The sequence below is a fragment of the Pedobacter frigiditerrae genome (assembly GCF_032678705.1).
GTDB classification, from domain to species: Bacteria; Bacteroidota; Bacteroidia; order Sphingobacteriales; family Sphingobacteriaceae; genus Pedobacter; species Pedobacter frigiditerrae_A.
The window spans coordinates 807403-922745 of sequence record NZ_JAVTSS010000002.1 but is presented as its reverse complement, the minus strand read 5'-3'; the positions used below and the strand labels follow the sequence as shown (position 1 = coordinate 922745).

The window sequence follows — 115343 nt, the reverse complement described above, 5'->3', positions numbered from 1 at the left end:
AGAAAAAAAGAAAAATAAAATTTTACCAATCGTATTAGCAGTTTTGGTGGTTGCTGGTGCAGCATTCGGTATTAGCGAATATATGTATGCCAGCAAACACGTAGATACCGACGATGCGCAAATAGACGGCGATATCAGTCCGGTTGTGGCTCGAGTTGGTGGTTATGTAAAAGACATCAACTTTGAAGAAAATACTAAGGTAAGCCAAGACCAAGTTTTAGTAACTTTAGACGACCGCGATTATAAAATTAAATTAGAACAAGCAGAAGCTGGCCAAGTTGGCGCTAATGCTGGTGTTGGCGTTACGCAAGCTCAAATTGTGGCAACATCTGCAAATACAAGCACTGCTAAAGCAAATATCGAAGCAGCAAAATCAAATGTTCAAGCAGCAAATGTGAAGCTAAATTTAGCGCAGAAAGATTTTAATCGCTATGCGAACTTAATAAAAGATGGTTCCATAACGCAACAAGCTTTCGACCAAGCAAAAGCCAACAAAGAATCGGCAGAAGCTGCAAAAGCAGCAGCACAGGCAGCTTATGAAGCAGCGCAAGACCAATACGCAGCTGCTGTTAAACAAGTTGGCACAACTCAATCTCAACTTGGCGTAAGCAATTCAGGAGTAACTCAACGTCAGTCTGATGTAGATTTTGCCAAATTGCAATTATCATATACTCAAATTAAAGCGCCTGCAACTGGTATTGTATCTAAAAAGAATGTTCAAAAAGGACAGTTGGTACAACCTGGTCAGTCTTTATTTGCCATTGTTAATGAGAACAGCTTGTTTGTTACCGCAAACTTTAAAGAAACGCAATTAGAGAAAATCAAAGTTGGTTCGAAAGTTAAAATCACGGTTGATGCTTACGAAGACCAACCAATGGATGGAGAAGTTTATAACTTCGCTCCGATTACTGGTGCAAAAGGTTCTCTTTTACCTCCAGATAATGCAACTGGCAACTTTGTAAAAGTTGTACAACGTGTGCCAGTAAAAATCAAAATTCAATCTAAAGATAAAGAGTTGCTAGAAAAATTACGCCCAGGAATGAGTGTTAAAGTTTCAGTTTCTGTAAATTAATTACAATGGCCGAAGTAGGTTTTAAAAAATGGATTATTACGTTTACTGTAATCACGGCTTCACTTTTGGAGCTGATTGATACCACGATTGTAAACGTAGCTATTCCTCAAATACAAGGTAACTTAGGCGCAACCCTAGAGGATATTGCGTGGTTATCTACAGGTTACGCTGTTGCGAATGTAATTATCCTACCTATGTCGGGTTGGTTGGGCAGTCGCTTCGGACGTAAAAATTATTTCTTAACCTCTATAATCGTTTTTACCCTTGTTTCATTTCTGTGTGGTAACGCCACGTCTTTAAATGAATTGATTTTATTTAGGATTTTACAAGGTTTAGCAGGTGGTGGATTAATCTCTACAGCACAAGCTATTTTGATAGAAACTTGGCCCCGTGAAGATGTTGGTATCGCGACAGCGTTATTTGGGTTAGGCGCTGTTGTAGGACCAACAGTAGGGCCAACAATTGGTGGTTACATTTTAGAGATTGCCGATTGGCCGTGGATTTTTTATGTAAATATTCCCGTCGGGATACTCGCAGCTTATTGTACGATTACCTTTATTCGAGAGACGCCAAAAGATGGAAAAGGAAAACCGGTAGACTGGTACGGAATAGGCTTACTAGCCGTTGCTGTTGGTAGTTTACAAACCTTGTTAGAAAAAGGCGAAAGCGAAGATTGGTTTGCCACCCCATATATTGTTGTTTTAGCAGCTACTTCAGTTTTTGGCTTGTTATTGTTTATTTGGCGAGAGTTAAGTACCGACCATCCGATTGTGAACCTTAAAATTATGAAAAAGCGAAGTTTCTCCATTGGGATGTTCACTTCCTTTATTTTAGGTTTTGGCTTGTATGGCTCTGTATTCGTTTTCCCTGTATTTGCACAAAATCTTTTAGGATTTACGCCTTTACAAACAGGAAAGCTCTTTATCGCTGGAGGAATTTGTACCATTTCGATGATGCCTTTTATTGGTATCATGCTTAAAAAAGGTGTGCCAGCACAGTTCATGGCCACAGGCGGAATGTTCTTGTTTTTTGTTTTCTGTTGGATGTTGAGTAAATCAACCTTAGCTTCTGGAACTGGCGATTTTTTCTGGCCATTGGTAATTAGAGGTTTTGGAATGGCTTTATTGTTTGTTCCGCTTACAACATTGGCCATGCAAGACTTATCTGGACCAGAAATTGGACAAGGCTCTGGATTAAACAACATGAGCAGGCAATTAGGTGGTTCTTTCGGTATTGCTGCACTTACTACTTTAATTCACCTTCGTGCCGGTGGCCACAGAGCTAATTTATTGACTAATATAAATGATTACAATCCTGCATTTACCCAAAAGTTAAATGGCTTAATTAGCAATTTTATGTCAAGGGGAGCATCATATTTGGATGCAAAACTAATGGCAATGAAAGCGATTGAAGGTACTGTAATTAAGCAAACGATGTTACTTACTTACAATGATGCATATTGGGTAGCTGGACTGGTTATGTTGTTTTCAATTCCTTTGCTGTACCTGCAAAAGTTTAAAAAGAATACCAACATAGCTGTCGATGCCCATTAAATAAAACAGTCCCGACGAAAACGCCGGGACTGTTTTTCCCAAAAAATTAACAATTAGTTACAGATTTCTTCTTACAAGAAAATCTATAGATACTTTTAAAAGATTTGTTTAACCTTTAAGAATACAAGGTAGGAATTATTTGTAAAAGTTCAAAATATATACTTTCAATTTTTTAAGTGCTTATTAAAAAAATAGAATCTTCTGTTAATTCTTTAAAACTCGCCAAAGTAATATTAAGGTTAAATTCAGATGAATTTTAAAATTATTTGATAATATAGGCGTTTTCTTAACTAATTTTGTAATATTTTTGTTGTTTAGGTACAAATTCCGTACCTTTTCGCCATGCAATCAAACCAACCTACTAGTCAACGTGAATCTATTTTCAATAACGAAGTAATTTCTAGGTTCGAACTATACAATAGCTTATTCCTAACCTTGCCGTTTTACAAGGTAAAAGACACTGGAACTTTATTGCCTCTTTTCATAAAAAGTTGCGAAGATGGTGTTAAAAATCATCAAACTCCAGCAAAGCTGATTGAAGATTTTTTCAAGAAATATACCACCAATACAGATTCGAAAGACGTAGTTGATTTGCTTTTCAGGTTTATTCAATACATAGAAAGGCAAGTTGTACTTTTTGATGCCGTTGAAGATGCATCTTTCAATAAATTAAACGTTAGCGATGAGCAAAGTTCTTTAAGGGCACTTTTTTTAAAGGCAAACGACGATAAAACCTTACATGAAAAAGTAGACCAATTGATAGAAGATTTCTCTTTGCGTTTGGTTTTAACTGCACATCCTACACAATTTTATCCTGGTAGCGTACTGGCAATCATTAACGATTTAACCATCGCCATTAAAGGAAATGATATCACTACCATCAATCAATTATTGCAGCAATTAGGTAAAACACCTTTTTTCAATAAAAAAGCGCCAACACCTGTTGATGAAGCTTTGAGTTTAACATGGTATCTAGAGAATGTTTTTTACTTCGCCGCAGCAAATATCCAATCTGGTTTAAACTCTTTATTGAGCGAGTACCACATCGACCCTAAAAAAATTATTGAACTTGGTTTTTGGCCAGGTGGCGATAGAGATGGAAATCCGAATGTGCATGCTGAAACTACATTGCAGGTTTCTAAAATGCTTCGTCAGATTTTATTTAGATGTTACTACCGTGATTTTAGAAATTTAAAACGCCGCATCACTTTTAGAGGTGTTGAAGATAGCATATCGGTTTTACAAGATTTGCTTTATAAAAATGCTTTCGATACCAATATCGAAGCTCAAGATATTTCAGATACAATTATCGAAAACTTAAATAAGATTTCTGCTACCTTAATTAAAGACCATGATGGTTTGTTTGTCGATTTAGTTGAAAACTTAACACGAAAAGTAGAGTTATATCGCAGTCACTTTGCCTCATTAGATATTAGACAAGATAGTAGGATTTTACGTGACGTACATACTTATTGTCGCCAACAAAAACCTATTAATTCTTTATTCAATGATGATTATGAAAGCTTATCTGAAGCCGAAAAAATTAAAGCCCTTTCGTTTAGAAATGCTAAAATAATTTATGCCGATGAACAAGACAGTTTAATTGCCGACACCTTGCAAACCATTTTCCAAATTAAGGAAATGCAACAAAGCAATGGAGAAATGGCCTGTCATCGTTTCATTATTAGTAATTGCCAACAGGCTAGTGATATTTTACAGTTAATCGAGCTGTTTTTATGGAATGGTTGGGAAGCTGATGAATTAACCATCGATTTTGTTCCACTTTTTGAAACTGTAAATGATTTATCTGGCGCAGCCGAAATCATGGAAACCTTATATACCCATCCGTTTTACAAGAAACATTTAGCACTTAGAGGTGGAAAACAAGATATCATGCTTGGTTTTTCTGATAGTACAAAAGATGGTGGTTATTTAATGGCAAACTGGTCTATTTTTAAGGCTAAAGTTGGCTTAACTGAGGCGGCAGAAAAGCACAATATTAAATTGGCATTTTTTGATGGTCGTGGTGGACCCCCTTCTCGTGGTGGAGGTAAAACTCATCGTTTTTATGCCTCAATGGGTAAGGAAATCGCGAATAAAAATATTCAATTAACCATTCAAGGACAAACAATTAGCTCGCAATATGGCTCAATTGATAGTGCAGAGTTTAACATTGAACAATTAATCAACGCTGGTATTTCTTCGGGTGTTAAAGAAAAACATAACGTATTATTAGACAGAGCTAATTATGATGCCCTAGAAGTAATGGCAAATGATAGTTACGAATCTTTCTTGGCGCTTAGAAAACATCCTTTGTTTTTATCATATCTAGAAACATTATCTCCATTAAGTTTACTTTCTAAAATCACCATCAGTAGTCGCCCGGTAAAAAGAAATTCTGGAGAGGCTTTGAAACTGGAAGATTTAAGGGCAATTAGTTTTGTTACTTCTTGGAGCCAATTGAAACAGAACATCCCAGGCTTTTATGGAATTGGAACGGCATTAAAGAATCAAGAAAAAGCAGGCAATTGGGAGCAAATAGAAAAAACCTATCATCAATCTGGTTATTTCAAAACCATTATAGATAACTGTATGATGTCTATGAGCAAATCTGATTTCTCTATAACTGAATATTTGGCTAAGGATGAAAAGTTCGGCAAATTCTGGAGTGTTCTTCACGATGAATTTGAGCTTTCTAAGGCGATGTTGTTAAAATTAGCAGGTCATCAAAGCTTGATGGAGAATTATCCGGTAGAGAAGCGTTCTATTGCCGTTAGAGAGAAAATTATTTTGCCTTTGGTATTGATACAACATTTCGCTTTAGAAAAACTGCAACACGAATTAACTGACGAAAAACGTCAGGCTTATGAAAAGTTAGCAATTCGTACGGTTTATGGTATTGTTAACGCAGGAAGGAATTTGGCATAGCCTCATCCGTCCTGCGAACACCTTCTCCTGAAGGAGAAGGAATATCAAGTTGCCTAACGAATATGTCAGTCTGAGCTTGTCGAAGACTTGATGCTACTAAGCGTCTAAAATGTAACAAGCACACAATAGTCAAGTCATAGCTTTAATAAAAACTGAATTATGAAAAATTTTAAATTTATTATAGCTAGCGCATTATTGGCAACTGGCATATCGAGCTTTATTTATTGGTTTACCATTACCGCAAAAGATATTAGTTTTGATGCTATGAAAGCTGAATATGCATCAGTGTTCCCATCATTTTTACAGAATACTGTTTTGCACACTTTTGTAATTATTTTAATTTTAGTTGCCGCTGGTATTTTATATCTACAATCCAGAAAGCAAAACACATTTAAAATTGCTGCAACTGGCGGAATGATTTTAAGTTTTTTACTGGCCTTTTGGCAATTATTTTCTTTGATGTAATAACCAATGCAACTAACTTGGGTCTACAAATCTTTTGATGAATTAACCACAAACGAGCTTTACGCTATTTTGCAGTTGCGAAGTGAGGTTTTTGTGGTCGAACAAAATTGCGTTTACCAAGACATAGACGGAAAGGATAAAAAATCATTTCATTTAATGGCTTGGCAAGGCGATGAATTGGTAGCTTATACTCGTTTAGTTGCACCTGGAGTTTCTTTTCCAGAAGCAAGTATTGGAAGAGTGATTTCCTCTCCTAAATATAGAGGATTGGGCATTGGAATTACCTTGCTTGAAAAAAGTATTACCCATATTTTAGAAACCTATGCTACCAATAAAATAAGAATTGGCGCACAACTTTACCTCAAAAAGTTCTATGAAGGTTTTGGATTTGTAGCCAAGGGAGAAGAATTTTTAGAAGATGGGATTCCTCATATTGAGATGGTTTTGGAGAGGTAAACTAAGAGGGTTCGTCATTGCGAGGTTCATTCTCCGATTATTTATTCCTAGTTCGTCATGCTCAGCTCGTCCCGATAGCTATCGGGAGGGCATCTTAATGCGGTTCCACAGATTCGGTCGAGACCTAGTAAGCGCATTACGATTCCCACCTGCGTGGGAATGACGCAAACGAAAAAAGGCCAATGAGATACTCAAGCGTGTTTCATTCTCCGATTCTTCATCGGTAATGACCGAAGCAATCTTCTTATGGGTTAAAACCAATATAAGTATGAAAGAGATATTAAAATCTAAGATAGCACCATTACACTTTTTAATTGTTTTTTTAATAGCTTTTATATTGTGCGGCTTTGTGTGGTTTTTCGCGATTCCTCTAATTTACTGGTCAGCTTTTGGAGAAGGTGCTGAAGCTGCTCGAATAGATGAATTGCCTATCAATGTTTTCATAGAGAACTATGGAGCTTTAATTATAGTTCTCATTTTATGTCTCTTTAGGATTTTCAATAATTATAAAAGACAACGATTAAGTTGTGCAAAGTCGTACTTACTGACATTTATATTAATTTCAGTTTTATATATTTTCAAAATACCAATTGCTGAATTAATTATAGAAGGATTCAACTAGAAGTGTTGTTAAATAGAAAATGAGATTGCTTCGGGCGATGAAAAATCGACCCTCGCAATGACGTCTCTACAAACCAAAAAACCCTCCCGAAATTTGGGAGGGTTTAAGTATTAACCAAATCGGGATGATTAGATTATCTATCGATTGAACCCATCACTCTTTGAGCGAATGCGTTTAATGCATCTTTTTCTAGGGCGCCACCATTTACTTCTGCATGAACTTCTAATGCTCCGCAAATATTGGTAATCATTTCACCTGCCACATTCACTTCCTCTTCACTCACGCCTCTAAACTCACAAAAAGCTTCTAAAACTTCTAATGTTGCCTCCAGTTTTTCTGGAGTACTATTTTGAAATAGCTGTCTGATTACTGGAATCTTCATCTTTAGTTATTATTAATTTTTGTGAATAATTCTGCCAATCCTTCGGCCTTATTGGTTTGAACTTGGTCTACCAATGCACCATTTTCAAAAGCTGCAAAAGTTGGTAAATTATCAACGTTAGCAAACTTTCTAGAGTTAGGATATTTTTCTGCATCAACAATTAAAAAAGCTACATCCTCATTTTCAGCCGCCATTTTTTTGAATTTTGGCTTCATGATTCTGCAATTACCACACCATGACGCTGCGTATTGCACCATCACTTTCGTGTTGTCTGATAAATGTTGTTGAAGATTGTCTTCTGTTAATTCTAAAAACATAATGTTTTAATTAATTAGTTTGCGCTTAAATATTCAGCAACGCCAGTTCTGTTTGCGTTCATTGCTTCTTTTCCTTCTTCCCAGTTTGCAGGACAAACTTCACCATGTTTTTGAACGTGGCTATAAGCATCAATTAAACGTAAATATTCTTTAACGTTTCTACCTAATGGCATATCGTTAACACTTTCGTGGAATACTTTACCAGTTTCATCAATTAAATAAGTTGCACGATAAGAAACATTTGAACCAGCAAATGATTCGTTTCCATCTTCATCGTAAGCAACCTCTTGGTCAAGGATATCTAAAATAGTAGATAAGTGTCTGTGAGTATCAGCTAATAAAGGGTAAGTAACACCTTCAATACCGCCATTATCTTTTGCTGTGTTTAACCACGCAAAGTGAACTTCGTTTGTATCACATGAAGCACCAATTACAATTGTGTTTCTTTTTTCGAAATCTGGTAATGCTGCTTGGAATGCATGTAATTCTGTTGGACAAACAAAAGTGAAATCTTTTGGATACCAGAATAATAATACTTTTTTGTTTTTGCTAGTCGCTTCTTCAAATATATTGATTTTCAAATCATCGCCCATTTCGGACATTGCATCAATACTAACGCTTGGGAACTTTTTACCTACAAATGCCATAATTATTTTTAAATTTTATGGTGCAAAGGTACGGTTATTTAAGGCTAAAATCAACGAAGGTTGACTAATAGCGCATACTTAATCTTGATAACCTTATAGACAAAAACTATATATATAATATTTTAATTAGTTTTTATCTATTTGATGATTTGTAAATGAACGTTGAAGCTTTTGGCTAACTCAGTCCTGCCGTTCGCTACAATCTTTTTGCAACCTTCGACTACGCTCAGGGTGCAAAAAGTATTTTCGCTGCCGTCAGGTTTATATAACAAAGGCTTGTGATTCTTAGGAAGGTTTTAAATGCAAGTTGCCAAACAATGCAAGGTGTTCTGTGAGCCACAGACCACGGAATTAAATCGCAAACAACGACTCGTTTTTGCGTGAAGGATAGTAGCGAAAATCCTTTTTGTTTTTAGCCATAGCGAAGCGAAGGCACAAAAAGATTGTAGCGGATAGCCTGACCCTTGCGCAGCTTGGGGCACGCCCAAATTAAAAAGCCACAGATTAACAGATTTAAAATAAACAATCTGCGAATCTGCGGCTTAAATTTAAAGTCTAATCTATTTCTTCAACGTGGTTTCAAAGATTTTAAAAATACGTTTATATTCGTCTGTCCAACTGCTTGGCTCTACAAAACCATGGTCTTCTACAGGGTAAACTGCTAACTCCCAATTGTCTTTACCTAACTCAATAAAACGCTGCGTTAAACGAACAATGTCTTGGAAGTGAACATTCACATCTACCATTCCATGCAACATCACCAAGTTTCCTTTTAGTTTATCTGCGTAATAAATAGGTGAGCTACGTTTGTAAGCAATTGGGTCGTTATATGGTTCATTTAAAATGTTAGCCGTGTACCCGTGGTTATAATGTGCCCAATCTGTAACCGAACGCAAAGCCGCTCCAGCTTCAAAAACATCTGGCTCCTTAAACAATCCCATCAAGGTGATAAAACCACCATAAGAACCGCCGTATAAGCCAACGTGCTTAGGGTTTACACCATACTTCTCTACCAACATTTTAACACCATCTACTTGGTCGGTTAAATCTTTTCCACCCATATCTCTGTAAATTCCTGTACGGTGATTTCTGCCATAACCAGAGCTTGCCGTGTAGTCGATATCAATAACAGTATAACCATTATCGGCTAACATATTATTAAACATGTACTCTCTAAAATATTGGCTCCACCAGTAATGAACGTTTTGTAAATAACCAGCACCGTGTACAAAAACTACGGCAGGTTTATTTGGGTGCGGATTTGCAGCTGGATAAACTCTTGCATAAACATCATCTCCATATCGGTTTTTGAATGAAACCAAATCTGGTTGACGCCATTTGTAGCTGTCAAATTCTGCTGAAGTTGATTTGGTAATTTGTACTGCCTTCGCCCCTGGCTTATTAGCCTGAACATACAATTCCCAAGGTTTATCCATATAAGAATAATTGATGGCTAACCATTTTTCGTCTGGCGACATGGTAATTTCATTTCCACCTTTCATTGAAGTGATTTGAATTAAATCGCCTCCGTTTACACTTAACTTATAGAAGTGAGTAATACCAGGATGTTCTTTATTTCCGCTGATGTAAAAAGTAGTTTTGTCTTTAGATAAAATTGTTCTTTGAACTTCCCATTTACCACTAGTCAATTGTTTTTTCTCTCCAGTAGTTATATTAAAAGTATATAAATGAGAATAGCCTGTTGCTTCACTTTGGAAATAGAAACGATTGTTATCAATCCATTCCATGTTACGCCCAACGCCTGGTCCACCTATCCAAGCTTCATCACGTTGACGGTCTAAAATACTCACATTTCCTGTCGCCGCGTCTAGCTTTAAAATCCATAAATCTTTATTGTCATTCGCGTCTGCGGTAATGATAGCCGTTGTACCATTCTCATTCCAGATTGGCGAGCCAAAATTGATTTTACGGTCTTCGTTTTTCTTGGTTCTCTCTTCTAATTGTTTAGGGTAATCTTTCACATAATCTGGCAAGTCTTTTATGCCTGGGATTCGAGAAGTATGAACGGTGTAAACGCTGTCTTTTGTGCCATCTAAAATGAAGCTCTCTGAAACTGTTAATGTTTCTCCAACTTTTGTACGACCAGCAATATCTTCGGTATAACCAGAAGAGGTAATGTAGTTTGGAACAATCGTGTTGTGATTTGTAGTAATTGGACTTGTTAATCTATAACTAACAAATCTTCCATCTGGACTAACCACCAGACCTGTTAAAAATTTATCCTCTAAATAAATTGGCTTTATGGTTTTAAAATTAGCATCAAAACCACCGCCAAAGCGGCGACCACCTGCAGCGCCTGCAAAACCTTGGCCTCTTCCTCCAGTTTTATTGCGTTTTTTAATGATGTCGAAAAGTTCTGTTTGGTCATTTTTTAACCAGGTATCTTGCACTGTTGGCATTGCTCTTTCTGGAGCACCAGGAACAGCTGGACCTCCGATACTAGGTCTTTTCCCTTTAACAAAATTTGTTAATTGTTTGGTTTCGGCTGTAGATAAACTCACTTGAAACAAGTTGTCACCACGTTGAAAAACAACATCATTATTGTACAAAAATTTAGACCCATTTTCACGGTCTACAGTATTCGTTAAACGTGTTTCTCTTTTCTGTTTGAAGTTGTACAAATAAACATCGCCACCTTTTTCAGATAAGCCCAAAGACTTGTCTTTGTTGTAAGTATAAACTGTACCCGCAGCCTTTTCTGCTGCATTATCTTCTGTTGCTTCTGGTTTATTGGTCAATACGCTTACTTTATAAGCTTGGTCCTTTTCCTTATTTTCTGGGTTCCAGCTAAAAAAAACGGTTTTACTATCATCAGACCAACGGTAATTTGTTGGGGCAACGCCCATCCATTTTGGGTCTCTCATGATTTTTTGAACCGTTAACGGGGCAACTTGCTGTGCTTGTGCGGCAGCTGATAGAAAGAGAAAGAAAACTAGATATTTTTTCATTTTATATTATTTAATAGATCCTTCGCTACGCTCTGGATGACAAGACTTATTAATTAGATTTACTGGCTAAACCGCCTTTTTTGCTGTCTACGTTTACTGTGAATTTACTTCCCCCTTTTACTAACCAACGAACGGTTACAAAAGAGTTTCCAGGGATATTTTGAACTTTAATATTTGCTGGGTCTCTTTTTTGTTCAACGGTAAAATTCATATCACGATTTGTTACAATCATACCTGCAACAACGGTTCCGCCTGTTAATGAAATGATATCTGGTATTTCGATATTATTTTTCACGTCCTGACTAGAGTGTGTAGGAATCATTCTATCGTTATTGATAATTGCCGTAACCTGAGTTAGCCCGCCAATGTCTTTTACTTCAATTTCTCCAACAGATAATTTTGGCGTATTGTACGCATGATAAACACTAAAAGCCATGTTACGATGAGCGTCGCTTTCTAGCAAAAACCCTGGGTGTAAACGAGTGTAGGTTTTCTTGAAACCACCAATTTCTATGTCGCCATAAGTTGGGTGTTTAAAAGGGTGCCAATCAACAAAAGCATCTTTCATTAACAAGTCTTTATCAAAAGTATACAATTGTGCTTGACTGTCTTCTCCATCTGTTTTATTGTACATCGAATAACCAGTCCATAATTCGTTAGAGAAAGTATAAATTCCTCTTCCGCCATAAAACCAATCTAGCTCGCCACCAAAAACCGAATACAAATCCTTGTAAACCACTAAGTATTTATAGCCTGGCAGCATCTCTTCGCCTTTTTTTCCTAGAGCATCATACACTCTAATATCTAACGCGTTGTAAGTATCCAAATCCTCTAAAGCACCTGGGCCTCTTAAAATCATACCACCATTATTGTGGTAAGATTGTGCTGCCGCGATGTTTGGATGTTTCATTACAAAATCTACAATTGCCCTATTTTCTGGAATTGAAAAAGGATATTTATAAGCACCTCCTTGAATATAATTTGGCTGCCAGTTCCATCCCCAATCTCTATTTGGGTCATAAGCACCTTCGCCATCTTCGTTTACGAAACCATCACCATCGTTATCAATTCCTTCGCTTCCTAAAAGCTCGTATTCTCCTTTTTCTTCCCCACTTACCAAAATCATTCTTCTGTTATCGGTTGGGTCAACTTTGTAACGACCAGTTGCACTTTTACGACGCATCATCACAATTTGCCCGTCGTTATCTAAATCATCAAAACCGTCTTCGTTCGTTGTACCATCACGGTCATTGTCGATAGGGATTAAACCTGTTCTCGGAGAGTGAGCGGTGTTTGCCTGATGAATAAAATTATCTCTTGCATCAGGGTTAATGGTCGGGGCGATATAAAAAGTTTTATCTGCCAGTAAAGACATAACAGCTTTATTGCCCGAAGCGAACATTTCTGCCAAATACCAAGCAGTATACAAAGCAAATTCACTTCCCTGAATTTCATTAGAGTGGATATTTCCATCAATGTACATGGCTGGTTTTTTATCGGCACTGCCAACTTTTGAATCTGTAATGGTCATTACCCAAAGTTCTTTGCCTTTAAAGGATTTTCCCATCGACTCCAACTTCACCAAATTCGGATGAGCGGCAGCTAACTTTTTGCAAATGTCTGTAATTGCAGCGTGGTCGTTATATCTGTTCCAGCTTACTTGAACCTTCGGATTTGGAGGTGTGCCAACTGCTGCCAAAATATTTTCGGGCTGTTGGGCTTTTAAAATTCCGGCACACAAAATAAATGCAACCAGAAGAATTGTATGTTTTATTTTCATCGTCTGTTCTGATTTTATAGTGATACCTCGATTGATTTACTTCCTGTAGTTGGACTAGTAGCGTCAATAGTTACTTTGCCGCTACCTTTTATCAACCATGTTAACTCTTTATATTCTTTTCCTTGAATACTTTCTAGCGATTGGTTTTTTCGTCCGCTAACAACTGTTTGATTAGCATTGGTATTTACCTTCACCACAATCTTTTTCAAGAAATAACTTCTATCGCCAATTTTGGTATAGGTAGATAAATCTCCAGTATTTAACACGCTTAATGTAACTCGAGTTAATCCGTCTGCTACTTTCTCTGTTTTCAGATTTATGAAATCTATTTGAGGCGCCATTGCAGCCAAGCTCACTACAAAATCTGTATGTTTTGCCACAATTCCATCTACCAATTTATAAGGTGGGTTGATTAATACAAATGGGTCAACACCACCAACTTCAACAGTTTGTCCAGGAAAATCTGGATGAGTTACTGCTTTCCACGGTGTGAATGTATTGGTAATTCCTTGGCTAGTTGCCCATCTCAAATAAGAGGCAATTGCGTCTTCGTTGGCAAATTTCTTCTCTTTACGAGCCGAATCGGGAGCAACTTTTGGAACCCACCAACCAGGTGTGCTAAAGCTTAAACGACCATAGTGAAAATATCCCCATTGAGAAAAATCTCCACTTTCTGCTTGTGTTTTTGGGGCATCCTTTGTTTTTGTAATCTTGTTATATCTTTCAGAAACCAATGCATTTGCTTTTACATCTGCCTCGAACCAACCTGTGATAATTCTTTTAGAAATTGCTGTAGGATTAAAGGTAACAGGTGTAGATAAATTATTTGTTGGACCGAAAGTTACAACTGCGTATACGTTAAAGGCATCATATAAGAAATCGAACAATGCTCTGTTTTCCTTTTCTGAAACCGCATATTCTCCAGCGCCTGAAACAAATGGTTTAAAGTTATAGCTTGAATTCTTATTGAAGCTTATGCCGCCTTCTCCATCTTCATTAAAATCCCCGTCTTTATCATTGTCAATTCCCTCTGGCAATAAAATGTATTTTCCCGATTCGCCTTTGGTAAAATCAGCCATTAGCAAAGAGCGTGGGTCGTCGGTATTTAATTTATACTTCCCTGTTGGGTCAACGATTCTCATCATTGTGATTTTCCCGTTCTCGTCTAAATCATCAACGTCATCTTCGTTTAATTTTCCATCTCTATCATCGTCCGTTTTAGTAGCATTACCACTTCTTTCAGTTTTCACTTTGGCAAAATATTGCTCCGTTGCATCAGGGCTCATGTTCGGAAAAACATAGAAAGTTTGCTTGTTTAGCAGTGTTTTAATGCTATCTGTAGTTGAGGAAGCCATCAATTTTTCTGCAAAACCAATTGCCATTTCCACCCCTAAAAGATGCTTGCCTTCGACCCCACCAACCACAACGATTGCTGGCTTTTGTTCTGTTTTGCCAGAGCCGATGGTTAACATTAGAATGTCTTTTCCGCCAGCGGTTTGTGTTAAGGTTTTTGATTTAACTAATTGGGGATATTTGTCTGCAAGCGCCTTAACCCTTTGGGCTAATTTGGCATTGTTGCTATAATCCTGTTGATTTTGTGCCGAGACATTGCATAGCAATAGCAGAAAAAACAGGTTAAAAAGGTATAGTTTCTTCATTTTTGTTTAGGTTATGCCTGCAATTTATAGAAAAAAAGCAGTTACATAATCTAAAGCCTATCAAGATTTTACAAATGTTACAGAAGGTAGGTTGAGGGGATGAAGGTTGATGGTAGGGGGTAAACACCAAGGCACAAAATACACAATGAAAACTGAATTTACCTTGGTGGCCTTAGTGTCTTGGTGGTTAAAAATTTTACCTTACTACCTTACCTTTTTCATCAATATTTACGTTAAAAGGAGGCATAAAATCCTGCAACAGAACAGCGAGTTCCCTTCTGTTAATCTGTCTTTCTAAATCAAGTTCAGTTTTAAACTGATAAGATGTTTTCCATTTTTTCTGGATGTCTTTCTTCATCGTTTCCAAAGACTTATTCCCCACATAACTTATCATGTCTAAAGCAGAGCCGATGGTTATTATTGGATTTTTATAATCATCAAACCAAATTTGAGCCTTGTAGTAAAAGTCTTTTATGGGCTGTTTAATTTCATCGGTAGTTACCAGTTTATTAGGAGAGAATTTAGCAGACTTACCATCCATTTCTGCTTTTAAAACTCCAGTAATGCCAACAAACTGTATTGCTTTCCAATTGGTGTCGGGTTGTTTGATATCAGCAAACGGCATTAAATCCAATTTATAATTAATCAATTCGCCTTGTATCTTTTTCAAGTTTGATTCTGATGTTTTCAAGTCGAAAAATGCAGCATAAGCAGCTGTTGCTCCTGCTGCCTGACCAATGGCCATACTTTCGGGGTCGTTAATCCAAACTAAATTTTCTTGATTTGGAACCAGCAACTGATACATTGAAAAAATAGTTGCCTTACTTCCTTTGATTAATTTTCCACTAGCAACACTTGTTCTATAAAGCGTATTGTTATAATCTAACATATTCCACAGTGTATTCGGAGCAGTTATTTTTAAAGCCTCATTCAATTTTGCATCTGCAGGATTTATTAAAACTTTGGGTCTAATTGTACTTCCATCGCTTAATCTAAAAACCCAATTTTTACCAGAACGTTCTGCTTTAGTCCACATTATATTTTTCACAACATTCAGGTTTTTAATGCTGTCTACCCAAACGCCTAAAGAAGAATTTGCCTTTTGTTTATCGAAAGGAACAGTCTTAGTGCTATCTTTCTCCATCAAAAACGCTCGGTACTCTTTTAAAAACCTTGTTTGAATTCCTGAACTTAAATCTTCATTAACAGGAGAAAGGTCGAAACCACCAGCTTGTAATAAAATAGTTGTTTTAACTCCAGAAATGGCAGATTGGACACCAGCAGCAAGTGCTGCATTTCCGTTTCCAATGACTAAAACCTTAGCCACAAAAGGTTCTTCTTTTACCTTTTTTGTAGCCGTTTTTTGCGCATCAGCTTTGCTAAAAAAAGCAGCTAAAAATAAAACCAAAAATATCTTCTTTACCATTTTATAAGGATGTAAACTTATATACGCAATATGCTTTATTTGGATGTGTTTTTTAAGAATTTGATTGCCATTTAACTATATTTAACAAATCAAGAACTTATTAGTTCTCAAGAATATGGAGCAAAAAATCAATCAAGTTTTTAATTCTCAACAAGCTTACAAATATACGCTTAGAAAAGAAAATACCGCACAGCGGATTTCGAGATTAAAAGCTTTAAAAAATGCCATTCTAAAAAACGAATCTGAAATATATCAGGCTTTAGAAAGCGATTTACGAAAAAGCGAATTTGAGGCTGCGGTAACAGAGTTGATTTTCGTTTATGGTGAGCTAGATTTTGCCATTAAAAAGCTAAGTGCTTGGATGCGTCCAAAACACATCGCCGCCACTTTAAGTAATCCATTTGCAAAAAACAGATTGTATTACGAACCGAAAGGCATTTGTTTAATCATTGCGCCTTGGAATTATCCATTTCAATTAACAATGAGCCCTTTGATTTCTGCAATAGCAGCAGGAAATTGTTGTATTGTTAAACCATCAGAATTAAGTCCAGCAACTAGTAAAGTTGTTTCAAAAATTATAGTTGAAGCCTTTACTGAACAAGAAGTTGCTTGTTTTGAAGGCAATGCCGATACCTCAACTGTTCTTTTAAAATTACCATTCGACCATATCTTTTTTACAGGAAGTACGGCAATCGGAAAAGTGGTCATGGAAGCTGCTTCAAAAAATTTAACATCAGTAACATTAGAACTTGGGGGCAAATCGCCCACAATAATTGATAAAGATGTTAACCTAGAAAAAGTAGCAGAGAAAATTGCTTGGGGTAAATTGGTTAACAGCGGACAAACCTGCATTGCACCAGATTATCTTTTTGTACACGAGCAACAGCACGATGAATTTATCAGGTTGTATAAAGCTGCAGCAAGTAGAATGTTTTTTAAAACAGAAACTAAAATAGACCATCACGTTTACGGTAAAATCATCAGCCACAAACATTACGAAAGGTTAAAAAACTTAGTTGATGAAGCGCTGGAAAAAGGAGCAAGAATAGATTGGGGCGGTCAGTTTGAAGAGCAAGACCAAACCATTTATCCTGTTATTTTAAGCAAAGTTTCTCCAGAAACCAAAGTGATGAAAGAGGAAATATTTGGCCCGATTTTACCAATTATTACTTATCAAAATATAGATGAAGTAATTGAACAAATCAACGCAAAAAGCAAACCATTGGCACTTTATATTTTTAGCAAGAGTAGCAAGACGATTAAACATATCATCAAAAATACTAGCGCAGGCGGCACTTGTGTAAATGATGTTTTAATCCATATCTCTAATCCGAAATTGCCATTTGGTGGTGTAAATGGAAGCGGAATGGGAAGTAGTCATGGTTTTTTTGGTTTCAAGAATTTCTCCCATGAAAGAGCCGTTATGTTTCAAAGAAGAATTAATTTTAATAAAATGATTTATCCACCTTATGCTGGTAAGGAATGGGTGCTAAAAATGTTGAAGAAAATAATGTAGTTTAACCACAAAGGCACCAAGGACACAAAGTGATTTAAAACTTTATGCTTACATTTTCTTATAATCCTTATATGGTTCACAAAAAATAATTCCAATTTATGCAAGATTTAGAAAGCTTAAAATATCCCATCGGGGAATACAATCCACCTGAAACAATTAGCGAAAGTATGCTTAAAGAGTGGATTGAACAATTAGAAACTTTACCCCACGAAATTGTAGAAATAACTGCTGGTTTAAGTGACGCGGATTTGGAAATTCCTTATCGCCCAGATGGCTGGACAGTTAGGCAAGTTGTGCATCATTTAGCTGATAGTCACATCAATGCTTACACACGTGTGCATTTAACTTTAACAGAAGAAAATCCAACGGTGAGGCCTTATCACGAAGAAAGATGGGCAGAGTTAGCAGATGGAAAAACTGGAGATATCCAACTTTCGATTGATATTTTAAAAGCGATACATAAGCGTTTAGTGTCGTTATTAAAAACACTAGCTATTAGCGATTTCGACAGGACCTATTTTCACCCAGGAGCTGGAAAAGAATTTACTTTAGGCTATTTAGTTGGCAATTATGCTTGGCATGGCAAACATCATTTAGCACACATTCAATTAACTTTAAATGTTAATTATTCGTAAGATAAATTTTTGAAAATGGGTATGTTCTTAAAAACCAATGATAAATTTGTTATGAATGCCTGTTTTGTTAGCCACTAACTGGATTTTATATCTGGATTGTTTAGACCTCAGCGAGGTCTTATATTTATAGCTAAATAGCAATTATGATGTGCGACCCATCTGGGGTCGAATGTATACCATATAATTGACTATAAATGTTTTATCCCTCTGGGATAACCACCACCAAAATTAAACTTGTTCTGAAAGACTTTAGTATTGCTGCCAATTTGTAAAATTAAACTTATCAATATGAAAAAATATCTAGCATTATTCGCTTTCCTATTTGTCTTTCAATTATCCGCCGATGCGCAAAACAAATCCCTTAAACAGTTTAACTTTATGTTGGGCGCATGGGAAATGAAAACAGCGAAAGGGAAAATAACTGAAACTTGGATAAGTAAAAAAGATAGTCTATAGGGTAAAAGCTACAAGCACAATTTAAAAGGCGACAGTACTTTAATGGAAAATGTCGTAATCAAAAAAATTGGCGGTAATTTTTATTATTGCGTAACGGGTGCTCAAGAAGACAAAACCAAAACGGTTAAGTTTAAACTTATTTCTTTTGAGGAGAGGCTATTCATATTTGAAAATAAGGCACATGATTTTCCGCAGCGAATAGTTTATGAAAACAAAGGAAAAGATAAGCTATTCGCTTGGATTTGGGGAACCATGAGCGGCAAGAAAAGTAAGATGGAATACAGTTATCAGAAAAGGAAATAACTACTGCTTTTGTAACCATTTAATCTCTTCTTCCTGCGCTTTTAAAATTTGTTCTGCAATAGCCTTAATCTGTGCGTTATTGGCAAATGGCAAATAGGCCTTCGCCATATCAACCGCACTTTGATGATGCGGAATCATCAAGGCGACGAAATCCTTATCAATATCGCCTGTTAATTTTACTTTCGCCATTCCGTCCATCATCGGAGCCATTGATGAATCAATCGCTTTTTTAAATGCTGCTGCTTCCTTATTTGGCTCTTGACTTGCCGTTTTCAGAAAGTCTTTTAACAACGAGATTTCTCTTTGCTGCGCTGTAATAACCTTGTTTGAAAAATCAATTAAGGCCGCCGATTTACCTTCTTTCAACAAAGCCTCAGCCATCTTTATCGCTCCTTCATGATGTGGAATCATCATTGATGCAAAATCGTAATCGGCATTGCCTGTTTGTTTTGCTTTATGCATAGCCATCATACTTTCATCCATTGCGTCCATCATCACATTACCCGCCTTTGTGGGTTGATGAGACATAGAATGGTCCATTTTTTCATCTGTTTTTTCTGCTTGATTACAAGCAGAAATTGTAATAGCCATAGCGGCTAATAGGATTGTTATTGTTTTCATCTGTATATTATTTGTTTTATTTGTGATGAAGCTATCATAAGCATCCTCCTTGCTGTTTGTTAGCGTTTGCTCATGATGGTTTCATTTTACATTAAAATTAACATGGTTGCACTCATGGAAATCATCAATAAATCTTCAATTATGGTTAGTGTGCTCATTGGCAAATTAAACACCGCCCCTAAGCAAGCGCATTGGATTTTTCGCTTGTTTAAAACACTTTGCAAAACGCCAATTATGCTGATAGACATTACTATTAAAGTAACCCAATTGGTTAAAAATGGATTAAAATTGATAAGAAAAGCTATGCCTAAGCTCAATTCTATAAATGCATAAAGGTATCCCCAAGATTTAATTTGTTTAGCCACAACGTCATACATTGAGTAGCTCTCTGCAAATCCTTTTAGGTTAATGAGCTTAAAGAATGAAAATGCCAAGAAAAATCCCGCCATAAAAAAACGCATAAACTGCATAAAATTTATGGTTCCGTTTTGCAAACTGGCGATGATAGAAACCAAGCCAATGTATCCAAATAATAAAAGAACAGGTTTATAGGTTTCAAAAAAAGACTTAGTTTCTTCAACGACTTCACTGTGTGATAATGGCGCAATTTGATACTTAGATTCACTGCCGCCTAGAGCACTTTGCAGGTCGGCTAGTGAAATGTGTTTATCCATCGAAATTGTCGCCGAATTGGTGTCTTTAGAAACCTCAACGGATGTAATGTTGGGCAGCATCAACAAACTGCTTTTTACCTTGCTTTCGCAACTAGAACAGGTCATTCCAGTTACTTTATAATCATGTGTCATCATTTTAAATTTGATATACAAAATTATAACAAGCAACCCGAGCCTTTGTTACACAATAACCGATAAGATTTACATAATTTTAATGCGTTTTGTCATCCAGAGCGCAGCGAAGGATCTATCTCTTTTTAAAGATTAATCGATTAACCAACCTGCACAGAAGTCATAGTTAGAGAACCGCCAATTGCTTTATCATTAAATAAGGTGGCTTCTTCTTTTTCATTTTGCAAGCCCAAGGTGTACATTAGTGGCAGGTAATGTTCCGGCGTAGGAATACCTAACATCACTTCACTTCCCATACTTTGGTAGTTAATTAACGATTGATGATTTTTATTTGAAATCGCGTTTTTAAACTTATCATTGGCTTCAATTGCCCAGTCGTAACCACCACCATTTATCATTTCCCAACTCATCATTCTAAGGTTGTGCACCATGTTTCCGCTACCTAAAATAAGCACGCCTTTTTTGCGCAAGGCGGATAATTCTTTTGCCAAATTATAATGGTATTGCGCATCCTTGGTATAGTCGATGCTTAATTGCAAAACAGGAATATCTGCTTTGGGATACATATGTTTTATAACCGACCAAGCGCCATGGTCTAAGCCCCAGTCGTGGTCTAGAACTATGTTGGTAGATTTTATTAAATCTGCTGTTTCCTTTGCCAATTGCGGATTCCCAGCAGCTGGACATTGAACATCAAAAAGTGCCTGCGGAAATCCTCCAAAATCGTGAATTGTTGGCGGCATATCCATTGCGGTAATTTTAGTCCCTCTGGTAAACCAATGTGCAGAAACTACTAAAACGGCTTTTGGAACAACGATATTTTGTGCAATATCAATCCATTTCGAGCTAAATTCATTTAATTCAATCCCATTCATAGGAGAACCATGCCCCATAAAAAGAACTGGCATCAACTCTGTTTGATTTAACTCTGCAGTGAATTTTTTAAATTGATTTAGCGTTTCCATCTTTATCGTTTTACTTACACAAAGTTACGTAGCACGATGATTTTAAACGTTGATTTAGGATAAGAAATTAGACCTCGTTTAAAGTCTTGCGATTTGTGTTTTTATTTAATTTGAACGCTGATGGCGTTTCTCCAGTAACTTTTTTAAACTGAGTAGATAGATGAGCAACGCTGCTGTAGTTTAAGTCGTAAGCAATTTCACTCAGCGATTTTTCGCCATAAGTTAAAAGCTCTTTAACTTTTTCTATTTTTTGGGCGATGAAATATTTCTCAATGGTTTGATGTTCTTGCTCAGAAAAAGTAGCGCTTAAACTAGCATATTCAACATCCAGTTTTTGGCTCAAATAATCAGATAAGTTAAACTTCAATGCCTCTTTCGAATAGTGAACCAATTCGATAATTGCTGTTTTAACTTGTTCAACTAATTGCTCCTTCTTTTCAGTTAGAAGCTCAAAGCCGAATTTATCTAAAGCTAACTTCAAGCCTTTCTTCTCTACTTCACTTATATTTTCTTGCTCAATTCTTACTTCTCCCAATTGAACAGAAATGGGATTAAAGCCAAGGTTTTCTAACTCAGCTTTAACCACCATTTTACAACGGTTGCACACCATATTCTTAATGTACAGTTGCATTTATTTTTTTGCAATTGTTTCTGTTACTTCTCCACAGTCGTACATCATACTGCCATAAAATGGATTTTGAACATCCTCCACTTCATTTAACCAGCTTTTTTTCGCCATTGGACAATATTGCACATAAACCACTTCGCTGTTTAATTTAAAAGCTTTAGCCAAATTAATCATAGCAGTAGAAACCGCCCAAAAGCTCTGTCTTTGCACTTTAATTACTTTCTCATTGCCTATTGCCAATGCTGCGGCTTTTATTTTCGCCGTTTCAGTTTTCCATAGTTCTAGCTGGCTCCCAGATAATTTCTTGGTTGGAAAACTTTCAATGTTAGCTAACAGCGCTTTAGTATTTTGACTTGCTAATGTTGCATTGTCTTTTGCCAAGGCATTCTTAATATTGAAATAAGCATTTAAAGTTTTATCAAATTCTGTTTTTGTACCAGCTGTTTGTGCTTTTGCTACTGAAAAAATTACGCTGCTAAATACAGCCATCATTAAAAATATTCTTTTCATTTTAGTTCTTACTTAATGCGTTAAAAAAATTAAATTCTACTCTTGCCAAGTACATGTTTTTCAAATATCTATTTGGCATATTTCCTGTTGCTTGAAAACGATAACCCAAATCTATCCTCGTTTTGCTATTTAAAATTACTTGAACAGCTGGCGCCAAATCTAAGTAAGAATTTCCATTAGCAGGATTTGTTTTGCCTAGTACCTCAAAATACAAATTAAAGTTAGGTTGATTATAGTTTTTATAAACAAATGGCAACAATAAATAGCCAGATGAAAGGCTGTAATTAACCATTTCATCGGGCATTTTCATTGTCATAAACATTGGTGTTGGCGAATGAAACATCATACTTGGGTCAAAGTACAACATATCATCTTGTTTTTTAAAAGTGCTACTATAACCTACCGTAGCTGATAAGGCCAATTTGTGAATCAATTGCGTAATAACTAATCCGCCTTGCCAACCAGAATTATCCCCTTCTAAATTAATGTCTTCGCTAGTCATTTCACGTTTACTTGTACTAATTCTGCCGTAAAGTGCCCCACGAAAATGACTATGCTCATTATCCAATGATAAAAACCTATATTTCGTATAAAAACTTCCTCCTTCTACACGATATTTTCCATCCATATCAGACATGAAGCCTTGTACGTGAAACATCAAGTTTTTATTCAACCCAACCATACCTTCAACAATTGTTCTGTTTGTAAAGCTGGGCTTAAACATCCCCTCATTTGTAAGGCGAATAGCAATTGAATTTTTTGGCATATTGCTAGCGGGCTCAGTAAAAACATAAAGCTCCTGAGCACCGACAACCTGATTAAAGCCAATAAAAATTAGCAATAACCCTATTGATTTCCCAATCATCATTATATGCTTAAATGATAAATTCTAGTCTTTTTACCATTAACAGTTCCTGTTCCACTTGCATAAGAATCAAACTTTACGGTTAATGATTTTTGTTTAAATGCAGCATTAGAAATGAAGCTTTTGTCAATTACGCTAACTTTAACCGGTCCGTTTAAAACCTTGCTTTTTGCGTTGGCAAAACGATAAACATTTGAACCTACAATCGCTTGCCCATCATCGTCTATTTTAACTTGGTTAAAGTTTACTGTTGCATCTAGTTTGCCCACTGAAAAACCTGCTTCTTTAACCTTTTTGTTCAATTGGTCGAAGTTTACAGCTTTGTCTTTTTTGAAAGTAATAACAAATAAGTTTTTGTTTAAATCTGGTGTTACATTACTTACATAATCTAAAGTACGTAATGACTTTTCTGTAGCCTGAGAACACATGGAACAAGTTAATCCCGTTACTTGCATTTCTACTGTGGTAATTTGCTGGGCCGATACTTTGTTTATAGCAAAAAGCATCAAAATACTGAATATAATTTTAGTCGTTTTCATTGTCGAAATTTTATAAATGAGTCAATATTCATCCCCCTTGATGGGAAATAAAAAATAAAGCATAAGGAAACAATCCTTAGCCTAACTTATTGCTAATTTCTGAAAACGCAGTTGAAGATATGCAAAGCCACGCCCTTGGACTTGGGTGGCGCTTTGTTGACTACCTTGGTAAAATAAGATGGTAGAATTTGACTTAATAAGTCTGCAAATTTTGGATGAAGGAGTGTTTCAAAACTGAATAGTTTTGGTAATTTGAAAGTACTCTCTACTTGATGAGAATCTTTAACTTTAGCTTCAATTTTGGTGTTTTTACAACAGCCATCATCCTTTTTGTCTGCAGTTTCTGCTTTACAAAATTTACAAACTGCTTTTGCATTTGTAACTGAAACAGCCGCTAATTTGCCTCCACAAAAATGAATGCTCAAAGCCAAACCAATTACGCTTAAAAGGTAAAAGGTGCAAAGGCCTATCGCTAATTTTTGCTTTAACTTCATTATTAACAAAGCTATACATAAATTTTTGAATTGAGATTTTATCAATTGTTAAAAAATGGTAAATTAAATGGTCTTCAGCGTGGTGTCAGTCTGAGCGTAGTCGAAGACAAATTTAATTCAACAAAAAACCAAAAAAGATTCCTTCGACTACGCTCAGGATGACATCTTTTTTGGTTTAATCTTATTCATCTCTTCCATTTTTTAAATACCTTAGCATAAATTCATTTCCACTTATGAAAAACCTCTTTACGCTTCTTTTGTGCCTTTGTTTTCTAACAACTTTCGCGGCAAAACCTAAAAATCAATATGTAAAAATCACAACTTCAAAAGGTGAAGTGATTATTAAACTCTACAATGAAACACCTTTACATCGTGATAACTTTTTAAAACTAGCTAAGGAAGGTTTTTTTGATGGCACATTATTTCACAGGGTGATAAAAGCTTTTATGATTCAAGGAGGAGACCCAGATTCTAAAAACGCAGTAGCTGGCGCTGCTTTAGGTGAAGGCGGTCCGAAATACACTATTCCTGCAGAGTTTGTAGATAGTTTATTTCATAAAAAGGGTGTATTAGCAGCGGCTAGAGAAGGCGATAATTCAAACCCAACCAAAGCCTCAAGCGGCTCTCAATTTTACATCGTTCAAGGAAAAGTCTGGAACGACTCAACTTTAGCTGCTGTTGAGAAAAACAGGATGAAATTCATAATTCCAGAATGGCAACGTCAAGTTTATAAAACCATTGGTGGCACGCCGCATTTAGATAGAAATTACACTGTTTTTGGAGAAGTGGTTAAAGGCTTAGAAATGGTTGATAACATTGCAGCTGAACCAACAGCAAAAGGAGACAGACCTGTAACTGATGTAAAAATGACTGTTACTGTGTTAAAGAAAAGAGAAGCGAAAAAACTAGAGAAAGAACTGAAAAAAGGCAACAATAAATAAGTGAGGAAAGAGGAGTTGGAGCAAATGTTATCCGCCCAATCTTGCTACTTGATACTCGCTACTTGATACAAAATACTCAACACTAAAATGAAGATTATCTCCTATAACGTAAATGGCATCCGTGCTGCCGCAACAAAAGGTCTTTTCAACTGGCTACAAGCAACGGATGCAGATATGGTTTGTTTGCAAGAAGTGAAAGCCTTAAGAGAACAAATCCCTGAAATTGTTGCTTTAATTGAGCAGTTAGGGTACCATCATTATTGGTTTCCTGCCGAGAAAAAAGGGTATAGCGGTGTTGCCATCTTAACAAAAATTAAACCCAACAACATTTCTTATGGTTGTGGCGAACCTTGGATTGATGCCGAAGGAAGGGTTTTAAGAGCTGATTTTGATGGGTTTTCTTTAATGAGCTTATATATGCCATCAGGTTCCAGTGGCGATGAAAGACAAATCAAAAAATACGAGTTTATGAAGTTTTTTGATGTTTATATTGATGAAATCAGAAAGGAACACCCAAACTTAATTATCTCTGGAGATTATAACATTTGCCATCAACCGATAGATATTCATAACCCAAAGTCTAACGCAAACTCATCTGGATTTTTACCTGAAGAACGCGAATGGATGGAACTGTTCATGAACAATGGTTTTATAGATTCTTTCAGGCATTTCAATAAAGACCCACATCATTATACATGGTGGAGTTATAGAGCTGGCTCAAGAGGTAAAAACTTAGGTTGGCGAATTGATTATCACTTGGTAAGCAGACCAATGGAAAACAGGTTAAAAAACGTTAGAATTTTACCCGATGCTTTACATTCTGACCATTGTCCTGTGTTGTTGGAGATAGAATAAGGTAAAATGGAAGATGTAAGAGGGAAAATGTTCTTGTCGCCTTATCTCAATACGCATTACGCAAATCTCAAAACTGAAAAATGCTCATTACAAACATCAAAGGCCTAGTAGGTATCCATCCCAAAGAGAAATTTTCTCTTCGCGGAAGTGAAATGGCAAATTTGCCCGTTTTAGAAAATGCTTGGCTTTTATTAGAAGATGGGTTGATTAAAGATTTTGGCTCGATGAGCGAAATCCCATCTCATATCTCAAATCTAACTTCTCAAATCTCCGCCAAAGGCAAATTCGTTTTCCCTTCTTGGTGCGATAGCCACACACACATTGTATTTGCAGCGCCACGAGAAGAAGAGTTTGTAATGAAAATTGCTGGTAAAACTTATGAGGATATCGCCGCAGCTGGCGGAGGAATTTTAAACTCAGCAAAAAAACTAGAACAAGCCACAGCAAATGAGCTTTTCGAAAGTGCAAGTTTACGTTTAACCGATATGATTAAACAAGGAACTGGCGCCGTAGAAATAAAAAGTGGTTATGGTTTAACCGTAGAAAGTGAGCTGAAAATGTTGCGAGTAATTAAAAGATTGAAGAACAGTTTTCCAATTCCAATTAAAGCAACCTTACTTGCGGCACACGCTTATCCACTGGCATTTAAAGAAAATCATAGAGGATACATCAATCTGATTATCGACGAGTTATTGCCTTTAGTTGCCAAAGAAAATTTAGCCGATTATGTTGATGTATTCTGTGAAAAAGGCTTCTTTTCGGTTACAGAAACTGATGAAATTTTATCAGCAGCTGCGAAATATGGATTGAAACCAAAAATCCATGCTAACCAGCTTTCAGTTTCAGGAGGTGTGCAGGTTGGCGTAAAACACAACGCCATTTCGGTAGACCATTTAGAAGAAACAGATAATGAGGTTTTAACAACTTTAGCAGATAGCGAAACCATTGCCACCCTTTTGCCCTCTTGCTCTTTTTACCTAAACATCCCTTTTGCAAACGCCAGAGGTTTGATTAATAACAATGCAAAAGTTGCCATCGCCACAGATTATAACCCAGGTTCAACGCCATCAGGAAATATGAATTTGGTGGTGTCGTTGGCTTGCATTAAACTGAAAATGTTGCCAGAAGAGGCGATAAATGCTGCGACTTTAAACGGAGCTGCTGCAATGGAACTCAGCAATGAAATAGGAAGCATCGCCATTGGCAAAAAGGCAAATTTATTTATAACTAGAATGATACCTTCCTTGGCTTTTTTACCTTATAGTTTTGGCCAAAGCCAAGTAGAAACCATAATTTTAAACGGAGAAATATATAATGGATAGCTTTAAAATTTATACACAGGGCGATATCGATTTATTGATAAGCGAGAGAGTTGGGGAGGAAAAGTTAGGTCAACACGTTTACGTTTACGATTGTCCAAATTGCGCAGAGGGCGAAATAGCTATTCAAGCTTTGATGGATTCTCCCGCTCGATATGTTCTAGTTGGCATTCCAGAAGATATAGGCGTAAGGGCAAACTTAGGGATAGCTGGTGCAAAAACAGCTTGGAATTCAGCATTAAAAGCTTTGCTAAATATTCAAAGCAATCTATTTTTATCTGGTGAAGAAATTTTAGTTTTAGGACACTTTGAAATTGAAGAACCAATAGATACTAGTTTACAAGGATTAAGAAAAAAAGTAAACACAATTGATGCGTTGGTTTACCCAATAATTCAGAAAATAGTTAACGCTGGCAAAATTCCAATCGTTATCGGTGGCGGACATAACAATGCTGCTCCAATTATTGCCGGTACATCAATAGGAAGTGGTAGACAGAAAATAAATGTGGTTAACATAGATGCTCACGCAGATTTAAGAGATAGAGCAGAAGGCAGACATAGTGGAAATGGCTTTAGCACTGCTTTAGGTAGTGGCTATTTAAATCAGTACAAAATATTTGGCTTGCACCAAAACTATATAAACCAAAGTTTACCTGACTATATAGCTGCCAACCAAAATATTAAAGCATTTTACTTTGAAGACTTATTGCAGAGCCCAAAATCTGTATCAGAAAATTGGAATGATTTTATTGCTGATTTACAAGAACCCAGTGGCTTAGAAATTGATTTAGATAGTATCGAAAAAGTTCTATCCAGTGCTCAAACTTCTTCTGGTTTTCAACTGAATGATATTAGAAATATCCTCCTATGCAATAGAAGAAATTTCGCTTATTTGCACGTTTGTGAAGGGGCAACAGAAATGGCAGACGGAAAGACTGATAGTACAACTGGAAAGACAATTGCCTATCTAATTACTGATTTTATTAAAGCTCTTCAGCCTCATATTTCTCAGAAGCCTTAAGCATTAACTCCATTTCTGCTATTTGAGTTGTATAATTCTATTTTATTATAACTAAGTTTTAAGTACATTTAAAGCAAAGTTCTTTATTACTTTTTTTTACATAAGAAATGAGTAACCACAAAATTTTTAACTGCATAATAGTTGATGATGAAACACATTGCATTGAAAAGACACATTTCTAACGTTCCCTAATTAAATTCTTACTGCCCTACTCTATGTATCCTTCGATTATTGAAAATATACCTGAAAACACTCTAACATCTATCCCTTATCAAAAGTAATAAACTAGACCAATGGCAAAGTCGGCATTTTTATTCCTCGGCGTTCTATTTTCGCTTAATTGTTTTTCGCAAGCAAATGATTCTGCTATAGCAAAGGTATTCTATACCTTAAAGCATAAAAGAGACGATAATAATAGAGACAGTGTTTATATAGAGAATATGCAGCTATTATTCGGCAAAAACAGTTCTATTTTTAGAAGTTTGGATAGAGTTTCACAATCTGAAAAGGTTAAAAAAAGTCTAGACGAACAAGCCAAAAATTGGACAGGCCCTGGACTGCCAAGAACTACAATGCCATCGAATTTAAGAAAAGTATCTACAGAAGAATTATTCCAATTTCAGCAAGAAAAAAAACTGATTATAAAAGAATATTTAATTGTCGAATATTTATATGAAGATACACTCGAAACAATTAATTGGAAGCTGGATCCCGAGATTAAAAATTTTGAAAAAATTACTTGTCAAAAAGCAACTTCAACTTTTAAAGGCAGAGATTGGGTAGTTTGGTTTGCTCCAGACATTCCTTTTGAAACTGGGCCATGGAAGCTGCATGGACTGCCGGGGTTGATTATTGAGGCCTACGATTCTAAAAAGGAAGTGCAGTTTTTGTTCAGTGGTTTCGAAAGCATTAAACCCTCAGAAAGCAATGCAATCGAAAATTCAATCTTATTGCCAAAAAGAACAATTAAAGTTAGTCTAAAAGACATTAACAAACTAAAAGAGAATATGTATAGCAATCCAGGTGCATTTTGGGAAGCGCAAACAATTGCAACAAAAGGTATTGTGGATCCAGAGCAGTTAGCTGGTTTTAGTACAAAAAAAATAAACAACCCAATAGAATTGCCAGAAAAAAAATAATGCGGTTAAACCTACTTTTAATTTGCCTCGGACTTTTATTACTTGTTCAGTCTAGCTATGCTCAAAATAAAATACGTGGTTTAGTTACTGATAGCTTAAATAATCCAATAGCTAACGCTACTATTTCATTAAAGCTAAATAACAGTATTTTAAAATACACCAAAACAGATAATCTTGGTAGTTACAGTCTAAATGTAGATGGCGCAGTTGAAGCAAATTTATTACTAGAAGCCAAGTCCTTTGGATATAAAACTGCAACTATAATTTATGCAGTTGAACGAAATACTTACAATTTTACACTAAAAGAAGCTGTCATTAATCTCAATGCTGTAAATGTTAAACACAAACCCGTAATTATCGTAAAGGGTGATACATTGAATTATCGCACTGCAGATTTTGCTAATGAAAACGACCATAGCATTGGCGATGTCTTAAAAAAAATGCCCGGCATAAATGTAGCCGAAAATGGTAAGGTTACTTATAACAACACCCCGATTACACAACTTTATATAGATGGGGATAATATTTTAGATGATAAATATAATATCGGCACCAAGAGCATTCCACATAAAACTGTAACCAAAATACAGGTAATAGACCATGACCAACCCATAAAAATGCTACAAAAAAACAACCAAAGTAATGATATTGCAATTAACTTAGTTATAGATAAAACGGCTAAGCTAAAAGTAATTGGAAATGCAAAACTTGGAGCTGGGTTGCCAGATAGATACGATGAAACTATCGACCTAATTCTTTTCAAACAACAATTTAAATTCTTAGACAATATTTCTTTAAACAATATAGGAACAGATCTTAGCGAAGATGTTATTTCGCACAACAATGCATCAAATATTAATCTAGCTGAAAACAACAGGCCAACCTTTCAACTATCTACAGGTGTAAGCACTACACCATACTTGCCAAAAGGTAGATACCTGTTTAACAATTCGGGCATTGCAAATACCAATAACCTTTTTAAGTTCAATACAGAAAAACAGCTTAAAGCAAATATTTATTATTTATATGATAAGCGCTACCAAAACACCAATTACACTACTCAAACAACACTGCCCTCAGAAACCATAAATTATGGCGAAGATCAAGGGAATAAGGCTGTAAATCAAAGTATATATGGTCAATTTAATTATATAGATAACGCAGTAACTCATTATGTAAACAACGGACTGACTATTGATTATTCTCCAAACAACAATAAAGCACTAATCAATGGTTTACAAACCCCATTTAACCAACAACTAAATCAGAAGAGATTTAACCTTGTAAACGATTTAAAATATCTACGAACACTTAAATCCGGCACCATATTAAACATTAATTCTTACTTGGAGAAAACCTATCAAAAGGAACTTTTACACATAACACCAGGCATTAATGAGAACACTTTAAATTTAGGCTTTGATTATAGTCAATTAACACAACGAACAAGTATTCCTGGCCTTTTTACAAATAACTACATTACCTACAGCACATTAAAAAACCGCATTACCCAATCTTATCAGGCTGGTTTTTCATTTCAATCTATAGATTTTAATTCTAGTTTAGCTAAAATACAAAACAACCATACTGAAGAAACAATAACCAATGCTATAAACGATATAAAGTGGAATCGGTTTAAGCTTTATTTAAACCCCGGACTAGATTATAAAACAGAGGTTCTGCACATTTATGTTCGTTTACCAATTAGCTTAAATTTACTTAATTATACACCCAATAATAACTACAAGCAGGTATTAACAAATCCTTCTTTAGGCTTGCAATACCAAATTACCCAAGAGAACAAACTAACAATAGGGTACAGCTTTGCCAAAAATATGGGTAAGATAGAAGACATTTACACAGGGGCTATTTTAAAGAGCTATCGCTCATTGGTGGCTAACAATATCCCTTTGCCATTTGTAAAAAACCAAAGGGCTTCCATTGGTTATCGCTACCAAAAGGCCGTTAGCATGCTGTTTGCTAGTATAAATGCATCTTATTCAAAAACCTTGCTTGATAATATCATTGAAAGTTCGATAACAAATTCCATACAAACTCGTATTGCAGTTCCTTTTGCAAATAGCATTAATAATTTGTCAGTTAATGGCTCAGTTGGCAAATACTTTATTGACCTTCATACCAATCTGGGTTTTGAAGCTTCAATTAGTAGAAACACGGGTAAGCAATTACAGAACAATGTTCTATTCCCTTATAAAAACAATAGCCTAACCTTTGGAATTAATAACAGCACCAAATTTTCGAAAAATATAAATTGGATATTGCGCTCAAACTTTACAACAACACAAAGCTTTATTAATGATTTGGAAAATTCGAGTCTAGAACAGTTAAGGCAATACTCTAAAATAGATGCAACCATTTTTAGAAAGGTTACTATGGGGTTTGCCGCAAACCACATTTTTATACACCAACCTAAACAAGGTAATCTAAACTATCTTTTTACAGATGTGAACTTAAAATATAAATGGACGAAAATTAAAACAGATTTCGAATTGAGCATTAACAACATTAGTAACATAAAATCGTTCGATTCTTATTTTATTGATGCCATTTCTATTACTTCTGCCAGTTACATTATACCGGGTAGAAACGCGTTGCTAAAAGCTATTTTTGCGTTTAATTAAAGCTCTTCAGCCTCATATTTCTCAGAAGCCTTAAGCATTAACTCCATTTCTGCTATTTGAGCAGCCGTTAAAGGGTCTTCTTGTTCTTGCATTTCGAAAATGGCTATCATGGTTTCTTCGTAATGTTTTGCAGAAGTGATTTTGAATTCCTTTTCCATTTTATGCGTATTGAGATGTGAGAATTGAGATATGAGACAACTCTCAAAACTCGATTAATTACTAAAGGTATAAATTTGATTTGGTGTTATACATTTATCCAATCGGATATCATTCAAATGTACATCAATAATTTCTTCTACTGCATCAAAAAATGATAGTCCTATTTTTTGCGTGGTTAATCCAGATAAAAAGCGGTCGTAAAAGCCTTTTCCATAGCCAACTCGGTAACCTCTTTTATCAAACGCTAATAAAGGTACAATAACCATATCTGGCGTTCCCATAAATGGTTTTGCTTTTTGAGGTTCTGGAATATGGTAATGATTGTTAAGCAAGTCTTCTTTATCTACATAAGAATGATGGCTCATGATACTTGTCTTAAAATCTGCCTTTGGGACTACAATTTCAATTTCTGGATGCTGTTGTTGCAACCAATCTATAATTAAAAAAGTATCTGGCTCCTTTTGATGAATGATTGGCAAGAAGATATGTAAGCTTTTAATATTCGATAAATCGAGCTTTTTAAACTGCGCTAACAACTTTTCGTTTAACTCTTGGAGATTATCCTCGGTTAAAGCACTGCGTTGGTTTAAGGCTTGTTTTCTTAAGGCTGATTTAAGCATATTTTAGTTTCATCGTCATTCCCGTGAAAACGGGAATCTTAAAGCAAGATACAAAACTAAACACTTTATCGCATTAGGATACCCAATCGAGTTGGGTATGACGACTTACAAAAAACAAAAAAGAAGCCGCAGATTTACTGATAGATTTAATCAGCGAATCTGCGGCTTAATTATGAGATCCTTCGACAAGCTCAGGATGACACATATGGTTATTTTACTCTCTCCACATACTCACCAGTACGTGTATCAATTTTAACTTTATCGCCTTGGTTAACGAACAAAGGAACTTTAATTTCTACATTGTTTTCTACAGTAGCTGCTTTTAAAGCATTTGTAGAAGTATCGCCTTTTACAGCTGGCTCAGAATAAACAACTTCCATTTCAACAAAATTTGGAAGACTTGCTTGAATTGGTTCTTCGCTCTCAATAGCTACCAAGATGCTCATTCCTTCTTTCAAGAATTTAATAGATGGGCCAAATAAAGATTTAGCTACGTTAAATTGCTCATAAGAATTGTTATCCATAACTACCAAAGAGTCGCCCTCTTCATATAAATACTGGTAATCATTAGTTTCTACTCGGCAAATCTCCACCACTTCGTCGGTATTCATACGAGCTTCGATAAGCCTTGATGTTTTAATGTTACGAAATTTACCGGTGTAAAATGCTCCGCCTTTACCTGGTGTACGGTGATTCCACTCTTCTACGGTAACTAGTTCATTGTTTACACGAAGGATGTTACCTACTTTTATTTCTGATGCTTTTGCCATGATGTTTTAAAAATCACTAATTATTTCCTGCCTACCGCAGGCAGGGTCTTCTTTTTTGAAGGCGCAAGGTAAAAAAATATTTTCTAAAAAAGCCCTAAAAAAAGATAGCTTCGGGAACCACTCCGAAGCTACAATCAACCTAAACCTAAAACTAAACTATGAAATTCTTATTATGTTAAAATTGCTTTATCTTCTTATTTAGAATATGTGCGCAATATATTTTAATCAATATGTACGATATTTAGCTATTTATTCCGCCTTGTTTCGTGGCGCAAAGGTATATACTATATTTGAATTATGCAATAGCAAATTAAAAATATTTTTAGAGTATGGTTTTAAAGAGAAATAGGCTAGTTTTTGATGAAAAATTTAACATAATCAACATTAAATTAATATAAAAAGCAATGGCAGAATAAGGATTACAATGCAGTCGGGCTTTACGTTTAATCTTTTTCGTGAAGAACTCAAAAGTATATCACTTCTCCCGATAGCTATCGGGACCCGTTTATAAACAAAGGTCTTTGCAACTATTTAGGGTCGCAAACTGCCAAGAAACCTACTAGTTTGTAATAAACGCTGCTTTACTACCTTCATTGCGAAGGTCGATTTTTCATCGCCTGAAGCAATCTCATTGCAGATATCATTTGGCAAGAAGGAGATTGCCGCGGTCATTACCGATGAAAAATCGGAGAATGAACCTCGCAATGACGAATTTACTCGTTTATAAACAATGTCCTTTGTAACTATTTAGGTTTGCAAACTGCGAAAGAACTACTGACATTGTTATCTAAACCAGATTGCAGTGTAAATATTTTTGCTCCGCTAACACTTCATCTACGCTCAGTGTGACCGCAAAAAGATTGCAACGAAAAGCGGGGCTGTAATTGCCAAAAGCTTCTGACAATGTTTTCCAAAACTTTTTACAATCAGAAATACACAAAATGTTTCTGATTAGCACAAAGCAAGATTTAATAGAAAAGTTTTATAAATGAACTTTATATTTTTCAACTATCGCCCCTAATTTATCCCAATTAAAAGTAATATCATACTTGTTTGCCAAACTTGCCATCTCTTCCGGTTTTGGTCTATTATTATTCTCAAACAAACTTGCCAAATCCACCATATATTGTTCATGGCCACCAGGTACATATAAATCGATAAATTTTGATGTAGTTGGGCCAGAATTCCAAAAAGTATGCACAATTCCCCTTGGTCTCAGATGCCAATCACCAGCACTAACCTCAAAAACCTCATCGCCAACCATAATGTGTATCGTACCTTCTAACACATAGCAGATTTCATCGAATGTTTTATGAAGATGTGGTGGTGCTCCCAAAAAACCTGGTTTCATTGTAACTTCGTCACAGCCTAAATGCCCCCCCGTTTGAGCTTTTGTGAGCTTGAAAACGATATCCATTCCACCAACGACCCCTGCGTTTCCGCTTCCTTTTTTAATGTGAATGGCTTTTGGTGACTCATCGAAATAATCTAAATTTTCGTTACTAGAGGCTTTAGCGAAAAAAGGTAAAACTGAAGAACCTACCATAGTCAGGCTCATCATTTTCATCAATTCCCTACGACTGTAATTTGGGCTTTTCATTTCATCGTAATTAGCTTAACTAAAGTACGAATAAAACTGATTAACAATTATTTATAATCAGAAATGCTCAATAGATTTTTGCAAAACCCGTATTCATGTTCCTGATTAGAACCAACTATTACCATTTTGTCATGAGCAAATTTTTCAATGATTTCTAAATACCAATCAACTCCTTGAGTATCCAAATTAGAGGTTGGTTCATCTAAAAATAAAAGTTGTGTATTGGCGCAACAAGCCAAGGCAAGCTTGGTCCTTTGTTTCATTCCCGACGAGAAGTGTTTTAAAGCCTTATCCTGTGATTTTTTTAACCCGAGCAAACCCAAAACCTCAATGGCATTCAACCCATCTGCATAAGCCTTAAATTGAAAGTGAAAATCGATGGTTTCTTGTAAAGTGAACTCTTCTACCAAATCTAAATATGGAGCGGCGAAGCTGATGTATTGATAAATGTCTTCAACCCTTACGGTTTCGGGATTTGAATAAGCAATTTCGCCTTCAGATGGAGTTAAACTGCCCAGTAAAACGCTTAACAAGGTAGATTTTCCAGAACCATTCGGACCTAAAACAGCGTATTTTTCGCCTTGCTTAAACGTGTAGTTAATATTTTTAAATATCCACTCTTTGTTAAACCGGCGACCAACGTTGTTTAGGGAGATGTTCATTTTTTGAGATGTGAGATGTGAGATGTGAGACAATGCCTAGCCTTCTGCCCTCAACCTTAAAGCCTTCTACCTTTCTTTGCTTCCTGTACCAAAACCTCTCATTACCCCACGGTTAGAGTTGCGAATGAAATCTACAATTTCATCACGTATTTCGGTTGGCTGGAATTCTGCTTCTATAATATCTAAAGCCTTGGTAACATTATTGTTTTTAACAAACAGCACACGGTAAATCTCTTGAATCTCGTTAATTTTTTCTGGAGAAAACCCTCTTCTACGCAAGCCTACTGAATTAATACCTACATAAGAAAGTGGCTCTCTGGCTGCCTTAACATAAGGGGGAACATCTTTACGAACCAATGAACCGCCAGTTACAAAAGCGTGTGAACCAACTTTTACAAATTGGTGTATCGCAACCAAACCTGCCAATACTACATAATCGCCAATGGTAATGTGACCCGCTAAAGTTGTGCTGTTAGAGAATATGCAATAATCACCTACTTCACAATCATGAGCAACGTGAGAATAAGCCTGTATTAAACAGTTTTTTCCAATAACCGTTTTCCATTTATCCTTTGTACCACGGTTTATGGTTACGCATTCGCGGATTGTTGTGTTGTCGCCAATTTCTGCAGTAGTAACCTCGCCTGCAAATTTTAAATCTTGGGGAACACCAGAAATTACTGAGCCTGGAAAAATACGGCAGTTTTTACCAATCCTAGCGCCATCCATGATAACAACGTTAGAACCGATCCAGGTGCCTTCCCCAATTTCTACATCTTTGTGAATAACAGCAAATGGCTCAACTACAACATTATCTGCAATTTTTGCTTGTGGGTGTATATATGCTAACGGTTGTATCATTATGCTGTTTCGCTTTCTTTAACTCTTGAAATTTGAGCCATCATTTCGGCTTCAACTACTATTTTTTCTCCTACCATTCCAATGCCTTTCATCTGTGCAATCCCTCTACGAATAGGTTCCATTAAATCGCATCTAAATATAATGGTATCTCCTGGTAAAACTTGCGCTCTGAAACGGACATTATCTATTTTCAAGAAATAAGTTAGGTAGTTACTTGGGTCTGGCACGGTACTTAAAACCAAAATACCTCCAACTTGAGCCATGGCTTCAATTTGGATTACCCCAGGCATTACGGGCGCTCCAGGGAAGTGACCTCTAAAAAAATCCTCGTTCATTGTTACGTTTTTAACGCCTACAACGTGAGTTTTAGAAAGTTCTAACACTTTATCTACAAACAAAAATGGTTGTCTGTGAGGTAAAATCTCCATGATCTGCATTACATCATACAATGGTTTTGCGTTTGCATCATAAATCTTTTGTATTTTCTTGCCTTTTTCCTTTTTAATTGCCGCCTTAATCTTCTTAGCAAAAGCAACATTCGCCGCATGACCAGGTCTTGCCGCCATGATATGGCCCTTCAAATGAACACCAACCAAAGCTAAATCACCTATCATGTCTAACAATTTATGACGAGCTGGCTCATTCTGGTAACGCAACTCCATATTGTTTAATATTCCTTGTGGAGCAACCTCTATGGCACTTCTATTGAAGATTTTGGCTAAATGGTCGAGTTCGTCTTTGGTTACTTCTTTATCTACAATTACAATAGCGTTATTTAAATCGCCTCCCTTAATTAAATTGTGAGATAATTGATATTCTAATTCATGCAGAAAGCAAAAAGTTCTACATGAAGCTATTTCTTTTTTAAATTCAGCAATACTTGATATCCCTGCGTGTTGACTTCCTAAAACAGGGGAATTATAGTCAATCATGCAAGTAAAACGATAGTCGTCTAATGGCATTGCCACAATTTCTACCTTTCTGTCTTCTTCTGTATAAGTAATGTTATGAGGAATGGTGAAATATTCTCTGTCAGTTTCCTGAGAAGCAATACCAACCTCTTCTAAGGCTTCGATGAACTTGATAGAGCTTCCATCCATGATTGGAGTTTCTGGCCCGTCTAGTTTTAACAAAACATTATCCAAATCCATCCCAACCAATGCTGCCATTACATGTTCAACCGTGCTTACACTTGCTCCGTTTTGAGTAATTGTAGTTCCTCTTGCTGTATCTGTAACATTATCACAATCTGCATCTACAATTGGCTGACCAGGAAGGTCTATTCTTTGAAACTTAAAACCGTGATTGTCTGGTGCAGGGCAAAAAGTTAATGTAACATTTGCTCCGGTGTGCAAACCTACACCAGCCACAGAAATTTCGCTTTTTATAGTTTTTTGCTTAACGTTCATTCTTATTTTTGTATTGTACCTATTTGTTCTATAATAGCTGTCAACTCTGCTATTTTAGCCTCTAAATCTCTAATGCGTTTATCAACTTCTGGCAGTCTTTTAAAAATTACAGTAGACCGCATCCATTCTTTTAATGGTTGCGCAGGACTACCATGCCATTGTTTATTTTCTTCGGTGTTAAAATTAATTCCTGCTTGCGCTCCAATTTGAGTTCCTTTACCCAAATTTAAATGACCTGCAATACCAACCTGACCGCCAATAACTGAATTATCCCCCAATTTTGTACTTCCAGATATGCCTGTCTGAGCAGCAACTACTGCGTGAGCACCAATATCCACGTTGTGTGCAATTTGGATTAGATTATCTAACTTCGCTCCTTTGCGGATAAAAGTAGAACCCATCGTAGCTCTATCAATCGTTGTATTTGCACCAATTTCTACATCGTCTTCAATAACAACGTTTCCTATTTGTGCAATCTTATTATAGGTTCCATCTGGCTGTGGAGCAAAGCCAAAGCCATCACTGCCAATTACAGCATTTGAATGGATGGTAATTCTATTTCCAAATACAGAGCGGTTATAAATTTTTACGCCGGGAAAAATGATGTTATCACTTCCAATTTTAGAATCTTTACCAACATACACTTGAGAATATATTCTGGTATTATCTCCTATCTCAACGTTTTCTTCTATGCTACAGAAAGCGCCAATAAATACGTTTTTTCCAATTTTTGCTGTCGGATGTATAAAACAAGGTTGAACTATGCCCGCTGGAGCATAATCATGATTTAATGCTTCATTATATTTTTCTAATAATACAGAAAAAGCACTATATGGGTCTTTAACTTTTACTAAGGTAGCACTTACTGGTTGTGTAGGCACAAAATCACTAGAAACGATTACCACCGATGCTTTGGTAGTATATAAGTAATTCTCATACTTAGGATTAGACAGAAAACAAAGCGAGCCATTGCCGCCATCCTCTATCTTAGAGAGCTCCCCAACTTTTACGGTTTCATCTCCTTCGATGGCTCCATCTAAAAACTCGCTTATCTGCTTGGCAGTAAATTGCATCTTACAAAGTTAAATGTTAAATTGATATGAACAAATAAACAACATTCCTTAATCTTACCACAAGGATAAGACTGTTTAACTGGTAAAAGGTTATTTTATTATGTTAAAAAATGCTAAATGTCTCTTGTATAGCAAAGGATGTGCTTTTTTACCGTCTTATCTAAAGATTCTAAGTTAGATAAATCTGATGCTTTTGCAATATCTACCAAATCATTATTCTTCATTAAAATATTGATATTACTAATGCCCGCATTGTATGCCCTATTTCTAATGGTGTCTGTAAAAACAAAATAAGCAACATCATCCTCTTCTAGGTTTAACGCCAAAGCTGTTTGAACAGCTAAGTGTTCTATTCTAGCGGCACTTGGTTCTGTGTTACTGATTTCAACTTTATACAAATTCCGAGAGTTTAACATTTTACAAAGCTTAGACAAAATCGCGTCACTATGGCTTTCCCAAACCTTAATGGCGGCATAGATATCTTGGTCGTCTAGTTTTGAAAATTGAAGCAAATGATTTTCGCCTTCAAAAAAATTATGCTCTGTAATATCGTTCTGCAAGAAATGTTGCAAGGCCGGCGTAGCAAATAATACTTCTCCAGCAGATGCTAATTCTTTTGCTCTTTCTAAGATTTTAACTAATAATTGTTCTGCGGCAATAACAGTTTTATGCAAGTAAACCTGCCAATACATTAACCTACGTGCAATCAAGAACTTTTCAATTGAGTAAATTCCTTTTTCTTCGATTACTAGATTATCATCAACAACGTTGAACATTTTAATGATTCTATCAAAGCTAATTACGCCTTCGCTTACGCCAGTAAAAAAGCTATCGCGATTAAGGTAATCCATCCTATCTAAATCTAGTTGTCCAGAAATTAGTTGACAGAAAAAACCACGATGGTAATTCCCTTTGAAAACATTAATGGCGGCTGTTAATCTTCCGTTAAACTCTTCATTCAACTTATCCATCATCAGCATAGAAATGTCTTCATGACTTATTCCGTTGACTAGTGTATGCTCCAGTGCATGAGAAAATGGCCCATGACCTATATCATGTAAAAGAATAGCAATGGTGGCGGCTTCTTCTTCTTCTGGAGAAATATAATGTCCTTTATTCCTTAAAACTTCCAACGCCAAACTCATTAAGTGCATTGCTCCAATAGCATGATGGAAACGAGTGTGAATTGCTCCTGGATAAACCAAATGAGTCATTCCAAGCTGTTTAATATACCTTAATCTTTGAAAATAAGGGTGCGAAATCAGGTCGTAAACTAATGCAGATGGTATGGTGATGAACCCATAAACAGGATCGTTTATTATTTTCTTTTTGTTCAATTCTTAAAAATAAATTATACGGTACAAAAATTGCTATTTTTATCGACAGTAGAAAAGACCAGCTCTTTTAAAAACTTTAATTTACATAAAAAGTATATATAATGCAGGAAACCAAAATTTTATGGGCCGATGATGAAATTAACCTATTAAAACCACATATATTATTGCTAAACGAAAAAGGATATCACGTTACCACTTTCACCAATGGCAACGATGCCTTAGAAGCCTTTGGAAAAGAGCATTTCGACTTGGTCTTTTTAGATGAAAATATGCCTGGATTAAGTGGGCTAGAAACACTTTCTGCAATCAAAAATATCCGTTCAGACGTACCAGTGGTTTTAATCACTAAAAGCGAAGAAGAAAACTTAATGGAAGATGCAATTGGTTCTAAAATAGATGACTATTTAATTAAGCCTGTTAACCCGAAACAAGTTTTATTAACCATAAAAAAGATTATAGACAACAAACGTTTAGTAAGCGAAAAAACTTCATCAGCATACCAGCAAGATTTTAGAAATATCGGCATGACTTTAAATGACCGATTGAGCTATGAAGAATGGGTAGACATTTATAAAAAATTAGTTTTTTGGGAGCTTGAATTAGAGAAGTTAGACGACCCACAGATGCATGAGATTTTAACCATGCAGAAGTCTGAAGCAAATATGCAGTTCTCTAAATTTATTGAAGACAATTATTTGGGATGGGTTAATGGAAAAGAAAAAGCACCATTATTATCTAATGAGTTATTGAAGAAAAAAGCATTTCCATTAATTAACGACAAAACACCTGTTTTTTTCATCTTGATTGATAATTTACGTTACGACCAATGGAAAATTATTAACCCCTTAATTAGCGAATATTTTAGGTTAGAAGAAGAGGATACTTACTCCAGTATTTTACCGACTGCGACCCAGTATGCTCGAAACGCCATTTTTTCAGGCTTGATGCCTTTAGACATGGAAAAAAGATTTCCAGCCTTATGGCAAAATGATGATGACGAAGGCGGAAAGAATATGCATGAAGAAGCTTTTTTAGCAGATCAAATTAAACGCAGTTTACGTAAAGATTGCAAATTCAGTTATCACAAAATTTTAACTTTTGACCAAGGGAAAGATTTAACAGAAAAAGTAGGCAATTTGATGGATAATGAGTTTAATGCCATTGTTTACAACTTTGTAGATATGTTATCCCACGCTCGTACAGACATGCAAATGATTAGAGAATTAGCTAATGATGATGCCGCCTATCGTTCTTTAACTTTATCATGGTTTGAGCATTCTCCGTTATTAGATTTATTAAAAAAGATTTCTCAAAAGCGAGTTAAATTAATCATTACCACAGACCATGGAACCATAAGAGTTAAACATCCTAGTAAGGTGATTGGAGATAGAAATACGAATACCAATTTGCGTTACAAACAAGGCAGAAACCTTAATTACAATGCTAAGGATGTATTCTTAATCAAAAATCCTCATGAGGCAATGCTTCCTAAAATAAACATCAGTTCTAATTACATTTTTGCTAAAGAAGACCAATATTTCGTTTACCAAAACAACTACAATCAGTTTGTAAACTATTACAACGAAACGTTTCAGCATGGCGGGATTTCACTAGAGGAGATGATTATACCTGTGGTAACTTATAGTTCTAAGTAAAAGCCCCACCCTCCGATATTAAATTGGAGCAGGCTCTTAATCCCCTCTCCATAAGAGAGGGCATAAGTGAAAATTGTTTCGGACTTTCCGTCTCCCGACTTTCGACTTCCTTTTTTTTATCTTTGCAAAATGAAATCCATTTCTATAAACAGTACAGCTGAATTAGATACCGTAGCAGCGCAATTACTAGCATTTGCAAACGGTAATAAATTCTTCATTTTTGAAGGTGAAATGGCTGCTGGAAAGACGACTTTTATTAAAGCTTTTTGCTCAATTTTGGGAGTAGACGATGTAGTAAGCAGCCCTACGTTTTCTATTGTTAACGAATACGAAAGTAAAGCTGGATTAATTTATCATTTCGATTTTTATCGATTAAAAAACCAACAGGAAGCTTATGATATTGGTTATGAAGAATACTTTTACAGTGGCGATTATTGTCTTGTAGAATGGCCAAGTAAAGTTGAAGACCTTTTGCCAGAAAAGTACATCAAGGTAGAGATTGAGATTACTGGTGAGGAGCAGAGAGTTTTTACTTTTAGTGAGGTTAATGTTGATGGTTAATAGTCGATAGACCATTGCCTAGGTGCTTGAATGCGAGCTGGCCATTAACCATTGACCATTATCTATAAACCTTTTCTATTAACCATTATCCATCTCAACCATATTCATCTTTCAAAAAATTTCCGTAACTTCAAACACCTAAAAACTACCAGATTATCATGGCTACAGGATTAAGAGAAGGCATGGCCGCTATTGCTCAGAGAGGATTAATGCAGACCCAAGAGGAAATGCTGGAGACCAATCAAAAAAGTAATAATCTATTCATTGGCATCCCTAAAGAAACTTCATTTCAAGAATGTAGAATTGCACTAACTCCACTTTCTGTTGCGCTGTTAGTAAATAATGGACACAGAGTGGTAATTGAATCTGGTGCTGGTGTTGCTGCAAATTTTACAGACAAAGATTATAGTGAACAAGGCGCCCAAATCTCTTACAGCAAAAAAGATGTTTACGCCGCCGATATCATAGTTAAAATTGCTCCGCCAACTTTAGAAGAAGTAGGTTTAATGCATAAAGGGCAAACTTTAATTTCTGCCTTGCAAATTGGAACTTTAAAAGAAGCCAATTTAAAGGCCATCCTCCATAAAAAAATCAACGCCTTGTGTTTTGAGAATTTAAGAGATGAAGGCAATGTTCTAAGCGTGGTACGTGCCATGGGCGAAATTGTTGGCTCAGCTTCCATATTTATCGCTGCAGAATATCTAAGTAGCGCATTTGGCGGAAAGGGTTTAATGTTAGGTGGTTTTACTGGCGTTCCTCCAACAGAAATTGTAATTTTAGGCGCAGGAACTGTTGGCGAATATGCGGCTAGAACAGCGCTTTCTTTAGGCGCAGAAGTTAAGGTTTTCGATAGCTCTATTTTTAGGCTAAGGCGTTTACAAAATAATTTAGGAAGCAGAGTTTTTACTTCTGTCATGCAACCTATCGTACTTAACAAAGCGATAACAACTTGCGATGTGGTAATTGGTGCAGTAAGGTCTGAGCATGGCCGCAGCCCTTGTTTGGTGATGGAAGAAACCGTTGCCAGGATGAAGCCTCACTCTGTGGTGGTTGATGTAAGTATTGACCAGGGAGGTTGTTTCGAAACATCTGAGGTTACCAACCACAAAGATCCTGTTTTTAGAAAACACGATGTGATTCATTATTGTGTGCCAAATATTGCATCTAGGGTCCCTAGAACAGCATCGTATGCCTTAACGAATATTTTTGCCCCAATTTTAGTTGACATAGGCGATATGGGTGGATTAATGAATTTGGTGTGGAATAAAGCAGGCATTCGTGAGGCTTTATATGCTTATCAAGGTCACCTCACCAATAAAGATTTAGCCAATATTTACAATCTCCCTTTTAAAGATTTGGAGCTATTAGTTGTTTCTAATCAATAATATTTCGTCATTGCGAGGCACGAAGCCCGCCTGCGGCAGGCAGGCAATCTCATTTTAGGAATTAAATTTTAGATGAAAAACCTGAACATTCTTCTTTTTATAATATCGATTTCTTTATCGGCATGCGCTCAAAAAAATGCACAAAATCCTTATGGATTAAAAATCATCAATGATTATAAGGTTTATAAAGCTGATTATAAAACTAACCCGAACAACGAGTTAATCGAGATTAAAAAAGCTATTCCGTCTGTGGTATTAGACATCCGCTATGCGACGAAAAACAACTTTATGCAGCAGGTGATGTACAACCAAGCGAAGGCATTTGCAAGAAAACCTGTTGTAGAACATCTTAAAAAAATTCAAGCTGTTTTAAAAACAAAAGGCTATGGATTAAAAATATTTGATGCTTATCGTCCTTATGCCATTACCATTGCCTTTTGGGAAAAAGCAAGCGATAAAAACTTTGTAGCCAACCCAAATAAAGGTTCAAAGCATAACCGTGGTTGCGCCATAGATTTAACCATCATAGACCTTAAAACAGGCAAAGACGTACCAATGCCTACACCTTATGATAGCTTTGCGCCAGAAGCAGCTCCACATTTTGAAAAACTTCCAGCTGCAATTATTAAAAACAGAGATTTTTTAATTGCAACTATGCAAGCAAATGGCTTTAAAGTAATCTATAACGAATGGTGGCATTTCGATTTTAACGGTTGGCAAGATTATGATTTGATGGATATTCCGTTCGAGAAATTATAGCAATTATTGAGCAAGAACCTTTGGTTTGTAAATGAACTGCAGGTAAATCAAGGCGATAAAAGTAATGCCTGTGCAGATGTAAAATATGCTTGGAATTGTCGCCACATCATCAATAAAAATACTTCCTGCTAGCAAAGCCCCTAAACCTATTCCTACTTCCATAAAAATGTACATCGTGGCAACTGCTTTTCCCCTGTGACTAGCCTTGCTTAAATCAATTGTCCATGCGGTTACGCTCGGCGACAACATTCCTGTTGCTACACCATAAATCGCAGAAGCTGACATTAACCAAAATTCTGAGTTTGCAAACGCTATTCCTAGCAAGGAAATCATTAAAATTGATAGAGAAATCCTTAAAATTACCGTTCGTCCGTATTTATCGGAAACCTTTCCTGCAACAAACCTAATAAGCAGTGAAGCAAGTGTAAAAATCATAAAGAACAATCCTTTATTGCTCGTGCCTAAATGATGGCTCCAATCTGAGATTACAGTTAAAATTACGCCATAGCTAATGTAGCTCCATAAAACTATCAGCGCCGCTGGAAGAACTTGCCACTCTATAATATCCTCTTTTTTAATCTTCAAATGCGTCGCTTTAAAACGTTGTTTGTTAGGCAAGGTTTCCTTCATATTAGCCAAAATAACGATGGACAGCAACGCAAAAAGCGACGAACAATAAAACAGCATGTCAATGGAGAAGTGGTCGGTAATAGCGCTTCCAATGGCGGGGCCGATAGCTAATCCTGTACTAAAACAAACGCCATGAACACCCATCGCTTCACCCCATCTATCAGAAGGGACTAAATCTGCAACATAGGCGGAAGTTGCGGTTGGTTTAAAACCAGTAGAAAAACCGTGTAATAATCTTAAAAAAAGAAATCCAGCAACTGATGTTAATATTGGATATAGAAATCCGCATAAAAAACACACGATAGAACCAACTGCCATTACAGGAATACGACCAATGGTGTCTGTTAACTTTCCACTAAAAGGACGAGATATGCCAGCAGTTAAGGTAAAAAGTGCAATAATTAACCCCTTATACTCTGAACCACCTAAAGCTGATAAGTAAGCAGGCAGCTCTGGAATGAGCATATTAAAGCTAGCCGAAAAAAGAAATGAGCTTAAACAAACTAATCCGAATTGTAGGGTATAAATACTGGATGAAGGTTGCAATTAGATAATAAATTTATTTATTCATTTTCATTGCTTTAGCTTCGCCACCTTCCGTGTGGTGAGAGACGCCATAACGACTTGTTTTTACTTCCGTTTTTTTACCCTTAACCGTAACTGTGAAAAGGTAATCGTAGTCATCGTCAGTTAAAGGTTTAACTGGTTTTTCTCCACCAAAAGCTTCAATTATTTCTAATACTGTATTCGAATGCCCCACAATTAAAATGTTTTTGCCTTTTGCATTTGCAATTAATTGAGTTGCAAGTGCTTTTGTTTGGTCTGGATTATAGGTTTTAATGGAAATCCCAATTTTATCCGCTAATGGGAATCCTGTTAGCTTGGTTCTTTTATAATTCGTAGAGTAAATCGAATCAATTTTTTGCCCTTTTAATTCCTTTGCAAGTGCTTGAGCTCTTTCGCTACCTTCCGGAGATAATTCTGGGTCTTTCTCTTTAGGGTCACCCGTTAATTTTTCTGCGTGTCTAACCACATAAACTTTTAATGCTTTTTGTGCATTTACAGTTTGGTGACCAACTAGCAATAAGAAGCAAATAATTATAAAGTTTTTCATATTTCTATTCTAAAAGGATTCGATTAATTTTTTAATGTCTGATTTATCGTGCCAACTACTTAAAACGATTCTATTCACAATTGGCCCGTCCTTATCTGGGTAGGGGAATGATGAAACTAGAATGTTGTTTGTCAGCAACTTTTTGCTAATGTCTGCATTTTTAAAGAAAAACACTGGAAAATCTTCAATAAAATGCCATTCATCTTTTCCTTTCAATTTCTCGCTCAAGGTAAAGATGTTTTCCTTTAGTTTTTGCAATTCCTTTCTATAAATTTCATCGCCCTGCATGAACGCAAAAAGCCCCGCAGCTGATGGTGGTGAAGCACCTAAAAACTCATTGCTTTCTTTTAACTTGCGGATGATTTTTCCGGAGCTTAAAACTATTCCCGCATCAACGCCTAAAGCTTTTGCCATAGAGGCGATTAAAACCACTTCCAAGTTTTCTTGATACTGAATTGCTGATAATGCACTCAAACCATTGTTGTTTAATCCAATTCCGTGAGAATCATCAACCAATAAAATAATTTGTTTTTCGTTTGACATCCTCTTTAGGAAAGAAAAATCATAAATCTCTGGATAGAGATTATTCATCGAATTGCTAATGATAACCCAGTTCGTTTTTTCACTTTCATTGATTTCATTAACTAAACCAATTGACCAATCTGAAAATGAGCTATCAATTTTTGGGTCATCTTTTAACCATAATGCTGGATGAGTTGCAGGAGCATATTTAATTTCGCCAAAAGTAGAGATTGTTTTGATCGTTAACTGAGCGGCTAAATATCCACTAGAAGTGATTAATGCTGCTTCTGCGCCAAACTTTTTAGCGGCGAATTTTTCGACATCTCCATAAATTCCAAGCTGAACATTATTGCCTCTACTTGTACCGTTGTTAAGGCCGTATTTTTTTATTCCTTCAACATAAAGTTTGACGAAATCTTCATTTTGAGGAATGCCTAAATAAGCCGTTCCGCCAAAATAAAGGTAGGTTTTATCCTTAAATTGAATTTGCGGACCTAAGGGTATTGTTAGATTTTTAAATATTTCTTCTTGCATTAATACGTTCTACCCAATTGGTCGTTTGCTGCTTTGATTAGAGATTTATCATTATTCGTATCATGAGAAAACTCCCAGAACATAATTCCATTAGCCCTTTCTTTTGCTTTTTGGGTTTTGGCCTTTATTAGTGGAATACTATTGTAGCCATAGGTTTTTCCATTAACCGTTGCTACATTCAGGTTTACATCGGCGCCAGAAGCCTCAATGTCGCGATAACCAATTGCTGCCCCAGCATTATCTTTACCGTAGAGCGGCATACCTAAAATTGCCTTTTCCTTAGGCATTCCTTTTGTAATTAGCCAAACATTTAAACTTGCTTCAGTCATTTTCATCGATGCGTGGTTTAATGGTTCGGCGCTATCATAACCCGCACCATCGTACTGCATGATATTGAAAAAATCTACATAGTTATAAACTTCTGCCTGTATCGCATCTTTGTTGGTAGAAGTGTAAACTGCTGGGGTTATTGCCGCACTCAAAAATTTATTAAGCTTATGTAACTCTGTAGATAATTCTTTCATTAACAAAGTAAAATCTGTATTTGGGTTTCCATTTTCTGTTCTTGGATATTCCCAATCCATATCTACTCCATCCAAATTATTGTTTTTCGCAAAAGTTACAATGTTCTTTACAAAGTTAGCTCTAGCCGTTTCAGATTTCGCTATGGCTGCAAAGGTTGCCTCTGTTACACCCGTTGCGATACTAATAGAAATACCAAATTTTACATTATTTGCTTTAGCTTTTTGTTGCACTGCAGAAAATCTTGCCTGCTGAGGTAATGCCATTAAAGAGCCGTCAGCCGCTGCATTTGGACTTAGAAAAGCATAAAATAAGTGGGTAATCATTTTATATTTTGCATCCGAAACCGTGTTTGGGTCTCTGTAACTCGGCATATATGCAACAATTTTAAAACTATTATCAGCTACATATTGTGTTGGGGTAGCTGGTGTTGTTGTATTAGGAGGCGTATCTACGGGTGCGGGAGAATCGCTTTTTTTACAGGCGTTTAATGTTAAAACGATAGTTAGTACAAATAGTAGCTTTTTAAATTTCATTTTATTTCAATTGATTCTTAAAAAATTCAAATTGTTGTTTGATAGATTTTGTCCAGTAAGTTTTATTGTGGCCTCCTGGTTGAGAAATATAGGTAGCATTAAGTTTTAACTCATCGCACTTTTGCTTAAGCTGATTGTTTGCAACGTAGAACATATCTGATGAACCACAATCAAAAATAATCGGTTTTTCATTTCCTTTTAGTTGATTGATGTTTTCAATAACCGAAAATTTCTTCCATAACTCACTATCAGCTTGAGGATTTCCCAATAAATCTCCCAAACCAAATTTACCAAATCCATCTGATAATTTTACACCCCCACTAGTACTTCCTGCCCCACTAAATAAATCTGGCCTTTTTATAAAAAGATATAATGCGCCATGACCGCCCATACTTAGCCCACTTATAAATACGTTTTTGTCGTCTACTTTGTATTTAGTTTTGATGTCTGGATAAAGCTCATTAAAGAAAAAGGTTTCATATTGCCAATCGGCTTTTACAGGGCTATTAAGATACCAACTGCTAAATAGGCCATCTGGACATATAATGATAAACCCATACTCATCAGCATATTTCTGTGCATTCATGATATTGTTCCACTGTTTATAGTTACCGCTATAACCATGCAGCAAAAACATAACTGGTAGTTTATCAAGCTTCTTATAGTTTTTTGGTTTGAAAACCCAAGTGGTATCTGCCTTAGGCAAATTTTTACTTTGATAAACGAGTTGCTCCTGCGAATAGGCAGAAAGCTGCCAGAAGAAGGCTATGATTAAAATAATTAGTCGTTTCATTTAAAAATTATCGTGAATGTATGTCATTACCCTTACCATTTCCTTCCTAACGTCTGCAGTTGGAATAACAAAATTATTATTCATAAATGAGAATATTAAAACCCTTCCAGATTTTGTAATCACATAGCCACTTTGATTATGATTATTAGAAAGGCTACCTGTTTTGCCAAATACAAAAGGATTATCTGTTTTTGGATAAGCATTTTTTAGTGTTCCTGTTTTTCCTCCAGCAGGCAACATATTAAACAGCTTATCTTGATTATTTACTTCTCCATAAATTAACTCTAAAAGCTTAACCATATCTCTGGGTGTAAATAAATTCCCTCTAGATAAGCCAGAACCATCTACCCATTTTGGTTTGTCTGGTAAGGCCGACAAATAAGTGCTATTAATGTAAGTTATTGTTTTTGCAGTATTTAAATCCTCGCTTATTTTGTTTCCATAAACCAGCAAAAGTTGTTCGGCAATAAAATTATCGCTGGGTAGCATCATTTGTTTAAATACAGAATCGCTTTTAGCGTTATAAATTGTTTTTGCTGATGTTGGCATTTTCATGTTAATAATGCCGATGTATTTGTTCAAAGTGTCTGACAATAGATTAACCGTGGTTGAGTTTGACACTTTATAAGGCACTTGTTGTCCGTACTTTGCCGCAATTTCAGCTTTTGGATAAACGAATCTATTGGTATTAAAGTCTCTTATCACTTTAAAAGGTTGAGTGCTTGTGCTATCTAAAACGAAACATGAAGCGAATGTTTGCGGTAATATTTCCATTTTACCTTTGTCTTTGGCACTTATCAAAACCATGTTATCAAACAATGGCAATTCATTAATTTCTGCCTGATAATACTCATTGTAATCATCCCATTGCCAGCCGTTTCCATAAAAATCTCCTGTATATCTACCAGGCGCAAAAAATAATTTTTTATTGGTTGATTTTAACAGATTATAGGCATTAACACCCTTCAGTTGTGTATGTAAAAATGAAGGATCTCCAGTTCCCCAAAAAATAAGAGAATCACCTTTTTCAATATATCTTAATGAGGGGATAGAATCTGGCATCATTTTCAGCCCCGCATAAAAAGTATAAAGTTTAGTGTTAGATGCTGGTGTATAATATTTATCTGCGTCTTTCTGGAAAATCATTTCCTTCTTTTGCATATCGTAAAGCGCAAAGCCTACTTGATATTTATCAATTATTTGAGAATTTTTAAATTCTTTGCTTACTTTATGAGCGATAATCTTATTTGTAGAACAAGACGAAAATATTATCGCAAAAAGAAAAATCAGATATAACTTGTGTTTTTTATTAATTAGGGAATGGTTTTCCATTTATATATCCATTATTGATAGAAATGTGCGCCCTAATTTATTAATTTAGTTTCATGAAATATTGGCAACGGGTAATAAAAATCCCTTTAATGTTCTGTTTTATTGGAATCATTACCTTTCAAATGATTTTTTCATTAAAGGGTTATGCCCAAGCCTTTACTTTTCCTGACAAACAAAAAAGATCCTTTATAAATTTTGAATTTGTAAAGAATTTGATCGTAATACCTATTTATATTAATAATAAAGGACCTTATAATTTTATTTTAGATACAGGGGCTGGTCCTTTGATCATTACTGAACCTACTTTAATAGACACCCTCGGTCTTAAAAACTTACGTTCAACAAAAATACGAGGCCTAGGCCAGGGTGAAGAAATCGATGCCTATATAACAGGAGAGCTGAGTGTTCAAGTAAAAGAAGCAAACATCAACAATATTCCAACAGCTATACTAAAAAAAGATATTTTTAATTTATCAAGTTATCTTGGTAAAAAGATTTATGGCATAATTGGCTTCTATTTCTTTAACAGCTTTGTCGTGAAGGTAAATTATACAAATCAGCGAGTTAGTTTTATTTTACCAAGTGTAAAAATCAAGAAAAGAGGAGCAAAGTTCCAAATTGAAATAGAAAATAAAAAGCCATACATAACCGTCGATATTACTACCCCACAATTACAGAATATAAAGGCAAAATTAATTGTTGATTGTGGTGCTGGCCATGCACTGTCAATGGAAGCCTTAAATGGAGCGGCCTTTCCTCTACCAGACACTAGTATTGCTGCAAATTTAGGGTTAGGTTTGAGCGGACTAATTGATGGTCGAGTTGGAAGAATTCCTCTTTTAAAGCTGGGAAATTATAAATTTAAAAATATAATAACAGGCTTTCCTGCGTTTGAGTCTGTTGCTGCGCAAATTGGTTATAATTCCCAAGATGGAAATCTTGGCGCTGAGTTCTTAAGGCGATTTGACATGACTTATGATTATCCAAATAATGCAATTTATTTTAAACCAAATCAGGGCTACAATTTACCTTTTGACCATGATATGTCTGGAATGGAGGTCTATACCGATCCGGATAATAACAAAAGATACTTTATTGGAAGAATAGAACCTGGTTCATCAGCAGAAAAATATGGCTTTCTAGAGCAGGATGAAATTGTTGGAATAGATTTTAAACTTGCCGAGCTATACTCTTTGGAGGAAATCACAAAATTGTTTAAATCTGATAATGGAAAAACCATTGTTGTTGAAATTATCAGAAACGACAAAAACATTATTAAGCTTCTTAAATTAAAAAGACGGATCTAACAATTAGATTATTAATAAAGCATGAAATCAACACTTTTTATTTTTTTGATTGCCTTAAGCCAAATTACATTTGCGCAAAATATCGACTCCACAACACTGGTTAAAGCAAAATGGCAAAAGCAGAAAATTGCACCTAAAACAAAATTAATCACACATCATTTTGATCAAAAAAATCTATTTGCTGCAAATCAATACATCGCTTACATAGAAATTAAAAGAAAAGGTAACGCTCCTGTTTTTGCATTTGGCAATGAAATAAAGGAAAAGAAAACAACTTCTACTTTTGGCAAAGAACTTAATGCATTGGCGGCCATTAACGGTACATTTTTCGATGTTGCGAATGGTGGTTCTGTCGATTTCATTAAAATGGATGGTGCTGTAATTAAACAAAATGTATTAGACAAAAATGGAAATAGAGCAAGGCATCAGAAAGCTGCAATAGTTATAGATCAAGGTAAATTAAGTTTAAAAAAGTGGGATAATACTCCAAACTGGGAAAACACTTTAACAGAAAAAGATGTGATGCTAAGTGGACCTTTGTTAACCTTTAATCAGCACAACGAAAAATTAGACACCACATCTTTTACCAAAGCTCGTCACCCTAGAAGTGCCGTTGGTTTTAAACCGAACGGAAACATCATTTTGCTTACGGTAGACGGAAGGCAAGAAAACTCTGCTGGGATGAGTCTTTACGAATTAACTAATTTGATGCGCTGGTTAGGTTGTTCGAGTTCGATTAATTTAGATGGCGGCGGCTCTACAACTTTATGGGTTTCATCTTTTGCTGGAAACGGAGTGGTTAATTTCCCTTCAGATAATAAAAAATGGGACCATGAAGGAGAAAGAAAAGTTGCGAATGTTATCCTTTTAAAAAAGAAACAATAATATATTTGCCGCTGTTATTTGTGAGTGTTGTTTATAATGAAATTTAATCTCCTTTCTTTCCCGGTTCTAATTATAAGTTTACTTTTTTGCTGTGCATGTAACTCTAAATCTGAAAAATCTAATAAAGACGAGGAGCCTGAAAGTGATTTAACTTTTCGAGATGTAAATGGTATCCGTTTTTATGAAGTTAAGCGTAGGTTTAAAAACGGATTATCCTTTAATAAGGATGGGTTTCAGCAAGAACCTACTTGGATAATTCAATTTAAATCTCCAGATACAATGCTTGCCTATAGTCCAGAAAAGCAAGGAATGGAAGCCTTTTATCTCCAATTTGACCATGGCCAAGTTTATAATTTTGCAAGAGAATATTTTAGGGTAAAAACCATAACCAAAGATAGCCTGATTTTACAAAGGCTACAGGTTGATGGTAGAGTTATAGCAGGAGATGACGATGTTCGCTCTGATGTTTATTGCACTTACTACACCCAAAAATATATTGAAAAAGTCCTTCACACTACGGTTGGAGAACTTCAAAGGCCAACTAAAGCAGACACACTATTCATCAAAAACCTTTCAGACAAGACAAACAAAGATCCATCAAATGCAAAAATAGCATTTGCTGCAAGAGAGCCTGTTGTATTTACACCGAAAGGAGATTTTGTTACAGTAGAAAAATTTAGCACGCAAGATGCTACAACACACAGAACTCAAGCTTACGATTACATTTATCCAGAGTATAGAATTGAGATTAAAAAATCTTATAAAGCCTTTGCCTATCGCTTTTCCTTGATCGTTGCTGCGGATGGAAAAATGTATGTAAACAGGGTTGATGGCGTAATGGAAGAAGATATGGCCGCTAGAAAGAGATTATATCAAGGAATAACAGACGTCTATTTAAAAAACCTTTTAAAAATAACTCCTGGGACAACCTTGGGTATCCCACATTCTAGTGAAATAACTGTAAATCTAGTGGGCAAACTTGCAAAATAAAAGCCTGTTTCATAGTTATTTACCAAAAAATGAGGTATTTGCATTTATTAATAATTAATTATGTACATTGCACACTTAATTATTAAATACAATACAATGCAAGAAGGAACAGTAAAATTTTTTAATGTAACTAAAGGTTTCGGATTTATTATCCCTGCAAACGGCGATAGCGAAATTTTTGTACATTCAACAGGTCTTATCGACGAAATTCGTGAAAACGATAAAGTTGAATATGATGTTGAAAGCGGTAAAAAAGGTTTAAACGCCGTTAATGTGAAAGTAATCTAATTATTATCATATTTTACCAAAAAGCCCCGATTTAACATCGGGGCTTTTTTGGTTATTAGGGTTTTTGTATATCAATTTTACTTCTGATAAACTCTTACATAGTCAACCTTCATCTCAGCAGGAAAAACAGATTCGTCAATTCCCTTTTTCCCGCCCCAGCCACCACCAACCGCAACATTCATTAATAAATGAAACGATTGGTCAAATGGCCACTGCTCACTTCCTTTGCCGCTATTTTTAAAGGTTAATGCTTTTTGGTCGTCAATAAAGAAATCGATATGGTCTGCAAACCATTCTATTGAGTAAACGTGATATTCCGTGTAAGGATTTAAAACCTTTAACCCATTACCCACTTGTGTGTTTATTTTATGATTAAAAGATTTAGTATGAACTGTTGTATACACCGTGTCTGGCTCGTAACCAACATGTTCCATTACATCAATTTCTCCGCTACTTGGCCAATTTCCATATTTCCAATCTCCAGGTAACATCCAAATGGCCGGCCAAAGCCCTCTTCCTTTTGGCAGCATTGCCCTTACTTCTAATCGCCCGTATTTCCAATCGAATTTCTTTCTAGTGGTTACTCGTGCAGAAGTAAAATTCATGTTTTCTTTATCCGCTTTGCGAGCAATAATATTTAAAACTCCTTTATCTACTTTTGCATTTAAAGTGTCTGCATTGGTATAAAATTGTTTCTCCTCATTTCCCCAACCAGAGCCGCCAACATCATAAGTCCAGTTGTTTGGGTCAGGTAATCCTTTACCATTAAACTCATCGGCCCATTTTAATTTCCAACCTTTAGCCACTGGCGATTTTTTAATCAATTCAAAAGTTAATTCTGGCTCATTTGTGGTAATGTAGTCAAAGTTGTTAGCTAACAAATACTCTATTTCTTGAGGTAAATTTGCTGTCCAGCCATTTAATGTAATGCCATATTTTTTGAATTTTGGGATATAATCCACATTTTTTTGATACACCGAAAAGTGGTAATCTACACCAGAAAAGTTATCCGCCTTCATTTTTTCAGGAGTTGCGTCTCCTTTTAGGTATTGAACCTTCGCCCCTGGCATATTCTTGATAATTTGAGTACAGATATCATATCCAAAACTGATATACTCAACCCAAGCTTCGGCCTTCATTTTCCTTACCATTTTTAGCGCCATTGCAGTTAAAAGCGAATCTCTTTCTCTTCCTAAGTTTTGAGGTTTTAACTCTAAAATAAGTTTTGTCGTTTTTTGCTTCATTCCCTCTTTTAGATACGCTTCTAGTGTTGGTATAAACTCGCCGTTCGAAAGTTTTTTAGCTAATAATTCTTTATAGGTAGATTTTCCAATATTGATACCCAAGAAATTTGGGTCATGGTTTACTACCATTACGCTGTCTTTAGATAAATGAACGTCAAACTCAGAACCATGACAGCCCAATTTTACAGCTTGCTGTAGCGACGCGATAGAGTTTTCTGGTAGTCCAAGCTTTTTCCATGCGCCACGATGGGCAACAACTTGGTTTTTATTCCAAGAGGTTATGGTTTTTTGAGCCATCGTATTTGTAACTATCATACCGATGAACATTGTCGAAATCAATAATCTTTTCATATTTGGGTTTTGAAATGATAAAATTAAGGTTTTGAAACAAAGTTTATATTGATTTTTTGTTAACTTATGCCTGATTATGTAAAAATCATCCCTCAACGTGTTTATTGGTATTTATGACACATGATTTTTACCTTTATATTCGTTAAAAGCTTATGGGCAGTAATTACGACCTTCTTATAGCTAAGATTAATGAGTTTACTCGAAAGTTTTACCTCAATAAACTTTTGCGTGGAAGCATTTATGCTGCAGCCAGTATTTTAGGCCTGTATCTTTGCCTCTTTGTATTGGTTTATTATTTCCATCCAGGAACTGCCACCAAAACCGCCTTATTCTTTTCATTTTTATTGATTTCTCTAACTGCTATTGGATTTTGGATTGTTAAACCGGCTTTAGCCTATTTTAAACTAAGCAAAACCTTAAGTGTAGAACAAGCCGCAAGTTTAATCGGTAATCACTTTTTTAATGTGAAGGACAGATTACTAAACACCTTGCAGTTAAAAGCATTGGCTGATGATTCTCCCCAAAACAGTCAATTAATTTTAGCGGGTATAGACCAAAAAATTGGCGACTTAAGACCAATCCCTTTTGCAAGTGCCATCAACCTTAACGACAATAAAAAGCACATTAAATATATTTTAGTGCCATTGGCGATAATTATTTTCATTGGGATTATTGCACCTGCCATTTTAAAAGAAGGTACGAATAGCTTTATCCGTTACAACGAAGAAATTTTACCTAAAGCACCTTTTGATTTTAATGTTTTAAACAAAAATTTAAGGGTTACACAGGGTGATGATTTTACAGTGAAGCTAGAGTTAACGGGAAATGAATTTCCGCAAGATGTTTATATTGAAGATGGTGCAAATACCTATAAATTAGAAAAAGAGAACATCAGCCATTTCAGTTATACTTTTAAAAACATTCAAAAGAATAAATCATTGCGCTTTTTTGGCGGCGGATTTAATTCTAGTTCTTTTGTGTTAGATGTAAAACCCAAACCATCACTACTTAACATGAGCGCTAAGCTTAATTTTCCTGCTTACCTGAATAGACAAAGCGAAGAATTGAGTAATGTAGGCGATTTGCTAATCCCCGAAGGAACAAAAGTTACGTGGGAATTACATACCGAAAACAGTGATGAATTGGCGTTTATCTTACAAAACCAGTCCTACAAATTAACTGTTGAAGATGATGTGGCGAGCTTTAGCACAACTATGCGAAAAAACAGCAACTACCGTATTGTTCCAAAAAACACTTTTGTAAGCAATGCTGATTCCTTAACTCATCAAATTGCTGTAATTGCAGATCAATTTCCAAGTATCGCGGTAACAGAAACACCAGATTCTGCTAGCACAAAAGCACTTTATTTTTCAGGAAATATTGCTGATGACTACGGCTTTTCATCATTAAAATTTAAGTATAACATTAAGGAAAATGGCAAAACAATTGGCAGCCTAAGTAAAGTTATCACCATTAAAAACAACCAAATAGAAAACGCCTTTTTCTATCTATGGGATTTAAAAGATATTGCCGTAAAACCTGGGCAAGTGCTAGAATACTATTTTGAAGTAGCAGATAATGATGGTGTAAACGGCGCTAAAGTTTCTCGTTCAGAAATTAAAACTTATCAGGTTCCAACCCAACAGCAAGTTGCCGAAAAAATGGAAGAAGGCAGTGAAGCGTTGAAACAAAAGATGGAGTCGACCATTAAGTTGGCCAATAAGATTGAAAAAGACAGCAAAAAACTGGCTCAAGATTTATTGGATAAAAAACAATTAACCTTTGAAGATAAAAAGCAAGTTGAGCAATTATTAGATAAACAAAAACAGTTAGAAGAAGCCGTTAAGGATATTAAAAAACAGAACGAGAAAAACACCTTAGAAAAACAAGAAAACAATACACTTAACGAAGAACTAAAAGAAAAGCAAAAACAAATAGACGATTTGTTTAACAATGTTTTAGATGAAAAGACCAAACAATTATTGCAAAAACTGCAACAATTAATGGAGCTTAACAATAAAGACATGACCAGGGAAGAGTTGGCCAAAATGCAACTGGACAATAAAACCTTAAAAAATGAATTAGACCGTATTTTAGAACTGTACAAACAATTAGAATTTGAGCAAAACTTGCAAAACAAAATTGACCGTTTAGAAGAAATGGCTAAACAGCAAAAAGAGTTAAGTCAACAAGCTAAAGAGAAAAATGCGAATTTAAATGATATTAAAAACAAGCAAGACCAACTCAATAAAGATTTTAAGGATTTACAAAAGGAACTGGCTGAGCTTGATAAGAAAAATCAAGAGTTAGATAAGCCTAATCAATTTGAAAATCCTAAGGAACAAACTGAGCAGATTGAGAAAAACCAACAAGAAAGTAAAGAGCAGCTAAATAAAAACGATAAACAAAAGGCTTCGGAAAAACAACAACAGGCAGCTGAGAAAATGGAAAAGCTGGCTCAAAAAATGAAAGAAGACAAACAAGAGGGCGAGGAAGAGGAAGATAAAACCAACGCCGAAGAGTTACGCCGTTTGTTAGAAAATTTATTAAGCACTTCTTTTGAGCAGGAAAAAGTTTTGTTGGCTTTAAGGAGAATGAATAGCAATGACCCTGCCTACATTAGCAATGTTCAGCAGCAGAGCACCATAAAAGACAACATGAAAACCATTGCCGATAGCTTGTTTTCATTAAGTAAAAGAGTGCCTCAAATTGCTACAACTGTAAATGCAGAGGTTGATAAAATTAATTTCAATATTGGGAAAGCCTTGGATTATTTGGGTGATAGAAGAACGCCTGAGGCCAATCGTTCTCAACAACTCACCATGACGTCTTTAAACAACTTGGCTTTAATGATGAATGAAGCTTTGGAAAGTATGAGAGATGCCATGAAAAACTCAAAACCTGGAAGCGGCAAAAAGAGCAAAAAACAAAGCATGAAACAATTAGAGCAAATGCAGCAACAATTGAATAAAAATATGCAAAATGCTCGGGAGAAAATGCAAAAGGAAGGCGGCAATATGGGCACCGTTCCAAAAGGACAAATGAGCCAAGAGTTTGCTAAAATGGCGCAGCAACAGCAAATGATTAGAGAAGCCTTGCAAAAAATAAATAAGGAAGAAAATAAGGACGGGAAGGGCTCTTTGGGTAACCTGAATCAAATTGTAGAGGATATGAAAAAATCTGAAGCCGAGCTTTGGAATAAAAAGATCACAGAGGAAACGATGAACCGTCAGAAAAACTTGCAGACAAAATTATTAGATGCAGATAAAGCGCAGCGTGAGCAAGACCAAGATTCGAAAAGGGAAAGTAATGCGGCAAAAGATTTTCCGCCATCTTATCAGCAAATGCTAGAGAAGTTTAAAAAACAACAGCAAAGTGAAAGTGAGTTGATTCAAAAACTCCCGCCAAATTTGAATTATTACTACAAAAACAAAATAGCAGAATATTTTAAATTGCTAAATTCGCCAAATCGTTAGTTCGTCATTGCGAGGCACGAAGCAATCTTAATGCGATAGTCAATAATTCTGAAAGGAGATTGCTTCGTGCCTCGCAATGACGGTTCTGTAGAAACATTACCTATGGCTAAAATCAATTTCTTTACTGAAGACATTTCCTACAACCTAAAACATAAGCGTTTAATTAAAGCTTGGATTACAGCAACGATTAAAGAAGAAGGGTATCAATTAGACGAACTCAACTTCATTTTATGCTCCGACGAATATTTATTGCGTATAAACCAAGATTACCTTCAACATGACGATTATACCGACGTGATTACTTTCGATAACTCTGAGGAGCTTAAAACGATTGTTGGCGATATTTTTATAAGCCTTGAGCGGATTAAAGAAAACGCCATCAATTTTAAATCAGCTACCCTAAATGAATTATGCAGAGTAATCATACACGGTACATTGCATTTATTAGGCTATAAGGACAAAACAAAGGCTGCAAAGACCTTAATGACCGAGAAAGAGGATTACTACTTGGCAAAACTTGAAGTCTTGTCTTAATTATCCCAAAAGAGCAATGTCATTAAATTAATGCGGTATTGTCAGTCTAAGCGAAGTCGAAGACCTATTTAATTCCGCTAAAAAAGATTCCTTCGACTACGCTCAGGATGACATCTTTTTTAGTTTTACTCCTTAACTTAACGACATTAATTAAAAGGATGCCTTTGGCGATTTATTGCTATTGCAATGAGAAATAAAAAAAGAGAAAAACAAGCCGACCAACAATTTTGGGGAACATTTTATTACATGAATGTTCCAAAGCATATTCCTGGCATTCCTATGCACGTGGAACAAGTTCGCTTTAGACTTTATGACCACGTTGATGATGACCATTTGATAAGAATGGTCCAAGGCATTAAATCTGTTGGCCAGTTAGATTTAGACGAAACCGACATCACCAATGAGGGCATTGCAGAATTGGTAAAATTAGATTACATCACCGAACTTCGTTTAAAAGGATGTCATGACATCACAAATGAAGCAATGTCGTTTATTTGCGACATTAAAGGATTGGAACTTTTACATTTAATTGGGACTTCTATCACAACCGCTGGCTTTCAGCAAATAGGAAAATTAACTTCACTAAAAAAACTGTTAATAAGAGCAGATAGAGATGATCCATTATTAGAGGAAATCTATATCAATCTTCCGAAAGATTGTGAGTTTATTGTTGATTATAAAAGATATCCTTTTAGCGAATAATTTTCCCGCCGTTCCCGTCATTTCGACCGCAGCGAGAACACAAAGTCATCAAATTAAGAAGAAACAAAAATAATTGTCATCCTGAGCGTAGTCGAAGGACAAATTATTTTTTGTTTTGGCAATCGAAAGGTCTTCGACTAGGCTCAGACTGACAGTCGTGCACCTAACTTGATGACATGATTATGGAGAAATCTTTAATTTTATTAGCCACTGGATAAAATTTCTTCAATCACAAACAGATTTCTCAATCGCAGAAAAAGCTCATTTCGAGATGACGGCAAACTAACTAAGGCACAAAAACCACGTAAATCAAATAGCAAATCAGCAAGCCAATAATGCCGGTTATAAACCCAGCAACGCGTCTCTTTTTCATGAAACACAACAAAATTAATCCACTTAAGGAAACCAGGATTAGAAACACTGCTGAAATATCTATGATCCATCCCCAGCCAGAGCCAGAATCTCGGCCCTTATGCAGATCGTTCATGATAGCAACAAAGCCCATTTTAATTTCAGACAATTCATACTTTCCTGTCTCACGATTGATAAACGCATCGGCAGAATAAGCTGGTCCTTTTAAAGTTACGCTTACCTCAGATTCATCAATTCTAATTTCACTAACATAACCCTTTACATCATGTGTTTTTCGTAAAAACTCTACTATTTCTAGTTTAGCTATTTTGTTGGTGTCTGGATTATTTACCCATTTAACATTCAAAACACCTTTATTTTTGATGTTAACTTGTTTATCGCCACCCAACCAAGATGGATGATTTAATGTTAACCCTGTAAACGAAAAGAAAAGCACAACGGCAAAACTCACCATCGAAAGGTAGATATGCAACCAACGAGATAACTTGGCCACTTCCTTTTTAGGGTTAGCCGATTTCTGAACAACTTTCTTCTTTGAAGGTGTTGTTTCTGGTGTCTGATTATTTTTTATAGAAGTCAAAAGTTACGTTTGAGATTTCAACATTGCCTGCATTTGTTGTCTTTTTTGCTGCTTTTTTTAGTTCTAAAGACTGGCGGATAATTTCATCCGTACCATGTTCCTTAGAAGTTTCTATCATAATGGTATATTTCCCCTGAGGAACAAAATTGCCTTTATCATCTTTTCCATCCCACTTAATGGTGTATTTCCCTGGATTACGTGTTGCACCAGTTACTGAAGCATAAGAAGTTTTATCGGCAGTAAAAGTTGTTCCGTTAATACGATACCAATTTTTAAGGTCTGGGATCCATTTGGTTTTGTTGTACCATAATGCCAAATTACGAACCGGTTTTTTAGCTTCGTTTTCTACCCAAATGGCAGCAAACGGACGGTGGCTGTTTCCTTCAATCCTATTAAATTCAAAATTAATGGCCAACTCAAATTTTGGGTCCCAAGGTTTTTCTGCCCCTTTTAAAACTGAAATAGTTTTTCCAGTTTTAATGCTTTTGCTTGCATCAACATAAGCGTTCCAACCTTTACTTTCTATTCTTTTGCCATCATTGGTAATTATTAAATATTCTGCGCCATCAACTGTTGATGCCAAAGCCTTACTTTCTTCTAACGTCAAAACATTAAATGCTGTTGCTAGCGCACCGGCATCTGTTGCCTTTGGCGCAATAACGGTTGCGCTAATTACACCCTCAACAGGTTTGCCTGTACGAGGATCAACGATATGCGAATACCAGTTTTTCCCAATTTGCTCGCCTCTGTGATAATTCCCACTCGTTGCAACCGCTTTATTACTCACCAATAAATAAGCTAAAGGCGCATCATTTTCTGCATTTGCTAAAGGATTGGTTACGTTTACTGCATCCGTAACATCACCCTTGATTACTAAATCGCCACCAATATTTACGACAACCGCGTTTACATTAGCTGAAGCCAAAGCCACATCACAAGCCAAATTAATGATGTAACTTTTTGCAAAAGTATTCATCACCAAGGGCGCTGAGCTTAAACGTGTTGCTGTAGAATTATTTTTATTGAGCACATAATGTACTTGTTTCATTGTGGCAACTGCCGATTTTATTTCCGTTGAAGTTGGTAATTGTTGTTTTTTAGCGGCATCGCTCCAAAGTTTACTCGCTACCGCTGCAGATGCATCTAAAGCACCATTTGTGCGGGTTTTCCATTGCTCAAATAAACTTAGCATCTCAAACAGCTCCTTTGAAACTTTAACCGGAGTGTTTAAATCTTGTTTCATCCACTTGCTAAATTCGCTATTGGCGTAATAAGCACTAAAAATAGCCGAAAGCCTATCTATCTCAGCTAGAGCTGCGGTTTCTGCTTTTTCAGCCTCTGCTTCAGAAACACTTGTAAATTTAAATTCTAGTGACGTTCCCAATACATTTTCGTAGTGAGAAACATATAAACGCTGGTTGTTTTTGGGCGTTTCGATTTTAGGTTGGGTACCGATTAACAGTAAACCCGCTAGCAAAGGAGCAAATATTTTCATCTAATAGATTTTGTGTTTGTAGTTAAGGTTGGATTAGGTCTTTAACGTTTAAAGACTGTTTTTTTGGCTTATAGTTTAATCAATTAGGCTTTTGCAAATGTAATTGCTTCTTTAAAAGCCTCAAAAATTAACTTGTTATCTCTTCTCAACAAAGTTGGATTGACTTTAATCTTTACAAAACCATCTTCTCTAGGCATTCCGAAAACAATGTTATGTTCACCTCTTAACCTGGCATTTAACTTTGTTGCATCGATGCTTTTATCAACTGAAACATTAAATTGGTTTGTACCGTTTTCTACCTGACTAACCTTTATCCCTTTCAGCTGAGTAAAAAGACTAAATAAATCCTTTGTTTTTAATTTGATCTTCTCCATTACTTCATCAATATCCTTAAGGTGATGCAGGGCGATGGCAGCACTTGGCCAATTTGTAAAAACGCTACCGCCATGTATCTTAATTAAATGATGCATTTGGTCTATCAACGCTTTATCTCCGCATAGTATTGCTCCACCTGGTGCTCCAAGGTATTTATACAAACACATGTAAACCGTATCAAAGTAAGAGGAATATTCTTTTACAGTTGAATTGGTAAATGCTGTTGCCATATGTAATCTTGCTCCATCTAAGTGCATTTTAAATCCTTTTTCTTTACAATAGGCTGAAATCTTTTTAATTTCTTCTAAAGGAAATGCTTGATTATCACATCTTCTTACAGGTGTTTCTATGGAGATTGCCCCAACCCCTCCAACAAAAACTTCCCCTTCTTGATGGTAATTAACAGATTGCTTGAGTTCTTCTAACGTAAAATGTGCTTTGCCTTTAGCTAGAGGAATTAGTCGTTTATTAAATAAAGTTTGTGCGGCATCTCCTTCATCTCTATATACATGACTGGTCTCTTGTACAAATGCCTTTGTATTATCTCCACACAAATAACTAATAGCCAGTTGGTTAGCTAACGTGCCAGATGGCATAAAAATAGCCGCTTCTTTGCCTGTCATTTCTTTAAACTTGTTTAATAGCTTTTCTATCTCACCACCTTCTGCATAACTATCTCGTTCAATTGGCTTTGCTGCATTAATTTCTTGTAGCTTATTGATAAAGTCTTCTGGGCGATAAAAGATGCCATCGTTAATAAAATAAACAGCTTCGCTATCTTTTGATGGTTGTTGCTTTTCTGTAGCAAAAGTATTTAATGGCACAGCCGAAGCAATAAGCGGCAAGGCCGATAATGAAGAGAGCTTTAAGAAATCGCGGCGTTTATAGGCAGACATATTTAAGTTTTAAAGATGGTTACAGGATGTAATAAAATTGGCTTTTTCTTTTCTGAAATCAAAACGGGAAGCTGCCTTTCCTATAAAAAGCTGTCTGTTGTATCTTAAACCCGTCCCGATAGTTATCGGGAGCAGCGAGCATGTAGGGGTTGCCCTTGCGGCTACCCTGGAATAAAGCGGAAAGCGGGACTTGCTTTGATAATAGCTTCCACAATTGCTTTTCTAATGATTTTTTTGATGCCTGTTGGTCGAAAAATTACAGGCGTTCGTCGAGAGTTACACGATGTAGGTATAATACAGCGATTTACGATGCAACCTTTTGCCCTTGACCTCGTCTTATATACGAAACCAGCCAGAAAGATGGCGGCGACAAAAAGAAAAAACATTTATAAAACAAAGATTTTAAAAAAATAAAAATATGAAAACTTCTATCAAAACATTAATCGCATTATCATTAACAGCAGCAATTTTAACAAGTTCAGCTTTTGTAACTAAAGCAGATAATGGCCAGACACAAACAGTTTTAAATGACGTTAAAAAAGTAAATAAAATAACCGTATCTGGTAACGTTGAATTGATTTTGGTTCAAAGTGCAGATGAGAACGTGAAAGTTTACAACAATTATTATGCTAGTAATGCACTGGTTCAACAAAAAAATGGTGAGTTACGTATCAGTTCTTTCAACAAAGAAACTTTAACAGTTATTGTTTATGTAACTAACTTAAATTCGGTTACTGCATCAGATAATGCAACGGTTAAAACTTTCGGAAAGTTTAGCCTTTTGAACTTAGATGTTACCTTGAAAGATAAAGCAACAGCAAATTTGAACACTAGTACAATTAGCTTAAATGCAAATGTAACTGATGAAGCTAATTTAACTTTATCTGGCACAACAGAAGATTACAATGCGGTTTTAGGAAGTGTTGCTAAATTGAACATGACTCAATTTGCTGCTGAAACTACAAGCATCAAATCACAAAATATTTCAATTGCTAAAATAGCTGCTCCAGTTCAATTAGCGATTGGTGAATAATAAAATTCATAATCCATCATAAATTTAGTTTAGTTTTTAGTTTAGTTAAAAAAAATGCGGATGGATGTCCGCATTTTTTTTGTTTAATTTTTTCGTCATTCCCGGGAAGGTGGGAATCGTAATGCATCTTATCAAGGCCTCGATTACTTTGAAACCGCATTACGATGCCCAGTCGAGCTGGGCATGACGAGAAGGGGGTAGCATTAGCATAAACAAGTCACTTTATAGGCTTTAGATTGACAATATTGTAATCTTTATTTAATTTGCCATAAACCAAATCTATGCTCATGAAGATTGCCTTTTCTATTCAGCAAAAAGCTAAAATTGCTTTGCTTCTTTTTTGCATCATGGCTTGTACCATATTAATTAGGCTTTTAGAAGACAAAAGTTTAAATAGTATGAACAATGCTTTTGTTTCCATGTATAATGACAGGTTGGTTCCAGCTGCAGACCTTTTTTATGTTTCTGAGATTCTTTTCGAAAAGAGAGATTTGATAGAAAAACATCAACGCTTGGGTATTCCTGAAGTTGAAAAAACGATTAAATTAATGTCTCTTAGTGATATTAAAATTGATTCTGTGTTAAAAAAGTATGGAGAAACTTTTTTGGTTAATGACGAAAAAAGCAGTTTAAAACAATTAAAGCAGAAGTTAATTGCACATCAAGCACTTGAGAAAGAGGCAATTTTAAACAACAAAATCAACGATTCTTTTACTTTCGGACAGTTAAACAATTCTTATAAAGGAGTTCTTAAAGAGCTATCTCTTCTAACAAAAACTCAAACTTTAGTAGGTAAAGAATTAATTAAAGAATCTGAAAGTTTATTTGCAGGCACTAAAATTTACTCGGCCATTCAATTTGCCTTGGCTATTCTGATAGGGGTTTTAATTGTGTCTATCATCTTTGCTTCTAATGTGATTAAGGTTAAACAGGAGAAATTTAATTTGAATTAAATCTTCCAGATAATACTCAATCTAATTTTCAATTTTAGGTAAATCTTTTTGCCTTATCTTCCCGTGCATCCCATACCAAAATTTTAATCCTTACTTTTGCAGTAATTTCTTATCAGATAAATCGTTAAAAAATACTTTGAGTACACTAATTGCAGCTGAAGGCTTAGGCCACGGATACCATGATGAATGGCTTTTCAAAAATTTAACACTGGGCATTAATCCTGGTCAACGTGTAGCGTTGGTGGGTATTAATGGAGCCGGTAAAAGCACCCTTTTAAAATTATTAGCCGAAAGATTTCCTCCTCTAGAAGGGAAAATTGTTAAAAATAAAGCCGTTAAAATTGGCTTTTTAGACCAAGAACCTAGCTTTCCTGATGGCTATTCTATCAGTGATTTCATCTTTTCTTTAGAGAATAAGCAGCAACAGCTGATTAGGGAATATGAAGAGTTGATTGAAGACCCTAATCCAGATGAAAAAACATTGAACCGCTTATATGAAGAATTGAGCGAACACAATGCTTGGGAATATGAGCACGAAATCAAAACGATTTTGAGCCGTATGGGTATTAATCATCTACAACAGAAAATAAGCACCCTTTCTGGTGGACAGAAAAAACGTTTGGCTTTAGCTAAATTATTAATTGAAGACCCAGAGATTTATGTGTTAGATGAGCCTACCAACCATTTGGATATTGATACGATTGAGTGGTTAGAAAAACTGTTGACTTCTGGCAATAAAACCATTCTTTTGGTTACTCACGATAGGTATTTTTTAGACAATGTTTGCAATACGATTGTAGAGTTGGATAGGGGAAAAATCTATAATTACAATGGAAACTATGCTTTCTTCTTAGAAAAGAAAAGCGAACGCGAGGCTTCTGACGAGAGTACTTTTCAAAAGAACAAAAACCTATTGAAGAAAGAATTAGAGTGGATGAGGCGCATGCCAGCTGCTCGTACAGTTAAATCTCAATCGAGGGTAAATGCATTTTATGACTTAGAGGATAAAACGAAGCAACGTTCTGACAATCAAAAAGTTACGCTGAATGTAAAAATGTCTCGCCAAGGAAATAAAATTCTTGAGTTAAATCATATCGGGCAAACATTTGATGATAAAAAAATCATTAATGACTTTACCTATGTGTTTAAAAGAGGTGATAGAATTGGTTTAGCTGGTAAAAATGGAACGGGAAAATCTACATTATTAAATATCATTACTGGATTTTTAAACCCAGAAAAAGGTAATGTTGATGTTGGTGATACTACTGTTTATGGATATTACAAACAAGGAGGTTTGGCTTTTGACCCAAAAGAAAGAGTAATTGACATAGTAAAATCTGATGCAGAATATATTAAGATGGCAGATGGTCAAACCATTTCTGCTTCTGCCCTATTAACCTTATTCCTTTTCCCCCCAAAAAAACAACACGGAATGGTGGAGAAATTAAGTGGTGGCGAGAAGAAACGTTTACACTTAATGAAGGTTTTAATGCAGAATCCAAACTTCTTAATCTTGGATGAACCAACAAATGATTTGGATATTGATACCTTAAATGTTTTAGAAGAATTCTTAGAAAACTTCCCTGGTGTATTAATTTTAGTTTCTCACGACAGGTACTTGTTAGATAAGATGAGTGAGCAATTATTTATCATGGAAGGTAACGGAGGTGTAAGTATCTACAACGGAAACTATTCAGAATATAGAATTAGTTTAGATACGGCAAAAGACAATCAAGCTCAGAAAAAGGCAAAGCTTGAAGAAACTGTTTCTCCAAGCACTTCAAAAAAATTGAGTTTCAAAGAACAAAAAGAGCTAGATGAAATAGAAGAAACTGTAGCTAAAAAAGAAAATGAGATTGATGATTTGACAAAAAAACTCAATTCAATTGATGCGACTGACTATGTTAAAATTCAAGAGACAGCCGCTCAAATAGAGATTCTAAATAAACAATTAGAAGGAATAATGGAGCGCTGGGTTGAACTTTCAGAGAAAACAAGCTAGTATGGAAACCTCAGATATAATTGCAACCATTGGCGTAAGCCTATTGTTAATTGCATTTTTCTTGCAAAGCTTAAAAGTGATAAAAGCAGAAAGCGCTACTTATGGCTTCCTTAATTTGTTTGGAGCAGGCATTGCAGGATATGCTTCTTGGTTAATTCCCTTTATGCCTTTTGTTATTTTAGAAGCTGTTTGGAGTGCGGTTGCGCTTTATGGGTTAATTAAATTTTATACAAAAAAAGAAAAGTTTCACGTGAAACAAGATTAAATCTCGTTAAGATTTTTAAGTAATTTTGTAATGTTCCACGTGAAACAAAAATAAAAGTCGATGTTTAAAGAGTACGATGTTATTGTTGTAGGCGCTGGCCACGCTGGCTGTGAAGCCGCTGCTGCTGCCGCAAACCTTGGGTCGTCTGTTCTGTTGGTTACTATGAATATGGAAACCATTGCGCAGATGAGCTGCAACCCTGCAATGGGCGGTGTTGCCAAAGGTCAAATTGTGAGAGAGATTGACGCAATGGGTGGTTATTCGGGTATAATTGCCGACAAGACCACCTTGCAATTTAGAATGCTTAACAAATCTAAAGGGCCTGCAATGTGGAGCCCGAGGGCTCAAAACGACAGAAAGCGTTTTGCAGAAGAATGGCGACTTGCTTTAGAAAGAACACCAAATGTGGATTTCTGGCAGGAAATGGTGGGTAGCTTGATCATTAAAAACAACACGGTTGTTGGTGTTAAAACCGCACTTGGTGTTGAGATAATGGGCAAAGCTGTAGTCCTTACAAACGGTACTTTCTTAAATGGTATTATTCATATCGGCGAGAAGAAATTTGGCGGAGGTAGAACTGGAGAAAAATCAGCTACTGGTTTAACCGAACAATTAACTGAATTGGGTTTTGAAGCAGGCAGGATGAAAACCGGCACTCCTCCCCGTATAGATGGTCGCTCGTTAAATTATAGTTTAATGGAAGAGCAATGGGGAGATGAAAATCCTGGGCGTTTTTCTTATACAAATGTAGAAAGACCGACAGACCAAAGGTGTTGTTGGATTACCTACACCAATTCAAATGTTCACGAAACTTTAAAGGAAGGCTTCGAGAAATCTCCTATGTTTACCGGAAGGATTAAAGGTTTGGGTCCTCGCTACTGCCCTTCAATTGAAGATAAAATCAATCGCTTTGCAGAAAGAGAAAGACATCAGATTTTTGTAGAGCCTGAAGGATGGAACACTTGTGAAATCTATGTAAATGGTTTTTCAACTTCATTACCAGAAGATGTACAATATAAAGCGCTTACTCAAATACCAGGATTTGAAAATGCCAAAATGTTCCGTCCTGGATACGCCATAGAATACGATTATTTTCCACCAACTCAATTAGGATTAACTTTAGAGACCAAATTAATCAGTAATTTGTTCTTTGCAGGGCAAATTAATGGCACGACAGGCTATGAAGAAGCTGCTAGTCAGGGTTTTATAGCTGGAATTAATGCGCACCAGAAGGTAAAAGACCAAGATGAACTGATCATGAAGCGTTCTGAGTCTTATATAGGTGTGTTAATAGATGATTTGGTAACAAAGGGAACAGAAGAACCTTATAGAATGTTTACCTCTAGAGCAGAACATCGTTTATTATTAAGACAAGATAATGCAGACATTAGACTCTCTCCTATTGCCCACAAATTGGGATTAATAAATGATGAACGTTTAGATATAGTAAATAAAAAAGTTGCGAACTCTGATGCCATTGTAGAATTTACCAGAAAGCAAGGCGTAGAAATGGCTGAGGTAAATAAGTTGCTAGAAACTTTGGGAACGGCTACATTGAATCAAAATGTAAAACTATTTAATGTATTAAGCAGACCGCAAGTTGGCATTGAAGACATTAGAAAAGTAAGCAAGTCTTTTGATGAACTTTTAAATAAATTTGATCAAGAGACAGTTGAGCAAGCGGAGATTAAAATTAAATACGAAAGCTATTTCCAAAAAGAAAATGAGATTGTAAACAAAATGCAAAAGATGGAAGATAAATCTATCAATCCTGAATTTGATTATAACAAACTTTTATCTTTATCAAAAGAGGCTAGAGAAAAATTGTTAAAGATAAAACCAAGGACTTTAGGACAAGCATCTAGAATTTCAGGCGTTTCTCCTTCAGATATCTCGGTTTTGATGGTTCATATTACAAAATAGCTTTATGTATTTGATTATCAGTAATTTAACTTAAATTTATGTCGGCTTATTTTTAAGCGATTTAAAAGCGTTTCTCAAAACTTTAATCATATCTATTAAAAACAATATAAAATTAAATACAGCCAATCTAAATGCCGAAAAACAAGAAGACAGCAAAGACTACGTATTTACATTATCTAATTTTAATAATTGGACTCTTTTATGGCTGTGCAAGCATCCAAACTCCTCAGGGTGGACCAAAAGATACCACTCCTCCTAAGGTTTTAAAAATGGAACCAAAAAATATGATGACAAATTTTAACGCAAAAAAAATTGTCATCGATTTTGATGAGTACATCAAATTAAATAATGAGTTCAAAGAATTTTCTATTTCGCCTGAGCAAGAAAAAGCGCCAATCTTAAAAGGGAGTAATACTAAAAAATTAGAAATTACACTTCAAGATTCTTTGGAGAAAAACACAACTTATACTTTAAATTTTGGAAAGGCAATAACAGACATTAATGAATCTAATGAACTTAAAAATTTCACTTATGTTTTTTCCACTGGTCCTACTTTAGATTCACTAAGTATAAGTGGAAGAATTAAAAATTCTTTAACTGGCGAACCAGAACTTGATGCTGTTGTTTTTATTCTTCCGGTAGAAAGAGATTCTTTGTTTGGTAAAAAGAAACCATCCATTTATACGACAACAGATAGCAGTGGTTTATATAAAATGAACAACCTTAAAAAAGGTACTTATAAAATTTATGCCCTTAAAGAAAAAAGTGGAGATAAAATTTATCAACAAGTAAATGATGAAGTGGGTTTTCTCAAGGACCCTATTGTGTTAGATAAAAATTTAGATAGCATCAACATCAGTGTGTTTAAAGAGTTAGCTAACACGTTTAGAATTATAGACAGAAGATTAAATACTGATGGTAGTATTAACATGAACTTTAATCAGAATTTAATTAAACCAGAGATTTCTGTAATTGAACCAGCAAATATAGATGCGGGCAAAAAAGTTCAATTTAATAAAGGCAACGATTCAGTTAAAGTTTGGTTAAATGATTTAAGTTTTGATTCTGTTAAATTTGCCATAAAAGACCAAGGAAAGGTTTTAGAAACCATTAAATTTACCAGGGGAAAAAGAGATACTTACACAAGAAATATTACCGTTTCAGACAACACTGATAATAGCGTACTCAATCCGAACAAGAGCTTAAAGATTGAATTTAACTTACCCATAGATAAAATTGATTTGACGAAGGTAACCTTATTGGAAGATTCTATTCCGAGGAAAGGATTTACGATAGAAAAAGATAGTTCCGATGTATTAAGTTACAATGTTAAATATCCATGGAAAAAAAATGAACCTTATATTTTGAAATTTGAAGCTGGCTCTATAACCGGTATTTTTAATTCGAAAAATAAAGAAATTAATAAGAACTTCAGATTAGGCAGCACTGATGAATATGCCACTTTAACCCTAAATGTTGTTGTACCTGATACCAGTAAAAACTACATTTTACAACTAGTGAATGAAAAAAAGGAAATTGTTATAGCAAGTAGGAGAATTTTAAAAAGTTCATCGATAATTCTGGCCAACTACAAACCTGCAAGTTACTATGTTAGAATAGTTTATGATGATAACAAAAATGGTGTTTGGGATACTGGAAATGTAAGCAAGGGTATCCAACCAGAAAAGATTTGGTACGCTTCTAAAGAGTTTTCAATAAGACCAAATTTTGATGTAAGGGAAAAGATAGAAATACCTAAGTAGTATTACCTAAACCAGTCTGAATACATGATATAATTATCAGGTAATTTATTTAACAAAGCCCGTTGCTCATCAGTAATGGGCTTTATTTTTTTTGCAGGTGTACCAGCATATAAATATCCACCTTCACAAATTGTATTTTCCAAAACCACTGCACCTGCAGCAATGATACAATATTCTTCTATCAAAGCATGATCCATAACTATGGCCCCCATACCAATCAGAACGTGGTCTTTAACCTCACAACCATGTACAATGGCGTTATGACCAACAGATACCCTATTACCAATATGTGTACTTGCTTTTAAATAGGTAGCATGTATAACTGCACCATCTTGTATATTACTATCATTACCAATGGTGATGCTGTTCACATCTCCCCTAATTACTGCATTGAACCAAACTGAACAATTCTCTCCCATAACAACATCTCCTACAATAGTTGCATTTGGCGCAATGAAACAATTATCTCCCCATTTAGGGTGTATTTCTTTAACTGGTAATATTACTGGCATTTTATTTAGATATGAGTATTGAGATGTGCGATATGAGACAAACTTCTGTCAGTCTGAGCTCGTCGGAGACTTTTCCTAGAATCCTTCGACAGGCTCAGGATGACAGCTTAAATTATGGTATCAACTAATTCCTTTGCGTGTTCTGGATAATCTGTTGTAAAGTGTAATCCCCTACTTTCTTTTCTGGCAACGGCCGATTTAATAACCATATATGCTACTTGAATTACATTTCTTAGCTCACATAACTTAACAGAAACTTTATTTTTTTTGTAGAACTCCTCAGTTTCTTCATATAATAAAAACAATCTTCTCATTGCCCTATCTAACCTGAAATCAGAACGAACAATACCTACATAATCGCTCATTATTTTCTGCGTTTCACGTAGATTATGTGTTACTAAAATATCTTCATTAGATTGAGTTACCCCTTGCTCATTCCATTCAGGAATTTCATCAGGTATAATATTATTCTTATAAATTTCTAAAGCAGATAAATAAATACGATGAGCAAAAACAGTAGCTTCTAATAAAGAATTCGATGCTAATCTATTTGCACCATGTAAACCCGTTGATGAAACTTCGCCACAAGCATATAAATTTTGAATAGAAGATTTTCCATATTCATCAACCAAAATACCTCCACACATGTAATGCGACGCAGGTGTTACAGGTATAAAGTCTTTTGTCATGTCTATTCCTATAGACAAACATTTAGCATATATATTTGGAAAGTGATTTAAAATATCTGCTTTCTTTCGCATGGTAATATCTAAATAAACAAAGTCATCTCCTGACTTTTTCATCTCGTTATCCACAGCACGAGCTACAATATCACGAGGTGCTAAAGACCCACGCTCATCATATTCATACATAAATTCTTCACCATTCCTCCTTCTTAACACACCTCCGAAACCTCTAACAGCTTCAGAAATTAAAAAAGAAGGGTACTCTCCTGGATTATATAAAGCTGTGGGGTGGAATTGTATAAACTCCATATTCCTAATTTTTCCTTTTGCTCTATACACCATTGCCATTCCATCGCCTGTTGCAATAACAGGATTTGTAGTGTTAGAATAGACGTGACCAGCGCCACCACTTGCCATAACTGTTACGTTTGCCAAGATTTTCTCCACATCGTTAAGCTCTGTGTTAAAGGCATATATACCATAACAGTTGATATCTTCACTGCTCTTATCCACATGTTCACCAAGGTGATGTTGGGTAATTAACTCCAAGCAGAAGTAATGTGTTAATATCTCTATGTTTTCGTTTTCGTGAATTTGCTTCAATAAAACACTTTCAATCTCGTATCCAGTAATGTCTTTATAATGCAAAACTCGGTGTTCAGAATGACCACCTTCCTTAGCTAAATCGAAAACTCCTGCAGTGTTCTTATCAAAGTTAATCCCGTAGTCTATAATCTCTTGTATTCTTTCAGGCCCTTCTTTTACTACAATTTCCACAATTTTTTCATCACATAATCCATCGCCAGCAATCAAGGTATCTTCAATATGTTTCTCGAAAGAATCAGATTTATCTACCACAACAGCTACTCCACCCTGTGCATATTTAGTATTAGATTCGTCTTCGTTAGATTTGGTAACAATTAACACTTTTCCGTGTTTAGCAGCCTTTAAAGCAAAACTTAAACCTGCTATACCAGAACCTATGACTAAAAAATCGACTTTCCTCATTAAAATTAACGTAAATCACAAACTTGTTAAGAACATCTTAAATAGTGTTAACAGAATGTCTAAATAAAACCAACAACTATTTTTGAATGTTTAAAGCTAAGGTAAAAAGGTAATTTGACACAATCTTTTACATTATTTTTAAGCAACTTTGCATAGTTTATTAACTTTTTACACCACAACTAACAATACACATTTAGGTATTGATAAGTTTTTTAGTGAATTAGTATAACGTTGTAAATCAGCTTAAGTTTATAATAAAAATGAATGTTAATTGTTGGTAACTATGTGATAAGTCATTTTACCTCATTTAAATTAAGAACTTACTCACAGTACCAACACCTTAATAAGTAATAAGATTCTTTTAATTTTTAAATAATTATAAATTATTGTACTGTTGAAACCAGCTATCTTTACAAAAGTTAAGAGCTACCAAAAAGAATGCGATGATGACTATAGATGTTTTAGAAGAATTAAATAAAAAAGGATTTGTTGATGAAGCGATTGATCCTACCCTTGATTTATTTGATGAAATTGAAAAATTAAAGAAAGAGAAAAATGCAGTGATATTAGCTCATTACTACCAAGAGCCTGATATACAAGATATTGCTGATTATATTGGAGATAGTTTGGGACTATCTCAAGAAGCTGCTAAAACAGATGCAGATATAATTGTGTTTGCTGGAGTGCATTTTATGGCAGAAACTGCTAAGATTTTATCTCCGAATAAAACGGTTTTATTACCTGATTTAAAAGCTGGATGTTCCTTGGCTGATAGCTGTCCACCTCACCTGTTTAAAAAGTTTAAGGAAAAATATCCAGACCATTTGGTGATTACCTATGTGAATTGTACAGCTGAACTAAAAGCGTTAAGTGATATTGTTTGTACATCAACAAATGCAGTACAAATTGTGGAAAGCTTGCCAAAAGAGCAAAAGATTATTTTTGGTCCTGATAAAAACTTAGGTGCTTGGGTTGCTAAAAAAACAGGAAGAGATTTAGTGTTGTGGAATGGTGCCTGCATGGTACATGAAATATTTTCGAGAGAGAAAATTACCAAGTTAAAAGAACGCCATCCAAATGCAAAGTTTATTGCACATCCAGAATGTGAAGAAGCTGTTTTGGCAATGGCTGATTATATTGGAAGTACTACTGGATTGTTAAAATATGCAATCAATAATCCAGCAGAAGAATTTATTGTGGCAACAGAAAGTGGAATTATCCACCAGATGGAAAAAGCTTGTCCAACAAAAACATTTATTCCGGCACCACCAAATAATAGTTGTGCTTGTAATGACTGTCCGTATATGAAAAGAAACACATTAGAGAAATTGTATTTGTGTTTAAAAAATGGTTTACCAGAGGTTACAGTACCTGAAAATATTATTGTAGAAGCTCGTAAACCAATAGAAAGAATGTTAGAAATTTCAGCAAGTTTGGGATTGTAAGTTAAGTATTGTCATTCCGACTTTGGAGGAATCTATTGAGATAGATCCTTCGCTTGCTACCGATGTAAAATCGGCACAAGTTTGGATGACAGAAAGAAATAAAAAATTATGTTTGAAAATAAAGAACGAACAGCGATATCAGATTTAGGTGAATTTGGATTGATAAAACACTTAACAACCAACTTTAAAATACAGCACGAAACCAGTTTAAAAGGAGTTGGTGACGATGCTGCAGTATTAGATTTTAAAGACCAAGTGTTAATATCTACCGATTTATTGTTAGAAGGAATTCACTTTGATTTGGCCTATGTGCCATTAATGCATTTAGGTTATAAAGCTGTTCAAGTTAACTTGAGTGATATTTATGCAATGAATGGAATTGCTACTCAAATTACAGTTTCCATTGGTATTTCGAGCAAGTTTCCTTTAGAAGCTGTTGAAGAAATTTACAAAGGAATTGAGCTAGCTTGTAATAAATTTAACATTGATTTAATTGGTGGAGATACCTCTTCAAGTAAGCAAGGGTTAGTTATTTCTGTAACCAGTATTGGTCACGCAGCGGCGGAAGATATTTGCTATAGAAATGGTGCTGAAGAAGGAGATTTATTATGTGTTTCTGGAGATTTAGGTGGAGCTTATGTGGGTTTACAAATCTTGGAAAGAGAGAAACAAATCTTTTTAGAAAATCCACAATTACAACCAGATTTAGAAGGTAAAGATTACATTATTGAGCGTCAATTGAAACCAGAAGGAAGAAGAGATATTGTTGATTTATTAGCTCAAATGAAGATAAAACCAACATCTATGATTGATGTTTCTGATGGTTTAGCTTCTGAAATTTTACACATCTGTACGCAATCCGAAAAAGGATGTACCTTGTACGAAGAAAAAATTCCTATTGACCCAATGACTTATGAAACAGCTCGTGAATTAGGTTTAGACCCAACGGTTTGTGCATTAAATGGTGGTGAAGATTATGAATTGTTATTTACCATTAAACAAAGTGATTACACAAAGTTGAAAAATGATGTTGATATCAGTATCATAGGTCATATTACTGATAAAAATTCTGGATGTAATATGATTTCAAAATCTAATGTATCACATGAGATTAAGGCACAAGGTTGGAACGCTTTTAAGGGGTAACTCTCTTTTGTCATCCAGAGCGCAGCGAAGGATCTACTAAATAGATTACTCGTACCTCGGAATGACAAAGAAGCTCAGAATGACAAAACTTTAAAAATACTGTATTATGAAAAAAATAGCTATACTTTTTATTTTCCTATTTCAAATTAGTTTTACTAATGCTAATGAAAAGTACAGTTATAATAAACATACATCAGCAACACTTTCATTAGATACTGGAAAAGCAAATAAATTTTATAAAAAGGGATTGCTTTTGGCTAAAAATGAAAACTATAAAGAAGCTTTTAAGTCTTTTACAAAAGCTATAAAGTCAAATCCAAATCTTGCAGAAGCATTTCTTAAAAGAGCTATTGTAGCATATAAAGGCCATATTTATGATGGTAGTATATGGAAGGATTTTGATATGGCCATAAAACTAAAGCCTGATTATGGTGAGGCTTATTATGCAAGAGGTTCGTTTGCAACCGTAATATCTGGAAAACATAATCCAACAGAAGGTAATGAAGATTTTAAGAAAGCAAAAGAGTTGGGATATATTCACATAAGAGGTAACCTTGCAATATAAATATTAAAGGTAAACTATGAAATCAATCATCCTATTTGCCTTTTTAATAACCATTACCTTAAATTCTTTGGCTCAAGAAAAAGTATCATCAAAAAAGTTCGATGATATTACTTTGGTTAATGGTATTACCTTTTTTGATTCAAAGTTTGACCAGCCTAGATTTAGTTGTGGATTTCTCTTAAAGTATGCGAAGGATACATTGGCCATTACCGCAAAACATTTGCTAAATGTTATCAAATCAGATCATATGAAAGCTGTTTCTCTCGAAAATAGTATCAAATCTTGGAGTTTATATCCTTTGACAAAAAATAACGAATTGGTAATTACTGATAAATTATTAAACGAAAATAAGGCTGAATTATTAGCAGATAAATCGACCTATATTAATGATTTATTGGTTTTTTCTATCAAGGAAAATCATTCTAAGATTAAGCCATTAGAAATTAGAACTACTGAACTTATACCTGGAGAAAAGCTATATGCGGTTGGCTGGACGAGAAAAATGGAAAGTGGCGAACAAAGGGTTTACGAATTTGAATTTTATAAAATAATTGGCAATCGTATTTTGCTAAAAGATGTAATTGTTCCAGAGTTATTTGGTGGTTTAAGTGGAGCGCCTGTGGTAGATGAAAATGGGAAGGTAGTTGGAATTGTTTCTGGTGCAACAACAGAGCCTGATACTAAGAAAAAGTATTTTTCTCCTTTTTATCTTACTGAGCTAAAGTCATTTATTGGGAGATAAGTAAGATAAAATTTAATACAAAAGCATAGTTTGTATTTCGCATTACGATGCCCAGTCAAGCTGAGCATGACGAACTCTATTAGTCCTCATCATTCTCCAAAAACTTACTATCTATCTGTTTATTAAACTTTGTCTTTGCTCCTAGTTTTTTAATCTTTTCTACTTTACCAATTAAATTTCCATTACCGTATTGCAATTTTTTAAAGGCATCATCGTGAGCTTTCTGAGTAGAATTAATGTGTTTTCCAATACTTTCCATATCGGTTAAAAAGCCAACAAATTTATCGTACAAAGCTCCAGCTTCTTCTGCAATTTCAAATACGTTTTTATTTTGTCTATCTACTTTCCAAATGCTGGCAATGGTGCGTAGAGTTGCTAATAAAGTCGTCGGGCTTACAATAACAACTTTTCTATCCCAGGCATAATTAAATAATTCATTATCTGCTTGAACAGTTACACTGAAAGATGATTCTATTGGCATAAATAGTAAAACAAAATCAGGAGAATTGATTTGATACAAATTCTGATAGTTTTTACCAGCTAAACCATCAATATGAGATTTTACAGAAAGGAGATGCTGTTTCAGGTTGATTAATTTTTCTTCATCAGTTTCTGCACTCATCATTCTCTCGTAAGCAACCAAGCTAATTTTAGCGTCTACAATCAAATGTTTATCATCAGGCAGGTCAACTATCACGTCAGGCTGAAAACGGGCGCCTTCGGCGCTAGTAATGCTTGCTTGGATGCGATATTCCCTATCCTTTATTAATCCAGAACGTTCTAAAACTCTTTCTAAGATAACTTCGCCCCAATTTCCTTGTTTTTTGCTATCGCCTTTAAGTGCTTTTGTTAAGTTATTTGCGTCAGCTTGGATTTGTTTACTTTGGTCCATCAATTGAAAAATAACACCTTTTAACTGACTTCGCTCTGCTGCTTCAGTTTGGTAAACCTTATCTACCTTTTCTTCAAAAGATTTGATGTTAGCTTTTAATGGGTTTAGAATAGAATCTAAATTAGTCTGATTTTGTGCAGTGAACTTTGCGGTCTTTTCATCCAATATTTTATTGGCAATAAGCGAAAATTCTAAGGTAAATTTCTGTTGTAAATCTTCCAGGTTCTTTTGTTGCTCGGCAAGTTTATCACGATGTGAATTAACCAAAGCTTCGGCTTTAATCAAATTACTTCGCTCTGCAGAAAAACGCTCACGTAAATCATTTAACTCGTCTTCTAATTTAAGTTTTTCGTCCTTTAAATAATTGATAGTTTCATTGTTTGTATCAGGTTTTCTTAGCAATACAGCAATAATTAACAATACAACAATAACTAAAAGTATAACAACAAGTATTTCCATTTTGCTAATATTTTTATCAAAAATAGAAAATAATAAGGCATTTTGCTAATGAAAAGGTTTAACATTATTTAAGGTTTTGATGTATAAGAGGCAATTATCTTTAACCCTTATAAATGGAAATATTAATGAAGAGGTTATATATTGTTTTTTTACTGTTACCCATGCTGTCTTTTTCACAAGACAAAAAGGAAGTTTTTATCAAGATGGAAATTAAGCCAATTGATGCTAAAAAAGGCTATACTTTTGATATTTATAAAACGGAAGATGAAATCAAGATTGACTTTAAAAAGATAGATAGTGTAAGGAAATTTTCATTTTCTGATGAGGATAAAAGAATTGTTTCTCGCTTGATAGCAAAAACAGATATAGATTCGATGAGTAAAGATTCTCTTGATTATTACCAATCAAAGTTAGAGGCCATTAAAGAATCAAATACTTTTTATAAGCAAGAAAGCATTTCCATTTACAGAACAACTCATAAAAGCTATTTTAAATTTTTAGAAGGATTGATTAAAATACCTGATTCAATATTAGTTGAACCACAAAAAGAGGAAAGAATTAAAGCAAATACCTATTGCTTTTTTACCATAACAGAAGGACTGAAAAAAGAGAAGCGAACTTTTTATATTGAATGTTTAGAACCGAAAATATATCCCCTTTTAACTAAGCTTATTAATGATACCGATATGATAGTAAAGGCTTATAAAATAGCTAAGGATAGAAAAAATTAAATAAATTCTTTAAATATTGAAGATGAACCTGTTCCAAAAAGTTGGATAAGCTTATATTTACCAAATGAATAATCTTTTAGTCCTCATTCAATGTAAAGATAGCGTTGGATTAGTAACCAATATCACTCGGGTTTTAGCACTACATCAATTAAATATCATCGCCATGCGTGAATTTGTGGATGAAGTAAAGCAGCAATTTTTTACCCGAATTGAATGTAGCGGAACTGTGGAAAACCATAATAATTTGCAACAAGAATTACTGAATAATTTGCCAACAGAAGCTGATGTTCGTTTAATTCCACAAGTAGAAAAGAACATTGCATTATTGGTGACTAAAGAATTTCATTGTTTGGCAGATATCCTAGTGAGAGATAATTTTAAAACGCTGGGTGCAAAAGTTAAATGTGTAATTGGAAACCACGAAACGCTAAGAGATTTTGCTGAGAAATTTGAAGTGCCATTTTTTTATGTTTCTCACGAAGATAAAAGTAAGGCTGAATTTGAAAATGAAATCACAAGTCTATTATCAAATTATCAATTAGACTATATTGTGTTGGCGAAGTTTATGCGTATTCTTTCGCCAGATTTCATTGCTCAATATTCGAATCAAATTATCAATATACATCACTCCTTTTTACCTGCGTTTATTGGTGCAAATCCTTATAAACAGGCTTTTGAAAGGGGCGTTAAAATCATTGGAGCAACGGCTCATTTTGTGACCAATAATTTAGATGAAGGACCAATTATTTCTCAACAAACCATACACGTTAACCACACTTTTGACGCCAAACAAATGGCTGTTGCGGGTAGGGAAATTGAAAAAGCTGTATTGAGCAAAGCACTAGAACAAGTATTGGAAGATAGGGTTTTTGTGAGTGGCAATAAGACGATAGTTTTTGAATAATCTTTAGCCGCAGATTCGCAGATTATTAATATTTTAATTAGGTTTAATAATGAAAATCAAATTAATATATCTTTTTACTCTCCTTTCAATACTGTCTTATGGACAAAAGAAAAAAGATCTTTTTTTAGATGTTAAAGAGGATTATGGTGTGTTTGGACGCGTTTATAAATTAAGCTTACCAACAAGATTAAAAAATTATCCATTCAATAAAGCTGCAAAAATTCAATTGGTTTCTTATAAATTTTCTATGTACACCGATAAGGATGTAAATAAAAAAGCAAAGGTAAATATGCCCAATCTAAAGAGGCCAATTTGCACAGAGCCTTTTGAAGAGATTAAAACGTTAACCTCTAACGGTATAGATAAGCTTTCAGATATACTTTACAATTATGGTTATTTAAGAAAGCCCAATATAACGGGAGAAAAAAAGTGTTATGAACCGAGAAATGGCATATTATTTTTAGATGAAAGAAGTAAATGCTTTGATTTTATAGAAATATGTTTTGACTGCGAAAAAATCGTATCGAGCTCTAAGAAAATAAACCTTGGAAAAGAATTAGATTATAAAAAGATAGCATTATTCAAAGACCTTTTTAGAAAGGCCGGGGTGAAATATGGTGTAGTTGATGAAGGCAAAAAATAACTTTTAAATCAAGGACATTAACAAAATGTACACTTAGCTATTATTTTTTCAAGTAAAATCAATAATCTGCGAATCTGTGGCTATCTAATAACTTACAAACTCTTTAACACAATCTCTCCCGCTTCTTCTCCTGTATGGCTGCCAATTGCAATGCCCATTCCGTTGCAGCGAACTGCACAAAAAATATTTGGTTTGGCCTCTTCAATAATTGGGGCCAATTGCGGACCAAAAGCCATGATACCGCTCCATTTGTGTTCAATTTCGAAATCAGTTTCTGGTAAAATAACGTCTTTTAATAATTGACATAAAGCGTTTTGTACCAATTCAGTTTCTCCAAATTGTGTGGTCTGTTCTGCTCTAAAGTTTAAATTTCTTCCTCCGCCCAACAGCACTCTATCATCAATGTTTCTGAAATAATAATAGCCTTTATCGTAATGAAAAGTCCCCTTAATTTTTAAATTGGGAATAGGCTTAGTTACTACAACTTGTCCGCGACCAGGGGTTACGGCTAGATTTGGCAAAAGCTCACTTACAAAAGCATTATTTGTTAACAATACCTTTTTACAGGTAAACTTTCCTTGGTCTGTTATTAAGGCAATTCCATCATCTTCTGCAATCAAATCATCAACCTTGCAATTACTCATCAAATCTACGCCTAGCGATTTGCTCTTGGCTATTAAAGCTTTCATCATCAAACCTGGGTCAATTTGGGCTTCTAATTTATTTTCCAAGAGCACATTGATTCCGTTAAAACCAAAATCAGCAATCTTACGATTGGCCTGCGTGTAAACATCTTTTTGTAGCACAATATCTTCAATTAATGCATTGAAATGGCTTAATTTTGATACACATTCTTCAGCTAAAATCTGCTGTTCTGGCTTAAATAGCTCATATCCACCATAATTTTTGAATTGAATATTGTCATCGCCCAGCAAGTTTCTAAGCTTTAGCAGACCTTTCCACCTTTTAGAAATAAGGCTATGCAATCCACCTGGGCCACATAATTTTTCTTGTTCTATTAATTCAGATAAACTGCCAAAACAAGCAAAACCTGCGTTTTTTGTACTAGCTCCTGATGGCAAAAAGCCCCTTTCTAATACTAAAATGCTAATTTTCGGATTTGCTGTTTTAATTGTGATTGCTGCATTTAGGCCAACAATTCCGCTACCGATTATAATTACATCGGTGCTAAAGAAATTCTTCTTTTCCCAATAAGAGAGGTTGTTTGGCATAGATTAGCGTTTGTAAATTTTTTATGCTTATCAAATATGGGAACACTTTTTGATTTATTGCGTATGAAAAACATACAAAAATCGATATGGGAACTTATTTAATTTTAATTATCCCGGTAATTTTGTTGAGTATATTTGTGCAATGGCGATTTAGAAATAAATTCTCAAAATATGCAGAAATGCAACTCAACTCAGGTTTCTCGGGAAAGGAAGTAGCTGAAAAGATGCTACACGACAATGGCATTTACGATGTAAATGTATTGAGTTTAGACGGACAATTAACAGACCACTATAATCCATCAACACGAACTGTAAACCTAAGTACAGACGTGTATTATGGCCGTAGTGTTGCCGCAGCAGCCGTTGCGGCTCATGAATGTGGACATGCAGTACAACATGCAAAATCTTATCATTGGTTGCAATTTCGCTCTAGCATGGTGCCAATTGTAAGTATTTCTTCTAACCTTTTGCAATGGGTGCTTTTAATAGGCGTTTTTTTAATCGTTTTTAAAGGAACACCAATTGTTTTAGGCATCGGTGTTGCTGGATTGGCATTGGTAACTATATTTAGTTTTATAACATTGCCTGTAGAGTTTGATGCCAGTAAAAGAGCATTGTTATGGTTAAGAAATAATCGGGGTGTAATGTATACCGACGAGGAAAATGTACAAGCAAAAGATGCACTTTGGTGGGCGGCCATGACTTATGTGGTTGCAGCTTTAGGTGCATTGGCCAACTTGCTTTATTATGCTTCAATGTTATTTGGAAGAAGCAGAGATTAGTTATTTTAACACAAATGAACTCAAGGACGATGATTAATTTTATCGTCCTTTTTTTTGTGAAAATGTTTGGAAGTGCTTTTCGGAAAATTCAGTCCCGCTCTTCACTACAATCTTTTTTGTGATTTATTTTAGTCATCCGATGAATATGGGCATCATTACCAGTATTCATCGGATGACTATCTTGGCGACAAAAAAGTATTTTCGTTTCGCTCGGGTTTATGAACAATGGTAGGTGCTAATGGACAAAAGAACTCCTGTCCTAAGTAAAATAAACCCTGCCTGTCCGGCAGGCAGGCTGATGGTAGCGAGCACGTAACGTAGTGAAGTAAAGCGGAAAGCAGGGCTGCAGAAGCCAAGAACTACTGATTTTGTTTTTCCAAAAGGGAAAAAACTTAAATAGATTCTTCGCTGCGCTCTGAATGACAAAGAACGCTCTGAATGACAAAGAAATATTTAAATTTAATTGAGTCTATAAGGAACAACCAATTCAAATTCTGGAATATCTACATCGAAATTGGTTTCATCAACCAAACGAATCATGGAATAATGGCCTTTCATACTTCCGATATCGGTTTTAAGGTTACATCCAGAAACGTATGAATAACTTTTGCCAGGTTCGATAACTGGTTGTATACCAACTACACCTTCTCCCTCAACTTCTCTTACCGAGCCGTTTGAATCGAAGATAAACCATTGGCGACGCATCAGTTGAATTGCATAATCTGACAAGTTTTCTATCTCTATGCGGTAAGCAAACATATAATGTTCGTTAGCAGGATTTGAATGCTCGTCTTGGTAAATGGTTTCTACCGAAATTTTTACACCTTGAGTTATAGCTGTAACCATTTGTTAAATTTATAAAAAGCTTTTCAAGAATCAAGCCATTTCAGAAAAAGGTGCAATGTGCTCGTATTTTTCTGCCACTTCGTCTAATATTTGATTAATGGTTTCGATATTTTCTTCTTTAACCAACATCATTCTGTACTGCTTAAAATCTGGCAAACCTTTAAAATAATTAGCATAATGCCTTCTCATTTCAAATACACCAACTTTATCGCCTTTCCACTCAATAGATTTATTTAAGTGCGTACGGCAAGCAATAATTCTTTCATCTAAAGTTGGCCCAGGCAATTGCTCGCCGGTTTTAAAGAAATGTTTTACTTCACGAAAAATCCACGGATAGCCAATTGCGGCTCTACCAATCATGATTCCGTCTACTTCATATTCCATTCTCCAAGCAGCAGCTTTTTCTACACTATCCACATCGCCGTTACCAAAAATTGGAATTTTAATACGTGGATTACGTTTAATCTCCCTAATCAATGTCCAATCGGCTTCGCCTTTATATAATTGAGCTCTTGTTCTGCCGTGAATGGTTAAAGCTTGTATGCCAATATCTTGTAATCGCTCCGCAACTTCTTCAACATTTTTGGTATTATCATCCCAACCTAAACGGGTTTTAACGGTAACAGGCAAATGTGTTGCTTTTACAACAGCATCTGTCATTTTTACCATCTTGTCTATATCTTGAAGTAAGCTTGCGCCCGCACCACGACAAGCCACATTTTTAACAGGACAACCATAATTAATATCCATTAAATCTGGTCCGGCAAGGGTTGCAATTTCAGTTGCTTCACGCATACTTTCGATATCGCTACCAAAAATTTGAATACCAATTGGTCTTTCGTACTCGAAAATATCTAGTTTTTTACGGCTTTTTGCCGCATCACGAATTAATCCCTCAGAAGAAATAAACTCTGTGTACATCATATCTGCACCACCTTGTTTGCAAACGTAACGGAAAGGTGGATCGCTCACGTCTTCCATCGGCGCTAACAACAAAGGGAACTCTCCCAAATCTATATTTCCTATCTTTACAGACATTTTTCTATCTTCAAACCAAATTAATGGTACAAAGGTACAAAAATTCAAAATAATGCAATTCACCATACCAACTAGAGAAGAAAATCATCCGTTTTTACAACTATTAATACTGGTAGCTGGCGCCATTGTTGGCGTTATTGTTTTTGCCGTTATTGGGTTTGTAATCTGTTTAGGCATTTATGGTTTAGATTTAATTAGAAATTTAGAGTGGACAACTGGAAGCGATTTGCGATATGTTGGTGCGCTGAAAATTCTAATAACCGCCCAACAGATTGGATTCTTTTTGGTTCCCGCGGTTGCTTTGGCCATTTTTGAAGGTAAAAAACCACACCATTTTTACGGGATGAAAACGCCTAACATCAATTTGTTGGGTATCGTATTTCTATTAATGCTTTGCGCTACGCCATTATTGGGTTGGGTAAACGAGTGGAATATGAATTTACACCTGCCTGAATCTTTCAGTAAAATAGAAAAGTGGATGAGAGAAATGGAAGACCAAGGGGCTGTAACTACAAAGGCAATTTTAGCAGGTAAATCTTTTGGGGCCTTGGCCATTAACCTTTTTGTGGTAGGTTTGGTTCCTGCAATTTGCGAAGAATTGATTTTTAGGGGCGGGTTGCAAAGAACATTTTTAAGATTGATTAAAAATCCACACGTTGCGATTTGGCTTTCTGCCATAATATTTAGCACTATACATTTCCAATTTTTTGGATTTTTTCCGAGGTTATTTTTGGGTGCGATGTTCGGCTATATTTACTTCTGGACTAAAAATATTTGGTATACTATCTTTGCTCACTTTTTAAATAATGCTTATGCTGTAACGTTGATGTGGTATTTTCAACGAAATAATTTACCGATGGATAAAGCAGACGAAACAAATATTGCTTGGTACGGCTATTTAATTAGTGCAATATTAACCATAGCTTTGTTTTGGATTTTAAAAGACAAAACAACCAAAAAGGAAGAAGTGCAACAAGAAATTTAATTTATGGCGAACATCTTTCATCTTCCATTTTACATCTTACCTATTTTATGAAGACCAGAGCAATAACCGCTTTCTTTTTTACTATCGTGATGCTTGCCTCTTTGCTAAATGGCTATGCTTTTACAGGTTTCTATTTAATTTTAAGCATTGTTGCCTTGTTAGAATTCTATAAAATGGTTAAAATAGGAGGGATTCGTCCGCATAGAAACATTGGTGTTTTTGCTGCGGCAGTGATTTTTCTACTAACAGCTAGTTATCACTTTTTCCAATTCGGATTAAAATATTTATTGCTGATTGTACCTTTGGTATTTTCGGTTTTTATCTTCGAACTATATAAAAAAGAAAAAATTCCCTTTGCTAACATTTCCTACACGTTTGTGGGATTTATTTACGTAACTGTCCCTTTTTGCTTTTTCTATTCGCTAGGGTTTTTAGCAGATTTTAACAATTACAATTTTCACTTGCCGCTGGCTTTTTTATTGATGCTTTGGGCTAGTGATACTGGAGCGTACCTATTTGGAGTAAAATTGGGCAAAACAAGGTTATTTGAACGTCATTCTCCAAAAAAATCTTGGGAAGGCTTTTTTGGCGGGATGTTTACCAGCTTAGTAGTTTCTTATGTAATTTCAAGATTTTTCCCAGAAATGAATCCTTTTATTTGGGCAGGAATGGCCGTTCTAATTGTTTGTTTCGGTACGCTTGGCGATTTGGTAGAATCCATGTTGAAAAGAAGCTTAGACACCAAAGACTCTGGTAGTTTTTTACCAGGTCATGGAGGCTTTTTAGATAGATTTGATGGTTTGCTAATTGCAGCGCCTGTGGTTTATGTTTATCTGTATCTGATTTTAAACCCCTAAATGCCTCCGATGTAAAAATCGGAGCAGGCTCTGAAGGGGACTTAAAATTTATTCACAACATATAATCCAACATTCCAAAGCCCCCTTTAAGGGGTTGGGGGTTGGTCTGTAACAAATCAATAACAGCCATAGGTTAATACTCATTCTCTTTTATATTTGGTTTATAAACCCCTAAACTAAATTCCATGGCAAAACTTTACCAACGCAGTTTGTTGTTGGTTGCAATGCTTTTTTGCATTCAATCGGCAATGGCACAAAACATTCCCACACCAAAAGAACATTTTGGCTTTACAATTGGCGATGATTATCAATTGGCCAATTACACCCAAACAGAAGCTTATTTTAAAAAGCTAGCAGAGACTTCTAAGCGAGTAAAACTAGTTGATATCGGTAAAACCGAAGAGGGTAGAAGCCAGTATATGTTAATCATTACTTCTCCAGAAAACCATAAGAATTTAGCTCGTTACAAAGAAATTTCTCAGAAGTTGGCTCATGCTGAAGGTTTAACTCCAGACCAAGCAAAAGCCTTAGCGGCAGAAGGTAAAGCGGTAGTTTGGATAGACGGCGGTTTACATGCAAACGAAGTTGTGGGAGCTCATCAATTAATCCAGATGGCTTACAACCTTTCGAGCAAAATTGATGCAGAAACCAATAAAATTATGGATAACGTGATTGTGTTGATGACACACGCTAACCCAGACGGACAAGAGTTGGTAAGTGATTGGTACATGAGAGAAAAAGACCCAAAGAAAAGGTCAGCAAATGGTCTTCCTCGTTTGTACGAAAAATACGCAGGTCACGATAACAATAGAGATTTCTTTATGCTAAACTTAAAGGAAACTCAAAATATGGGTCGACAATTGTTTGTAGAGTGGATACCGCAAATTATGTATAACCACCACCAGGCTGGTCCGGCAGGAACGGTTGTGGCTGGGCCTCCTTACCGCGACCCCTACAATTATGTTTTTGATCCAATTGTTTTAACCACAATTGATGCAGTAGGAGCGGCAATGCACAATAGAATGAATGTCGAATCTAAGCCAGGTTATACACAACGTGGAGGTTCTGTATTTTCTACATGGTATAATGGCGGATTAAGAACAACTACATATTTCCATAACATGATTGGTTTGTTAACCGAAATTGTGGGTAGTCCAACACCATCAGATATTCCTTTAGTTCCTTCGCGGTTATTGCCAAATGGCGATTCGCCAAATCCAATATTACCTCAAAAATGGTATTTCAAAAACTCGATTGATTACTCGGTTTCATTAAATTATGCAGTATTGAACTACGCTCAACGTTACCACGATGAACTATTGTACAATATTTATCAAATGGGTAAAAACTCAATTGATAGAGGAAGTAAAGATACTTGGTCGTTCTCTCCTAAAAAGATTGACGCCATTAATGCCGCTGCACAAAGTGGAAGACCAGCTACTGCAACAACACAGGGTGGGGGTGGTTTTGAAGGAAGAGGAGGGATGTCTGTAAAGTATTTGGATACAGTGATGAAAAACCCTGTTAATCGTGATGCTAGAGGTTACATCCTTTCAGCAGACCAGCCAGATTTTACAACTGCCATTCGCTTTTTAAACGCGTTGATTAGAACAGGTATTCAAGTTCAAAAAGCAACAGCTCCATTTACTGTTGCTGGTAAAAATTATCCTACAGGAAGTTATGTAGTTAAAACTGACCAAGCATTTCGTCCGCACGTTTTGGATATGTTTGAGCCACAAGACCACCCGAACGATTTTAAATATGAAGGAGGCCCACCAATTGCACCTTATGATGCTGCGGGTTGGACATTGGCTTATTTAATGAATGTTAAATTCGATAGAATCCAAGATAAATTGGACGGTCCTTTTGAGAAATTACCTTATGGCAAATTATTAAAAGCAACACCAAAAGCATTGCCTTCTGGTAGTGGATATGTGTTGAGTTCTTATGCCAACGAAAGTTATTTAGCAGTAAATGAATTATTAAAGGGCGGTGCCGAAGTTTATCGCAATGCCACGGATGGCTCGTTTTATGTGCCAGCTTCGTCAAAAGCTAAAAGTATTTTAGATAAAGCAGAACACGGTTTCGGAATGAGGATTGTTTCGGGCCCTAAACCAGCAAAAGCTATAAAAATTGCTCCCTCTAGAATTGCGATTTGGGATACTTACGGAGGTTCAATGGATTCAGGATGGATTAGATTTATCATGGAACAATACCATTTTGATGCAACCGTAATTTATGCGCCAGATATTGATAAAGGAAGCTTAAAAGACAAATATGATGTGATTGTTTTTGTTGATGGTTCAATTCCGGCTTATAGCGCTAATGCCATAGTTGGTGGTGCTGGAGGTGGCAGAGGTGGCTTTGGAACGCCAGCTTTAGAAACTATTCCAGAAGAATTTAGAGCTAGAGTTGGAAGAATGAGTCAAGACAAATCAATCCCTCAATTAAAAGCATTCTTGGAAGCAGGAGGTGAAATTGTTGCCATTGGTACGGCCACAAATTTAGCAGCCCATTTAAATTTACCTGTTCGCAATGCGATGGTTGAATTAATTGCAGGAGTTGAAAAGAGGTTGCCAGCAGAGAAATATTATGTTCCTGGAAGCGTATTGAATGTTGCTGTAGACAAAACCCAATCTGCAAACTGGGGAATGGACAAAACAGCAGATGTTTATTTTGACAACAGTCCGGTATTTAAGTTAAGTGCTGACGCAGTTTCAAGCGGAAAAATTAAACCTTTAGCTTGGTTTGCTAACTCAACTCCTTTACGTAGTGGTTGGGCTTGGGGACAAAGCTATTTGCAAGATGGGGTTGCGGCTTTCGAGGCTGATTATGGCAAAGGAAAATTATTCGCCTTTGGCCCAGAAATTACTTTTAGGTCTCAGACTCATGGAACATTTAAATGGATGTTTAACCAATTGTATAAATAACTAGGCTAGTCATCCGATGATTATATGCACCCCGCTATAATCATCGGATGACTAATGAACAATCTATCCTGCAAGAAAGATTGCTTCGGGCGCTAAGTCTTCGACAAGCTCAGACTGACAAGCGCTTTAAAGACCCAGCTAACCTTTTGGTTAGTTGGGTTTTTACTTTTAGCTTACCATTCAAAAAACTACCAAGCCTACCTTTGTTTGATGAAAGTAGAAATCTGGTCGGATGTGATGTGCCCATTTTGTTATATAGGCAAAAGACATTTTGAAAAAGCAATTGAGAAATTACCATTTAAGGATGATATTGAAGTCGAATGGAAGAGTTTTCAACTTAATCCAGACTATCATAATACAACCAACGAAGATTTATACACCTATTTAGCTAGAGCGAAAGGGATGTCCGTTGAGCAAGCTAAACAAATGACTGATCAGGTTGTTGGAATGGCTTCAAATGTTGGGTTGAATTTAAACTTCGATACCAATGTTCCCGCTAATTCTTTTGATGCACTCAGATTTTTACATTTCGCTAAAAGCAAAGGATTACAAGACCAAGCAGAAGAAGCATTATTTAACGCCCATTTTATGGGTGCAAAAGACATTGCTAAACACGAAACATTAATCAGCATTGCTGAAGATTTAGGTTTGGATAAAACAGAAACAGTTCAAGTTTTGCAAGGCGATGATTTTGCAGAAGCTGTTCGTTACGACGTTTATGAAAGTCAACAATTAGGCGTTAGGGGAGTCCCTTATTTTGTGTTCGACAGGAAATACGCTTTATCTGGCGCACAACCAATTCCAGCGTTTGAGCAGGCAATTGTGCAAAGCTTTACCGAATGGCAAAGTACGCAGCCTAAAACACAACTAAAATCATTAAATAAAAACGATGACGCAGTTTGTGATGAAAATGGATGTGAGATATAATCAGAATTTGTCATTCCGACTTCGGAGGAATCTCTACGCTTAATTTATAGAAATAGATTCTTCACTCCCGAAGAAGTCGGGATAGGTGCGCTCTGAATAACAAATTATTTCTTCAACCCTTGCAACAAATACTCCAAACCATTTAACTTAATTTCATACATAGTTGCCAATAAATGTCCTAATCTGCCAGGAGGAAAACCTTGGCTATGAAACCAAACCAAATAAGTTTCTGGTAAACGAGAAATAATCCACCCTTTGTATTTACCAAAAGGCATTTTCATTGTAACCAGCTCGGTTAACATTTGTGGGTCCATAATCTAAGAATTAGGTTGATGGTTAATAGACTATGGTTCATGGCCATGGACGATTGACCATTAGCTATCAACTACAAAATCAACTCCAGCATTTCTATTGCTTCATCAACGTTTGCAATGTTATCGAAAGAAATCCGTAAACTATCTTTTACTTCCTTTAAATTACACAATCGTTGATGGATTTGTGCAAAAGCTAGTATTTTATTAAACACTTCTGAATCAAAAAACTTAGATTGTTTATCACTGATGAAATAACCACGAAGAATATTCTTTTTAAAACTTAGTTTTTCAAAACCTAAACGTTTACCAACCCATTGTAATCTTAAAACCTTCAGCATTGCTTTTACAGGTTGTGGCACTGGCCCAAACCTATCTTTTAATTCTTTCTCAAAAGCCGCTAATTGTGTTTCGTTTTCTAGCTTAGAAAGCTCAGTGTATAAGTTATATCGCTCTGTAATACTAGTTACGTAGTCATCTGGAATATGCAATTCTACATCGGTATCTACCTGTGTAAAGTTTACAAACGCCCGTTCAGGTTCATCCTTAAATAAATCCTTAAACTCGGCATCTTTCAATTCCTGAATAGCTTCATCTAAGATTTTATTGTACATCTCGAAACCAATTTCGGCAATAAATCCGCTTTGTTCGCCACCTAATAAATTACCACTTCCACGGATATCCAAATCACGCATGGCGATGTTAAATCCACTTCCCAAATCAGAAAACTCTTCAATGGCGCTTAACCTTTTTCTCGCTTCATTGGTTAAGGTAGATAACGGCAAACTCAACAAGTAACAAAATGCTTTTTTGTTAGAACGACCAACACGGCCACGCATTTGGTGTAAATCGCTTAAGCCAAACATGTGTGCGTGGTTAATGATTATCGTGTTAGCATTTGGAATATCAAGTCCAGCCTCAATAATGGTTGTGGCCACCAAAACATCTTTTTCTCCGTTAATGAAATCGAGCATTACATCTTCAAGTTGATCACCATCTAGTTGCCCGTGTGCAATACCAATTCTAGCCTTTGGCACTAGTTTTTGTATCAATCCGCCAAGCTGGGGTAAATCATTTACACGATTGTGGATAAAGAAAACTTGGCCGCCTCTATCCAATTCAAACTGTACGGCTTCTTGAATTAACTTATCATTAAAAACGTGAAGTTCTGTATTAACCGCTTGCCTATTTGGCGGTGGCGTACTCATAATCGATAAATCTCGAGCACCCATTAAAGAGAAGTGCAGGGTTCTAGGAATAGGAGTGGCTGTTAAGGTTAAAGTATCAACATTAACACGGATGGCTTTTAACTTTTCTTTTGCGGCAACACCAAACTTCTGCTCCTCATCAATAATCATGATGCCGAGGTCTTTAAACTTTACATCTTTGCTTAGCAATCGGTGCGTACCGATTACGATGTCTACTTTTCCTTGGGCTACACGCTCTAAAGTGTCTTTAATTTGTTTCGAAGTTTTAAATCTATTGATATAGTCGACCGTACAAGGAAACTCTTTTAAACGAGATGAAAAAGTCTTAAAGTGTTGAAGCGCAAGAATTGTTGTGGGCACCAAGATAGCCGCTTGTTTGCCATTTGCAACGGCTTTGAAGGCAGCACGAATCGCAATCTCTGTTTTACCAAAACCTACATCACCACAAACTAACCTATCCATTGGATGAGGCGCTTCCATGTCCTTTTTTACATCGGCCGTTGCTTTAACTTGGTCGGGCGTGTCTTCGTAAATAAACGAAGCTTCGAGTTCGGTTTCTAAATAGCCGTCTGGTGCAAAAGCAGTACCCACTTGAGCCTTTCTCATCGCATAAAGCTTGATTAGGTCTCGGGCAATGTCTTTAACTTTTTTTTTTGTGGTCTTTTTGAGTTTGTCCCAAGCTTCGGTACCCAATTTATTCATTTTGGGTTGTGTACCATCTTTTCCGCTAAACTTAGCAATGCGATTTAGAGAGTTGATGTTCACATAAAGCAAATCGTTATCGGCATAAACCAAACGAATCATTTCTTGGGTTTTACCATTAACTTCTACCTTTTCTAAACCGGCGTATTTCCCAATTCCATGGTCAATATGCGTTACAAAATCGCCAGGCTTCAATTCACGTAAATCTTTAAGCGTAATTGCCTGACTGCGTTGATAACCCTTTTTTAATTGATATTTATAAAAACGGTCAAAAATCTGATGGTCTGTATAAAAAGCTACCTTTTGTTGGGCATCTAAAAAGCCTTCTCGAAGCGGAATATTAACAGGTGTAAACTTTGCTGTTTTATCAATATCATCTAATATCGCATACAAACGCTCGGTTTGCTTGGTAGAGTTTGTAAAGATAAAATTGTGAATATGCTGACTTTCGTTCTCTTTTAGATTTTTAATCAGTAAGTCGAAATCTTTATTGAATGATGGCTGCGGTTTGGTTTCAAATTGAATTACCTCATCAGTTTGATAAAAAAACTGCTTTCCAAACTCTGCTAAAGCAAAGTCTTGAAATAAATCAGACAACATTTTCTCGTCTGTAAAAGAAAATTTTGGGTCTAACCAATTTGGGTTTTGTTGTTTTTCAGCTAATCCTAAAGCTTTCCAAAGTTCAATAGCTTTTTTGTATCCACCTTTTACGATGTCTAAAGTATATTCTACATCCTTAAACCAGAGTTGTGTGTCTTTTTCTATATAATCTAAAAGGCTGATGTTATTCTCGGTTAAGAATTTCGCCTGCACATTTGGTACGATAGTTAAACTTTTCACATCGTCTACAGAAAGCTGTGTGTCTATTTCAAAAGTTCTAATGCTTTCTACCGTATCGCCAAAAAATTCAATGCGATAAGGCAATTCGTGAGAGAAGGAAAATATATCTACAATACCACCACGAATAGAAAACTGACCAGGTTCATAAACAAAATCAGACCTTTCAAAATCGTATTCGAAAAGGAACTCGTTAATAAAATCGATGCCTAAAGTAGCGCCAAGACTAATCTCTAAAGTGTTTTTTTCTAGAACCGAGCGGTCAATAACTTTTTCGGCTAATGCTTCTGGATAAGTAACTACAATTTTTCCGTACTCAGATTGATGGTTTAATTCGTTTAATACTTCGGCCCTTGCCAACACATTAGCCGTATCTATTTGAGTAAACTCAAAAGCTTTTCTAAAAGAGGAAGGGAAAAATAATACCTCTTTGTCTAAAATTCCTTCCAAGTCTGAAAGGAAATAAGATGCTTCTTCTCTATTTGGAAGAATAAAAAGCTGCGGTTTGTGTAGTAAAAAGTAGGTTGAAATGGCTATTACAGCATCGGCAGAACCCACCAATCCCTTTAATTGGGTTTTGCTGCCCTTTCCCTTGTTTAACGATTTTGCTGTCGCAACAACACGCTCGTCTGTTTTGTATCTGTTAATCAGGTCGCGAATGTTCACTATGTAAAGGTAAAGAATTAGTATCAAGTATCAAGATTTGAACACTTAGTTTAATTAAACGATTTTTGTAAGTATTTAGATTTGATAATTTGAAGCGCAAAACCAGTACAAGTCAATAAGTTCAGTCCCGTCTTCCGCTTTACTCGCTTCGTGCCTCAGCTTCGTGCTCGCTACAACCGGGGCTAAATGGCAAAAGCAGTTTTTCATTTTTGGGATTTGCATAGCGCACTTACGTTGTTCCTAAACCTGACAGCAGCGGAAATACTTTTTATAAAGACCTATAAGGTTTTTAAAACCTTATAGGTTTGATTAAAAAGATTGCAGCGAATGGCGGGACTACAAACCGCCAAGAATTACTTCCATTCATTTTCAAATAACTTGTTAAATCTATGTCTCAATCTCATATCTATTCTCTCACATCTTAACTAAAACCGAGTTTGTCGAGATTTTTTTTGAGTTTGTCGAGTACACTTTAGCAACAGTAACAAAAATCTTATCATTGTTTCTAATTAATACAAAACGAGGAACATGAAATACATTAAAAGCTTTCCGATAGAGTTAACATTTTGGATTTTAGCTTTGGTGTTGTTAGCAACAGCCAACCCTCATGAGCATCACTTTAGCCTTTGCCCTTTGGCAAATTTAGGAATAACTTGGTGCCCAGGATGTGGATTGGGAAGGTCGATAACCGCATTGTTTCACGGAGATGTTAGTGCAAGTTTTTCACATCATTGGTTCGGTATACCAGCTTTGATTTTGATTGGCTCACGCATTTATCAGCTCACCAAACAATTATTTAATAAACAAAAAGAAATTAATTTAAAATTTTAGGAGGATTAGCAATGTTTGACTCACAATTTATGTCTTTACCGGGTATAACCCCTCAAGAATATAGTTACTTACAAACCGCAACAAATGGTTTAAACGAACAACAAGTACGCACGTTTTTAATGATTTATTCAAGCAAAAGGAAAAACCCAAGTGATATGCTTTTGTTCTGCGTAATCGGATTGTTTTTAGTCCCAGGCTTACAAAGATTTATCGTTAACCAAATTGGTATGGGTATTTTATATTTATTTACTGGCGGATTATGTTTGATTGGTTCGATAGTAGATATTATTAACCACAAAGAATTGGCCTTTGAGCATAACCAACGTATGGTATTCGAAAGTTTACAAATGACAAGAATGGGAAATTTCCAATAACCCCACCCAACCCTTCGCTGAAAGGGAGGGCTTAAAAGAATAAATAATCCTTATCTGTTTAAAAGCGGGTAAGGATTTCTTATTTTTATAGCATGAAGTTAGCTGAGATTACCAATTTCCTAGAAAAGATAGCCCCGCTTAATTATCAAGAAGATTATGACAATGCTGGTTTAATTGTAGGAAATGCAAATGATGAAGTTCACGCAGCCTTAGTTGCATTAGATTGTACAGAACTGATTATTGATGAAGCAATTGCAAAAAATTGCAATCTAATTATCACTCACCATCCCATTGTTTTTAAAGGGTTAAAAAAGTTTAACGGTAAAACTTATGTAGAGCGAGTTGTACTAAAAGCGATAAAAAATAACATCGCATTATATGCTATTCACACAAACCTAGACCATGTTGCCCATGGCGTAAGTGGAGAAATTTGTAAAAGGTTAGGCATACAAAACGCTAAGATTTTGGCGCCTAAAAATAACTTGTTAAAAAAGCTGGTTACATTTTGTCCTACAGCACAAGCTGATGAAGTGAGAAATGCTTTATTTGCTGCAGGAGCAGGAGATATTAGTAATTACAGCGAATGTAGTTTTAACACAGAAGGCACAGGAACATTTAAAGGTGGTGATGATGCAAATCCTTTTGTTGGAGAAGTTGGGGTGCAACATCAGGAAGCAGAAGTTAGGATTGAAACCATTTTTAAGGCTCAAGATGAGCGGAAGGTTTTATTGGCTTTGTTAGAAAATCATCCTTATGAAGAAGTAGCTTACGATATTTATGCGTTAACAAATAAATTAGATAATGTTGGCGCAGGCATGGTCGGTTGGCTACCACAAGAAATGGATAATGTGGATTTTTTGAATATGGTAAAACAAAATATGAAAGCCAAAGTGATTCGGCACACGGCTTTGTTGCCTAAAAAAATCAAAAAAGTTGCGGTTTGTGGCGGTTCTGGTAGTTTTTTACTAAAAGATGCCATTTCAGTAGGGGCTGATGCATTTATTACGGCCGACTTTAAATACCATGAATTTTTTGATGCTGAACAGAAGTTGATTATCTGTGATATTGGTCATTATGAAAGCGAACAATTTACATCTAATTTGTTGATAGATAATATTCAAGAAAAATTTCCTAACTTTGCAATCCGTTTAACGGAGCATAATACAAACCCCATAAATTATTTCATTTAATGGAGGTGTTTAAATCATATTTAAAGCGTTTTTATCCAGTCAAAAACTGCTTTTAATTATAAAGTTTTAACGGATTGATACCATAACTGATACCATTTATTCTGTATATTTGGTATATGGAATCGTTGAATAAACATTGTGAGAACCCTTTTGTAGCAAAAGATAAAGCTAAATGGTATATACAGTTTTGGTATAAGGATAGTTTTGGAGCAAGAAAGCCCTATAAAAAGGCGTATGATTTAAATAAATCGGATTATATAAAAAAGGTTAATGGTGGCGATGTTGAGATAAATAAAACGGAAAGAAAAACCCATGCTCAAAGTCTTTTAACAAGCCTGAAAACGAAGTTGAGCAAAGAGTATTTTAATCCCGATACCAGGTTGTTTGAATCGCTGGATAAATCAGATTTACCATTTCAAAATTACTTAGCAGACTTTATCAATTATAATCCCAAAAAGAAACGTTCTGAAAGTACCAAACAAATATATCTTTCCTACAACAATGTTATGAAAGATTGGTTAACAATAAGAGGTTTAGAAAACATCCAATTAAATGAGGTTGGACAAGATTTAATAGTTGAGTTTCTTAATGAAATTGAAGGACAAGGTACAACTACTACACAACGGGATAATTATCTAACTTATCTTAAAGGGTGTTTCAAGTATTGTACTGAATATTTGGAAGTTTTGGATAAAAATCCATTACGGAAACTGAATACTATTAATAATACGGATTCCGAAAGTAATAAAGCGTACCCTGCTGAATTGCTTGAAACAGTATTAGAAGAAGCAAAAAAAATGGATTATCATTTTTATATGCTTATGAGACTTCTTTATTATACCCTAAGACGACCATCGGAATTATTAAAGCTTACTTACAAGGACTTTGATTTCAAAAACGATACAATCAATTTTCATGGGCGTATAACTAAAACAAATCGAACATTGTATACTCATTTACCAAAGCATATTGCCAAAGAATTAAAATCCCTTATACCAAGCGATGTTAAGCCAACTGACTTTTTCTTTGGGAATATTGGTAAAATTGGTAAAAAAGGAGAACACAGCAAATTGCTTTTTGCTAAACATGAAACACCGTTATCCCATTTTCAAGATAAATTTAAAACATTATTTAGTAGACTAGGATTAGATAAGGGACATACGCTTTACAGCATGAAACACTCTGGAATAGTCTATTGCATAGAGGTGATGCAATGGAGCGATTATGATATAATTGCCTATACTGGGCACAAGAGTACCGCCATCTTAGGAAGATATAGTAGAGATGCAAAAAGACCCGTTCGGGAGCATACTGGAGTTATATAGTGTATGATAATTAATCTACCGTACAGCCCTATCAAGATATTTGATGGGGTTCTTTGTTTAAAAATGACATTAAAGCTACAATTCAATAAGTCTGGATTTTAATATCAAAATCCCAATTTCTTCAAACTGCCTAAGAAAATATTTAATCTAATTCCCTATTTATTGAAAAGGGGACTTGAAAAACGTTCAATTAAGACCTATACTTTGTAAGTGTTCGCTGCGGATACTACTTGATGGCATAGCCATTAATAAATTGTGTCAGCGATAAATTAATTAGTTGGGATTTTGATATAAATTTCCAACAAAACTATTAAGTAAAATGAATAAAACGGTTAAGGTCGGCAGACCAAATATAGAAAATGAAAAGAAGCAATTTACAAAGCAAAAGCATAATCAATCATACTATTTAAATGTAACTAAGAATAAAAGGTTGCTTCATAAAGTAATATCTTATCGTGCATTAGAGAATAAAAAAGTATCAGCTTACGAGTATAAGCAAGCTATAATAACGCATTTCAGCAAGTACCATTTTACAGATTTTTTTACTGGTACAGCAAACCCGAATTATCTACAAAAAGAACAGATAGAGATTTACAATAAAAAATACAAGGAGATAAATAAAGAATATCAGACGGATTATGCTCTAAAGAAGTATATTCCAATTAGTCTAAATAGCTTCAAAAGATATACGGGAAAATATCTAACATATCTTATCGAGTTGAATATAATAGATAGAGGAATTGTGTTTTATGAGCAAAATAAATCAAAGGAATGGCATTGCCATTTAATAGTAAATGTGGTGAATAAGTACATAAAAGATGTTAGTTTATTCTTAGAGGATAAATGGTTATTGGGAATAAGCCTTAATGTTCCAATACCTACAATAGAAGATAAAACGAGCTTATTATTATATTCTACCAAGCAGTTATCCATTTATGGTAGACAAAAAAGCGATAAAGATAAAGTCCTTAGCTGGGAAATTTTTGGTGATTTTATGCAACCGAAAAGAACAACTAAAAATGAAACGAAAATGAAGAAATTTAAAAAAGAACAGATTGAAGCAATTGAAAAATTTAAAGAAAAAAATGGGTTGATTACTACTTTTGACCCGAAGCACCAAAAGATGTTGAATGATAGATTTGTTAGGTTTTCAGCTTAGTTGCCGTCAATTTGCATATATATTTTGAAACGACTTTTACGTGCTATTTTGCCTTGATTAATTTTTATGGTTTAGCCTGCCAGAATAATTAAGACGATATATCATCAAAAGCAATTTTGATAAAAACAGATTAATGATTAGTTGGACTGCAAATTGAGGTTGGACACCAGACTCTATAAAGCTAAAGAACACTACCCTTTACAGGTTAATTAATAAGCGGAATCTATTTTGTACCTTTCTTTAATGGAAAGAAATCAATTTAGTTTATCACTATTGTCTCTAGGTTATCGAGATTACATCGCATCAAGGTTTTTGTTAAATAATGGATATAATATGCAGGGAATAACTTTAGGCAGTTCAGCGATAGAAAAATATTTAAAAGCTTTGCTATCGACATATGATGGTGTAAAGATTAAGACTATTCACTTAGATAAATTAGATGAAACCAAAGCTATTTTTAAGGCAATTAATCATGACATATTTAATTATTTGGATGAGCGATTTTTAACAATTTTAAGTAAAGCTTACCAAGCGAGATATTACGACAAATTGGATGCCCCGATTGTTATTGGCTTTTTTCCAAAGCAGTTTATTGGCGAATTGGATTTTACTGCTCGGTTAATAGAGGACTCTATAACTATAACTGACAGCACTGGTAAAATTCAGCCCTCAATATATAGACGTGCAGTTGAGGACAAAAATGAAGATTTGCTTTTCAATAACTACATACTACAAAACGTTAACAAAAAGATTTATATGGAAAGTGCAACAGAAGCTTTTGGTGCTTATATAGACCACAAAAGAGCCGATAAAGAGTTAGTTCTAAGCGGAATTAACATTGAAAAAGCATTTGATTATGATGGGAAAATGTGGGATATAGATATAAAATTTAATTAGAAATGGACAGAGACATACAGAAAAATCTTTTGAAAGATTTAAAAAATGCAATAACGGTAGATGAAAAGGTCAATTTGATTATTGTATTTTTAGAATACATAAGTGAAGCCAATTTAGCGCAAACAGATGTGATTGTTAAGACCAATGAAAATATAGAGCTTATTTCTGAAGGTATGAGTATTAATGACGATAGTTTAATGAAGCTTGTTAATAGGATTAACGAAATTGAGAAGCATCTCCTTTCTGGAATGGAGAGTCGGTTGGACATTAGAAATCAAATAAATGATATAATTGAAACTCAAACTAAAATGATGGAAAATATCCTTAGTTTATATGAGAGAATAGATGAGATTTAACATATCTATAACCTGCCAGAAACGTTGTTATATCCCTAACATAAATTCAATAAACCTAGTGTCTAAATTAGAGTTTCTTGGGATTTTGATATAAATTTCCCATAAAATAACTTAACTAGCATTACGAATTACCTTTTTCTTTTTTCGGTTGAATTAGATACCAATGATATGTCGTTGTACCTAGCGATACCATAAATTGATGGTTCGGTTCTACCTAGTTTTTTAGCGATTACAGATGCAGGAACATTTTGTTTGGCTAGTTGTCTTACTTGATTTATTATGCTTTTTGTCACGGGTTTACGGTGGTTTGTTGGTTCTTTGGGCATGATTGTATCTTTATCTATAAATATCAAATAGATGGAGATTAGTGTGCCCAACCATCATTACAGCTAACTAACTTTTTATAAACACATTTAAAATCTAGATTGGTATCCTGTTATAGAATTTCATTTTTTAAATCGCCATTTTAATATGAGTGGGTACCTCCTTAAAGTCCAGCCAAAATTTCTCCCAAAAATTTTGGATTAATAAAACCACTTTTTTAAAGTCAGATAAGGCAGTAAGCCGAACGGGCTAGTCGTTCCTTGGAAAATGTACCTTTTTATAATTTGGCTTCATTAAAGAGCCTTATTTTACCTAACTTCGGGACATGGATATTAGGGAATGTATTCAGCGATACAGCACAATTTTTAGTAAGTCATTTTACGCTACCGCCCTTAAAAAATATGGTGTAGATTTTAACAGTAGTGTTATATCTAATGTTCAAGCGAAACTTTATCAATTACAAATCAATGTTAGGGATGGAATCATTAAACAGGAACATAATGGGTTACAAATAACCGATACTGATATAGAAATCATTATAGAAAGTTTGGAAAGCCTTATTAGGTATTACAAAACATATCACAAAATTAGTGGCATTCCAAGTAATTTAAAAGATAAAGATTTAGTTGCGGATGTTACTAATAAGATATTATTTCAGAAAGCTGATGATAGTGCGGTGAAAACGGAGGAGCTATTTAACAAATTTATTGTTCCACCAAACCACAATCTTACCGCTAAACAAATTTCTCAAATTGAAGCAGACGCTTTAATTGCAAATACCAATCAATCAACGAGAAAAAATAAAAAATATTGATTATCTTTGCAGGCTTATTAGAATAGGATAAGTAGAGATTAAACCGTTGATAGAAAATAATTGATACCATTTTTGATGCCATTTCTTTCTTAAAACGCTGATAATCAATATACACCTTTAATTATTTCATTTAATGGAACAAACAGTAGAGCAAAAGCTAAAAGCTTTATACGAATTACAAAACATACACACTAAAGTTGATAAAATCCGTCAGGTAAGAGGTGAGTTGCCAATGGAAGTGGCTGATTTAGAGGATGAAGTAGCCGGATTAGAAACACGTATACAAAAAATCAAAGCTGAATTAGACGATACTGAAGATGCAATTGTAAACCGTAAAAATATGATTAAAGAAGCACAAGCTTTAATTAAAAAATACGAAAAGCAATTAGAAGATGTTAAGAATAACCGTGAATATGATGCTTTAACTAAAGAAGTTGAGATTCAAAACTTAGAGATTCAAGTTTGCGAGAAAAAAATCAAGGAACATGGTTTTGAGATTGCTTCTAAAACTGAAATCTATGATCAAGCTTTAGCTAACATTGAAGCTAGAAAAGGTGATTTAGAGGTTAAAAAAGGTGAATTGGCAACAATCACATCAGAAACTGAAAAAGAAGAGCAAGCCTTACTTAAAAAAGCAGATAAAGCAGAAACTCAAATTGAAGAGCGTTTATTAACGGCTTACAACAGGTTGAGAAGTAATGCAGTAAATGGATTAGCTGTTGTAACTATCGACAGAGATTCATGTTCAGGTTGTTTCAACCAAATTCCACCACAACGTCAATTAGATATCCGTCAACGTAAAAAAGTAATTGTTTGCGAGCATTGCGGAAGAATTTTAGTTGATGAAGCGTTAACTCAAGAGTTAGCCGAAGCATAGAACCAAAACCAAATATAATACTAGGTCGGATGAAAATCCGGCCTTTTTTGTTTTAACGGGTCGTCTTTGCGAGGAGGAACGACGAAGCAATCTCCTTTCTAGCCCGTTGATTTTGTAGCTGTCTTTTCTCTTTTAGAACTACCCCTAAAAACAAAGGCAATTTTTCAACGTTATATAAAATTACTAACTTGAACTTTCAAACGAATTTGCTACCAATGCATCAAATCAAATTATTAAGGTTACCTATTTCCTATTTCCTATTCTCTATATTTCTTTTATTTTCTTCCAACGCTTCTGCTAATTTTGATTTTAATGCAAATTGCGTAAAAGCCTATCAAAATATTTTCGAACTTAAACTCAATGCGGCTCGCCAACTAATTGCTGCCGAGAAGAGAGCTCGTCCTAATAATTCAATTGTTCCTTTTTTAGAGAACTATGTTGATTATTATTATTTGTTAACTACAGAAAGTAAATCAGAATTTGAGCGTTTAGAGTCTAATAAAGATGATAGGTTAGACCAAATAAGTGACGATGATAAAAACTCCCCTTATTGCCTTTATGCACAAGCGCAAATCAACTTGCAATGGGCGCTAATTAGAGGACGTTACGGCTCTTATTTTACTGCTGCGAGGGAAATTAACAAGGCGAATAGTTTATTGCAAGAGAACACAAAGAAGTTTCCTGGCTTTCATTTAAATAGCATGGGTTTAGGTTTAATTAATGCCGTTATGGGGGCAATGCCCGATGGCTTTTTAAAATCGTCTCTTTCTACATTTGGATTGAAAGGTAATTTGCAGAATGGCCTAAATATGTTAGATAAGTTAGCGGAAAACTTGCCAAAATCAACTTATGAACCCTTTTATGAAGAGGTAGTTTTTAATTACGCTTATGTATTATCAGATGTGGCACACAGTTCTGCTGCATATGCTAAAACAATGAAATATACTGCCCGTATTGCCGATAGCAGCTTGCTAAAGTGTTATGTTCAGGCTTATGTTTGTTCACGAAATGGGCATACCGATGAGGCGATAAGCATATTGGCAAACAAACCATCTGGGGCGGCCTACCAAGCCTTCCCTTACTTAGACTATTTAATGGGAATTGCTAAATTAAATAAACTAGATATGTCTGCAGGAGCATCGTTTGAGAGGTATTTACAGACAAATAAGGGCGTAAACTATATCAAGGATTCTTATTTGCACTTAGGTTGGATTGCCCTGTTAAAAGGCGATGAGAATGGTTATTCGGCCATGATGGCTAAAGCAAAAGCAAACGGTTATAATTTTCATGAGAGAGATAAACAAGCTTTGAATGAAGCAAACTCTCCAGTTCCTAATAAAGATTTATTAAAGGCAAGATTGCTTTTTGATGGCGGATACTCATCAAAAGGATTGGATATTTTGGCTGATAGCAAAGCAGATGATTTTACTTCTTCAAAAGATAAAACAGAATATTATTATCGCTTAGGCCGATTAAATGATGCTTTAGGAAAAGATGATTTAGCCTTGATGAGCTATCAAAATGCCATTACAATTGGGAAATCTCTGAAGTACTATTTTGCTGCAAAATCTGCAGTACAAATGGGTAAAATATTTGAAGCTAAAAAGAATGTACAAAAAGCGAAATCAAGCTTTAATCTTGCTATCGCGATGAAGGGGCATGAGCAAGAAAACAGCATCGAAAATGAAGCAAAGCAGGGATTAAGAAGGGTTGGGGGATAACCCCCGACCCCTAAAGGGGAGTATCCAAGCTTGTTATTAAGTCCTCTTTAGGGGATTTAGGGGTTAAAACTTATAAACTACAGCATTAATATGCATTCCTGCTCCTACGGATGCAAAGACAGCATATTCGCCTTTAGTAACTTTATACCCTTCTACTTTATCGTTCAAAACCAAATCTATTAAAGTAGGAATAGTTGCCACCGAGCTATTTCCTAACCAAGAGATAGTCATTGGGACTAGGTTTTCTGGAACCGAATCTAAATCATACAGTTTAAAAAGACGTTTCATAATGGCGTTATCCATTTTGCCATTGGCTTGGTGAATGAAAACGGTTTTTATTTTTTCTAATGGAACGCCTGATTTATCTATTGCTTTTTTAACAACCTGAGGAACATTAATTACAGCAAACTCGTAAAGTTTACGGCCGTTCATTTTTAGATAGGTGTTGCCGTTTTTTTCATCAGGATTATTGCTGCTTCCCATTGTTAAAAGTGAGGCGTGACTTGCAAAGGTTTGGCTTTTATGTGCAACAATTCCAGTTGGTTCTTCGGCTTCCTTCCCTTCAAAAATTACCGCCCCAGCACCATCAGAAAAAATCATGCTATCTCTATCATGAGGGTCTATAATTCTCGACAATGTTTCAGAACCAATAACTAGTACTTTTTTTGCATCGCCACTTTTAATAAGGTAATCAGCTTGAATTACACCTTGTACCCATCCTGGGCAACCGAAAATAATATCATAGGCAACACAGTCGGGGTTTTCAATTTCAAGCATTTGCTTAACTTTTGCAGCTAAAGCAGGCAGCATATCCATGCGATTTGAACCTTCTCTAACGTCGCCAAAATTGTGGCAAAAGATAATATGCTCTAAATCTTCTTTGTCAATTCCAGCACTCTCAATAGCTCTTTTAGCGGCAATAGTTGCAATGTCACTATTCAATTGATTGGAATCTACATACCTACGTTCAATGATTTCAGTAATTTCACTAAACTTGTTGATGATTTCTGAATTTTCTTTGTCTAGCTTAATGCCGTTATCGAAAAATGATGCGTTCAAAAAATGATCGCCAGAGATGATATTTTCTGGTATATAACTCCCTGTACCAGTAATAACTGAATAAATTTTGTTCATCGTGCCCTTTTCTGTACCCTATACTAATTTGGTATTTAGTATAAATCTATTATATTTTTATTGAAATTAAAAATAATTAGCTAAAATCATCAATTAAAAACACAAATAATTCTTTCGGGCCATGTGCGCCAAGCACCAAGGTTTTCTCTATATCTGCCGTTCTACTTGGTCCAGTAATGTTGCTTACCATTGATGGAATTTGAGTGCCATATTTATTTTTGAGCATTTGAAAAGCATCTTTTAAATCCAACACCAATTGCCCAGTTCTAGCTATCACAATGTGATGATGTGGAAAAATGCTTAGTCTACGCCCTGCCGCATGTTGATTACTTACCAAGACAGAGCCATTTCGGGCAATTAAAGCCTCGCACAAGGTAATGCCTACTTCCGCTTGCTCAAAATCTTTATCTGTTTGGTAGAAAGGAAATTCATAGTGTGAAAGTAAAGCCTGAAGCTCTGGTTCCCAACAATAAATTTTTCTCCATTTAAACTTATCGGCAAGCTCTAATATGTTTTCAATAAAATCAACACCATTTTCACAGAAGATAAAGTTGCCAGCAACTGCTGTTAACTGCTCAGCAAATAGAATTTCTAGCTCTTCTTCATTTTGTTTATAAAGTGGGCTTTCTTCTAAATTAGGATAGGGATTGTCTCGCTTCTCTAGCAAGGCCTTTCTAATCTTTTTAAGCATTAATTCTTTTGAAGAAACATTCTCTTTCATACGACAGCCAAAATTACTTAACGTGAAGGATATAAGCAAAGAAGCAGCCTTAATAATAAGACTGCTTCCTTGGTAAGTTAATTAATCTATTTTTTATTTAGCCTCTTCTTCTGATGAAGTTGAAGGAGCAATTGAGTCTGTAATTGTTGGAGTAACTAAAGGAACATTGTCTGCAGGAACTAGTTCAGCTAGTAATTCAGTTCCTTCGGTTTCAAACTCACGTTTACCAAAGATTTCCTCTAAATCTTCTTTGAAAATTACTTCAGCAACTAACAGTTTTTCAGCTAGTTTAACCAAATTTTCTTGGTTATCTGCCAAAATTTGTAAGGCTCTTTGATATTGCTCTTCTATAATTTTACTAGCCTCTTCGTCCATAATTCTTGCTGTAGCTTCAGAATATGGCTTGGTAAAACTCTCTTGTCCTCTAGAATCGTAATATGATATATTTCCTATCTTGTCGTTTAAGCCGTACATAGAAACCATTGCATAAGCTTGTTTGGTAACTTTTTCTAGATCGCTTAATGCACCGGTACTAATTTTACCAAAAGTGATTTTCTCTGCAGCTCTTCCACCCATTGTAGCGCACATTTCGTCTAAAATTTGCTCAGTTGTGGTGATACTTCTTTCTTCTGGTAAATACCATGCTGCTCCTAAAGATTGGCCGCGAGGAACAATAGTTACCTTAATTAATGGATGCGCATGTTTTAATAACCAAGAAACTGTAGCATGACCAGCTTCGTGAAATGCAATTGCCTTTTTCTCTTCTTTCGTGATGATTTTATTCTTTTTCTCCAAACCACCAATAATACGATCTACAGCATCTAAGAAATCTTGCTTGGTTACAGACTCATGGGTTTTCCTTGCTGCAATTAAAGCGGCCTCATTACATAAATTTGCAATATCTGCACCAGAAAAACCAGGTGTTTGTTTAGCTAAGAAATTGATGTCTATATTATCTTCTAGCTTAATTGGTTTTAAGTGTACGTTAAATATCTCTTTACGCTCGTTAATATCTGGCATATCAACATAAATTTGTCTGTCAAAACGACCAGGTCTTAACAATGCGTTATCTAATACATCAGCTCTGTTAGTAGCGCCCATTATAATAATTCCAGAATCTGTACCGAAACCATCCATTTCCACCAACAATTGATTTAATGTGTTTTCACGCTCGTCATTTCCGCCCATCATACTCCCCTTGCCCCTAGCTCTACCTATGGCATCAATCTCATCGATAAAAATAATACAAGGTGCCTTGTCCTTTGCTTGTTTAAACAAATCACGTACGCGAGAAGCACCAACTCCTACAAACATCTCCACAAAATCAGACCCTGATAAAGAGAAAAAAGGAACTTGAGCCTCACCCGCAACAGCTTTAGCTAATAAAGTTTTACCTGTGCCTGGTGCGCCCACTAATAAAGCACCCTTAGGGATTTTACCTCCCAAATTGGTATATTTTTTAGGGTTTTTAAGGAAATCAACAATTTCCATAACCTCAACTTTGGCTTCTGTTAAACCAGCAACATCGTTAAACGTAATGTTAACCTGGCTTTCTTTATCAAATAATGTTGCTTTTGATTTTCCTATGTTGAAGATTTGGCCTCCGCCGCCTCCACCACCTCCGCCCATGCGGCGCATCATGAAAACCCAAAGACCAATAATTAACAACAAAGGAATAACAATGTTAATGAAAAGACCGCCCCAAGGATTAGATTTAGAGGTAACTTCAGATGAAATTTGATTTTCAACTGGTATTTTTGCATTATTTTGAGACTTTTCCAATCTCGCCTTAAGATCTACATCGGATGAAGATGTAAAAGTTACTAAAGGGCCCTTATTTGTACCGGTATTAAATGCTGATTTACTCCTATATTTTTTATACAGAGGGTCATCAATTTTATCACTTTTAATAAAGACTTCAGAAATTACGATATCATCAGATTTATATGAAAGTATCTTTTCGACGTTGCCTTTAAGCAACATATCCCTTTCAAAAACCTTATAATCTATGTTTTTAACACTATCTGTAGAAAATAAAACCTGTGCTGCTATTAGTGCAACAATAATTGCCGCATAAACCCAAAAAATATTGAATTTAGAGCCTTTTTGTGGTTTTTTTGGAATATTAGGAGTTCGTCTGATTTGTTTTGGTTTTGTATCTGTATTTTGAGGTTCTTTCATGTTAGTTCAAATGTGTGTAAATAAATTGGCTATGCACTTTTGTAAGTAGTGGTTTCTGCATCGCCCCATAAATCTTCAATTCCAAAAAACTCACGTTTTTCAGTTTTAAAGATGTGCACTACAATATCAAAGTAGTCTAAGATAATCCATTCAGCATTTTCCTGACCTTCTTTATGCCAAGGATTTGTTTGAGTTAATTTATATATTTCATCTTCAACACTGTCGGCTATAGCCTTTACTTGAGTTGAAGAATCTGCATTGCAAACAACAAAATAATCAGAAACAGAACTATTCAGTTCCCTTAAGTCTAAACGAACGATGTCATGCCCTTTTTTTTCTTGTATGCCTTGTACGGCTATTTCTGAGAGGTATGTAGAAAGGTTTGCGGTTTTCTTTTTTACCATTAAAAATTTTTAATTTTGAATATCAACAAATATAATCAACACTTGCAAAATAACACTTTTTCAACACTATTTGTTGGTCAAAATCTTATCAAATTATTAGCGGTTGATTCTACTAATACTTTTTTAAAGAATTTGGTGTCAAAATCCGAGCCATTACCCGAGGGAACTGTAATTATGGCAGACCATCAGTTTGCCGGAAGAGGACAGCAAGAAAATACTTGGCAAGCTGAACCAGGTAAAAACCTAACCATAAGCATTTTATTAAAGCCAAAATTTTTACTAATTCATAAACAGTTTTTGTTAAATATGGCTATCAGCATTGCTATAAACAAAGCTTTATCTAAATATGTACCTAATGGGATAACCGTAAAATGGCCCAATGATATTTACTATTTAGATAAAAAACTTGGGGGCATTTTAATTGAAAACACAATTGTGGGCAATGCCATAAAAACTGCCGTTATTGGCATAGGTTTAAATGTTAATCAACAAGAATTTTCAGAAGACCTTGAATCTAAAGCAACATCGTTACATCAAATTTTACAGGAAGATGTTAATTTAGCTGAGCTATTGAGCGAAATTTGCAGTCAAATAGAAAGTTTATACTTACAGCTAAAAAACGGAACTCATACATTTTTAACTACTACCTACGTTGATAAGCTGTATAAAATGAACGTTCCATCAATTTATCGTCATAATGGAGAGGTTTTTGAAGGAACAATAATAGGAATTACAGATTTAGGGCTACTTAATGTAATGAGAGACGGAAAGGCAGTTCAATTTAATTTTAAAGAAATAGAATTTTTAAATCAATAAATAAATGAAGAGAGCAATTTTAATTTTAACGTTAATGTTTTTTAGTGCAGTTGGAGCTTTTGCCCAATTGGAAAGCCCTGTGACTTGGGCATATAAAGCAACAAAAGTTAGTAAAACGGAAGCAATAGTCTATCTAAAAGCTACCATAGAAGATGATTGGCATATTTATTCTCAAAATTTAAAACCAGGTGGACCAAATAAAACGGTATTTACCTTTACTAAATCAAAAGACTTCACACTGGTAGGCAAAACAACAGAACCAAAACCAATTACAAAATTTGAAAAAAGTTTTAAAATGGATGTTTTGTATTTTGAGAATGAGGTAGTTTTTCAACAAAAGATAAAGTTGAATAAAGGAACAACAGTAGTAAAAGGACAAGTGGAGTTTATGGTTTGTAACGATAAACAATGTTTGCCGCCAAGCGAAGTTACGTTCAGTATACCTGTTAAATAAAACGAATAAAATTTATAGAAGTCTCGATTTATCGGGACTTTTTTTATTTAAAAATATGAAGAGAATAATTCTATTCGCGGTATTGATATTTACATTCTCAGGAGTTAATGCACAATTAGAAAAGCCAGTATCTTGGTCGTACTTGGCTAAAAAGACAAATAAAAACGAAGCAACGTTATATTTAAAAGCTAGAATGCAAAACCGATGGCATATTTATTCCTTAGCTGTAAAAGGTATCCATGCTAAAACAGGTTTTAACTTTTCTCCATCAAAAGATTATACATTGACAGGAAAAACCATGGAACCAAAGCCTGTTTCTAGGTATGACAAAATCTTAAAGCTTAATTTAACGTATTTTGAAAATGAAGTCGTCTTTACTCAAAGAATAAAGCTTAATAAAACATCAACAATAGTTAAGGGTAAAGTAGAATTTATGGCTTGTAATGATAAACAATGTTTGCCTTCAGAGGAAGTTTCTTTTAGTATTCCGGTGAAATAATAATGTAATACTAATGCAATGTAAATAACCCCAAAGCATACATTAACCGTCATTAATAAAAAGATTTATTAATTTCACCCCCTTTACAAAACAAGCATGAAAAAAATAGGATTACTGATATTGCTTATCGGTGTTTTTTTGGTTTTACAACCCGCCTCAAGTTACGCAATTAAATTACAAGCAGACACAACTACAAAAGTAGAAGATGATGGATTTACAACCGTTGGCTCTGCAGAAGATAGTGTAGCCAATAGCAAAGTAGCGCCTGCAACTCCTGTTGATACGGTTAAAAAAGATGCTGTAACAGCAGCGGCAAACAATGCTCAAAAACCTGCTTCGCTTTGGATAACCTTTGGTCTTGGTTTATTAGGGGGTCTTGCAGCTTTTATTTTGCCATGTATATATCCTATGGTGCCATTAACAGTTAGCTTTTTTACAAAGAGGGCAGAGACCAAAGGAAAAGGAATTCAAGGAGCAATTTTATACGGGCTTTCTATCATTTTTATATATGTTAGTATTGGTACGATTATTACCTTAATTTGGGGAGGTAGCGCATTAAATCAACTTTCTACAAATGGGTTTTTTAATGTTGTGATTTTCCTTATTCTTGCGATTTTTGGCATTTCATTTCTTGGAGCATTCGAAATTGTTCTTCCAAGTTCTTTCGTTAATAAGTTAGACGCGAAATCTGATTCAAAAGGATTAACAGGAATATTTTTTATGGCTGCTACCTTAACAGTAGTTTCCTTCTCTTGTACTGGTCCTTTAATAGGTGGCCTTTTAGTATCCATTGATAAAGATGTGCTTACGCCCATTGTTGCAATGTTTGGCTTTTCATTATCCCTTGCATTATTGTTTACAATGTTTGCCATCTTCCCAAGTTGGCTAACCTCACTTCCAAAATCTGGTGGATGGTTGAATTCAGTTAAGGTTGTTTTGGGATTCTTAGAAATCGGCTTTGCCATGAAGTTCCTATCAACCGCAGACCTTTCTTATCATTGGGGAATATTAGATAGAGAAATATTTTTAGGTATTTGGATTGTTCTTGCCATTATGTTGGGCATCTATTTATTGGGTAAAATTAAATTTTCTCACGATAGTGATTTACCTTACGTATCAATTCCTAGATTCTTTCTAGCTTGTGTTTCTTTCGTTTTCGCACTTTACTTAATGCTTGGATTATTCGGCGCACCTCTGAAAGCGGTTAGCGCATTAGTTCCACCTCTTTCAACTCAAGATTTTGTAATAGGCGAAGGCTCAGGGACATCATCCTCCGATAAAGCTGATACGGGAGGAGTTAAAAAGAGAAAATATAGTGAATTCCTACATATTCCGCATAATATTGATGGTTTTTTTGATTACGATGAAGCCTTGGCTTATGCAAAAACGGTAAATAAGCCACTATTTTTAGATTTTACAGGCCACGGTTGTGTAAATTGTAGAGAAATGGAAGCAAGGGTTTGGTCTGATAAAAGAGTGTTGAAAAGGTTAAAGGATGATTACATCGTAGTTTCTCTTTATACGGATGACAAAACAGAACTGCCAGAAGCAGAACAATTTGATTCTAAAATATTGAAAACAAGAGTCAACTCTGTTGGGCTTAAATTTCAACATTTGCAAGCAACAAAGTATAACACCATATCTCAGCCATATTATGTATTGGTTGGAACTGATGAAAAAGAATTAGTTTCGCCTCCAATAGGGGTAGAATTTGATATTGATAAATATTTGGCTTACTTAGACCAAGGTTTGGCCGAGTTTGCAAAACAAAAAAATAAATGAGTACAATAAAAAATATAGGCGTTTTAACTTCTGGTGGCGATGCTCCAGGAATGAACGCAGCAATTAGAGCAGTAGTAAGAGCAAGTTTATACCACAATTTAAAAGTTACAGGTATTTTAAGGGGTTATGAAGGATTAATCCAGGGAGATTTTATCCCTATGGACGGAAAATCTGTAGCCAACATTATTCAACGTGGTGGTACAATTCTAAAAACATATAGATGCAATGCTTTTCGTACCAAAGAAGGTAGGGCTCAAGCCTATAAAAATTTAAAAGATAGTGAAATTGATGCCCTTGTGGTAATTGGTGGAGACGGAACGTTTAGAGGAGCGGATATTTTCTCTCAAGAATATGATTTTCCTATTGTTGGTTTACCTGGTACAATAGATAACGATTTATTGGGAACCGATTTCGCTATAGGATACGATACCGCAATTAACAATGTGGTTAATGCTGTTGATAAGATTAGAGACACAGCAGAATCTCATGACAGACTATTTATTGTAGAAGTGATGGGTAGAGATTCGGGATTAATCGCTTTAAGAAGCGGCATAGGAGTTGGTGCCGAAGCCATCTTAATTCCAGAGGCAAAGGTTGGCTTGCCTCAATTATTTCATAGAATAGAAACAGGGCGTAAAGATAAAGCATCAAAAATCATCATTGTAGCAGAGGGAGATGAAGGTGGTGGTGCTTATGTTGTTGGCGAAGCACTAAAAGAGAAATTTCCTAAGTATGATATCCGAATTTCTGTATTGGGTCATATACAACGTGGTGGAAAACCAACCTGTATGGATAGGGTATTGTCTAGTCGTTTAGGCGTAGCAGCTGTAGAAGGATTGTTAGAGGGGAAAACCGATGTAATGGTTGGTCAAATAAACAAGGAAGTTGTTTTTACACCATTTTCACAAACCACAAAACACATTGATGCAGAAAAAATTACACCAGCTTGGTTAAGGTTGGTAGAAATACTTTCTATGTAAGAGAAATATAAAAGAATGCAGCCGCAGAAGAGCAGATTTAAACTGTTTTCTGCGGCTTTTTTATTACCTATCAGCTACCCATTTCTAGGTATTTTATAAAAAGTTTAACTAACATTTGTGAAATAGCTGTAGGTTTCGCATCAATAGTAAAACTTACAGCTATGAAACTTTCTCTATCCTGCCTTTTTATACTTCTAATATTTTCACTTGTGGGCAATGCACAAATGCCTGTACTTAAAGTAAAAACAACCAATGCTCAACAAGAAGCAGTTAAGCTGCAAAAATTAAATATTGATGTTCAAATAACTGGAAACATTGCCAAAACGTTGATGACGATGACGTTTTACAATAACAGCGATAAAGTTTTAGAAGGAGAACTAACTTTTCCAATGCCTGAAGGCGTAACCATTAGCCGTTATGCATTAGATATTAATGGGAAAATGAGAGAAGCTGTTCCTGTTGAAAAAGCAAAAGCAACAGAGGTTTTCGAAAGCATTGAACGTAGAAGGGTAGACCCAGGTTTGTTAGAAAAAGTAGAGGGAAACAACTTTAGGACAAGAATTTATCCAATGCCAGCAAAGGGCAAAAGAACCATAATTGTAGGTTATGAAGAAGAATTGAAATTCCAGAAAAACAATGTTTTGCAATATCA

General features: G+C 35.3%; 106 protein-coding genes and 1 pseudogene (2 of these 107 only partly in view). 61 read left to right on the top strand and 46 right to left on the bottom strand.

The window, feature by feature from the left end; genetic code table 11:
- The 6 genes from R2Q59_RS14655 to R2Q59_RS14630 form a co-directional block, all read left to right on the top strand.
- A protein-coding gene (locus R2Q59_RS14655) for an HlyD family secretion protein (protein WP_316786024.1) crosses the window boundary here: on the top strand, positions 1 to 1072 show its 3' portion. The gene continues 14 nt to the left of window position 1, outside the view; the window shows 1072 of its 1086 coding nt (coding positions 15-1086); its start codon lies off the left edge, out of view; it ends in the stop codon at positions 1070 to 1072.
- A gap of 5 nt (positions 1073 to 1077) precedes the next feature.
- Entirely contained in the window at positions 1078 to 2625 is a 1548-nt protein-coding gene (locus R2Q59_RS14650; RefSeq protein WP_316770273.1) for a DHA2 family efflux MFS transporter permease subunit, read from the top strand.
- Positions 2626 to 2967: 342 nt separating this feature from the next.
- Entirely contained in the window at positions 2968 to 5553 is a 2586-nt protein-coding gene (locus R2Q59_RS14645) for a phosphoenolpyruvate carboxylase (protein ID WP_316786023.1), read from the top strand.
- 159 nt (positions 5554 to 5712) lie between these two features.
- Positions 5713 to 6018, top strand: coding sequence for a hypothetical protein (locus R2Q59_RS14640; protein WP_316786022.1), 306 nt, complete (start codon positions 5713 to 5715; stop codon positions 6016 to 6018).
- 6 nt (positions 6019 to 6024) lie between these two features.
- Entirely contained in the window at positions 6025 to 6474 is a 450-nt protein-coding gene (locus R2Q59_RS14635; protein ID WP_316786021.1) for a GNAT family N-acetyltransferase, read from the top strand.
- 268 nt (positions 6475 to 6742) lie between these two features.
- Entirely contained in the window at positions 6743 to 7096 is a 354-nt protein-coding gene (locus tag R2Q59_RS14630; RefSeq protein WP_316770266.1) for a hypothetical protein, read from the top strand.
- A gap of 133 nt (positions 7097 to 7229) precedes the next feature.
- On the opposite strand, the gene R2Q59_RS14625 is transcribed toward R2Q59_RS14630, so the two are convergent.
- From R2Q59_RS14625 to R2Q59_RS14595, 7 genes are all read right to left on the bottom strand, one after another.
- The gene (locus tag R2Q59_RS14625) at positions 7230 to 7478 is read right to left on the bottom strand and encodes a DUF6952 family protein (RefSeq protein ID WP_131551694.1); all 249 of its coding nucleotides are present in this window, start codon (positions 7476 to 7478) and stop codon (positions 7230 to 7232) included.
- A gap of 2 nt (positions 7479 to 7480) precedes the next feature.
- Positions 7481 to 7795 (bottom strand): thioredoxin family protein, encoded by a 315-nt coding sequence (locus R2Q59_RS14620; RefSeq protein WP_316770262.1) that lies wholly within the window; start codon positions 7793 to 7795, stop codon positions 7481 to 7483.
- A gap of 14 nt (positions 7796 to 7809) precedes the next feature.
- Positions 7810 to 8442 carry a peroxiredoxin gene (locus R2Q59_RS14615; protein WP_316770260.1) on the bottom strand — a complete coding sequence of 211 codons (633 nt, stop codon included), beginning with the start codon at positions 8440 to 8442 and terminating at the stop codon, positions 7810 to 7812.
- Positions 8443 to 9002: 560 nt separating this feature from the next.
- Positions 9003 to 11411: a S9 family peptidase gene (locus R2Q59_RS14610; protein WP_316786020.1), complete on the bottom strand. Its 2409-nt coding sequence runs from the start codon at positions 11409 to 11411 to the stop codon at positions 9003 to 9005.
- Between the two features lie 49 nt (positions 11412 to 11460).
- A complete protein-coding gene (locus R2Q59_RS14605) occupies positions 11461 to 13191 on the bottom strand; it encodes a M14 family zinc carboxypeptidase (RefSeq protein WP_316786019.1) in 1731 nt (576 codons plus the stop codon).
- A 14-nt stretch (positions 13192 to 13205) separates the two neighbouring features.
- Positions 13206 to 14849, bottom strand: coding sequence for a M14 family metallopeptidase (locus tag R2Q59_RS14600; RefSeq protein WP_316786018.1), 1644 nt, complete (start codon positions 14847 to 14849; stop codon positions 13206 to 13208).
- Between the two features lie 196 nt (positions 14850 to 15045).
- Entirely contained in the window at positions 15046 to 16275 is a 1230-nt protein-coding gene (locus tag R2Q59_RS14595) for a hypothetical protein (protein WP_316786017.1), read from the bottom strand.
- 115 nt (positions 16276 to 16390) lie between these two features.
- Between R2Q59_RS14595 and R2Q59_RS14590 the strand changes: the two genes are divergently transcribed.
- The 4 genes and pseudogenes from R2Q59_RS14590 to R2Q59_RS14575 form a co-directional block, all read left to right on the top strand.
- Positions 16391 to 17791: an aldehyde dehydrogenase family protein gene (locus tag R2Q59_RS14590; protein WP_316786016.1), complete on the top strand. Its 1401-nt coding sequence runs from the start codon at positions 16391 to 16393 to the stop codon at positions 17789 to 17791.
- A 98-nt stretch (positions 17792 to 17889) separates the two neighbouring features.
- Positions 17890 to 18426: a YfiT family bacillithiol transferase gene (locus tag R2Q59_RS14585; RefSeq protein ID WP_316786015.1), complete on the top strand. Its 537-nt coding sequence runs from the start codon at positions 17890 to 17892 to the stop codon at positions 18424 to 18426.
- Between the two features lie 288 nt (positions 18427 to 18714).
- Positions 18715 to 18882, top strand: coding sequence for a hypothetical protein (locus R2Q59_RS14580; protein WP_316786014.1), 168 nt, complete (start codon positions 18715 to 18717; stop codon positions 18880 to 18882).
- A gap of 39 nt (positions 18883 to 18921) precedes the next feature.
- Positions 18922 to 19185, top strand: a pseudogene (locus R2Q59_RS14575) (DUF6265 family protein); the annotation flags it as partial.
- Here the strand turns inward: R2Q59_RS14575 and R2Q59_RS14570 are convergent.
- The 8 genes from R2Q59_RS14570 to R2Q59_RS14535 all read right to left on the bottom strand — a co-directional run bounded on the left by R2Q59_RS14570 (position 19186) and on the right by R2Q59_RS14535 (position 24613).
- Complete coding sequence (locus R2Q59_RS14570) at positions 19186 to 19806, bottom strand: DUF305 domain-containing protein (protein ID WP_316786012.1); 621 nt, start codon at positions 19804 to 19806, stop codon at positions 19186 to 19188.
- 86 nt (positions 19807 to 19892) lie between these two features.
- Entirely contained in the window at positions 19893 to 20615 is a 723-nt protein-coding gene (locus R2Q59_RS14565; protein ID WP_316786011.1) for a heavy-metal-associated domain-containing protein, read from the bottom strand.
- A 137-nt stretch (positions 20616 to 20752) separates the two neighbouring features.
- Complete coding sequence (gene ygiD / locus R2Q59_RS14560) at positions 20753 to 21577, bottom strand: 4,5-DOPA dioxygenase extradiol (RefSeq protein ID WP_316786010.1); 825 nt, start codon at positions 21575 to 21577, stop codon at positions 20753 to 20755.
- Between the two features lie 67 nt (positions 21578 to 21644).
- Entirely contained in the window at positions 21645 to 22208 is a 564-nt protein-coding gene (locus R2Q59_RS14555) for an AraC family transcriptional regulator (protein WP_316770238.1), read from the bottom strand.
- On the bottom strand, positions 22209 to 22715 hold the full coding sequence (locus R2Q59_RS14550; protein WP_316786009.1) for a DUF3347 domain-containing protein: 507 nt from the start codon (positions 22713 to 22715) through the stop codon (positions 22209 to 22211).
- A gap of 1 nt (position 22716) precedes the next feature.
- Positions 22717 to 23481, bottom strand: a complete 765-nt coding sequence (locus R2Q59_RS14545) for a hypothetical protein (protein ID WP_316786008.1) — start codon at positions 23479 to 23481, stop codon at positions 22717 to 22719.
- A gap of 101 nt (positions 23482 to 23582) precedes the next feature.
- Positions 23583 to 24119: a heavy-metal-associated domain-containing protein gene (locus tag R2Q59_RS14540; RefSeq protein ID WP_316786007.1), complete on the bottom strand. Its 537-nt coding sequence runs from the start codon at positions 24117 to 24119 to the stop codon at positions 23583 to 23585.
- A gap of 92 nt (positions 24120 to 24211) precedes the next feature.
- On the bottom strand, positions 24212 to 24613 hold the full coding sequence (locus R2Q59_RS14535; RefSeq protein ID WP_316786006.1) for an HYC_CC_PP family protein: 402 nt from the start codon (positions 24611 to 24613) through the stop codon (positions 24212 to 24214).
- A gap of 233 nt (positions 24614 to 24846) precedes the next feature.
- Here R2Q59_RS14535 and R2Q59_RS14530 point away from each other — a divergent pair, with 233 nt between their 5' ends.
- From R2Q59_RS14530 to R2Q59_RS14505, 6 genes are all read left to right on the top strand, one after another.
- Positions 24847 to 25554 (top strand): peptidylprolyl isomerase, encoded by a 708-nt coding sequence (locus R2Q59_RS14530; protein ID WP_316770227.1) that lies wholly within the window; start codon positions 24847 to 24849, stop codon positions 25552 to 25554.
- An 87-nt stretch (positions 25555 to 25641) separates the two neighbouring features.
- Positions 25642 to 26409, top strand: a complete 768-nt coding sequence (locus tag R2Q59_RS14525; RefSeq protein ID WP_316786005.1) for an exodeoxyribonuclease III — start codon at positions 25642 to 25644, stop codon at positions 26407 to 26409.
- A gap of 80 nt (positions 26410 to 26489) precedes the next feature.
- Entirely contained in the window at positions 26490 to 27731 is a 1242-nt protein-coding gene (gene hutI / locus R2Q59_RS14520) for an imidazolonepropionase (protein ID WP_316786004.1), read from the top strand.
- The gene (locus R2Q59_RS14515; protein ID WP_316786003.1) at positions 27724 to 28749 is read left to right on the top strand and encodes a formimidoylglutamase; all 1026 of its coding nucleotides are present in this window, start codon (positions 27724 to 27726) and stop codon (positions 28747 to 28749) included. Before hutI ends, R2Q59_RS14515 begins: the two co-directional genes overlap by 8 nt.
- A gap of 293 nt (positions 28750 to 29042) precedes the next feature.
- Positions 29043 to 29888 carry a GLPGLI family protein gene (locus R2Q59_RS14510; protein ID WP_316770218.1) on the top strand — a complete coding sequence of 282 codons (846 nt, stop codon included), beginning with the start codon at positions 29043 to 29045 and terminating at the stop codon, positions 29886 to 29888.
- Positions 29888 to 32530 carry a carboxypeptidase-like regulatory domain-containing protein gene (locus R2Q59_RS14505; protein WP_316786002.1) on the top strand — a complete coding sequence of 881 codons (2643 nt, stop codon included), beginning with the start codon at positions 29888 to 29890 and terminating at the stop codon, positions 32528 to 32530. Before R2Q59_RS14510 ends, R2Q59_RS14505 begins: the two co-directional genes overlap by 1 nt.
- On the opposite strand, the gene R2Q59_RS14500 is transcribed toward R2Q59_RS14505, so the two are convergent.
- From R2Q59_RS14500 to R2Q59_RS14460, 9 genes are all read right to left on the bottom strand, one after another.
- A complete protein-coding gene (locus R2Q59_RS14500; RefSeq protein ID WP_165501696.1) occupies positions 32527 to 32688 on the bottom strand; it encodes a hypothetical protein in 162 nt (53 codons plus the stop codon). The genes R2Q59_RS14505 and R2Q59_RS14500 overlap by 4 nt on opposite strands.
- Positions 32689 to 32742: 54 nt before the next feature.
- Entirely contained in the window at positions 32743 to 33309 is a 567-nt protein-coding gene (locus tag R2Q59_RS14495; RefSeq protein ID WP_316786001.1) for a 5-formyltetrahydrofolate cyclo-ligase, read from the bottom strand.
- 209 nt (positions 33310 to 33518) lie between these two features.
- Entirely contained in the window at positions 33519 to 34079 is a 561-nt protein-coding gene (gene efp / locus R2Q59_RS14490; protein WP_316786000.1) for an elongation factor P, read from the bottom strand.
- 982 nt (positions 34080 to 35061) lie between these two features.
- Positions 35062 to 35679, bottom strand: a complete 618-nt coding sequence (locus R2Q59_RS14485) for a cupin domain-containing protein (protein WP_316785999.1) — start codon at positions 35677 to 35679, stop codon at positions 35062 to 35064.
- Positions 35680 to 35726: 47 nt separating this feature from the next.
- A complete protein-coding gene (locus R2Q59_RS14480; protein WP_316785998.1) occupies positions 35727 to 36341 on the bottom strand; it encodes an ABC transporter ATP-binding protein in 615 nt (204 codons plus the stop codon).
- A gap of 66 nt (positions 36342 to 36407) precedes the next feature.
- A complete protein-coding gene (gene lpxA / locus R2Q59_RS14475) occupies positions 36408 to 37202 on the bottom strand; it encodes an acyl-ACP--UDP-N-acetylglucosamine O-acyltransferase (protein ID WP_131551671.1) in 795 nt (264 codons plus the stop codon).
- Positions 37202 to 38611 (bottom strand): bifunctional UDP-3-O-[3-hydroxymyristoyl] N-acetylglucosamine deacetylase/3-hydroxyacyl-ACP dehydratase, encoded by a 1410-nt coding sequence (locus R2Q59_RS14470; RefSeq protein ID WP_316770203.1) that lies wholly within the window; start codon positions 38609 to 38611, stop codon positions 37202 to 37204. The genes lpxA and R2Q59_RS14470 overlap by 1 nt, the downstream gene beginning before the upstream one ends.
- Before the next feature lie 2 nt (positions 38612 to 38613).
- Positions 38614 to 39684: a UDP-3-O-(3-hydroxymyristoyl)glucosamine N-acyltransferase gene (gene lpxD, locus R2Q59_RS14465; protein WP_316770201.1), complete on the bottom strand. Its 1071-nt coding sequence runs from the start codon at positions 39682 to 39684 to the stop codon at positions 38614 to 38616.
- A 113-nt stretch (positions 39685 to 39797) separates the two neighbouring features.
- Positions 39798 to 41021 carry an HD domain-containing protein gene (locus R2Q59_RS14460; protein ID WP_316785997.1) on the bottom strand — a complete coding sequence of 408 codons (1224 nt, stop codon included), beginning with the start codon at positions 41019 to 41021 and terminating at the stop codon, positions 39798 to 39800.
- 101 nt (positions 41022 to 41122) lie between these two features.
- Here R2Q59_RS14460 and R2Q59_RS14455 point away from each other — a divergent pair, with 101 nt between their 5' ends.
- The 4 genes from R2Q59_RS14455 to R2Q59_RS14440 all read left to right on the top strand — a co-directional run bounded on the left by R2Q59_RS14455 (position 41123) and on the right by R2Q59_RS14440 (position 45381).
- The gene (locus R2Q59_RS14455) at positions 41123 to 42676 is read left to right on the top strand and encodes a bifunctional response regulator/alkaline phosphatase family protein (RefSeq protein WP_316785996.1); all 1554 of its coding nucleotides are present in this window, start codon (positions 41123 to 41125) and stop codon (positions 42674 to 42676) included.
- A 129-nt stretch (positions 42677 to 42805) separates the two neighbouring features.
- The gene (gene tsaE / locus R2Q59_RS14450; RefSeq protein WP_316785995.1) at positions 42806 to 43237 is read left to right on the top strand and encodes a tRNA (adenosine(37)-N6)-threonylcarbamoyltransferase complex ATPase subunit type 1 TsaE; all 432 of its coding nucleotides are present in this window, start codon (positions 42806 to 42808) and stop codon (positions 43235 to 43237) included.
- Positions 43238 to 43395: 158 nt separating this feature from the next.
- A complete protein-coding gene (locus tag R2Q59_RS14445; protein ID WP_316770194.1) occupies positions 43396 to 44622 on the top strand; it encodes an alanine dehydrogenase in 1227 nt (408 codons plus the stop codon).
- A gap of 72 nt (positions 44623 to 44694) precedes the next feature.
- Positions 44695 to 45381 (top strand): M15 family metallopeptidase, encoded by a 687-nt coding sequence (locus tag R2Q59_RS14440; protein ID WP_316785994.1) that lies wholly within the window; start codon positions 44695 to 44697, stop codon positions 45379 to 45381.
- 3 nt (positions 45382 to 45384) lie between these two features.
- On the opposite strand, the gene R2Q59_RS14435 is transcribed toward R2Q59_RS14440, so the two are convergent.
- The 6 genes from R2Q59_RS14435 to R2Q59_RS14410 all read right to left on the bottom strand — a co-directional run bounded on the left by R2Q59_RS14435 (position 45385) and on the right by R2Q59_RS14410 (position 51364).
- On the bottom strand, positions 45385 to 46476 hold the full coding sequence (locus R2Q59_RS14435) for an MFS transporter (protein WP_410478920.1): 1092 nt from the start codon (positions 46474 to 46476) through the stop codon (positions 45385 to 45387).
- Positions 46477 to 46570: 94 nt separating this feature from the next.
- Positions 46571 to 47125, bottom strand: a complete 555-nt coding sequence (locus tag R2Q59_RS14430; protein WP_316770190.1) for a phosphoglycerate mutase family protein — start codon at positions 47123 to 47125, stop codon at positions 46571 to 46573.
- Positions 47126 to 47134: 9 nt separating this feature from the next.
- Entirely contained in the window at positions 47135 to 48181 is a 1047-nt protein-coding gene (locus R2Q59_RS14425; protein WP_316785992.1) for an aminotransferase class I/II-fold pyridoxal phosphate-dependent enzyme, read from the bottom strand.
- Complete coding sequence (locus tag R2Q59_RS14420) at positions 48181 to 49239, bottom strand: glycosyl hydrolase family 18 protein (protein ID WP_316785991.1); 1059 nt, start codon at positions 49237 to 49239, stop codon at positions 48181 to 48183. The genes R2Q59_RS14425 and R2Q59_RS14420 overlap by 1 nt, the downstream gene beginning before the upstream one ends.
- A 1-nt stretch (position 49240) precedes the next feature.
- Positions 49241 to 50032, bottom strand: a complete 792-nt coding sequence (locus R2Q59_RS14415) for an alpha/beta hydrolase family protein (protein ID WP_316770183.1) — start codon at positions 50030 to 50032, stop codon at positions 49241 to 49243.
- Positions 50033 to 51364 carry a D-alanyl-D-alanine carboxypeptidase gene (locus tag R2Q59_RS14410; RefSeq protein WP_316770182.1) on the bottom strand — a complete coding sequence of 444 codons (1332 nt, stop codon included), beginning with the start codon at positions 51362 to 51364 and terminating at the stop codon, positions 50033 to 50035.
- Between the two features lie 53 nt (positions 51365 to 51417).
- On the opposite strand from R2Q59_RS14410, the gene R2Q59_RS14405 reads away from it, so the two are divergent.
- The 4 genes from R2Q59_RS14405 to R2Q59_RS14390 all read left to right on the top strand — a co-directional run bounded on the left by R2Q59_RS14405 (position 51418) and on the right by R2Q59_RS14390 (position 54834).
- Positions 51418 to 52671: an aspartyl protease family protein gene (locus tag R2Q59_RS14405; RefSeq protein WP_316785990.1), complete on the top strand. Its 1254-nt coding sequence runs from the start codon at positions 51418 to 51420 to the stop codon at positions 52669 to 52671.
- Between the two features lie 21 nt (positions 52672 to 52692).
- Positions 52693 to 53556 (top strand): phosphodiester glycosidase family protein, encoded by an 864-nt coding sequence (locus tag R2Q59_RS14400; RefSeq protein WP_316770178.1) that lies wholly within the window; start codon positions 52693 to 52695, stop codon positions 53554 to 53556.
- Positions 53557 to 53592: 36 nt separating this feature from the next.
- Positions 53593 to 54546 (top strand): hypothetical protein, encoded by a 954-nt coding sequence (locus R2Q59_RS14395; protein ID WP_316770176.1) that lies wholly within the window; start codon positions 53593 to 53595, stop codon positions 54544 to 54546.
- 96 nt (positions 54547 to 54642) lie between these two features.
- Complete coding sequence (locus R2Q59_RS14390; protein WP_090993574.1) at positions 54643 to 54834, top strand: cold-shock protein; 192 nt, start codon at positions 54643 to 54645, stop codon at positions 54832 to 54834.
- 77 nt (positions 54835 to 54911) lie between these two features.
- Here R2Q59_RS14390 and R2Q59_RS14385 read toward each other — a convergent pair whose 3' ends face one another.
- Positions 54912 to 56429 carry a family 16 glycosylhydrolase gene (locus R2Q59_RS14385; protein ID WP_316770174.1) on the bottom strand — a complete coding sequence of 506 codons (1518 nt, stop codon included), beginning with the start codon at positions 56427 to 56429 and terminating at the stop codon, positions 54912 to 54914.
- Positions 56430 to 56581: 152 nt separating this feature from the next.
- On the opposite strand from R2Q59_RS14385, the gene R2Q59_RS14380 reads away from it, so the two are divergent.
- The 3 genes from R2Q59_RS14380 to R2Q59_RS14370 all read left to right on the top strand — a co-directional run bounded on the left by R2Q59_RS14380 (position 56582) and on the right by R2Q59_RS14370 (position 61141).
- A complete protein-coding gene (locus R2Q59_RS14380; protein ID WP_316785989.1) occupies positions 56582 to 59905 on the top strand; it encodes a DUF4175 family protein in 3324 nt (1107 codons plus the stop codon).
- Positions 59906 to 60007: 102 nt separating this feature from the next.
- Complete coding sequence (ybeY, locus tag R2Q59_RS14375) at positions 60008 to 60439, top strand: rRNA maturation RNase YbeY (RefSeq protein WP_316770169.1); 432 nt, start codon at positions 60008 to 60010, stop codon at positions 60437 to 60439.
- 186 nt (positions 60440 to 60625) lie between these two features.
- Positions 60626 to 61141 (top strand): hypothetical protein, encoded by a 516-nt coding sequence (locus R2Q59_RS14370; protein ID WP_316785988.1) that lies wholly within the window; start codon positions 60626 to 60628, stop codon positions 61139 to 61141.
- Between the two features lie 286 nt (positions 61142 to 61427).
- On the opposite strand, the gene R2Q59_RS14365 is transcribed toward R2Q59_RS14370, so the two are convergent.
- The 3 genes from R2Q59_RS14365 to R2Q59_RS14355 form a co-directional block, all read right to left on the bottom strand.
- Positions 61428 to 62093 (bottom strand): PepSY-associated TM helix domain-containing protein, encoded by a 666-nt coding sequence (locus R2Q59_RS14365; protein ID WP_316770164.1) that lies wholly within the window; start codon positions 62091 to 62093, stop codon positions 61428 to 61430.
- Entirely contained in the window at positions 62074 to 63588 is a 1515-nt protein-coding gene (locus R2Q59_RS14360; protein ID WP_316785987.1) for a DUF2271 domain-containing protein, read from the bottom strand. The genes R2Q59_RS14365 and R2Q59_RS14360 overlap by 20 nt, the downstream gene beginning before the upstream one ends.
- Positions 63589 to 63671: 83 nt before the next feature.
- Positions 63672 to 64859 carry a threonine aldolase family protein gene (locus tag R2Q59_RS14355; protein WP_316785986.1) on the bottom strand — a complete coding sequence of 396 codons (1188 nt, stop codon included), beginning with the start codon at positions 64857 to 64859 and terminating at the stop codon, positions 63672 to 63674.
- Between the two features lie 418 nt (positions 64860 to 65277).
- On the opposite strand from R2Q59_RS14355, the gene R2Q59_RS14350 reads away from it, so the two are divergent.
- The 6 genes from R2Q59_RS14350 to R2Q59_RS14325 all read left to right on the top strand — a co-directional run bounded on the left by R2Q59_RS14350 (position 65278) and on the right by R2Q59_RS14325 (position 72798).
- Positions 65278 to 65892, top strand: coding sequence for a GIN domain-containing protein (locus R2Q59_RS14350; RefSeq protein ID WP_316770158.1), 615 nt, complete (start codon positions 65278 to 65280; stop codon positions 65890 to 65892).
- A gap of 287 nt (positions 65893 to 66179) precedes the next feature.
- Positions 66180 to 66845: an MCP four helix bundle domain-containing protein gene (locus R2Q59_RS14345; RefSeq protein WP_316785985.1), complete on the top strand. Its 666-nt coding sequence runs from the start codon at positions 66180 to 66182 to the stop codon at positions 66843 to 66845.
- A gap of 136 nt (positions 66846 to 66981) precedes the next feature.
- Positions 66982 to 68847, top strand: a complete 1866-nt coding sequence (locus R2Q59_RS14340; RefSeq protein WP_316785983.1) for an ABC-F family ATP-binding cassette domain-containing protein — start codon at positions 66982 to 66984, stop codon at positions 68845 to 68847.
- 1 nt (position 68848) lies between these two features.
- Positions 68849 to 69112 carry a CBU_0592 family membrane protein gene (locus tag R2Q59_RS14335; RefSeq protein ID WP_316770150.1) on the top strand — a complete coding sequence of 88 codons (264 nt, stop codon included), beginning with the start codon at positions 68849 to 68851 and terminating at the stop codon, positions 69110 to 69112.
- Between the two features lie 60 nt (positions 69113 to 69172).
- Positions 69173 to 71035 carry a tRNA uridine-5-carboxymethylaminomethyl(34) synthesis enzyme MnmG gene (gene mnmG, locus R2Q59_RS14330; protein ID WP_316785982.1) on the top strand — a complete coding sequence of 621 codons (1863 nt, stop codon included), beginning with the start codon at positions 69173 to 69175 and terminating at the stop codon, positions 71033 to 71035.
- 131 nt (positions 71036 to 71166) lie between these two features.
- Positions 71167 to 72798, top strand: coding sequence for an Ig-like domain-containing protein (locus R2Q59_RS14325; RefSeq protein ID WP_316785981.1), 1632 nt, complete (start codon positions 71167 to 71169; stop codon positions 72796 to 72798).
- 2 nt (positions 72799 to 72800) lie between these two features.
- Here R2Q59_RS14325 and R2Q59_RS14320 read toward each other — a convergent pair whose 3' ends face one another.
- Positions 72801 to 73310 (bottom strand): gamma carbonic anhydrase family protein, encoded by a 510-nt coding sequence (locus R2Q59_RS14320; protein WP_316785980.1) that lies wholly within the window; start codon positions 73308 to 73310, stop codon positions 72801 to 72803.
- A gap of 107 nt (positions 73311 to 73417) precedes the next feature.
- Entirely contained in the window at positions 73418 to 75004 is a 1587-nt protein-coding gene (gene nadB, locus R2Q59_RS14315; RefSeq protein ID WP_316785979.1) for an L-aspartate oxidase, read from the bottom strand.
- A 446-nt stretch (positions 75005 to 75450) separates the two neighbouring features.
- Here nadB and nadA point away from each other — a divergent pair, with 446 nt between their 5' ends.
- From nadA to R2Q59_RS14295, 4 genes are all read left to right on the top strand, one after another.
- Positions 75451 to 76449 carry a quinolinate synthase NadA gene (nadA, locus tag R2Q59_RS14310; RefSeq protein ID WP_316787307.1) on the top strand — a complete coding sequence of 333 codons (999 nt, stop codon included), beginning with the start codon at positions 75451 to 75453 and terminating at the stop codon, positions 76447 to 76449.
- Between the two features lie 108 nt (positions 76450 to 76557).
- The gene (thiL, locus tag R2Q59_RS14305) at positions 76558 to 77595 is read left to right on the top strand and encodes a thiamine-phosphate kinase (protein WP_316785978.1); all 1038 of its coding nucleotides are present in this window, start codon (positions 76558 to 76560) and stop codon (positions 77593 to 77595) included.
- A 106-nt stretch (positions 77596 to 77701) separates the two neighbouring features.
- Positions 77702 to 78160, top strand: a complete 459-nt coding sequence (locus tag R2Q59_RS14300) for a hypothetical protein (protein ID WP_316785977.1) — start codon at positions 77702 to 77704, stop codon at positions 78158 to 78160.
- 16 nt (positions 78161 to 78176) lie between these two features.
- On the top strand, positions 78177 to 78902 hold the full coding sequence (locus tag R2Q59_RS14295) for a trypsin-like peptidase domain-containing protein (protein WP_316785976.1): 726 nt from the start codon (positions 78177 to 78179) through the stop codon (positions 78900 to 78902).
- Positions 78903 to 78981: 79 nt separating this feature from the next.
- On the opposite strand, the gene R2Q59_RS14290 is transcribed toward R2Q59_RS14295, so the two are convergent.
- Entirely contained in the window at positions 78982 to 80253 is a 1272-nt protein-coding gene (locus R2Q59_RS14290) for a DNA recombination protein RmuC (RefSeq protein WP_316785975.1), read from the bottom strand.
- Between the two features lie 113 nt (positions 80254 to 80366).
- Here R2Q59_RS14290 and R2Q59_RS14285 point away from each other — a divergent pair, with 113 nt between their 5' ends.
- The 3 genes from R2Q59_RS14285 to R2Q59_RS14275 all read left to right on the top strand — a co-directional run bounded on the left by R2Q59_RS14285 (position 80367) and on the right by R2Q59_RS14275 (position 82531).
- Entirely contained in the window at positions 80367 to 80984 is a 618-nt protein-coding gene (locus tag R2Q59_RS14285; RefSeq protein WP_316785974.1) for a hypothetical protein, read from the top strand.
- A 64-nt stretch (positions 80985 to 81048) separates the two neighbouring features.
- The gene (gene purU, locus R2Q59_RS14280) at positions 81049 to 81888 is read left to right on the top strand and encodes a formyltetrahydrofolate deformylase (RefSeq protein WP_316785973.1); all 840 of its coding nucleotides are present in this window, start codon (positions 81049 to 81051) and stop codon (positions 81886 to 81888) included.
- A 49-nt stretch (positions 81889 to 81937) separates the two neighbouring features.
- Positions 81938 to 82531, top strand: coding sequence for a hypothetical protein (locus tag R2Q59_RS14275; RefSeq protein WP_316785972.1), 594 nt, complete (start codon positions 81938 to 81940; stop codon positions 82529 to 82531).
- 92 nt (positions 82532 to 82623) lie between these two features.
- On the opposite strand, the gene R2Q59_RS14270 is transcribed toward R2Q59_RS14275, so the two are convergent.
- On the bottom strand, positions 82624 to 83763 hold the full coding sequence (locus R2Q59_RS14270) for an FAD-dependent oxidoreductase (RefSeq protein WP_316785971.1): 1140 nt from the start codon (positions 83761 to 83763) through the stop codon (positions 82624 to 82626).
- 86 nt (positions 83764 to 83849) lie between these two features.
- Between R2Q59_RS14270 and R2Q59_RS14265 the strand changes: the two genes are divergently transcribed.
- The gene (locus R2Q59_RS14265; protein ID WP_316770127.1) at positions 83850 to 84545 is read left to right on the top strand and encodes a zinc metallopeptidase; all 696 of its coding nucleotides are present in this window, start codon (positions 83850 to 83852) and stop codon (positions 84543 to 84545) included.
- 459 nt (positions 84546 to 85004) lie between these two features.
- On the opposite strand, the gene apaG is transcribed toward R2Q59_RS14265, so the two are convergent.
- Positions 85005 to 85391: a Co2+/Mg2+ efflux protein ApaG gene (apaG, locus tag R2Q59_RS14260; protein ID WP_316770125.1), complete on the bottom strand. Its 387-nt coding sequence runs from the start codon at positions 85389 to 85391 to the stop codon at positions 85005 to 85007.
- A 30-nt stretch (positions 85392 to 85421) separates the two neighbouring features.
- A complete protein-coding gene (dusB, locus tag R2Q59_RS14255) occupies positions 85422 to 86429 on the bottom strand; it encodes a tRNA dihydrouridine synthase DusB (protein ID WP_316785970.1) in 1008 nt (335 codons plus the stop codon).
- Between the two features lie 52 nt (positions 86430 to 86481).
- Here dusB and R2Q59_RS14250 point away from each other — a divergent pair, with 52 nt between their 5' ends.
- The 4 genes from R2Q59_RS14250 to R2Q59_RS14235 all read left to right on the top strand — a co-directional run bounded on the left by R2Q59_RS14250 (position 86482) and on the right by R2Q59_RS14235 (position 92128).
- Complete coding sequence (locus R2Q59_RS14250; protein WP_316785969.1) at positions 86482 to 87414, top strand: CPBP family intramembrane glutamic endopeptidase; 933 nt, start codon at positions 86482 to 86484, stop codon at positions 87412 to 87414.
- A gap of 47 nt (positions 87415 to 87461) precedes the next feature.
- On the top strand, positions 87462 to 88271 hold the full coding sequence (locus R2Q59_RS14245; protein WP_316770118.1) for a phosphatidate cytidylyltransferase: 810 nt from the start codon (positions 87462 to 87464) through the stop codon (positions 88269 to 88271).
- A gap of 185 nt (positions 88272 to 88456) precedes the next feature.
- Complete coding sequence (locus tag R2Q59_RS14240; RefSeq protein WP_316785968.1) at positions 88457 to 91201, top strand: M14 family metallopeptidase; 2745 nt, start codon at positions 88457 to 88459, stop codon at positions 91199 to 91201.
- 210 nt (positions 91202 to 91411) lie between these two features.
- Complete coding sequence (locus R2Q59_RS14235; protein WP_316785967.1) at positions 91412 to 92128, top strand: DsbA family oxidoreductase; 717 nt, start codon at positions 91412 to 91414, stop codon at positions 92126 to 92128.
- A 104-nt stretch (positions 92129 to 92232) separates the two neighbouring features.
- Here R2Q59_RS14235 and R2Q59_RS14230 read toward each other — a convergent pair whose 3' ends face one another.
- Together R2Q59_RS14230 and mfd are read right to left on the bottom strand one after the other, a co-directional pair.
- Complete coding sequence (locus tag R2Q59_RS14230) at positions 92233 to 92442, bottom strand: DUF3820 family protein (RefSeq protein WP_316770113.1); 210 nt, start codon at positions 92440 to 92442, stop codon at positions 92233 to 92235.
- 71 nt (positions 92443 to 92513) lie between these two features.
- The gene (gene mfd, locus R2Q59_RS14225) at positions 92514 to 95852 is read right to left on the bottom strand and encodes a transcription-repair coupling factor (protein ID WP_316785966.1); all 3339 of its coding nucleotides are present in this window, start codon (positions 95850 to 95852) and stop codon (positions 92514 to 92516) included.
- A gap of 528 nt (positions 95853 to 96380) precedes the next feature.
- On the opposite strand from mfd, the gene R2Q59_RS14220 reads away from it, so the two are divergent.
- The 10 genes from R2Q59_RS14220 (at position 96381) to R2Q59_RS14175 (ending at position 105720) form a co-directional block, all read left to right on the top strand.
- Complete coding sequence (locus R2Q59_RS14220) at positions 96381 to 96683, top strand: DUF2752 domain-containing protein (RefSeq protein ID WP_316785965.1); 303 nt, start codon at positions 96381 to 96383, stop codon at positions 96681 to 96683.
- 29 nt (positions 96684 to 96712) lie between these two features.
- Positions 96713 to 97057, top strand: a complete 345-nt coding sequence (locus R2Q59_RS14215) for a TM2 domain-containing protein (protein ID WP_316770106.1) — start codon at positions 96713 to 96715, stop codon at positions 97055 to 97057.
- Positions 97058 to 97149: 92 nt separating this feature from the next.
- Positions 97150 to 98247: a Nif3-like dinuclear metal center hexameric protein gene (locus R2Q59_RS14210; protein ID WP_316785964.1), complete on the top strand. Its 1098-nt coding sequence runs from the start codon at positions 97150 to 97152 to the stop codon at positions 98245 to 98247.
- Positions 98248 to 98363: 116 nt separating this feature from the next.
- Positions 98364 to 99572, top strand: a complete 1209-nt coding sequence (locus tag R2Q59_RS14205; RefSeq protein ID WP_316785963.1) for a site-specific integrase — start codon at positions 98364 to 98366, stop codon at positions 99570 to 99572.
- Positions 99573 to 99891: 319 nt separating this feature from the next.
- Positions 99892 to 100731 (top strand): hypothetical protein, encoded by an 840-nt coding sequence (locus tag R2Q59_RS14200; RefSeq protein WP_316785962.1) that lies wholly within the window; start codon positions 99892 to 99894, stop codon positions 100729 to 100731.
- A 243-nt stretch (positions 100732 to 100974) separates the two neighbouring features.
- Positions 100975 to 101628 (top strand): hypothetical protein, encoded by a 654-nt coding sequence (locus R2Q59_RS14195; RefSeq protein WP_316785961.1) that lies wholly within the window; start codon positions 100975 to 100977, stop codon positions 101626 to 101628.
- A gap of 2 nt (positions 101629 to 101630) precedes the next feature.
- Positions 101631 to 101984, top strand: a complete 354-nt coding sequence (locus tag R2Q59_RS14190; protein WP_316785960.1) for a hypothetical protein — start codon at positions 101631 to 101633, stop codon at positions 101982 to 101984.
- A gap of 649 nt (positions 101985 to 102633) precedes the next feature.
- Positions 102634 to 103122 (top strand): hypothetical protein, encoded by a 489-nt coding sequence (locus R2Q59_RS14185; RefSeq protein ID WP_316785959.1) that lies wholly within the window; start codon positions 102634 to 102636, stop codon positions 103120 to 103122.
- A 133-nt stretch (positions 103123 to 103255) separates the two neighbouring features.
- Positions 103256 to 103999 (top strand): zinc ribbon domain-containing protein, encoded by a 744-nt coding sequence (locus R2Q59_RS14180; protein ID WP_316770104.1) that lies wholly within the window; start codon positions 103256 to 103258, stop codon positions 103997 to 103999.
- 215 nt (positions 104000 to 104214) lie between these two features.
- The gene (locus R2Q59_RS14175; protein ID WP_316785958.1) at positions 104215 to 105720 is read left to right on the top strand and encodes a tetratricopeptide repeat protein; all 1506 of its coding nucleotides are present in this window, start codon (positions 104215 to 104217) and stop codon (positions 105718 to 105720) included.
- A gap of 63 nt (positions 105721 to 105783) precedes the next feature.
- Here R2Q59_RS14175 and R2Q59_RS14170 read toward each other — a convergent pair whose 3' ends face one another.
- From R2Q59_RS14170 to rsfS, 4 genes are all read right to left on the bottom strand, one after another.
- Positions 105784 to 106854 (bottom strand): ketoacyl-ACP synthase III, encoded by a 1071-nt coding sequence (locus tag R2Q59_RS14170; protein ID WP_316770100.1) that lies wholly within the window; start codon positions 106852 to 106854, stop codon positions 105784 to 105786.
- Between the two features lie 76 nt (positions 106855 to 106930).
- Positions 106931 to 107575: a lactate utilization protein C gene (locus R2Q59_RS14165; protein WP_316770099.1), complete on the bottom strand. Its 645-nt coding sequence runs from the start codon at positions 107573 to 107575 to the stop codon at positions 106931 to 106933.
- A 93-nt stretch (positions 107576 to 107668) separates the two neighbouring features.
- Positions 107669 to 109756 carry an ATP-dependent zinc metalloprotease FtsH gene (gene ftsH, locus R2Q59_RS14160; protein WP_316785957.1) on the bottom strand — a complete coding sequence of 696 codons (2088 nt, stop codon included), beginning with the start codon at positions 109754 to 109756 and terminating at the stop codon, positions 107669 to 107671.
- A gap of 29 nt (positions 109757 to 109785) precedes the next feature.
- Entirely contained in the window at positions 109786 to 110160 is a 375-nt protein-coding gene (gene rsfS / locus R2Q59_RS14155) for a ribosome silencing factor (RefSeq protein WP_316770095.1), read from the bottom strand.
- A 15-nt stretch (positions 110161 to 110175) separates the two neighbouring features.
- On the opposite strand from rsfS, the gene R2Q59_RS14150 reads away from it, so the two are divergent.
- The 6 genes from R2Q59_RS14150 to R2Q59_RS14125 form a co-directional block, all read left to right on the top strand.
- Positions 110176 to 110976, top strand: coding sequence for a biotin--[acetyl-CoA-carboxylase] ligase (locus R2Q59_RS14150; protein WP_316785956.1), 801 nt, complete (start codon positions 110176 to 110178; stop codon positions 110974 to 110976).
- A 4-nt stretch (positions 110977 to 110980) separates the two neighbouring features.
- Entirely contained in the window at positions 110981 to 111430 is a 450-nt protein-coding gene (locus R2Q59_RS14145; protein ID WP_316785955.1) for a protein-disulfide reductase DsbD N-terminal domain-containing protein, read from the top strand.
- Between the two features lie 55 nt (positions 111431 to 111485).
- The gene (locus tag R2Q59_RS14140) at positions 111486 to 111929 is read left to right on the top strand and encodes a protein-disulfide reductase DsbD domain-containing protein (protein ID WP_316785954.1); all 444 of its coding nucleotides are present in this window, start codon (positions 111486 to 111488) and stop codon (positions 111927 to 111929) included.
- A gap of 96 nt (positions 111930 to 112025) precedes the next feature.
- Entirely contained in the window at positions 112026 to 113711 is a 1686-nt protein-coding gene (locus R2Q59_RS14135; RefSeq protein ID WP_316785953.1) for a protein-disulfide reductase DsbD family protein, read from the top strand.
- On the top strand, positions 113708 to 114691 hold the full coding sequence (gene pfkA / locus R2Q59_RS14130; RefSeq protein WP_316785952.1) for a 6-phosphofructokinase: 984 nt from the start codon (positions 113708 to 113710) through the stop codon (positions 114689 to 114691). The genes R2Q59_RS14135 and pfkA overlap by 4 nt, the downstream gene beginning before the upstream one ends.
- A 161-nt stretch (positions 114692 to 114852) precedes the next feature.
- On the top strand, positions 114853 to 115343 hold the 5' end (the start) of the coding sequence (locus R2Q59_RS14125; protein ID WP_316785951.1) for a VIT domain-containing protein. 2521 nt of this gene lie beyond the right edge of the window; 491 of the gene's 3012 nt are visible here — the first part of the coding sequence; its start codon is at positions 114853 to 114855; the stop codon falls past the right edge of the window.

Excerpts from the sequence above, each read along its gene's own strand:
- R2Q59_RS14650 (WP_316770273.1), top strand. The coding sequence starts at position 1,078 with ATGGCCGAAGTAGGTTTTAAAAAATGGATTATTACGTTTACTGTAATC.
- R2Q59_RS14645 (WP_316786023.1), top strand. The coding sequence starts at position 2,968 with ATGCAATCAAACCAACCTACTAGTCAACGTGAATCTATTTTCAATAAC.
- R2Q59_RS14640 (WP_316786022.1), top strand. The coding sequence starts at position 5,713 with ATGAAAAATTTTAAATTTATTATAGCTAGCGCATTATTGGCAACTGGC.
- R2Q59_RS14635 (WP_316786021.1), top strand. The coding sequence starts at position 6,025 with ATGCAACTAACTTGGGTCTACAAATCTTTTGATGAATTAACCACAAAC.
- R2Q59_RS14630 (WP_316770266.1), top strand. The coding sequence starts at position 6,743 with ATGAAAGAGATATTAAAATCTAAGATAGCACCATTACACTTTTTAATT.
- R2Q59_RS14625 (WP_131551694.1), bottom strand. The coding sequence starts at position 7,478 with ATGAAGATTCCAGTAATCAGACAGCTATTTCAAAATAGTACTCCAGAA.
- R2Q59_RS14620 (WP_316770262.1), bottom strand. The coding sequence starts at position 7,795 with ATGTTTTTAGAATTAACAGAAGACAATCTTCAACAACATTTATCAGAC.
- R2Q59_RS14615 (WP_316770260.1), bottom strand. The coding sequence starts at position 8,442 with ATGGCATTTGTAGGTAAAAAGTTCCCAAGCGTTAGTATTGATGCAATG.
- R2Q59_RS14610 (WP_316786020.1), bottom strand. The coding sequence starts at position 11,411 with ATGAAAAAATATCTAGTTTTCTTTCTCTTTCTATCAGCTGCCGCACAA.
- R2Q59_RS14605 (WP_316786019.1), bottom strand. The coding sequence starts at position 13,191 with ATGAAAATAAAACATACAATTCTTCTGGTTGCATTTATTTTGTGTGCC.
- R2Q59_RS14600 (WP_316786018.1), bottom strand. The coding sequence starts at position 14,849 with ATGAAGAAACTATACCTTTTTAACCTGTTTTTTCTGCTATTGCTATGC.
- R2Q59_RS14595 (WP_316786017.1), bottom strand. The coding sequence starts at position 16,275 with ATGGTAAAGAAGATATTTTTGGTTTTATTTTTAGCTGCTTTTTTTAGC.
- R2Q59_RS14590 (WP_316786016.1), top strand. The coding sequence starts at position 16,391 with ATGGAGCAAAAAATCAATCAAGTTTTTAATTCTCAACAAGCTTACAAA.
- R2Q59_RS14585 (WP_316786015.1), top strand. The coding sequence starts at position 17,890 with ATGCAAGATTTAGAAAGCTTAAAATATCCCATCGGGGAATACAATCCA.
- R2Q59_RS14580 (WP_316786014.1), top strand. The coding sequence starts at position 18,715 with ATGAAAAAATATCTAGCATTATTCGCTTTCCTATTTGTCTTTCAATTA.
- R2Q59_RS14570 (WP_316786012.1), bottom strand. The coding sequence starts at position 19,806 with ATGAAAACAATAACAATCCTATTAGCCGCTATGGCTATTACAATTTCT.
- R2Q59_RS14565 (WP_316786011.1), bottom strand. The coding sequence starts at position 20,615 with ATGATGACACATGATTATAAAGTAACTGGAATGACCTGTTCTAGTTGC.
- ygiD (WP_316786010.1), bottom strand. The coding sequence starts at position 21,577 with ATGGAAACGCTAAATCAATTTAAAAAATTCACTGCAGAGTTAAATCAA.
- R2Q59_RS14555 (WP_316770238.1), bottom strand. The coding sequence starts at position 22,208 with ATGCAACTGTACATTAAGAATATGGTGTGCAACCGTTGTAAAATGGTG.
- R2Q59_RS14550 (WP_316786009.1), bottom strand. The coding sequence starts at position 22,715 with ATGAAAAGAATATTTTTAATGATGGCTGTATTTAGCAGCGTAATTTTT.
- R2Q59_RS14545 (WP_316786008.1), bottom strand. The coding sequence starts at position 23,481 with ATGCCAAAAAATTCAATTGCTATTCGCCTTACAAATGAGGGGATGTTT.
- R2Q59_RS14540 (WP_316786007.1), bottom strand. The coding sequence starts at position 24,119 with ATGAAAACGACTAAAATTATATTCAGTATTTTGATGCTTTTTGCTATA.
- R2Q59_RS14535 (WP_316786006.1), bottom strand. The coding sequence starts at position 24,613 with ATGAAGTTAAAGCAAAAATTAGCGATAGGCCTTTGCACCTTTTACCTT.
- R2Q59_RS14530 (WP_316770227.1), top strand. The coding sequence starts at position 24,847 with ATGAAAAACCTCTTTACGCTTCTTTTGTGCCTTTGTTTTCTAACAACT.
- R2Q59_RS14525 (WP_316786005.1), top strand. The coding sequence starts at position 25,642 with ATGAAGATTATCTCCTATAACGTAAATGGCATCCGTGCTGCCGCAACA.
- hutI (WP_316786004.1), top strand. The coding sequence starts at position 26,490 with ATGCTCATTACAAACATCAAAGGCCTAGTAGGTATCCATCCCAAAGAG.
- R2Q59_RS14515 (WP_316786003.1), top strand. The coding sequence starts at position 27,724 with ATGGATAGCTTTAAAATTTATACACAGGGCGATATCGATTTATTGATA.
- R2Q59_RS14510 (WP_316770218.1), top strand. The coding sequence starts at position 29,043 with ATGGCAAAGTCGGCATTTTTATTCCTCGGCGTTCTATTTTCGCTTAAT.
- R2Q59_RS14505 (WP_316786002.1), top strand. The coding sequence starts at position 29,888 with ATGCGGTTAAACCTACTTTTAATTTGCCTCGGACTTTTATTACTTGTT.
- R2Q59_RS14500 (WP_165501696.1), bottom strand. The coding sequence starts at position 32,688 with ATGGAAAAGGAATTCAAAATCACTTCTGCAAAACATTACGAAGAAACC.
- R2Q59_RS14495 (WP_316786001.1), bottom strand. The coding sequence starts at position 33,309 with ATGCTTAAATCAGCCTTAAGAAAACAAGCCTTAAACCAACGCAGTGCT.
- efp (WP_316786000.1), bottom strand. The coding sequence starts at position 34,079 with ATGGCAAAAGCATCAGAAATAAAAGTAGGTAACATCCTTCGTGTAAAC.
- R2Q59_RS14485 (WP_316785999.1), bottom strand. The coding sequence starts at position 35,679 with ATGAAAAGCCCAAATTACAGTCGTAGGGAATTGATGAAAATGATGAGC.
- R2Q59_RS14480 (WP_316785998.1), bottom strand. The coding sequence starts at position 36,341 with ATGAACATCTCCCTAAACAACGTTGGTCGCCGGTTTAACAAAGAGTGG.
- lpxA (WP_131551671.1), bottom strand. The coding sequence starts at position 37,202 with ATGATACAACCGTTAGCATATATACACCCACAAGCAAAAATTGCAGAT.
- R2Q59_RS14470 (WP_316770203.1), bottom strand. The coding sequence starts at position 38,611 with ATGAACGTTAAGCAAAAAACTATAAAAAGCGAAATTTCTGTGGCTGGT.
- lpxD (WP_316770201.1), bottom strand. The coding sequence starts at position 39,684 with ATGCAATTTACTGCCAAGCAGATAAGCGAGTTTTTAGATGGAGCCATC.
- R2Q59_RS14455 (WP_316785996.1), top strand. The coding sequence starts at position 41,123 with ATGCAGGAAACCAAAATTTTATGGGCCGATGATGAAATTAACCTATTA.
- tsaE (WP_316785995.1), top strand. The coding sequence starts at position 42,806 with ATGAAATCCATTTCTATAAACAGTACAGCTGAATTAGATACCGTAGCA.
- R2Q59_RS14445 (WP_316770194.1), top strand. The coding sequence starts at position 43,396 with ATGGCTACAGGATTAAGAGAAGGCATGGCCGCTATTGCTCAGAGAGGA.
- R2Q59_RS14440 (WP_316785994.1), top strand. The coding sequence starts at position 44,695 with ATGAAAAACCTGAACATTCTTCTTTTTATAATATCGATTTCTTTATCG.
- R2Q59_RS14435 (WP_410478920.1), bottom strand. The coding sequence starts at position 46,476 with ATGCTCATTCCAGAGCTGCCTGCTTACTTATCAGCTTTAGGTGGTTCA.
- R2Q59_RS14430 (WP_316770190.1), bottom strand. The coding sequence starts at position 47,125 with ATGAAAAACTTTATAATTATTTGCTTCTTATTGCTAGTTGGTCACCAA.
- R2Q59_RS14425 (WP_316785992.1), bottom strand. The coding sequence starts at position 48,181 with ATGCAAGAAGAAATATTTAAAAATCTAACAATACCCTTAGGTCCGCAA.
- R2Q59_RS14420 (WP_316785991.1), bottom strand. The coding sequence starts at position 49,239 with ATGAAATTTAAAAAGCTACTATTTGTACTAACTATCGTTTTAACATTA.
- R2Q59_RS14415 (WP_316770183.1), bottom strand. The coding sequence starts at position 50,032 with ATGAAACGACTAATTATTTTAATCATAGCCTTCTTCTGGCAGCTTTCT.
- R2Q59_RS14410 (WP_316770182.1), bottom strand. The coding sequence starts at position 51,364 with ATGGAAAACCATTCCCTAATTAATAAAAAACACAAGTTATATCTGATT.
- R2Q59_RS14405 (WP_316785990.1), top strand. The coding sequence starts at position 51,418 with ATGAAATATTGGCAACGGGTAATAAAAATCCCTTTAATGTTCTGTTTT.
- R2Q59_RS14400 (WP_316770178.1), top strand. The coding sequence starts at position 52,693 with ATGAAATCAACACTTTTTATTTTTTTGATTGCCTTAAGCCAAATTACA.
- R2Q59_RS14395 (WP_316770176.1), top strand. The coding sequence starts at position 53,593 with ATGAAATTTAATCTCCTTTCTTTCCCGGTTCTAATTATAAGTTTACTT.
- R2Q59_RS14390 (WP_090993574.1), top strand. The coding sequence starts at position 54,643 with ATGCAAGAAGGAACAGTAAAATTTTTTAATGTAACTAAAGGTTTCGGA.
- R2Q59_RS14385 (WP_316770174.1), bottom strand. The coding sequence starts at position 56,429 with ATGAAAAGATTATTGATTTCGACAATGTTCATCGGTATGATAGTTACA.
- R2Q59_RS14380 (WP_316785989.1), top strand. The coding sequence starts at position 56,582 with ATGGGCAGTAATTACGACCTTCTTATAGCTAAGATTAATGAGTTTACT.
- ybeY (WP_316770169.1), top strand. The coding sequence starts at position 60,008 with ATGGCTAAAATCAATTTCTTTACTGAAGACATTTCCTACAACCTAAAA.
- R2Q59_RS14370 (WP_316785988.1), top strand. The coding sequence starts at position 60,626 with ATGAGAAATAAAAAAAGAGAAAAACAAGCCGACCAACAATTTTGGGGA.
- R2Q59_RS14360 (WP_316785987.1), bottom strand. The coding sequence starts at position 63,588 with ATGAAAATATTTGCTCCTTTGCTAGCGGGTTTACTGTTAATCGGTACC.
- R2Q59_RS14355 (WP_316785986.1), bottom strand. The coding sequence starts at position 64,859 with ATGTCTGCCTATAAACGCCGCGATTTCTTAAAGCTCTCTTCATTATCG.
- R2Q59_RS14350 (WP_316770158.1), top strand. The coding sequence starts at position 65,278 with ATGAAAACTTCTATCAAAACATTAATCGCATTATCATTAACAGCAGCA.
- R2Q59_RS14345 (WP_316785985.1), top strand. The coding sequence starts at position 66,180 with ATGAAGATTGCCTTTTCTATTCAGCAAAAAGCTAAAATTGCTTTGCTT.
- R2Q59_RS14335 (WP_316770150.1), top strand. The coding sequence starts at position 68,849 with ATGGAAACCTCAGATATAATTGCAACCATTGGCGTAAGCCTATTGTTA.
- mnmG (WP_316785982.1), top strand. The coding sequence starts at position 69,173 with ATGTTTAAAGAGTACGATGTTATTGTTGTAGGCGCTGGCCACGCTGGC.
- R2Q59_RS14325 (WP_316785981.1), top strand. The coding sequence starts at position 71,167 with ATGCCGAAAAACAAGAAGACAGCAAAGACTACGTATTTACATTATCTA.
- R2Q59_RS14320 (WP_316785980.1), bottom strand. The coding sequence starts at position 73,310 with ATGCCAGTAATATTACCAGTTAAAGAAATACACCCTAAATGGGGAGAT.
- nadB (WP_316785979.1), bottom strand. The coding sequence starts at position 75,004 with ATGAGGAAAGTCGATTTTTTAGTCATAGGTTCTGGTATAGCAGGTTTA.
- nadA (WP_316787307.1), top strand. The coding sequence starts at position 75,451 with ATGACTATAGATGTTTTAGAAGAATTAAATAAAAAAGGATTTGTTGAT.
- thiL (WP_316785978.1), top strand. The coding sequence starts at position 76,558 with ATGTTTGAAAATAAAGAACGAACAGCGATATCAGATTTAGGTGAATTT.
- R2Q59_RS14300 (WP_316785977.1), top strand. The coding sequence starts at position 77,702 with ATGAAAAAAATAGCTATACTTTTTATTTTCCTATTTCAAATTAGTTTT.
- R2Q59_RS14295 (WP_316785976.1), top strand. The coding sequence starts at position 78,177 with ATGAAATCAATCATCCTATTTGCCTTTTTAATAACCATTACCTTAAAT.
- R2Q59_RS14290 (WP_316785975.1), bottom strand. The coding sequence starts at position 80,253 with ATGGAAATACTTGTTGTTATACTTTTAGTTATTGTTGTATTGTTAATT.
- R2Q59_RS14285 (WP_316785974.1), top strand. The coding sequence starts at position 80,367 with ATGGAAATATTAATGAAGAGGTTATATATTGTTTTTTTACTGTTACCC.
- purU (WP_316785973.1), top strand. The coding sequence starts at position 81,049 with ATGAATAATCTTTTAGTCCTCATTCAATGTAAAGATAGCGTTGGATTA.
- R2Q59_RS14275 (WP_316785972.1), top strand. The coding sequence starts at position 81,938 with ATGAAAATCAAATTAATATATCTTTTTACTCTCCTTTCAATACTGTCT.
- R2Q59_RS14270 (WP_316785971.1), bottom strand. The coding sequence starts at position 83,763 with ATGCCAAACAACCTCTCTTATTGGGAAAAGAAGAATTTCTTTAGCACC.
- R2Q59_RS14265 (WP_316770127.1), top strand. The coding sequence starts at position 83,850 with ATGGGAACTTATTTAATTTTAATTATCCCGGTAATTTTGTTGAGTATA.
- apaG (WP_316770125.1), bottom strand. The coding sequence starts at position 85,391 with ATGGTTACAGCTATAACTCAAGGTGTAAAAATTTCGGTAGAAACCATT.
- dusB (WP_316785970.1), bottom strand. The coding sequence starts at position 86,429 with ATGTCTGTAAAGATAGGAAATATAGATTTGGGAGAGTTCCCTTTGTTG.
- R2Q59_RS14250 (WP_316785969.1), top strand. The coding sequence starts at position 86,482 with ATGCAATTCACCATACCAACTAGAGAAGAAAATCATCCGTTTTTACAA.
- R2Q59_RS14245 (WP_316770118.1), top strand. The coding sequence starts at position 87,462 with ATGAAGACCAGAGCAATAACCGCTTTCTTTTTTACTATCGTGATGCTT.
- R2Q59_RS14240 (WP_316785968.1), top strand. The coding sequence starts at position 88,457 with ATGGCAAAACTTTACCAACGCAGTTTGTTGTTGGTTGCAATGCTTTTT.
- R2Q59_RS14235 (WP_316785967.1), top strand. The coding sequence starts at position 91,412 with ATGAAAGTAGAAATCTGGTCGGATGTGATGTGCCCATTTTGTTATATA.
- R2Q59_RS14230 (WP_316770113.1), bottom strand. The coding sequence starts at position 92,442 with ATGGACCCACAAATGTTAACCGAGCTGGTTACAATGAAAATGCCTTTT.
- R2Q59_RS14220 (WP_316785965.1), top strand. The coding sequence starts at position 96,381 with ATGAAATACATTAAAAGCTTTCCGATAGAGTTAACATTTTGGATTTTA.
- R2Q59_RS14215 (WP_316770106.1), top strand. The coding sequence starts at position 96,713 with ATGTCTTTACCGGGTATAACCCCTCAAGAATATAGTTACTTACAAACC.
- R2Q59_RS14210 (WP_316785964.1), top strand. The coding sequence starts at position 97,150 with ATGAAGTTAGCTGAGATTACCAATTTCCTAGAAAAGATAGCCCCGCTT.
- R2Q59_RS14205 (WP_316785963.1), top strand. The coding sequence starts at position 98,364 with ATGGAATCGTTGAATAAACATTGTGAGAACCCTTTTGTAGCAAAAGAT.
- R2Q59_RS14200 (WP_316785962.1), top strand. The coding sequence starts at position 99,892 with ATGAATAAAACGGTTAAGGTCGGCAGACCAAATATAGAAAATGAAAAG.
- R2Q59_RS14195 (WP_316785961.1), top strand. The coding sequence starts at position 100,975 with ATGGAAAGAAATCAATTTAGTTTATCACTATTGTCTCTAGGTTATCGA.
- R2Q59_RS14190 (WP_316785960.1), top strand. The coding sequence starts at position 101,631 with ATGGACAGAGACATACAGAAAAATCTTTTGAAAGATTTAAAAAATGCA.
- R2Q59_RS14185 (WP_316785959.1), top strand. The coding sequence starts at position 102,634 with ATGGATATTAGGGAATGTATTCAGCGATACAGCACAATTTTTAGTAAG.
- R2Q59_RS14180 (WP_316770104.1), top strand. The coding sequence starts at position 103,256 with ATGGAACAAACAGTAGAGCAAAAGCTAAAAGCTTTATACGAATTACAA.
- R2Q59_RS14175 (WP_316785958.1), top strand. The coding sequence starts at position 104,215 with ATGCATCAAATCAAATTATTAAGGTTACCTATTTCCTATTTCCTATTC.
- R2Q59_RS14170 (WP_316770100.1), bottom strand. The coding sequence starts at position 106,854 with ATGAACAAAATTTATTCAGTTATTACTGGTACAGGGAGTTATATACCA.
- R2Q59_RS14165 (WP_316770099.1), bottom strand. The coding sequence starts at position 107,575 with ATGAAAGAGAATGTTTCTTCAAAAGAATTAATGCTTAAAAAGATTAGA.
- ftsH (WP_316785957.1), bottom strand. The coding sequence starts at position 109,756 with ATGAAAGAACCTCAAAATACAGATACAAAACCAAAACAAATCAGACGA.
- rsfS (WP_316770095.1), bottom strand. The coding sequence starts at position 110,160 with ATGGTAAAAAAGAAAACCGCAAACCTTTCTACATACCTCTCAGAAATA.
- R2Q59_RS14145 (WP_316785955.1), top strand. The coding sequence starts at position 110,981 with ATGAAGAGAGCAATTTTAATTTTAACGTTAATGTTTTTTAGTGCAGTT.
- R2Q59_RS14140 (WP_316785954.1), top strand. The coding sequence starts at position 111,486 with ATGAAGAGAATAATTCTATTCGCGGTATTGATATTTACATTCTCAGGA.
- R2Q59_RS14135 (WP_316785953.1), top strand. The coding sequence starts at position 112,026 with ATGAAAAAAATAGGATTACTGATATTGCTTATCGGTGTTTTTTTGGTT.
- pfkA (WP_316785952.1), top strand. The coding sequence starts at position 113,708 with ATGAGTACAATAAAAAATATAGGCGTTTTAACTTCTGGTGGCGATGCT.